We start from the raw sequence: 112666 nt of genomic DNA, 5'->3' as shown, positions 1-112666 counted from the left end.
ACGATGAGGCCCACGAAGAAGGCGGACATACCCAGGTTCAGCAGAACGGGCTGAAGCCAGCCCTTCAGGGCTTCGAAGGCCTGCGCCAGATAAGCGGAGGGCACGTTCGTCCCGGCGATGGTGATCCAAAGGATGAGCGCCAGAAAGGCGATCATGATGGGGATACCGAACCGCTTCGAGGTGAGGATGCGGTCCACGCGGCCGCTGCGGTGCCCACCGGAAACCACCTTAGCCGCCACCCTGCCGGCCTCCTTCGCCCGGCACTGGGCGCCATAGGTCTCGGGCGAGGCATCCACGAGCTCCTTGAGCTGCGCCCTGGCGCCCTCAATGAGGGTCCAGGTCTCTTTTTTCGTGCGGTCCGGCTGTGTTCCCGTGGCCAGTTCCAGGGCGACCAGCGCCGCATAGCGGCTGCCCAGCACGCCTGCCAGTGCGCCGATCACCGGTTCGGCCCTGCCGTAATGCACCGGATCCCGGGGGGCTTGCCGTTCCGGCACGCCTTCCCCGTCGCCGTAGAGCGCCCGATAGCGCTCAAGAGCGCTTCTCGAGGCGTAGGGGCATCCCCTGCACGCTCTTCCATGGGGGCAGTGCCCCCTTCCACTCCGCGTGCCTGTCGGCTTTCCTTGCCCGGCGTTTTCCGCCATGCGGGCCTCCCGATGGCTTCCCACCGCTTCGGCTCCCTCCTGCGCCGTTCGCATATCGTCTTTGGGGCAGTGCCCCCTTCCACTCCGCGTGCCTGCCGGCTTTTCCCGCTGTTCGTTTTCAGCCGCGCCCTCCCGCCGGTCCGGCTGTCCGGCTCCAGTCGGGCTCTCCATATCCATGGCTTTTTCCCGCTGGTTCCCGCGGTCATTTGCGGGTTCGGGGCCAGATATCCCACAATATCTGTAATCGCTTTCACTATTCGCATCCAAGGCTTTTTCCTCGCATGCACAATCTATTTTTTCACCGGTGCCTCCGCCCCTTTTGCTGGCTGCGCACGGGGCCGCGATGGGGCTGGTCTGCCCATCACCTTCGCGCTTCCGGCCGGACGCTCCATTCTCTCCCCACGGATCGGCGGTCCTCTGACACCGCCCTTCGTCCTCCGCTTGGCATGCGCCGTCCATCGCTCCCTGCCCATACTCTCCGTCTCCGGTCACGGCGACGGCAGCCTCCATGAGCTCGGCAAGCCCCTGCTTTTTTGCGGCGGCGGTGGGCACAACGAGAACGCCCAGCTGCCGTCCGAGGGCGTCCGGGTCCACCTTGAAGCCCCGCCGGGCGGCCTCATCCATGAGATTGAGGCACAAAACAACCCGGGGGGTCATCTCCAGGATCTGCAGTGCCAGGATCAGATTGCGCTCCAGGGCGGTGGCGTCCAGCACCACGATCACCCCGTCCGCGCCGCCCAGGATGAAATCCCGGGCGACCTCCTCCTCCGGCGAATGGGAGGACAGGGAATAGGTACCGGGGAGATCCACCAGCCGGACCTCCCGCTCGCCCACCCAGGTGCGGCCCTCGGCAAGCTGAACGGTCTTGCCCGGCCAGTTGCCGGTGTGCTGATGCATGCCGGTGAGGGCGTTGAACAGGGTGGATTTCCCCACATTGGGGTTGCCAGCCAGGGCGAGGGTGAGCCCGCCCTTCGTCGATCTACTCATACAAACCTCCTACACTTCCACCAGAATGCCCTGGGCGGCGTCCCGGCGGAGGGCCACCACAGCGCCTCTGAGGAAGAATGCTCTCGGGTCCCCGCTGGGCGAGATGAACAGCGGCGTGACGGCGCTGCCCTCCACAAAGCCCAGATCGGACAGCCGTTTTTCAAAACCCCCGTTTTCCCGAAGCCCGCGGATCACGGCTTTCCTGCCCTCGGGCACTTCGTTCAGAGGGATCACTTGATTCATCATAAGTCATCTTTCCTTTGGTTAAAATTTGTGTTTTAGCCAGGGGAAAAACTTTCCCCCTCACCGATATACTATGTGCCCCCTTTGCATAAGGTGATAGAAGGCGAAAGAAAGGAGCAAGGGGTCATGACGGGATTTAAAACGGTCCGGGGCTACACCGGAGAGAATCGGCTGATGGAGGAGACGGGGCTCACCACGGCCATGGAGGACTACGTGGAGATGCTGCGGCGGCTGTCCCCGAACGGGGCGCCGGTAAAATCCGGGGATCTGGCCCGGGCGCTGTCGGTGAGCGACCCCTCGGCCAGCAAGATGGCGGGGCGGCTTTTGGCCCTCGGGCTCATCGCCCATGAGAAGCACGGCGCGCTCACCCTCACCGCGGAGGGGCAGAAGCTGGGCGATCACCTGCTTGCCCGCCACCGGGAGGTGGAGAGCCTGCTGCTCAACCTGGGAATCCGCCGGGAGGTGCTGCGCCAGGCGGAGCTCATCGAGCACCATTTCACCGAGGAGGCCATGGTCCGCATCGCCAAATTCAACCGCTATGTGCGGGAGAATCCGGGCAATTTTGTGTCATTTTGGAAAGATGTTTGAAATTAGCGCCAGGACCGATTATAATAGGGGAGTATGCAACACAAACGTACGCTAGGAGGATATTCGATGAAACCAAAGAAGATACTGGCGGCGGTCATGGCCGTGGCTCTGATGGCCTCCCTCACCGCCTGCGGCGAGCCCACCCCCATGGACAGGGTGACGAAGGCCCTCAGCCGGGTGGACAAGGCCAAAAGCTACCATGGCGTGAACAAAATGTCCGTATCCGTCACCGCCGAGGGCGTGATGAATTCGGAGATCGATCTTGTGACCAGCGTGGATTTTGTCCGTTCCCCCAAGATCATCGCCCACGCCCAGGGCTCCCAGACCCAGGGCGGGGAGGACGGCTCCACCACCACCCTGGACAGCTATCTGGAGGAGAACGGCAAGAAGTTTGACAAGTACACCTCCACCAGCAGCATGCCCTTCGAGGCCGGCGAAGTGGACAGCGCCGACAGCTACGATCTTCTGGCCCAGATGGCGGTCTATAAGGACGCCGACTTCCTGAAGAACGGCGAGGCCGTCCTGGACGGCGAGGAGGAGATCGAGGGCCGCATGGCGGACCGCATTCTCATCACCGTCAAGAACGACGATCTTTTGAACTACATGGAGATGCTGGGCATGTACAGCATGCTGGAGCAGATGACGGCGGGTATGCCCTACCAGCCCATGATCGAATCCATCGGGGATGTGCCCTTCATGGTGTGGGTGGACCAGGAGAACGGCAATCTCCTCAAGATCCACGCCGACTTCACCGAGGCCTACAGCATCTGCATGGGCACGCTCTATGCCGGCACCTGTGAACGCATGATCATGGAGTACACCTTCTCGAACTACGACAGCGTGACCATCGAAATACCCCAGGACGTGAAGGATCAGGCCGGCACGTCCCTGCTCAACAAGTAAAAGGAAGAACGCTTCCGGGCGGTCCGCAGTGAAGAATATGCCGGACACGGTTAAGAACAGCCGTGTCCGGCTTTTTTTGCCCCCGCCCGCCAAAGGACGGCCAAATCATCAAATCCCTGGAAAAACCGGCCCTATTGACATCCCGCCCATGAATATGTTAAAATACTTGTGTCTGAAGGAGTCTTTAGCGTAGAACACTTTCGCACGTTTTTTTCCTCTCTCATTTCCGGTCTGCCCTTTTCTTCCGGATATTGTAGTGGCGAAAGGTTTTAAAGACTCTTTTTTTTTGCACTTTTTTGGGCAAAACTATTGACAACGGCCCCGCCAGCATGTATAGTATAAACAGTAACAGTAATCATTACTATTTACCAGCAACTGGCGTCCCGCCAGACTGTTTCCAAGAAGGTGGTGACCATGGCAGAACAGCGATACTCCCGCCAGCGCCAGGCCATTTTGGAAGCGGTGAAATCGTCCCATGCCCATCCCACGGCGGAAATGGTCCATCAGGCCATCCGGGCAAAGATGCCCAGCATATCCCTGGGCACGGTGTACCGCAACCTCAAGGTGCTCTCGGCAAACGGCGAGATCAAGCCCCTGTACGGGGACGCGAACAACCTGCACTACGACGGTCGGTGCGACGACCATCCCCATCTGGTGTGCACCCATTGTCATCAGGTGTATGATATGCCCGATGAATGGGTGAAGCGGCTGGGTCCGCTGGACGAGGTGAGCACCCGGCACGAGATTGACTTTGTGGATATCACATTCTACGGCGTGTGTGAGCACTGTCGTACAAATAAGACGAAAGAGGTGGAGTTTTCATGAAATTGGAAGGCAGCAAGACTTTGGCTAATCTGATGGCGGCGTTTGCCGGGGAGTCCCAGGCACGCAACAAGTACACCTACTATGCTTCGAAGGCCCGGAAAGAGGGTTACAACCAGATCGCGGACATCTTTGAGGAGACCGCGGGCAACGAGAAGGAACATGCCAAGATGTGGTTCAAGCTGGCCAACGGCGGCATCGGCACCACCGCGGAGAACCTGAAGGATGCGGCGGCGGGCGAGAACTACGAGTGGACGGATATGTACGCCACTTTTGCCAAGGAAGCCTATGAGGAAGGCTTCGATCACATCGCCAAGCTGTTCGAAGGCGTGGCCGCCATCGAGCGTTCCCACGAGGAGCGTTACAAGGCCCTGCTGAAGAACGTGGAAGAGGGCAAGGTATTCACCCGCGAGGGCGAAATGGTATGGATCTGCGCCAACTGCGGCCACATCCATGTGGGCAAGGAAGCGCCGGAGACCTGCCCGGTCTGCGCTCATCCCAAGGCCTACTTCCAGCTTCGTGCGACCAACTACTAAGATAGAAAAACGCGAATAGACTCCTTCAGACACACACCGTCCTTCCGCCCGCCGGGAAACCTGAGCGTTTCCTTGGGGGCGGGAGGGCGGTTTTATTTCCCCGGGCGGCTCCGTCCCCGGCCCCCCACTTGCCCACGCGCCAGCCCCGCCAGCTCTCCCGCCGCCCCCGCGCCCAATTCACCGGTCCTTCAGCCCCTTTGGCGCCCGACCCCCACTGGCACCCTCACGCCAGGCCCCATTCCGGGCTCCATTTTTCGGAGAAAAAGCTTCCTATTAAATAACGCACACCGCCGCCCCCGCGGCCCTGCCTTCCCACCTGCCAAATCCCCCCGGCAGCGCCCAGTTTTTCCTGGCGGCCCACCGTTCTTTTTCCCGGCGGCCCACATACATATAGAAGGAGCCCATAGGTTGACAAGCCGGCCTTCTTTATGGTAATCTTACCAAGGCGAGGGAGTAGTTCGCGCCTCGGCGTGATTTGTCAACATTCTGGCCCGGCGACAGGCCCGGCCTGGCAAATCTTCATGAACGAGACTCGTGCATGGGTTTTCTCATGCACGGGTTTTTTTAGTGTAGGAGGGTAAGAATGAGTATCTTAGAGATTCTGCTGATCGCCGTGGGCCTGGCCATGGACGCCTTTGCGGTCTCCATCTGCAATGGCATCACGGTGCGGGACTTCGGCAAACGGGAGGCGCTGCTCCAGGGAGCCTATTTCGGCCTGTTCCAGTTTGCCATGACCGCCATCGGATACTTTGCGGGCCGGTCCGTGTCGGTGTACATCGAGAACATCGATCACTGGGTGGCCTTCGGGCTTTTGGTGGTGATCGGCGGCCATATGATCTATGAATCCCTCACCCACAAGGAGGAAGGCTGCACAAAGGGCGATGCCAAGACGCTGATGAGCCCGAAGCGCATGACGCTGATGGCAGTGGCCACCAGCATCGACGCGCTGGCGGTGGGCGTGAGCCTGGCCATTCTCAGCGTGAACATTTGGCTCTCCGCGGCCGTCATCGGCGTGGTGGCCTTCGCCTTCGGCTTTGGCGGCGGGTTCCTGGGCCGCAAGGTGGGCAGTCTGATCCAGAAATGGGCGGAGGTCGCCGGCGGAGGCATTCTGGTGCTGACCGGCGTAAAAATTCTGGTGGAACATCTGTTTTTAGGCGGCTAACTTGACATTTTGACAAATTTCTACTTTATTCTCAAAAAGAGTTGCTTTTCCTGGGCCAAATGAACTATAATCATAGTATCAAAGAATATACTAAATATGGAAAAGTTCCCTAGGGAGTATTTCCCTAAAGCCTTAAATCTTCGCAGATTTATGATACAATGGATGAAGAGGTGGTTGCTTTGTATACACGTCTTCGTGAAATGCGAAAAAGAAGAAATTTGTCCCAGGCGATGCTGGCCAAGGAGCTGAATATTGATCAGAGCACCTATTCGGGCTATGAGACGGGCAAATCAGGGATTCCGCTTCGAATCATGGTGGATATTGCCAAGTACTATGGGGTAACGGTGGACGAGATGCTGGTCGACGAGGACGAGGACGAGACAAAAAAAATCGGACTCATCCGAATCCGATAGATCTGGCGGATCGCGGCGGTCCGGCAGTCCTGCCCGAGCCACCCGGCCCCGGCCACCCGAGCCACTGGCCGCTCCACTCAGCCGTCACCCGGCCCCGGCCACCCAAGCCGCCCGCCGCTCTGGCGCCCGCGCATCTGCTCCGCTTCCTGCGGCACCGGCATTTTATTTAGCGAGTGATTTCCGCGGTGGAAGCGCCGATGAGCGCGATGAGGTCCTGGGGTGCCAGCACGATCTGGTGACCGATCTTTCCCCCGCTGACCAAAATATAGTCCTTTTCCAAAGCCGTGCTGTCCAGCACTGTGGGAAAGGCTTTTTTCATGCCCAAAGGGGAACAGCCGCCGCGGATGTAGCCGGTGATGGGGAGGATATCCTTCACGTGGACCATCTCAATGGACTTGACGCCCACCGCACGGGCCGCAGCCTTCAGATCCAGCTCCCGGTTCACAGGAATAACAAACACGAAGAAGCTTCTGCCGCCGCCCCAGGTGACCAGCGTCTTGAATAGCCGATCCGGGCTTTCGGAGAGCTTTCTGGCCACCGACAGGCCGTCGATGGCGCCGTCCTCCACATCATATTTTCGGGTTTCATAGACCACACCCGCCTCATCCAGCTGGCGCATGGCGTTGGTCTTCATTTTTGTTCTCATCCCTATCCTCCCAAGATTCCTGAAAAGGGCCCTCAACGCCTCATCAAGGCGCAGGGCCCTTCGTCTTTTTTATGACTCCGGAGCCCTCAAGCCCCGGTATTTCCTCATGTTCGGCCTGGCCGGCGCCGCTCCCCCGGCCTTCATCCCGCCGGGCCGCTCCTGCCAGTTCTCCCGGTCCCATTCTTCCCGCCGGGCCCAGCCACCCCCCGGTCTCATTCTTCCCAGCCCCGTGTGTTCCGGCTCCTTCAGACGACGGCTCTTTCAGCCGGCGGGCTGCGGTGCGCCGCGGAAGGGTTTGACCAGGCCCTGGCTGCGCAGCCAGGCCACGGTATCCCGCAGCGTATCGGTGAGCGATCTGGGGTGATAACCCAGTTCCAGCTCCGCCTTGCCGTGACTGAACTTGGCGGGGCAGCTCAGGGTATACAGCGAGTAGGCCGTGTACAGCGGCGGCTGGCGCAGGATCTTGTAATAGGTCTCCGCCAGCGGCGCGGTGAATTTGGCAAACCATGTGGGCAGCACCGTGCGGATGGGCTTTTTGCCGCTCACCTCGGCCAGCACCCGAAGGAGGACCGGAATGGTGCAAAAGGCGCCGGAGAGAATGTAGCATTCCCCGGTGCGTCCCGATTCGGCGGCGGAAAGAATGCCGTCCGTTACGTCCCGGACGTCCACGAAATCGTAGCCGCCGTTCACGCAGGCGGTCAGCCGCCCGTCGAGAAAGTCCTTGATCAGCTGGGTGAGGTGTCCGTGTCCGTAGTCCCCCGGCCCCAGAATGCCCGATGGGTGGACCACCACGGCGTCCAGCCCCTCCAAAGTGGCGTCCAGCACCCGCTGGGTGGCCTCCGCCTTGGTGCGGGCGTACAGCCCCTCCACCCGGTCGGGCCGGAAGGAATCCACTTCGGTGATGGTCTCCCCCTTCTCCCCCGGCGGAATGGCGTGAACGGAACTCACGTGGATCAGCCGCTCCGCCCTGTGGCGCAGACAACCGTCGACGATGTTCTGCGTGCCCTTCACATTCACATCGTAGACGTTTTGATCGAACTTGGACGCAATGGACACGATGCCCGCGGCATGGATCACCACAAGCCTGTCGCCCTTTGGAACCGTAAGGAACGGCTCCAGAGAGACGGCGTGTCTCACATCGCCGGTAAACATCTCCGCCGAGACGCCCGTGAGCGTTTTGGAATGATCGCCGGGCAGCGCCAAAGCGCGCACCCGTTCACCCCTTTGGGCGAGCACGCGGACCACCGTGCCGCCCAGATGGCCCATGGCCCCGGTAACGCCATAAATCGTACTCATGGGAACCGCCTCACTTCCATCTTTAGTATAGCACAATTCTCCTCAAAACGGAAATATTTCTAGTCCTCTTCCAGCAGCCAATTGGGATCGACCCTGAGAATCCTGGCCAGCACCTTGACCTCGTAATCGGTGACGATGCGCTGGCCCTGTTCGAGGCGGCTGATGGTCTTTTGTTCCAGCGTGACCGCCTCCACCTGCAGCCGCGCCGCCAGCTCCTCCTGGGACAGTCCGAGCCGCCTGCGTGCCTCGCGGACTCTGGATCCCACGATGTTCCGTTTGCCGTTATATCCGTAAATCTTCATATATCCCCGCCCATGTACTCAAAATTTGTAACCACTTTTTTGTCATTTTTTATTGACTTTAGCATTCATCCTTGTTAGTATTACCCTAATGATGACTAATCATACAAATTATCATCATTGAATAACGACTACAAGAAGGGGCGCAAGATGAGCAGAAAGCCTAGAAAAAGATTGCCTCGGGAAGAGGAGGAGCTGATGTACATTCGCATGAAGGCGCTGAGAAATGTGTATCAGCTTCAGCAGAAATTTGTGGCGGAGCGGCTGGAAATCGATCAAAGCACCTATTCGTGCTATGAGAACGGCAAGCTGGACCCGCCCATCCGCGTTCTGTCCATGCTGGCGGATATGTACCACACCTCCGTGGACTACATGTCCGGCCGCACGCCGGAGTTCGACCCCTATCCGCTGACGGAGGGCCGGGTCTATCCCTGGCCGCAGCTCCCGCTGCCGGATACTCCGCCCAGACACACCCGGGGCCCGGCGAAGGATAAGGGCGACAAAAAATAAAGCCTGACACCCTGTCAGACTCCATTTAAATGGTTTTATTCGGGGATCATTGGATCTCCTGTTCCAGTGTATCAAAAATCTCGCTGCTGAAAAACTGGCCCAGGGTGATGCCGAAGCTGTCGCACAATTTTTTGAGCGTCACGATCCCTGGATTTTTGCTTTCCCCGTTCATGATGCTCTTGACGGTGGACTGGGGCACGCCAGCATCCAGGCTGAGTGCATTGGTTGTAATGTCCCTTTCCCTGCACAAATCGTTCAATCTTTGACGCACAGCTTCGCAGACGGTCACGCTTTCACCTTCTCCCATGATCTATATTATATAATAAACCATGGGAGAAAATCACATTAGTGACATTTCACTAATTATGTGCGTAACACAAAATTTATTGCAAAATTACCATACTATGGCTATTGCTCCTCCAGATTTTCCAGGGCCACCCGCACGGCTTCGATGACAAAGGCAGAGAAGGTGCAGTCCCTGCCCCGAATGACATCCTCCACATGGGCGATGAGATCATTGGGGAAACGGATGCATTTGTTGGTGGTGGGCGGAATGGAGGGAATCTTAAATTTTTTCAATCAATCACCCGCAATACTTTTGTAATAGCTTCAGTATACCCCCGCGGGCACAAGTTTTATGCGTAACAAACGTATTGCAGAATGCGTACCATACATGAAAGGCGCCCCCGAAGGGGCGCCTTATTTTCCACGTTATTTTAAATAAATTGTGTTTGGATCCCAGTCGAACTCGAAGATGTAGTAGCGCTCGTCGGACTGCTTGACCGGGTCCACCGGGCTCTCGTAGACCAGCTTCAGATTCTGCCGGCTGAGGGCGCCGCTGTAGTGGGCCTTGTCCAGCACCACCAAAATTTTGTCGTCCTCGTCAAAGTGGGTCTTGATCCTGCGGATGACCTCGTTCTGCTTGCTGTTGACCATGGCGTTGTATTTGGCGTTCCAGGTGACGTAGGAACCGAATTCCTGCTGATCGGCGTACCAGACCTTCTTTTCGTCCTTGAGGAAGGGCACGATGGAGGAAACATAGGCGCTGCCGTGGCCCACGATGATGTAGTCATCGTACTTCTCCTCGTTCAGGAAGCGGGCGGCGTAGACGCTCATGGAGGTGTACTGGCGGCCGCTAGGCTCGCCCACGTTCATGGTCCAGGGGTTCAGCTTGACCAGGCCCATGTACAGGCCGTCCACCGCCATGAAGGCGAGGAGCACCGCCAGCACCACCGCCACAGTGCGCCGGAGGGGCATCAGGGTGCGGGCGATGAGCCTGCGCGGGTTTTTGAGCCCGTCCTCGGCCATCAGCCAGGCGGAAGCCACCAGGAACAGAATCATCATCTCGCTGTGGCTGGCGTAGATGAAGCAGATGACCAGAAAGGGCGCGCCGCAGCAGCAGGCGGTGAGCCACAGCGTCGAAAGCTTCGGCCCGGCGCTGAGGAAGAAGAAGGCGATGAGAAAGCACATGAGCACGATGCCCGTCACCCCGGCCCGTCCGAAGAGGGCGAGGCCAAAGCGCTGCATGCCGTAGGAGATGGTGCCCACCGCCTCCCAGAAGCCGGAGGGCGTGGCGGGAACCGCATATTCGTTGGTGCCGATGCTGCCCATGAGTGAGACCACCAGCGCGATGAGGGCCGCGAGCTGGATCGCCGCGCCGATCACCCGGGCCCGGTCCAGTTCCTTTCTCCGTCCATCCCGCACCAGCTCCACCAGCGAGACCACAAAGATGCCGCCGGCCAGTCCCGCGCCGAACACGTGGGTGTTGGCCAGAAGGCCGCACCAAAGGGCGAGGCGGATGGGATGCTCCCGCCGCTTCGGGAAATCCTTCACCGCGAGGAACAGCAGCAGGAACATGAGCATGTAGCTGCGCGCCTCCACGGCGTACTGCACCATGGGCATGCTGAGGAGGATGAGCGCCTTCACCGGCCACTTGAAGGGCGCGTGCTTCACGATCACCCACACGGTCAGGGCGTAAAAGACCAGATTGATGGCGTGCATGGTGCCGTAGGGCAGTCCCAGATGGGCCAGCGGCCACAGGATGAGATACCACACCGCCGGATGCCCCTCGTACTTCAGCTGCTGGAACAGGCCGGTGAAGGAGGTATCCCGGGCAATGAGCCAGGCCTGGGCCTCGTCCCGCCAGGGCACGTAGTAGTAGAGCAGGTACAGGGCGACGGCGGTGAGCACCGCGACCACCGCCAGCTCCCAGCGGTTTTCCCGGATGAAGCCCCTGACCCTTGAGGCAAAACCGGCGGCTCCGGACCTGCCGGAGCCGCCAGGGATGCATTCACGTTCAGCCATCGTTTTTCTCCTCATGATACTCCTGATCGGTGTTGACCGCCCAGATGTTGGCCTTGTCCCGGACGCCGGCGAGGATGTTGTCGGCGGCGAGGAAGGCAGTGGCCATGGAATGGTCCATGTTGTTGTAGCGGTGCTGACCGTTCCGGCCCACGCAGTAGAGATTTTCAAGGGTGTTCAGGTAATCGATCACCCGGTCGATCTCGTAATAGGTATCGAAGTAGGCGGGGTAGGCCTTTTTGACCTTCTCCCGGTGGGCGTCGATCACATCGGAGGCGCGGATGATGCCCATCCTCTCCAGCTCGTCGGCGGCGAAGGCGATGCACGCCTCATCGGACATGTTCCAGAAATCGTCGCCCTCGTCGCAGAAGTACTCGAGACCGATCCACACCGTCTTTTCCGGGTCCTCCACCAGATAGGGGGACCAGTTGTTGAAGATCTGGATGCGTCCCAGCTTCACGTCCGTGTCCTGCACGTAGATCCAGCAGTCGGGCACGATGTTCGCGAGGGTCTTCATGTCGGTGTCGTTTTTGAGGTTGAGCCTGGGGACCAGAAGGCCCACGGTGACGAAATCCCGGTAGGGCAGGCCGCCGGCGATGCGCTTCACCTCAAAGTCGGGCTCGTCCCCCTCCATCCCGAGGATCAGGTCCTTCACCGGCATGGAGGAGATGAATTCATCGCCGGTGAGCTCCTCCTTGCGGCCGTCCTTCATGTAGCTGACGGAAACCACCCGGTTCCCCTCGATCCGAACGGCGGTGACCCGGGCCTCCATAAGGAGGGTGCCGCCCATCTTCTCCACCTCGGCGGCGGCGGTTTCCCAAAGCTGGCCCGGCCCAAACTTGGGATAATAGAACTGCTCAATGAGGGAGGTTTCCACCTTCCGGTCCTTCTTGCCGAAAGCCCGGGCGAACATATCCTTCAAAATGGCGGTGACGGAAAGCCCCTTCACCCGCTGGGCGCCCCAATCGGCGGCAATCTGGCTGGGATGCCGGCCCCACAGCTTCTCGGTGTAGCCCTCGAAGAACATGCTGTACAGGGACTTGCCGAAGCGGTTGATGTAGAAGTTCTCCAGGGAATCCTCGGGCCGCTTCACGCACATGCTCTTCAGGTAGGAGAACCCGCCCACCAGCGTGCGCCTCGCGCCCAGATTCTTCAGGGTCTTGACCTTGAGGGAGATGGGATAATCGAAAAACTTCCTTAAATAATAGATGCGGCTCACCCGGTGGCGGACCAGCATCACCCGGTCCTCCTTTTCGGGATCGGGACCGCCCTCGGCAAGGGGCATGGTCCGGCCCAGCCGCTTATCGTCGAAGGTGGGCGCGCCCTGGGTGGGCATCATTTTCTCCCACCAGTCGCTGACCCGGGGGTCCTTGGAGAAAAAGCGGTGACCGCCGATATCCATGCGGTTGCCGTTGTGCCGCACGGTGCGGGAGATGCCGCCGATCTCGCCGGTCTCCTCCAGCACCACCACCTCATAATCCTTTGAGCGGGATAAGATTTCGTGCGCCGCCGTAAGGCCCGCAGGCCCGGCTCCAATAATGACCACCCTTTTCACGTTCTACCTCCTGAAAAAGGAGGGCCTTCCAGCCCCCCGTCCGTTCAATTCATGTTAAAGTATATCGCGCTGACGCCTATTGTCAACCGATTCCACAGGAAATTCCCCGGCTTGACACAATTCTCCATAATATTGGGACCCGCGGCGCCCGGCTCCGGGGGATGCTCAGGGCTCCACGCCGTCCGGTTCGTCCGCCGTATCCGGTTCCACGTCCGCGGGCTCCGGTTCGTCCGCCGTCTTCGACCCCTCGTCCGCGGGCTCCGCCGCCGTCAGGGCCGCCGCTGCCGGCTCATCCCCGTCCCGGCCGCTGTTCTCCAGCTCCTCCACCGCTTTGAGGCGCGCCTTGTCCTCCTGCTCCCGGTAGTACTCGGCGAGCTCACGCTTTTTTCGCCGGAAAAAGACCACCGCGCCGATGGCAAAACCGATGACAATCATCAGCACGATCATCCCGCCGCCGAGGCCGTTCTCCGTGCCGGACGCGCAGCCGCCAAGAAGCGCCGCCGTCAGCATCAACAGTCCTGCCAAACCCCACTTTTTCATACCGCTCGCCTCTTTCGCAAATTGGTAAAATCGGCCCAAATGGACAGCCGTCCGAGCCATTATAGCACAAAACGGGCTTCCTGACCCCCAGGAAGCCCGCAAACAAATTGTAAACTTTTTATGTACTTTGTGGCGGGATTAAGGCTTTACCACCAAGAAGTCCCCGGTGGTGCGCACGCCCGCCGCCAGAATGCCCGAATCCACCTCGCCGCTGAAGAGCTCGGCCATGGCGCCGCCGGCGAGCGCATGGATGAGCCGCACCCGCTGTCCCTCGAGATCGGCCAGCTCCCAATGGAGCGTGAGCCCGCTCTCCGGGTCATAGCCCTCCGCCGCCACGGCGACCGCCCGTTCCGGCTCCTCCCAGTCATAGAAGGAGAAGCCCTTGATAAATCCATGAGTAAGCGCTTTCTCGTTGACGGAGATAACGCCGTTTTCCAGGAACACGCCCTCCACGCTGACGTCCCCCGCCGTGACGGCCACACTGCCGGGCGCCGCGATCACCTCGGCGCTTACCGTCTCCACGCTGACCGCCATCCTGCCGGACACCGATCCATCGCCGGCGGCGCTGCCGGTGCCGCCCGCCGCAATCCTGCCGGCGCTGCCGCCCTCGCCCACCACGGCGAAGGTGCCCGCCGCCGTGGCGCGGGTATCCATGCCCTCGGCGTGGCCGCCGCCGGTGAGGGAGGAAACCGCCGTATACACCGACGCGCTGGCGTTGCCCGCCACATTGGCCTCGCCGCTCAGCTTCATCGCCCGGCCGCCGCCGTGAACCGCGGCCTTGTCGGCCCCGGCGCCGGCGGCCACCGTCACCTGGGTGCTGATCTCCACATTGGCGTTTGCCCAGCGGCCCGAACCGTCGTTCTCCGCAAAGCCCCCGCCGTGGATCACCGGCGCTTCGCCGGTGAAGCCGCCGGCAAGATGGAGGATGGTCTGGCCCCGCACCTTGGCAGAGGCGCGCTCATGGTCCTTCGCCGTGGCCCAGCCGCCGCCGTAGACGCACCCGAGGACCGCGCCTTCATCCATTTCCATGCGCACGTCGCCGTTCACATCGGCTCGCGGCCCCAGGCTCCGACCGCCGCCCACGGCGCCTTCCGCCTGGCAGCCGTCCAAAAGCTCCATCCGCACCGAACCCACCGAGGCGTTGAGGCCGCCGCCGTGGATGTATCCCTCCACCCGGCCGCCCACCGTCACCCGGCTTCTGCCCGCGACCTCGCCCAGCCCGTCCTCGCCCCGGCCGCCGCCGTAGACGCTGCCGTGGATCACGCCGCCCATCACCGTCACATCGGTGCCCCGGCCGCCCACATCGGACCCCTGTCCGCCGCCGAACACGTCGCCATACACTTCACATTTCACCAAAGACACTTCCGCGGTGCTCCGGGTCACGGAGACGCCGTTCTCGCCCCCGCCATAAACATCCAGCCGCGCTCCCGTACTGCCCAGCACGGCGTTCACCGCCGTAACGCCCCGGCCCTGCCCGTAAAGGCAGGCGTCGCCGGCCACCGGCGTCAGCGCCACATCGTCCAGCACCACCGGACAGCCCGGCGTGACGGACCCATTCAGCAGGATCGTGTTGCCCTGGCCGCGCACCGTCAGCTTTTCCGGCGCCGCGGACCAGTACTCCCGGGAGCAGGACACATCCTCCTCCAGCACCAGCACGACTTCCCGGTCCCCATAGTCATCCAGCCGGGCCAGCGTCTCGTCGAGATCGCCGTTCGCGGTGAGGATGACGGTTTCGGGCTCGGCCTTTGCCGGTACGGGAAGGAGGATGGAAGCGGCCATGGCCACGCCCAGGAGGGCGCAAAGAACCTTCCGCATGAAAAACCTCCCCTTTTTGTGTAACATCAAGCGCCGGTCCCTCCGGACCGGTATGTTAAGTATACTATGCCCCAAAGGGGAAGAAAAGATATCACGGAAAAACGTAATACTTTTGTAGCGGAATGTTCATTTCCTCCCCGTTCCGCCGGGGAAGTTGTACACCCGAAGATCCACGCCGGCGCGGAGCGCCTCGTCGATGGTGAAGCGGGTGCCCCGCGAGCGCCCGTCCCAGAAGGCGATGACCAGATCGCTGGCCCCCACGATGAGACGGTTGCGCACCAGCGGCGCGCCCCGCCCGAAGCGCTGGTAATCGGGCAGGAAGATTTGAACGGGGATACCCCGCCGGCGGGCCCAGGCTTCGGCCAGCCTGTCGACGCCCTGGGCCCCGCCGCTGATGACGAGGTCGGGGTTGGGGGGGAGGTAGGGGGTCAAATCCAGTTCGGTGATGGCCCGGGAGCCCACAATGGCGATTTTCATAACGCACCTCCGAAAAAACTTTGTACATCATTCAAGTTTAAATGGACTTGATTCAGTTTGCAAGAAAAAAGTGTGTCTAAAATAGACTTACATTAAGTTTATTGGAGGTACAAATGGAGAAATCAAAACTCACTCGCCATATTGGATTGCGCGTCGACCAAGAATTCTATGATAATTTGCACTATCTTGCTGAGTATGAAGGTCGGACGATCAATGGTGAAATTCGCTTTATTGTCCAAAAATATATGCGTGATTTCGAATATGAAAATGGTCCGTTAAAAGAGCTGAAAAAAAGATAGGCAGGCATCCGGCCGCAACGTATGTTATTTAACATAAAAACGAAAAAAAACAAAATTTTTCAAAAACACCGGACAAGCTGCAAAAAAGAGTATATGATGTCGATATGGCTTTCTTCTCTGCATGATTAGTCATCAGTGCTCTGGAGATTTCCATGGAAACGGCCCCTCCTCGGAGGGGTCGTTTCCTTTTGCCGCCCGCTGCATGGATTGAATTTTTGGCTCCCGCCTTGACTTTTATCATTGTAATGGCAAAGGAGGAATAAGTATGTCCAATATTCGAAACATGACCATGGAAGCCCATAAACGATTGACGTTCAATTGTGAGATTGATGCGAAGTTGCACGTGGCAGAAAACCAAGCCAAAAATACGAACGTCCGAATCTCTCATCAAGACGTGCTTGCAAAGATGAAAAAGTGCATTGCCGGCAAAAAGGTCGCGCCCCGGCGTGGGGATTGAAATTCTGGCGCCGATGGGAACCGGACCTCACCGGGCGCCGCCGCCCTCACGGCATCGGGCAAAAGAAAAAGAAGCGCCGCGTGCGCTTCTTTTTCTTTCGGGTCGAACATAGGGCCGACCCCTTTCCGAGGGAAAGATCCTCCAACAATAACTGGCCTTTTATTTGGCCTATCTAAATATAGCTAAGTGATGCGCTGCATGGGCAGCGTTGCCGCGGCCTCCCAGGCCTTTTGGCGGCAGGGCGGCCAGGGCGTTCCGGCGTCCAGATGCATGGCCGTGAAGGCCGACGCGTAGGCAAGGCACGCCGTCGCGGGATGGCCCGCGCTCCAGGCCTTGATGTAGGCGGTATTGAAGGTGTCCCCCGCGCCCACGGCGTCCCGGGGCTCGATGGGAAGGCTGGCGCAGGCGTAGATGTCCTCCCCCGTCAGGAGCAGGCATCCCTCCGCGCCCCGCTTCACCGCCAGCGTGGCGCCGGGCCGAAGGCGCTTATGCAGCTTCTTCGCACACTTCACCACATCCACCGACGGGCCGGTGAGGGCCATCAGTTCGTCCTCGTTCATGAACAGCAGGTCCACCTTGTCCATCCAGGCGAGATCGGCCTTTTTGCCCACGCTCTCCCAGATCACGTCGGCGGCCACCGTTTTGCCCGCGGCCTGCCAGCGGTCCATGGCCTCGCATAGAACCGACCCCGATACATTGGGGGGCAGGGACCAACCGGTCAGGAATATCATATCGCTTTTGGGATCGTCCGTCAAGAGTTTGTCCAGATCATCCACCACGCCGGGGTAGGTCAAAAAGGAGCGTTCGCCGTCGGTTCTGACCGGCGCGTGGGTGACGGAAGTGCCCTTTCCCGGCAGGATATCCACCCCTTCGCCGTCAAAACCCAGCTCCTTCAGCCAGGCCAGAATCTCCCGGCCCGCCTCGTCGTCCCCCACCAGACTGCGGATGGCAAAGTTGTCCATCGAAAGCATCCAGGCCGCCCGCACCATGTTGCCCAGGTTGCCGCCCAGCCGCCGCTCCATACCGGCCACCCGGACCTCCTGGCCCCAGTCCGGCAGCTCCGTCATGCCCTTCAAAAGGACGTCCACCGTCAGATCGCCCAGCGCCGTAATGCTCTTCATTATTCCTCCCTCGTCACCTTGCCCACCGCCGTGGGCTTGATATCCTTCAGGCCCTTGGCCCGGGCATAGTAGTAGTAGATTTTCTCCATCGCCGCCGCAAAGGCTATGGGCGTGACGCCCCAGTGCCCCTTGGGAATCCACACCGTCTCGATGGTTTTCATCTTCCACAGGTCCACGCCCTCCTCGGCCACGATGCCCACCGTGGTGCCTGCGGCGATGAGATCCCGGGCCAGCTTCACCTTGATATCCGCCGCCTTGTCGTTCGGGATCATCAGGATCACGCCGGCGTCCTCCCGGCGGGTGAGCTCGATCAGGCCGTGACGCATCACGCCGCCCACCGAAGCCACCGCCGCCGTGCCGATCTCCTGATAGTCCAGCACCGCCTGATGCACGATGCCGGTCAGCGGCCCCTGCCCGTCGATAATGAGAACGTTCTTCTCCGCCATCATCTTGCCGATGTGACGGTCCGCATGGTCCGCGCAAAGCAGCGTCTTTTCCACCCGCTCCGCCGCCTCGTCGGCGTATTCCTGGGGCGTGAGCATGAGCGGCAGGCCCAGCGCCTTGGCCGCGAACACCGCATAGGCGATGGACAGCTGAAAAGATTTGGTATTGGTGAAAGCGGTTTCATTAGCGGAAAATCCCACCATATACTTGCAGCACATGGATAAAGTTGAGCCAATCCCTTCCGTCACCGAGATGGTGGCTCGGCTGCCCTTGGGCTCGTGGGCCAGCCGCACCGTTTCCGCCGATTCGCCGGAGCGGGACAGGATGAGCAGGGGGTTGGCGTCCAGATACAGCGACGACCCATAGTTGATGAGGTCCGACGTGTTGATCACGTTCATCTTGTAGAAAAGGCCCTTCATTTCCAGCATCTTTTGTGCCACCTCCAGCGCATACAGGGATGTGGCGATGCCGGTGGCGGTCAGCTGGGTGCCCACCGCCGTGGCGCGGACGATATCGTGGATGTCCCGGTAGCCCACGTGATGCTTTTTCAGCGTGGCGGGGCAGTCGTTCAGATCGTTCAGCAGATTTTTAATGGCCATGGACGGCCTCCTTCCATTATTGGATGCGCATGGAGCTGGCGCCAAGATCCATCTCCATGACCACCAGTTGACTGTTCAAGAGGGAATTTTCGTATTCCACCGGCCAGCCCCCGGCCAGCCGGGTGACGCCCTCCACGAAGAAGGCGGGCGCGCCGCCCTCCTGATCGAAGAGTTTCGCATCCTCGCCGGAGAGGGTGACCGCATAGAGGCGCTGTCCGGCGCTCTTGGGCTCGAGGCCGAAGCGCTCCTTCAGCACCGTGTAGAAGGAGCCCTCCATATCCGTGCTGGAAAGCTCGCCGCAAAGGTACTGGGGCACCCACAGCCGCTCGATCATCACCGGCAGCCCGTCACCCAGTCTCAGCCGCTCGCAGTACCACACCGTGGCGCCCGGCGCGATTTTGAGGTTTTCCGCCACATCGGCGCTGGCTTCCTCGCTGCCAAACTTCAGCACCTTGACCGAGGATTTCATGCCCGCCGCCTCGATGAGCCCGGAGGTGCCCTTGAGGTACTGGACGCTTCGGGAAACCCGCCGCCCCCCCATGAAAGCGGGCGCGTTCACGAAGGTGCCTCTGCCCTGTTCCCGGCGGATGAGGCCGTCATCCGCAAGATAGGCCAGCGCCTGGCGCACCGTGGTGCGGGAGACGCCGTAGCGTTCGGTCAGTTTCTCCTCCGTGGGAAAAAGGGAGTAGGCGGGATATTCGCCCTGCTCAATCTTTAGGGTTAGTTCACGCGCCAGCTGCATGGCCAGCGGCACGGAGCTCGTTCGATCCAACATCAACTCAGCCCCCTCTTTAATACAAATTTGTATGTTCCCATTATAACAGCAAACTCCGGTTCCGTCAACGGCCGGTGGCCGCAGCCATTTTTGCCATTCTCCGGCTCCCCGGCCCGGCCGTCTGCTGGCATCCCGTCCGCGCTTCCCGCCGCGGCCTGCCCAGCGGCCGGTGGCCGCAGCCATTTTTGCCATTCTCCGGCTCCCCGGCCCGGCCGCCTGCTGGCATCCCGTCCGCGTTTCCCGCCGCGGCCTGCCCAGCGGCCCGTGGCCGTCTCCATTTTTGCCATTCTCCGGCTCCCCGGCCCGGCCGTCTGCTGGCATCCCGTCCGCGCTTCCCGCCGCGGCCTGCCCAGCGGCCCGTGGCCGTCTCCATTTTTGCCATTCTCCGGCTCCCCGGCCCGGCCGTCTGCGTTTCCCCTCCGGGAGCCGGCACACACAAAGCCGCCCGGCAAACGCCCGGCAAAAAAAACCGAAGGGGCGCCCCCCGGCAGTCGGGAAGCGCCCCAAAAGCGATCTAGATCCGGGCCAGCGCCCTTTCCACATCCTCCTTGATGTCCTCGATGTTCTCGAGGCCCACGGACAGGCGGATCATGCCCGGCCCGATGCCCGCGGCCACCAGCTGCTCGTCGGTGAGCTGGCGGTGGGTGGCGGAGGCGGGATGGAGCACGCAGGTGCGGATATCCGCCACGTGCACCACGTTGGAGGCGAGTTCAAGGCTGTCCATGAACTGCACCGCCTTTTCCCGGCCCCCCTTCACGGTGAAGGAGATGACGCCGGAGGCGCCCTTCGGCATGTACTTCTTCATCAGCCCGTGGTAGGGATCGCCGGGCAGTCCGGGATAGTTCACCGACTCCACCTTGTCGGACGCCGCCAGGAACTCGGCCATGGCCAGGGCGTTCTCCACATGCTTTTCCATGCGCACCGCCAGCGTCTCAAGGCCGAGGTTCAGCAAGAAGGCGGTCATGGCGGCGGGGTAGCACCCCAGGTCGCGGATGAGCTGCACCCGCGCCTTGGTGATGAAGGCCGCCCTGCCGAAGGACTCCGTGTAGGTGAGGCCGTGATAGGATTCATCGGGGGTGGTGAGCCCCGGGAACTTGTCGTTCTGGGTCCAGTCGAAGTTGCCCGAATCCACGATCACACCGCCCACCTGCACCGCATGGCCGTCCATATATTTGGTGGTGGAGTGGATGACGATGTCCGCGCCGAACTCGATGGGCCGGCACAGGATGGGCGTGGGGAAGGTGTTGTCCACGACGAGGGGAACGCCCGCCCCGTGGGCAGCCTTCGCGAAGCGTTCGATATCCAGCACGGTGAGGGCGGGGTTGGCCAGCGACTCGCCGAAGATAAGCTTGGTGTTTGGACGGATGGCCGCCCGGATCTCCTCCTCCGTGGACTCCGGGGAGATGAAGGTGCACTCGATGCCAAGGCGCTTCAGCGTCACGGCGAACAGGTTGATGGTGCCCCCGTAGATGGTGGACGCCGCCACGAAATGGTCCCCGGCGGAGCAAAGGTTGATCACGGCGATGAGGGAAGCCGCCTGTCCGGCGGTGGTGCAAAGCGCCCCCACGCCGCCCTCCAGGGCGCTGATCTTCTCCTCCACCATGGCCACGGTGGGATTGGAAATCCGGGAATACATGTGGCCGGGCGCGGTCAGGTCGAAGAGCTGGCCGATGTGCTCGGTGGAGTCGTAGGTGTAGGTGGTGCTTTGATAGATAGGCATGGCGCGGGGCTCCCCGTTGCCAGGATGGTAGCCCTCGTGCAGGCACTTGGTTTCTATTCTCATGCCGTTTCCTCCTTCGGTAGTTCTTTCCCCAAATTATATCCGATTCCGCCGGGACACACAACAAAATATTGAAGGCGGGGTGCCGATGTGATACAATAGTTCGGGAATCGAAACGTTTTCCATGAAAAAGGAGGGACCCGGGATGAAAAAATGGACGCCTCCCCAGCGGGCCGATGTGTACAGCATGCTGGAAGTGTACGATATGAATACGAATCAGCGGGAGGTGGTGGCCGAGTTCGACCGCGTCATCGAGGCGCCGAACTGGACGCCGGACGGCCAAAGCCTCGTCTACAACTCCCTGGGCCGCATCTACCGCTTTGATCTGGACAGCCGGGAGAGCCGGCTCATCGATACCGGCTATGTGGCCTCCTGCAACAACGACCACGTGCTCTCCCCCGACGGCAAGCTCCTCGGGATCAGCGCCTGGACGGCGGAGGACCAAAAATCCCGGGTGTACATCCTGCCCATCACCGGCGGCACGCCCCGGCTCATCACCCCGGTGGGCCCGAGCTACCTCCACGGCTGGAGCCCGGACGGCAAAACCCTGGCCTACTGCGGCAACCGGGACGGCATCTTCGACGTGTACGTGCTTCCGGCGGAGGGCGGCGTGGAAACCCAGCTCACCGACGCGCCCGGCCTCAACGACGGACCGGAGTATTCGCCGGACGGCGGGCACATCTGGTTCAACTCGGTCAGAACCGGGCTCATGCAGGTGTGGCGGATGAATCCCGACGGCTCGGAGCAGACCCAGATGACCCGCGACGAGGGCTGGAACAGCTGGTTCCCCCACGTCTCCCCGGACGGCAGGGACGTGGTGTACATCTGCTACAAAAAGGGCGACGTGGACCCCGGCGCCCATCCCCCGGACAAAAACGTGGAGATCCGGCACATGCCCGCCTCCGGCGGCGCGCCCCGCACCCTGGCGAAATTCTTCGGCGGCCAGGGCTCGCTGAACGTCAACTCCTGGGCGCCGGACAGCCGGCGCTTCGCCTTCGTCAGCTACCGGCTGAAGTAGGGCCGGGCGTCCCAGCCAGCGCGGGCCGGCCATGGCGCCCAGCGGCAAAATCCAAAATTCTAAAAAGGGGGTCAACCCCCTTTTTTTGTGGGAGGAATCATCCATGAAAAATCATTACGACGTGATCATCATCGGCGGCGGCATCGGCGGCATCATGACCGCCTGGCGGCTGACCGAAAACGCGCCCGGCCTCTCGGTGCTGGTCCTGGAAAAGGGCCGGCCCATCACCGAGCGCCGCTGCCCCATCATCACCGGCCAGGCGGACAAGTGCATCAAATGCGCCTCCTGCGCCATCATGGAGGGCATGGCCGGCGCCGGCGCCTTCTCCGACGGCAAGTACGTGATCTCCACCGAGTACGGCGGCTGGCTCACCGATTTCCTGCCGCCGAAGGTGGTCATGGACTACATCGAGCAGTCGGATAGGATTCTGGTCTCCTTCGGGGCGACCACCGAGCGCTTCATGCCCGACGACGAGCTGAAGCGGCTGTGCCTGCAGCACGATCTGCACATGTCCCAGGCCCAGCTGAAGCATCTGGGGACGGACGACAACTTCAACACCATGCGCCGGCTGATCGAGGCGCTTTCCGAACGGGCGGAGATTGAAACCGGCGCGGAGGCCACCGACGTGGACCCGGACCGCTCCCGGGTGACGGTGCGGACGGCGGAGGGAGAGAAAACCCTCACCGCCGATAGGATCGTCTTTGCCGTGGGCCGGGCGGGCTCCAGCTTCTTCTCCAAGTGGTGCACCGCCCACAAGATTCCCCTTAGTAACAACCAGGTGGACGTGGGCGTTCGGGTGGAGCTGCCCGCCATGATCTGGCAGCACTTCTCGAAGAAGATCTACGAGCCCAAGATCTGGTACCGCTCCACCGGCTACGGCGACACCACCCGCATGTTCTGCTTCAACGAGCGGGGCGCGGTGGTCACCGAGAACACCCGGGGGGTACTCACCGTGAACGGCCACGCCTACCGGGACGAGGCCAAAAAGACGGAGAACTCCAACTTCGCCCTCCTGTCCACCATCCGTTTCACCGAGCCCTTCCGGGAGCCCATCGAGTACGCCCGCCACGTGGCCAGCCTGGCCAACCTGATCTCCGGCGGTTCGGTGCTGGTGCAGCGCCTGGGGGACCTCGAGTGCGGCCGCCGCACCGACGAGAAGCGGCTCGCCCAGTCCACCACCCGGCCCACCCTCCACGCGGTGGCGGGGGATCTGTCCCTTTGCCTGCCCAAGCGCCAGCTGGACAACATCGTGGAGACCCTCCACGCCCTCGACGCCATCGCGCCGGGCACGGCCAATTACGACACCCTGCTCTACGGCGTGGAGTGCAAATACTACTCCGCCCGCCCAGAGAGCGAGGATTTCCGGATCGCCGGCACGAAGAACATCTACGCCATCGGCGACGGCGCGGGCTTCACCCGCTCCCTCTCCCAGGCCGCCGCCAACGGCCTGTACCTGGCGGACCAGCTGACGAAGGAATAGGGCCCGGGCGGGGCGTCGCGCCCGCCGGCCTCTGCCGGCCCATTGCCCGCCGCCCGGCCGCCCAAAAAATGATAAACAGCCTATACGGTGAATTATTTTGCCTTACAAGAAAAGGCTGCTCTAAACGAGCAGCCTTTTTCTTCCGTTCCATTACCCTTAAATTCCAGTTTATCGCTTTCCCGTCAAAATGAAATGCATCAGCTGTTCTGCATCATCAAAGTCGTCATAGTCTCCGATCAGACCTTCCCGATGATACAAAATTCCGTTTTTCTCATTTTCCTCCAGGCAATCCAACAATTTATCTTCCCCATATTTTTTAATAAACATCGTAAAAGTATATGGTTTGATTTGGCTTAATAATCCCTTTTTACAATCCTCCTCGCACATATAGCAATGAGAAACTTCCTTTTGAAGAGAACATTTTTTATTCTCGCACGTGTCATTATCAGGACATTCATTTGAATCACAGCCATGGCAATTTACATTTTCTGAACACACACAACAGGCAAGACCACATCTTGCAATCCCCAATTCTCGTTTCATAGGCACCTCCAAAAATATAAATTTGTCAATGATAAAGACATATTTATTTTATCACGCACATATGCATTTTTCAATCCCATGCTGCACTATGCGCAGTGGCACAGTCAGCCTCCAACGGCCAAGATGAACGTGCTCCGACCCCGTTTTGCGGCGGCAGCTATTCCTCCCTGACGGCATCGGGAAAGGCCGCCATGTTCGCCAGTCCATCATGATCTCCTCGGTGTTCGCGCTGCTCCTCTATGGATTTGGCGTGCTGGTGCAGTCCGCCGGGCAACAGCTCCGGCGTCAGGGTCCCCCGCCCCAATAAAACAAATCAGGACCGGCCCTTAGGCCGGTCCTTTTCTTTCATTCACAGCACTTTGTAGTGGGGCACAATATCCTGGTAGGTGCCGTCCTTCATGAGGAAGCCGCCGGGAATGACGCCAAGGCGCACGAAGCCCAGCTTCTCATAGAGGCGCAGGGCGCGGCCGTTGGACGCGACCACCGCATTGAACTGCATGATGCGAAAGCCCAGCGCCTTCGCCCGCCAAAGGGAATCCCGCACCAGCAGTTCGCCGATGCCCCGGCCCCTCTGGTCCCTGGCCACAGCGTAGCTGGCGTTGGCGATATGGCCGCAGCGTCCCACATTGTTGGGATGAAGGATGTAAAGGCCCGCCGGACCGCTGCCGCCGTCCGCGATGCCCGTATGGGACTGCTCCAAAAAGAAGGTAAGGCCCCCCGCCTCATCCAGAGGCTCCGTCTGGGGAAAGGCCAGGCCGTCCTCCACCACGGTGTTCCAGATCGAGATGGCGGCCGCCAGGTCCTCCCGCTGAAAAGCTCTGACCCGCATGGTTCCCTATGCCTCCTCCGCCGGCGGCAGCTTCACCACCTTGGCCCACTCGATTCTTCGGCTTTTGACCTCGCCCACCTTGATGGAAAGGCCATAGATGTTCATTTCCGGCTGGGTGCCGTCCTGCGGCACCGCGTCGAGGGCGCTCATGATGAGTCCGGCCAGGGTGTCCGATTCATCAAGGGGCAGCTCCACCCCCAGCTCCTCGGCGATGGATTTGAGGTCGGCGCTGCCGGAGATCTTCCAGGTGTCCGGGCCAATCTTCACGATCTCGCCCTCCTCGGCGGGATCGAACTCGTCGTAGATGTCGCCCACGATGGTCTCAAGTAGATCCTCCATGGTCACAAGGCCGCTGGTGCCGCCGTATTCGTCCACCACCACGGCCATATGGTTCTTCATCTGCTGCATGCTGCGGAACAGTACGTTTGTGGGGATGGTCTCGGGCACGAAATAGGCGGGCCGCACCAACGTGAGGAGGGACTTCGGGCTGTCCTCCTGGGCGTTTAAAAGGTACTCCCGGGTGCTCAAAATGCCCTTCACATCATCGGCGTCCTCGCCGACGACGGGGAAGCGGGACAGGCCCGTATCCCGGATGAGCCTTAAAATATCCTCGTGGGAATCCTCCAGCCACACCATCTCCATGTCGGTGCGGTGCACCATCACGTCCTCAGCGGTGAGGTTGTTGAATTCGAACACGTTTTCGATCATTTCCTTCTCTTCGGCCTCGATCACGCCCTTCTCCTCGCCGGCGTCCACCATCATCATGATCTCGTCCTCGGAGACCTCCTCCTCGCTTTTGTGGGGATCGATGCGGCAAAGGCGCAGCACGCCGTTGGTGGACACGGTGAGCAGCCAGATGATGGGTTTCATCACCTTGGACAGCACGGTGATCACACCGGCGCTCATGCGGGCCACCGCCTCGGTTTTCTGCATGGCGATACGCTTGGGCACAAGTTCTCCCAAGATCAGCGTGAAGTAGGACAGAATGAGGGTGATCAGAATAACGGAGATGGTGTTGATGGCGTTTCGGCTGAGAGCCGTGACCCCGACGCCGTCCACCAGCCAGGCGGTGATCCTGCCCGCGAAGTTGTCCGCGGCGAAAGCGGATCCCAGAAAGCCCGCCAAAGTGATGCCGATTTGAATGGTGGAAAGAAAGGCCGTGGGCATCTCCACGATCTTCACAAGGCTTGCGGCCTTCCGGTCGCCCTCCTCCGCCTGGCGGCGGAGCCTGTTTTCATTGAGGGATATGACGGCGATCTCCGTGGCTGCAAAAAATGCGTTGAGTAAAATGAGTACGACCTGGAGCAGAAGTTGCCCCCCTATAGGGTCGGATGACAAGGAAATTCCCCCTTTAAAAATTCAGCTTCTTTGAATATACCATAGGAAGATGCTGGATGCAAGTCTTGAAAGGGGCTCCCTCCTGTGGTAGGATAAAGAAAATGTCTGGAGGACGAACCATGAATCTGGCGAAGACCTGCAAGATCTCCGCAGTCATCATGATTTGCCTGTTCGGGGCGTTGGGCCTCGTGGTGCTCATCATGCCCGATGTCCTGCTCCATGTCCCCGAGGACCTTCTCGACTCCCTCAAATCCTTTGATATCTGGGTGCTGGCCTTCGATCTGTGGGTGGTAGGCATCGGCCTTGGACTGCTCCTTTATGGGGCGGGCGAGCTGGTGCGGCTCATGTTCCGCTGGCGGGATATGGCCTTCGAGGAGCTGCAGGAGCGCCGCCGGCTCATCCGGGACCTCTCCGCCGCTCTGGGCGAGGACAGCTGCTCCCTCAAGATCAAGAAGAAGGGACCCCTGCCCGCCCTCAAGGTGATGGAGCGGCTTCACCACCTGTTTGTGATTCTCAGCGTGGTCATCGGGTTCATCGTGCTGTTCATCCTGCCCTCCGGCATCTTCATGGCGGCAAGCATCTGGGGCACGGTTTGGATCGGCCTTCTGGAGTTCCACGCGGTGATCCAGATTCTCTCCCTGCTCCACGAGATCTACGAATACGCCCACGATCACCTCTATACCAACGAGAGCCTGCGCCAGTATCTGGTCCAGATCGCCAAAAACCAAAAGGAAGCCTGACCGGCTTCTTTTTTTATGGCTCCGGGAAGGGCACCTGACGGGTCATGACCCGCCGGGCCAGGGCGGCGTCGTGGGTGACGGCGAGGATGCCCAGCTCCCGGCGCTTCGCCTCCTCCAGCATGAAGGCCCAAAGCTGGGCCTGGGTGACGGCGTCCAGCATGGCGCTCATCTCGTCGGCGATGAGGATGCGGGTCCCCGGATGGAGGGCTCTGGCGATGCAGAAGCGCTGCAATTCGCCTCCGGACAGCTCGCCGGGGAAGCGGTCCATCCAGGCGGCCTCGATGCCGAGCGCCTCCAGGGTTCTTTCGTCCACGTCCCAGGCCTCCTCCAGCACCCGCTTCATGCGCCACCGGGGGTTCACCGAGGTCTCGGGATGCTGAAAGATCATCTGCACCGGCGCAAAGCCCGGCGCGGGCGGCCTGCCGTCCCAGAGGATCCTGCCCTCCGCCGGCTTTTCATAGCCCGCCATGAGCCGGCAGAGGGTGCTCTTGCCGCACCCCGAGGGGCCGGTAAGGGCCACCACCTCGCCGGGACCCACCGCGAGGCCCAGCCCCCGGAACACCCAGCGGTCCCCGTATCGCTGTCCCGCCTTCACCGCTTCAATTCTCATCGTCACGCCTCCGCCTCTCGCCTGTCGGCTTTCTTTGCACCTGTCGGCTTTCTTTGCCCGTCATTGGCCCGCCAGCCCCAGGTCCCGCCAGCTCCCATCATCGGCCCTTCCGTCCCGGGTCCCGCCAGCTCCCCATCATCGGGCCTCCCGCCCAGGCCCCGCCGGCTCCCCTTCGCCGCGCCAATCTTCTCCCTCTCGGCTCTCTCCGCGTCCGGGCTCCTGTCGCCCCCTGCCGCAAGCCCGGGTCAGCCGGCCGCCCAGCATCGGAACTCTCCGCCCTCCCAGACCGTCACCGGCGGGACCTCGCCGCAGCGCCCGTCCCGAAGGGAACAGCGCGGCGCGAAGGGGCAGCCCGCCTCGGGCGAAAGGTGGGAGGGCTGGGTGCCGGGGAGCCCCTCGAAGGCGTTCATGGGCAGCGCCCGCCAAAGGGCCCGGGTGTAGGGATGCATGAGCGCCTCCCCCGTCCCGGCAAAGGCCTCCCGCCGCGCCACCTCCACGATGGTTCCGGCATAGAGCACCGCCACCCGGTGGGCCGAGCGGAGCGCGGCGTTCATGTCGTGGGTGATCATGATAACGCCCGCGCCGTCCTCCGCCAGCTCGGCGAGGTGGCGCATTTCCTCCCGGACCGCCGCCTCGTGCAGCCCGGTGGTGGGTTCGTCCGCCACGATGAGCTTCGCGCCGGAAAGGAAGGCCGAAGCCGCCAGCACCCGCCGGGCCATGCCGCCGGACAGCTCAAAGGGATACATCCCCATGACCGCCGGGGAAAGGCCGTACCGGGCCAGCACCGCCTCCGCCCGCTTCTTCCGCTCCCCCCGGCCGGCGCCCCGCGCCGCGTCCGCCACCTGCCGGCCCACCTTCATCAGCGGGTCCAGAAAATCCACCGACTGGGGAATGAGGGCCATCTCCCGGCCCCGGGCCCTTTCAAGGCGGTCCCCGAGAAGGAGCTCTCCTCCCAGCCGGATCTCCCCCGCGGCCCAGGCGTTCTCCGGCAGGATGCCGAAAATCCCGTGGGCGAGCAGGCTTTTGCCCGACCCGCTGGCACCGAACACCGCCACGATCTCCCCCGGCGCTACGGCGAGGTTCATCTCCCGCAGCACGGTGAAGTTCCGCCGTTTGAGTCCGGCGGTATACTGGACGAAGCCCAGGGAATAATTTTTAACCTCAAGCAGCATAGCGGCCTCCTTACCGGTGGACCTTCGTCGGGTCCACCATCATCCTTGCGCTGTCCCCCAGCCGGTCAAAAAGCCGGACCACGATGAGCAGCATGAGCCCCGGAAAGAAGGCCAGCCACCACTGGCCGGTGGCAAGGTACTTCATGGCCTCGGACAGAATGATGCCCACGGCGGGCTGCTGCACGGACAGCCCGAACCCGAGGAAGGTGAGGGACGCCTCGTGAAGAATGGCGTGGGGAAAGAGCAGGATGAACCCCACGATGATCTGGGGCCACAGATGGGGCAGGATGTGCCTTGCCGCGATGTGCATGCGGCCCCGGCCCAGACGGCGGGACACCTGAACGTAGGGCATGGACCTCAGCTGCATCACCTCCGAGCGGATGAGCCGGGTCATGCTGGGCCAGTGGGTGAGCGCCATGGACACGATGATGGCCCTTACGCCCCCGCCCAGCACGAAGGCGATGAGGATCATGAGCAGGATGTGGGGAATGCCCTGGCACAGGTCCACCATGAAGTTGATGAGAGCGTCCGCCCATTTCCCGAAGGTGGCGGCGAAAATGCCCAGCACCACGGCGATCACCGTGCTCACCGACGCGGCGATGAGCCCCACGGCGATGGAAAAGACCAGCCCCTTCAGCGTCCTTGCCAGCATATCCCGGCCCAGCCAATCGGTGCCGAAGGGATGGGCCAGGGAGGGGGAAAGGCTCTTTTCCGCAAAGTTGGTGGCGGTGCCGCCGGGGAGGGTGAGTCCCAGCGCCAGGATGAGGAGGATCACGCCGCCCGCCGCCGCCAGAGTGATGAGGGCCTTCTTCCGTTCGCTCATGCCTCCGCCCCCTTTCGGATGCGGGGATCGATCACGCCGTAGAGGATGTTGGCGGTGAGGTTGCCCAGAAAAACGAACAGGGCCATGCAAAGGACCACACCCATCAAAAGGGGCAGGTCCCCCCGAAGGCCGGCCTGGGTGGCGGCCTGGCCGAGACCGGGATAGGAAAAGACCTGCTCGGCGAGGACGCTCCCGCCGAAGAGCTCGCCGAAGGAGGCGAACTGCAGGGTGATGGCGGGCAGCACGATGTTTCTCGCCCCATGGCGGAGGTACAGCCCGAAGCCCCGCTCGCCCCTGGCCCTGGCGTAGAGCATGAAGTCGCTGTCCATCACGTCCAGAAGCTTCGCCCGGGTGTGGAGGGCGATGGGCCCGAGGCTGGTGATGGAGAGGGTGAGGGCGGGCAGGACCATGTGGGCCAGCCGCGCCCCGAAGGACGCCGCCCCCGCCTCGCCGATGGGTACGGAAAGGCCGATGGGCGTCCAGCCCAGCCACACGGAAAAGACCATGAGCATGAGAAGGCCGAACCAGAACACCGGCGTGGAGCTGAGGGTGAGGCACAGCCATTTGACGGCCCGGTCCAGGAACCTGCCCCGATGGGCGGCGCTCACCATGCCGAGAAGGAACCCGAACACGCCGGAGAACACCCACGCCACCGCCATGAGCGCGATGGAGGCGGCGAAGCGCTCCCCGATCACGTCCGCCACCGGCCGCTTGTAGATCTTCGACTCGCCCAGATCCCCGCGGAGCAGCGCGGAGCCCCACTTCACGAACCGCTCCGCCGGCGGATCATTGAGGCCCCAGTATTCGGCGATGCGCTCCCGCTGTTCGGCGCTTACGGCGGCGTTGCCGCCCACATAGGCCTGCACCGGGTCGATGGGCGCGAACTGCACCAAAACGAAGCTGACCACGGCGACGGCCAGCATCAGCGCCAGCATGCGAAGGCTCTTCAGCAGCGCAAATTTGAACACCCTCATCCATTTCCCTCCCTATCGGTTCGACGGATCACTTCCACTTCCACTCGGTGATGTTGTCGGTGATGGGCCAGCCGTGGCCGTGGGGATGGAGCTTCTGCACGCCGGTGTCCAGGCCCTCGCTGACGAAATACACGTGATCGATGTTGACCAGCCAGGCCCAGGCGGCGTCCCCGAGAAGGCTGTAGCCCTCCTCGCCGTCCCACTGGGCCTTTTGAATCAGCTCATCGGCGGCGCCGGTATCGGTGGCGTAAAGGGCGTCCTCCAGATAACGGTCCACGGCGGCGTTCGAGTAGTAGCCCACGTTGTACCAGTTCGAGGCGTCGGCCGTGGTGTGGTAGAGGTTGTAGCACTCCATGGCCGAATGGGAGCCCCAGCCCTGCATGGAGGGATCCTTCAGCATGCGGGTGCCGAGCTCATCCCAGCTCACGCCCTCCACGGTGACCTCAATGCCCGCCGGCAGCAGCATGTCCACCATGGCGAGGGACAGCGATTCCCGCACCTGATCGCCGGAGGGGTAGATCAGCGTGAAGGCGCAGCGAAGGCCGTCCTTCACCCGGATGCCGTCCTCGCCCATCGTCCAGCCCGCCTCCTCGAGAAGCTTGCCCGCCCCCTCGAGATCGCCGTCCTCAATCATCGTATCCTTGTTCCACCAGGGCATGCCGTCGCACTCGGTGTAGGCGGGCTTGCCGAAGCCGTAGAGCACGCCGTCGATCAGCGCCTCCCGGTCCACCGCCAGATTCACCGCCCGGCGCACCGCCCTGTCCGAGGTGACCGCGTTGCCCTGGGTGCCGTCCGCCGAGGGCGGATTCACCGGGAAGACGATGCCCCGGTTGTCGATGGTGGCAAGGTCCAGCATCTCCATGCCGGCCACGGTCTCCCCGCCCATGGCGTTGGTCACCGCCGCCACATCCAGCTCCCCGGCCTTGGCCGCGGCGAAGGTGGTCTCCTCGCTCAGAAAAACGAAGGTGAGCTTCTTGAAGAAGGGTTTCTTTCCATAATATAAGTCGTTCAATTCCACGATCACCTGCTGGCCCTTGTCCCACTGGACCAGCTTGTAGGGTCCGGAACCCACGGGATGGTCCGCGAAATCCTCCCCGTAGCCGTGCTCGGGCACGATGCCCAGGCGGCACACCGTGTCGATGAAGGTGGACTGGGGCGCTTTCAGGGTCAAAACGACCTCATTCCCCTCGGCGGCGGCGCTTTCAAGGTTGGTCAGGTCCACGCTGGTTCCCTCGGCGGCCTTTTGATAGGTGAAGGCCACATCGGAGGCCTTGAGGGGCTCCCCGTCGGAAAAGACCGCGTCCTCCCGCAGGGTGAAACGGTAGGTGAGCCCGTCGTCCGAGACGGTGTAGTCGGTGGCGAGATCCTTCACGATGTTCATCTCCCCGTCCCGCCAAAGAAGGGTGCTGAAGAACAGGGGATGCTGGTAGCTGCCCCAGCCGGTGATGGGCGAGAAGCCCTCCTCCGGTTCCTTGCCCGAGGCGATGGTGAGCTCATCCTCCGAGCGTCCCTGCCGTCCTCCGTCCGTGCCGGACGCGGGCTTTTCCCCGCATCCCGTAAGCGCTAACAATACTACCCCTGCTAGGGCAAATGCCCATATGCGTTTCCAAAACTTAGACATACCTATTCCTCCCCAAGAATGCAAAAACCAGGAAAGCCTGCCCGGTTCATCCGGGCTCAGCCTTCCTGGCTCCATTCATCATCGTTTCATTTGAGAGCGCGTGCGGCCTTCATGACCGCTTCTTTTCTGATTGTATCAAAAACCGGCGCGGGGGTCAACTACGCCCTTTCCGTGAGCCGGCGGACCACCCGGGCCGGGTTCCCCGCGGCCACCGTCATGGCCGGGACGTCCTTCGTGACCACGGCCCCCGCGGCGATCACCGCGCCCCGGCCGATCCTGACCCCGCCCAGCACCACCGCGGAGCCGCCGATCCAAACGTCGTCCTCCACGGTGATGGGAACGCCGTAGGCGCTGTCGTTGCGGCCCGCGGGCAGGAGCTCATGCTCCACCGCGTAGAGCGCCGCATTCGGGCCCACCATGCAGTTCTTGCCGAACCGGATCTCCCCGAGGTCCAGCAGGGTCACGTTGGCGTTGGCGTAGAAGCGGTCCCCCAGATGGATGTTGTAGCCCAGGTTGCACAAGAAGCCCTGGCCCACCATCACGTTCTCGCCGATGGAGCCCACAAGCTCCCGAAGCAGCCGCCCCTGTCCGGCATAGTCGCCGGCCGGCGCCCCGTTCAGCGCCTGCATCAGCACCTTCGCCCGGGTGCATTCCGCCTGAAACACGGGGTCCGCCATGTCGTAGAGCCGGCGCCCGTCCGCCAGCATTCTTCCCGAGGCCACAAAAATTCCCCCTTCGTACGGGAACGGGCACGATCCGTGCCCGCCCGGCGCCGGCTACAGCTGATTCATCAGGAAGCGGATGTAGTTGGCGTAATGGTAGAACACCACGCCGGGCTCCTGCAGGTCCGGGTTCCAGCGCTTGACCCATTCGAGGCTCACATAGCCCGCATAGCCGTTCTCGCTGAGGATCTTCAGCGTGTCGAAGATGGGCACGTCGCCGTAGCCCATCATGCGGTACTCCACCTTCTTTGACGTGCCCACCGAATCCTTCACGTGAATGTAGCGCACGTATTCGCCGATGTTCTCGTAGGTATACCCGGGCTTTTCCCCATAGAAGCGGTAGGGATGATGGATATCCCAAAGGACGCCCTTGTTCGCCGCGTCCACGCTGTCCAGGAAGCGCCGCATCACCCTCGAATCGGCCAGCTTGCCGTTGGTCTCGATGAGCACGTCCACGCCGGTGCCCTTTGCGTAAGCGCACAGCGCCTGGTAGCGCTCCGCCGCCCCCTCCACGTCCTCGTCGGGATAACCCTCCGGCGTATCGGAGATCATCACCCGGACATAGGGCGCGCCGATCTCTCCCGCGAAATCCACGTAGTTTTTCGCCTCCGCCATGGAGGCCTCCATATCCTTGCTCCGCCCGAGGCACGCGCCGGAGGTCACCATGCTGATGGCCACGTTCGCCTTTTGGAGGCGCTCCAGGGTGGCGGCCCGGTTCTTCTCGGAGAAGGGCTCTGCCTTCGGTGCGTAGATTTCCGGCCCGATGCCCCGGATCTCGATGCCGTCAAGGCCCATATCCTTGGCGGTGGCAAAGATCTCGTTCCAGGTCCAGCCCGGGCAGCCGATGGTGGAAAATGCAGTTTTCATCCTAATCTCCCCCTTCCTTTATAATTACGCCGTCTCGATGGCCGCATCCTTCTCAAGGCCCAAATATTCCACGGCATTTTCCCGCATCTTGAACTTCTGGATCTTGCCGGCGTTGTTCATGGGGAAGGTATCCATGAACCAGATGTATTTTGGCACCTTGTGCTTGGCCAGGTGCTGGCGGGCCATCTCCCGGTACTCCTCCTCGGTATGGGTGCAGCCTTCCTTTTTGATGATGCAGGCCATGATCTCCTCGCCGTACTGCTTGTCGGGCACGCCGATGACCTGCACGTCCTTGACGCCGTCCTGGGTGTAATAGAATTCCTCGATCTCCTTGGGGTAGATGTTCTCGCCGCCCCGGATGATCATGTCCTTGATCCTGCCCGTAATCTTGTAGTAGCCGTTCTCGTCCACCACGGCGATGTCGCCGGTGTGGAGCCAGCCGTCCTTGTCGATGGCCTGGGCGGTGGCCTCCTCCAGCTTGTAGTAGCCGCGCATGGTGTTGTAGCCCCGGGAACAGAACTCGCCGGGCTGTCCCGGCCCCAGGGTCCTGCCGGTCTCGGGATCGACGATCTTCGCCTCCACGTGGGGCAGCACCCGGCCCACGGTGTTCACCCGGGCCTCGATGGAGTCGTCGGTGGTGGTCTGGGTGGACACGGGCGAGCTTTCGGTCTGGCCGTAAGCGATGGTGATCTCCGTCATGTGCATCTCGTCCACCACCTGGCGCATGACCTTCACCGGGCAGGGGGAGCCGGCCATGATGCCGGTGCGCATGTGGGAGAAATCGTGCTTCTTGAAGTCCGGGTGCTCCAGCATGGCGATGAACATGGTGGGCACGCCGTGAACGGCGGTGCACTTTTCGCTCTCCAGAGCGTCCATCACCCAGGTGGGCCGGAAGTAGTCGATGGGCACCATGGCGGTGCCGTGGGTGAGGCAGGCCATGGTGGCCAGCACCAGCCCGAAGCAGTGGAAAAAGGGCACGGTGATGCACAGCTTGTCGTCATGGGTGAACTTCATGCACTCGCCGATGCACATGCCGTTGTTGACCACGTTGTAGTGGGTGAGCATGACGCCCTTGGGGAAGCCGGTGGTGCCGGAGGTGTACTGCATGTTGACCACGTCCTGGGGATCGAGGGAATCGGTGCGGGCGCGGAAGGCTTCCACGGGGGTCTTTTCCGCAAGATCGTAGAGATCGTTCCAGTTGATCATGCCCGCCGGGGTCTCCCCTTTGCCCTCGCCCACGTACACCACCGATTTCAGGAAGGGCAGCCGGGGGTTATTGTACCCGCCGGGCGCGCTGTCCTTGAGGTCGGGGCACAGGTCGTTCACGATGTCCACATAGCTTGAGTCCTTGAAGCTGTCGATCATCACCAGCATCTTGGTGTCCGACTGACGCAGGAGGTACTCCAGCTCAAACACCTTGTAGGCCGTGTTGACGGTGACAAGGACGCCGCCGATCTTGGCGGTGGCGAAGAGGGTGAGCAGCCACTGGGGCACGTTGGTGGCCCAGATGGCCACATGGTCGCCCTTTTCAATGCCCATGGCCATGAAGGCCCGGGCGATGCGGTTCACTTCCTCATCGAATTCACCCCAGGTGCGGCGGTAGTCCCGGATGGTGTAATTGATCATGTTGTCGTCCCGGTACTGGTCCGCCATCCTCTCCAGCATCTTTCCCATGGTGATGGAAATGAGTTCTTTCACTTCGATTACCTCCTGCTCACGCGAAATTTCTAAATAAAAAAGCTCTCGTCCTCATTTGATGAAGACGAAAGCTGTTAAACTGCTTCCGTGGTACCACTTCTCTTGACGGGCCAAAGCCCATCCACTCTGCCGCGTCCCATGAACGCGCTTTCCCGATATCGGTGGAAACTCCGTCCGTTCCTACTCCCGGTGATGGGTGTCGGCTTTTTGCGCCCGCCGTGGGTCCCTGCCGCTTGCTCACTCGCCCGCTCGTCCATTCGCCCATTCGCCCATTCGCCCGGTTTCAGCCGGCCACTCGGGGGCCAGTTCATCCGTTTTGCTTCTGCCGCTTTCCAGCACCCGCGGCTCTCTGGAAGAAGCTCCGCCGACTACTACTCCCCGTCGTCGTGTTCGCCTGATCAAGTTTTCTACATGATAACAGGGGCCTATTTTTTTGTCAACCCGTTTTCAATAAAAAATTTTCCGAACGGTTTTTGCACCTCCCGGGCGATGGTTCGGGCCGCCTCCTCCCCGTCCATGAAGGATACATTGAGCTTCGCCGCCGATACCCTTCCGTAAAGGGGCAGCCGCTGCACCGAACGCTCCATCACTTCGATCTCCCGCTTCCCCGCCGCCACATCCTTCAAGATCCGCTCCCGAAGGGCGGTCTCATTCAAGGTCAGGCAAACCTTATGTAACTCAAATTCGCAGCCCTCCACCTCCCGAAGAACCGCGTTCCAAATCTCTTCCTCCTGCATGACCCAGCAGAACAGCACCGCCGCAAAGCTTGAATTATGTAAATAAGAGCGCAGCAGGTGCCCGATGTTGGCCAGCACCATCCTCCTGTTTTCCTCGGTCACGGTGAAGGGCGCCATGCGCCAGCACCAGTCGCCGTCCAGGTAGGCCGCCGGCGCCAGCATGGGCAGAAGGGCCTCGCAGACGGTGCTTTTCCCCGCACCCATGGTGCCGCCCACCAGGATAAGCTTTTTCATCGCCGCACCTCCTAAGTTCGTCTTTTTTCATTGTACCCCCTGCCGGCGCCCCTTGCAATCCCTCCTTCAAAGAGCTACAATAAAAATAGCAAAACATGGAGGTGATCCCGTTGACGGACGTGGCTGCTCTCGGCGAAATTCTCATCGATTTTACTCCCGCGGGAGAGCGGGACGGCGTACCCCTGATGGCCCAGAACCCCGGCGGCGCACCGGCAAACGTTCTCGCCATGGCTGCGCGGCTGGGCAGCAGCACCGCCTTTATCGGCAAGGTGGGTCAGGACAGCTTTGGGGATTACCTTGACGCGGTGCTGCAGGGGGAGGGCATCGACAGCCACGGCCTGGTCCGGGGCGAACTGCCCACCACGCTGGCCTTCGTCCATCTCACGGCGGAAGGCGAGCGCTCCTTCACCTTCTACCGCAATCCCGGCGCGGACAGCTCCCTCTCGCCGGAGGAGCTGGACTGGGATATCATCACCCATACCCGGGTGTTCCATTTCGGCGGGGTGTCCCTCACCCACAACCCCGCCCGGGCCGCCACCACCTTTGCCGTGCGCATCGCCCGGCAGGCGGGCGCCCTCATCACCTTCGATCCCAACTACCGGCCCGCCCTTTGGAAAAGCGAGGCGAAGGCGGTGGAGGTGCTCTCCAAGGCCCTGCGCCTGGCGGACGTCATCAAGGTCTCCCTGGAGGAGATGATCTTTCTCACCGGCACCGACGATCCGGAGCTGGGCACCGCCCTCATCCAGGAGATGTCCGGTGCCGCCCTCATCGTGGTTTCCCAGGGGGAGCAGGGCGCCTACTACCGGCTGATGGAGCGGATAGGCCAGGTTCCCGCCTTCAAGGCGGACGCCGTGGACACCACCGGCGCGGGGGACGCTTTCTTCGGCACGCTCATCCACTATCTTGCGGGCAAAAGCCGCCGGGAAGTGGAGGGACTTTCCCCCTATCAGCTGGAAAAATTCATGGACTGCGCCAACGCGGCGGGCGCGCTCACCGTCACCAAGCCCGGCGCCATTCCCAGTCTGCCCAGCCGGGAGGAGATCCAGGCCCTGGCCGCCCTTCGTTCCTAGAAAAAATTTTGAATAATCACAAAAACAAGCAGGAGTTTTATACAAGTTTGTCTAATAACGCAATCATTCATAAAAGTATATTCATTGTTTCCTGTTCTCGGATCAACACAAGGGAGGTTACCCCATGGAAAATATGCGGAAATTGCGCAAAAGCAAAAGGGTTACCCAATTCCAGCTCAGTTTGGTAGCCGAGGTGGCTCAGGAGACCATCAGCGGGTACGAGCGAGGCAAAATCATGCCCAGTGTGGAGACGCTAGGGAAAATTGCCGCCTATCTTGAAACCAGCACCGACTATCTGCTCGACCGTACCGACGTGGCTCTGCCCATCGACACCCTGGTTCAGCAGCGCTATTCCGACGAGGAGATGGAGATGATCCAGATCTACCGGGATCTGACGCCGGAAATGCAGGACCGCATGCGGGGGTATCTGGCAGCGCTCAGGGACATCAAAGGGACGAAGTAAGAAAGGCACCGATCATTCGGTGCTTTTTTTATGCCCTGTTTTACGCTCCGGAGCCCCTTCCCATCCTCATCCCGGCTGAACCCATCGGGCGCTGCCGCATACAATAATATAGAATGCTATAGCATTCCACATTATTAGGATGAGGAGTAATACCCATGAGATACAACAACGAATCCAATATGCGAAGCCAACGGCTTCAAAATGGCAGCTTTACTCCCAACGCCCGCACGCAAGCCTACACAAACGGCGATTTCGCCACCTATCCGGTGCTGGGCTGCGGCAGCGGCATCATGCCCATTGAGACGTCTTCGGTGGGCTGCGGCGTGACCACGCCGTCCGCGCCCATCGGCTGCGGCGCCAACGTGATGCCCTCCTGTCCCTGCCCGCCGGTTCCCTGTCCGCCGGTTCCTCCCTGCCCGCCCTGGCCGCCTTGCCCGCCGCCAGTTCCCTCGGGCATCGGTCCCACCGGTCCCACCGGGCCCCAGGGCCCCATGGGTCTTCGCGGCGCCACGGGCGCTACCGGACCCACTGGTCCTCAGGGCCCCCAGGGTCTTCGCGGCGCTACCGGTTCTCAGGGTGTGCAGGGCCTGCAGGGCGTTGAAGGCCCGCAGGGTCCCACCGGTCCTCAGGGTCCCGTAGGTCCTCAGGGCCCCATCGGTGCTGCCGGAGCCGCCGGCGCCACGGGCGCTACCGGCGCTACGGGTGCTACCGGCGCCACCGGCGCGACCGGCCCCCAGGGTCCCATCGGACCCGCGGGTCCCACCGGACCCACCGGTCCTACCGGCGCCATGGGCCCCGGCCTCAGCACGGCCACGACCTTTGTGCCCGGCGCCTCCTACCGGACAGGGGATTTGGTGTTCTATAACGGTTCCCTGTACCGTGCGAACACCGACAACCCGTCGGGAAATCCGGACACCTCCGCGGGCTTTGACCTTGTGTCGGTAGCGGGCGCGACCGGCGCCACCGGTGCTACCGGCGCTACCGGCGCTACCGGTCCCATTGGGCCTGCGGGCGCTACGGGTGCTACCGGCGCGACCGGACCCACCGGTCCCATTGGGCCTGCGGGCGCTGCGGGCGCCACCGGCGCTACCGGCGCTACCGGTCCCATTGGGCCTGCGGGCGCTGCGGGTGCTACCGGCGCTACCGGCGCTACCGGTCCCATTGGGCCTGCCGGCGCAACGGGTGCTACCGGCGCCACCGGCGCTACCGGTCCCACTGGTCCCACCGGGCCCACCGGTGCTACCCCCACTTTCACCATCGGTTCGGTGACGGGCGGTTCCGCGCCCTCGGTCACCATCAGCGGCACGCCGGATAACGTGGTTCTCAACTTCGTACTGCCCTACGGCGCCACCGGGCCCACCGGTCCTGCCGGTGCTGCGGGTGCTGCGGGCACCGAAGGTCCCACCGGGCCCACCGGTCCTGCCGGCGCTGCGGGTGCTGCCGGAGCCGAAGGTCCCACCGGACCCACCGGTCCTGCCGGCGCTGCGGGCGCTGCCGGAGCCGAAGGTCCCACCGGGCCCACCGGTCCTGCCGGCGCTGCGGGTGCTGCCGGAGCTGAAGGTCCCACCGGACCCACTGGTCCCACCGGGCCTACTGGTCCCACCGGGCCTACTGGTCCGTAATCGGCCCAGCAAAGAAGGGCGGCATTTCTGCCGCTCTTTTTTTGCGCCGTCGGTTCCCGCGGGATTCCGATTCCAGGGTCGGGCCATGCCCCGGCCCCGGCGGTCCGCCCGCTGATTCTTCCCCCTCTCCCCCCGCAAAGGGGACAAAAAACGGCCCCCGCGGGGCCGCTTTTGTATTACATCACTGTTTCTTTTGATCGTTCTCCCGGATCTCCACCCGGCGGATCTTGCCGCTGATGGTTTTGGGGAGTTCCTCCACGTACTCGATGATCCGCGGATACTTGTAGGGCGCGGTGGAGTGCTTCACGTGATTTTGCAGCTCCTTGGTCAAAGCCTCGCTGCCCCCGTAGCCCTGGGCCAGGACCACCGTGGCCTTCACCACGAAGCCCCGCACCGGGTCGGGCACGCCGGTCACCGCGCACTCCAGAACAGAGGGGTGCTCCATGAGGGCGCTCTCCACCTCGAAGGGCCCGATACGGTAGCCGGAGCTTTTGATCACATCGTCGATGCGGCCCACGTACCACAAAAAGCCGAGCTCGTCCTTGTAGGCCGTGTCCCCGGTGTGATAAAGATCGTCGTGCCAGGACTTCTTCGTCAGCTCATCGTCCCGGAAATAGCCGCTGAACAGGCCGAAGGGCTTGCCGCCGCCGGCCTCGTCCGTCCTCACGCAGATCTCGCCGGTGACGCCCGCCGGGCATTCCCTGCCCTCCGGATCCACCACCGTGAGCCGCCAGCCCGGCGCCGGCAGGCCCATGGAGCCGAGGCGCGGCTGCATCCAGGGGAAGGCGGTCCAGCAGCAAAGGGTGGTTTCCGTCTGGCCGAAGCCCTCGAAGATCTTAAGTCCCGTCTTATTCTTCCACTGGCTGTACACCTCGGGGTTCAAAGCCTCGCCGGCGGTGGTGCAGTGCCGGAGGGCGCTCAAATCGTACTTCGCCAGATCCTCCTTGATCATGTACCGGTACATGGTGGGCGGCGCGCAGAAGGTGGTCACCCGATACTTCTCCATCTTCCCGAGGATATCCGGCGCGGAAAACTTTTCAAAGTCGTAGGTGAAAACGGCGCTCTCCCCCAGCCACTGGCCGTAGATCTTGCCCCAGAGGGCCTTGCCCCAGCCGGTGTCCGAGATGGTGAAGTGCAGTCCGTTCTCCTCCACCCGGTGCCAGAAGCAGCCGGTGAGAAGATGGCCCAGGGGATAGGTGTAGTCGTGCCACACCATCTTGGGATAGCCGGTGGTGCCGGAGGTGAAGAACATGAGCATCATGTCCTTCGCCCAGGTCTTCCCCTCGCCCTCCGGACGGGGGAACACGTCGGACATGCCCGCAAGCTCGGCGTCGTAGTCGATCCAGCCGGGAACCTCCTTGCCCTTGGTCACCGCCCGAAGCTCCACCGTCTCGCACTTTGGCAGCGCCTCATCCACATGCTCCGTCACATCGTTGTCCCCGGTGACCACCAGCATCTTCACGCTGGCGGCGTTGCAGCGGTAGACATAATCTTTGGCCGTCAGCAGATGGGTGGCGGGGATGGCCACCGCGCCCAGCTTGTGCAGTCCAAGCAGCGTGTACCAGAACTGATAGCCCCGCTTCAGGACCAGCATGACCATGTCGCCCTTCTTCACGCCCTTTGCGGCGAAGAAGTTGGCGGCCTTGTTGGAAAGAAGGCTCATATCCCTGAAGGTGAAGCGGCGCTCCTCGCCGTCCGCGCCCACCCACATCATCGCAAGGCCGTCCGGCTTCTCCTCGGCCAGTACGTCGATCACGTCGAAGCCGTAGTTGAAATCGTCGTGGATATGCACCTTATAGTTTCGGTTCAGGTCCTCCAGGGAGGCGAAATCGTCCCGGGAGCGGCCCAGAAATTTCTCGTAGAGCGGCATTTTTCAGCACCTCCTCTGCTTTTTCATCACGACCGCCAAAAACTTGGTGGGTTTGCCGTTCAGCGTCCTCATGGCGTGGGGCACGCCGGAGTCGAAATACACGCTGTCCCCTTCGCTGAGGACGTACACCTCCTCGCCGAAGTGGAACTCCATGGAGCCCTCCACCACGTAGTTGAGCTCCTGGCCCTCGTGCTCATGGAGCTCCGGCCTGCCCTCGTCCGCCTTGGGCTCCACCGTCACCAAAAAGGGCTCGCACATCTTGCCCCGGAAGGTGTAGGCCAGATGGCGGTAGTTGTAGGCCTTGCGGCGGTTGACCTCCAGGCCCTCGCCCTTCCTGACCACGCAGCAGCCGGAAAGCTTGGGGGAATCCCCGCTGATGATATCCACCACGTCCACCCCCAAACGGTTGGCCACGTTGTAGATAAAGCTGAAGGAAAAATCCTTTTCGCCCCGTTCCTGGGCCTGATATTCCTCCAGGGTCATCTCGCAGCACTCGGCCATCTCCGCCTCGGACACCTCCATAATTTCCCGAAGGCCCCGTATTCTCTCGGCAATTTCCCTAAGCTGTTCCGTCATCTTCTTCTCCTCCTTCTGGTAAAATAAAAACACCCCGTCCCTCCCTGGGACGAGGCGCTCCAATAAGCTCCACGCGGTACCACCCAAATTGACCTTTCGGTCCACTCTCACGGGCTCCATCAAGCCCTGCGCCGTTAACGGTGCGCCTCCGACCGCTCCTACTTGGTTCAGCGCGGCTGCTCAAGAGCGATTCCATTTCGGCCATGTCACCGGCTTTCACCCGCCGCCGGCTCTCTACGGACATGTGCGCCTGATGGGTCTCTATCCTCGCATTTTTGGCTCGTGCAATCTGAAATTAAGATGATCTTACACGAACCGCCCCCATCTGTCAACCGGAATTTTATTTTCTTTCTCCGCTTGAAAGGCCCCGCCAAAGATGCTATGCTGGAGCCAAATTCAAATGGGGCCTCTCGGCCCGGAACGGAGGATGGAATGGCCGGCTTTACCAAAAGGCAGCGGGAGATCATGGCGGCGGTGCGGCCCCTTCTGGCGCTGCCCGGCGTAACGGAGCGTGAGACGAAGACCCAGCTCGCTTTTGCCGCGGGGGTGCAGTTCGCCTGGCTCTCTCCGGCGCCGTCGGGCAAAGGGCTCTTTGTGAGCTTCGGGCTGCCCGCGCCCCTTGACAGTCCCCGGGCTCCCTCCGTTCAGCCCTATCCCGGCCGCTTCACCCATCACGTGACCCTGGAGGGGCCGGAGGGTGCGGACGGGGAGCTGGCCGGCTGGCTGAAGGAGGCCTATGATTTCGCCCGCTTCCGGGCCGCCCGCCGGAGTCCGCGCTCCCGCTGATGGATTTGCCCGCCTCCGCGCCCGCTCCACTCCCCGCCCACGAATTAAACCTTGCGGGCCCCATCCCTCCCGCCGTATAATGGAGGAAAGGCCAACGGCCAACAACGCAAGGAGGGATTCCATTGATCATCATTGTCGCCAAATCCGTGGTGAAGCCCGGGTGCAAGGCCGCCTACATCGCCGCCGCCCGGGAGCTCATCGAAAAAAGCCAGGCCGAGCCCGGCTGTCTCACCTATGATCTCTACGAGGACCTGAACGATCCTTCCACCCTCACCATGATCGAGTTCTGGAAGGACCAGGCCGCCATCGACGCCCACAACGCCTCCCCTCACTTCACCACCATCGTGCCGAAACTTGCCGAATTCCGGGAGGGCCCAGGGGAGGTTCATTTCTACCAGAAGGCTGAATAAGGCCCTAAGAGCGAATAAGCGCGGGTTTCCGCGTTTTTTCTTTGTCTTAGCCCGTCCGCCGCCGATTGATTTTTGGGCGGAAATTCCTCATTATATTATTTAATGCAATATAGATTGGGATGAGGAGGCGGGCCATGGAAACATACGGCTACGTGCGGGTGTCCACCCGGGAGCAGAACGAGGACCGGCAGGTGATTTCCCTGACGGCCTTTGGCGTGCCGCAGGAACATCTATATATGGATAAACTGTCCGGCAAGAACTTCGATCGGCCCGCCTATCGGCGCTTGGTGCGGCGGCTGAAACCGGGGGATCTTCTTGTGATCTCCTCCATTGACCGGCTGGGCCGCAACTACGAGGAGATTCTCAAGCAGTGGCGCGTGATCACCAAGGAGAGATGCGCCGATGTTGTGGTGCTGGACATGCCCCTTTTGGATACAAGGCAAAAGGGAAAGGACCTCACCGGCACCTTCGTGGCCGATCTGGTCCTTCAAATTTTAAGCTATGTGGCCGAGACGGAGCGCAGCAACATCCGCCGCCGGCAGGCCGAGGGCATCGCCGCCGCAAGGCTGAAGGGCGTGCGCTTTGGAAGGCCCCCGAAGGCCGTGCCCCTGGCCTTTCCCGCCCTCAAAGCCGACTGGGAAGCGGGCCGGATCTCCTCCCGTTCCGCGGCCCGCACCCTCGGCGTCTCCCACGACACCTTCATCCGATGGAGCAGAAAAATATGATAGATAATGTAGACTTTTATAGCCGCGAAAGGTATAATGAAACTTGTCCAAGATTTGGTGGATGCCCCGTTATCCGCCAACAAGATATGCCCTAGGGAAAGATGTCCTAAAAAGTCTACATTATCGGACGGAGCGTTGTGCTATGAGTAAAGCAGGATTGTTGGAGCGGCTGGCTCTTGCGGCGGGCTGTATGTATCTATCCGATCTGCACACAACGGAATATGGTAAAAGTCTCTGCCAGGCGGTGCTGTCCATTGATCCAGCGGAATACAGCCTCAGCGAATGGCAGGAGGCGGCCCGCTACGTGAGCGGCCGGGAACTGTCCTTTCCCGCCCCGGAGGAGGCGCGGGACTATCTTGTTTCCTTTCTTTCCAAGGATTGAACCTGACCTGAAAGCGGCCCCAAAGGGCCGCTTTTTTTATGCTTTCAGCGCTTGAACAAGCAGGCGCTGATAGGCCTCGCTGTGGGGCAGCAGATTGGCCCGGCTCAGTGTGCGGGGCCGGCCCTCCAGATCCCGGGCAGGAAGCGCGCCCCCCTGGACCAGCCACCGCTCAAAGTCGATTAGGTTAACATAAACCATATCGTCCACCTCCTCGCCCAGCCGAAAGGCCGGGGCGCCGGCGGAAATGCGGTACACCTCGCAGATCTCCCGGTCCCGGAAGCCGCCCGCCGGCGGAAAGCTTTCCCGCACCTGACCCAGATACGCCAGCGCCTCCGGGGCCAGGATAAGGCCCAGCTCCTCCCCGGTCTCCCGAATCATGGCTTCATCCCGGTCCTCGCCGGGATCGATGTGCCCGGCGGCAGCAATGTCGTAGAGCCCGGGAAAATCCTTTTTGGTCAGCGCCCGCCTTTGGAAGTACACCCGCCTTCCCTCCGGGCCGTCCTCCACCAGCCAGCCGTGAACCACCCGGTGCCAGAGTCCCTCCCGATGGGCCCGGCCGCGGCTGACCACGCCCAGAGACTGCCCCGCTTCATCATAGACTTCCAACATCTCCACCATGCTTCTCCCCTCCCGCCCCATTCTACCACCCCGCTCCCCTTTGGCCAATCCCGTCTTTTTCCGCCGCCGCTCCCCCGCCCGCACAAAAGGGCCGCCCCTCAAATGAAGAACCCTTCTACAACCCTTCTGAACTCTTCATCAATCCTCATCTTGCAGAGCATCGTAGCCTTCGCTGCCGGTTCGAATCTTGACCACGTTTTGAAGATCGTACACAAAAATCTTACCATCGCCGATATGCCCGGTGTAGAGTACCCTTTTGGCGGTGTCAATGACTTCTTGAACCGGTACCTTGGACACCACAATTTCCACCTTTACCTTGGGCAAAAGGCTCATATCCACGGCAACGCCCCGATAGTATTCGGTGCGGCCTTTCTGGGTACCGCATCCCAAAACCTGGGATACGGTCATGCCCGTGACGCCAATATTGTTCATAGCGCTTTTCAGCGCCTCAAACTTGGCCTGGTTGAACACCAACACAAGCTTGGTCAGCCGGGGCCGGCTTTCTCCGTCAAACATCCCCGTTCCATCAGTTGCCCCAATTTCGTTCCCTTGCATTGGCAGCGTTCCCTTATGCACCACCGGCACCGTCTCCCCCGGGATAGGCAGGCCGTCACCATACCGAGCCCTTCCAACCGCTACGCCGGTCATGGGCATAAAGTCTGCATAGCTCGTAGCAAGACCGTGTTCCGTCATATCTAGACCCATGATCTCCTCCTCCTTGGAAACCCGAAGGCCAATGGTGTGCTTGATGATCTGAAAGACCACCGTCATGGCCGCCGCCACCCAGATGATAACCGCGAGGACGCCGAGAGCCTGCACCCCAAGAAAGCGAAATCCGCCTCCGTAGACAAGCCCGCCATCTGTGGCCAGCACCCCTGTCAGCAGCGTGCCCAGAGCGCCGCAAATGCCATGCACACCGATGGCGCCCACAGGATCGTCAATTTTTAGCACCTTATCCACAAACTCCACGCCAAAAACGATGACTGCGCCGGCGACGATGCCGATGATGGCGGCGCCCGCCGGGGAGACCAGGTCGCAGCTGGCTGTGATCGCCACAAGTCCCGCCAACGCACCATTCAAAGTCATGGATACGTCCGGTTTTTTGTAGCGAATCCAAGTGACACACATCGTGGTTACCGCGGCCACCGCCGCCGCCAGGTTGGTGTTCACAAAAATAGTGCCCATGGTAACAAGTGTATCCTCCCCGGTTGCGGACAGTGTGGAGGTGCCGTTGAAGCCAAACCAGCAGAACCAAAGGATAAATACACCCAGGGCTCCCAGGGTCAAGCTGTGGCCGAGGATAGCTTTGGGGCGGCCCTTCTTGTCGTACTTACCGATCCTGGGTCCTAAGATTTTTGCACCCACCAGCGCCGCTACACCGCCCACCATGTGCACCGCTGTAGACCCGGCAAAGTCATGGAATCCCAGTTCCGCCAGCCATCCACCGCCCCAGATCCAATGCCCGGAAATGGGATAAATGACAGCGCTGATAACGATCGAATAGACGCAATAGGCAGAGAACTTGGTGCGCTCCGCCATGGCGCCGGAAACAATGGTGGCCGCCGTTGCGCAGAACACCGTCTGGAAGATGAGAAAAACAGGCAAGGGTACGGGCAGATCTAGAAAAGCATAATCCGCCTGAACCAGAGGGTCAAACCAGCCAAAGATGGAGCCGCCCGCACCAAACATGAGCCCAAAACCCACAATCCAGAAGATAGGCGTGCCTAAGGCAAAGTCCATCAGGTTTTTCATCACGATGTTTCCCGCGTTCTTTGCCCGGGTAAAGCCCGCCTCCACCATTGCGAAACCAGCCTGCATGAAGAATACCAGCGCCGCTCCCAGCAGCACCCAAATGGTGTCAGCCGATGTATACATAGTTAACCTCTCCTTTCAATAAAAAAAAGCGTGCACCTCCGGTCCCTTTCGGGGCCGAAAGCGCACGCCTTTGTACGCCCGGTTACACGGAGAACAACAGCTCCCCGTAAGTGGGATAGGGCCAATACTTCGCCGCGGTCAGGGTCTCCATCTCATCGGCCACCGCTCTTAGCTCCTGCATGGCGGTGAACACGTGATTGCGGGTGTACCGCGCCTCCCCGGCGGCATCCTCGGCGCCCTTTCCGGCCATGAGCGCGCTCTCCAGCGCGTCGGCCCTGCGCGCAAGGCAGGCGGCGAGGGCGGACAGCCGCTCCATGAGGGCGCTCTCCACCCCGGCAGCGTCCCCGGGAAGGACGGCCTTCTTCGCCGCGGCGGTGTCCGCCAGCGCCTTCACGTACTCCAGCACGCCGGGCAGAATGTCCCGCCGGGCCATCTCCAGCATGGTGAGCCCCTCGATATGGACGACCTTGCTGTAATTCTCCAGCATGATGTCGCACCGGGCGCGGAGCTCCTTTTCGCTGAACACCTTGTGCTTCGTGAAAAGAGCGATGTTCTTGTCGCTGACGAAGTAAGGCAGGGCCTCGGCGGCGGACCTCAGATTGAGCAGGCCCCGGCGCTTCGCCTCCTCCACCCACGCGTCCGAATAATTGTCGCCGTTGAAGACGATGCGGTTATGCTCCCGGAGGGTGCGGCGGATGAGCTCGTTGAGCGCCGTCTCGAAATCCTCCGCGCCCTCCAGTTCATCCGCGAACAGAGAGAGCTCTTCAGCAACGATGGTGTTGAGCACGATATTGGGCCCGGAGATGGACTGGGTGGACCCGGGCATGCGGAACTCGAACCGGTTGCCGGTGAAGGCGAAGGGCGAGGTGCGGTTCCGGTCGGTGGTATCCTTCGGGAAGCGGGGCAGCACGTGCACGCCCACCTTCATCTCGGCGGCGCCGCTGCCGTTGTAGGGCGCGCCCGTCTCGATGGCCTTGAGGACCGCCGTGAGCTCGTCGCCGAGGAACATGGACACAATGGCCGGCGGCGCCTCGTTGGCTCCCAGCCGGTGGTCGTTGCCGGCGCTGGCGACCGACAGCCGCAATAGATCCTGGTACTCATCCACCGCCTTGATCACCGCCACCAAAAAGAGCAGGAACTGGGCGTTCTCCGCCGGGGAATCGCCGGGTTCCAGCAGATTCGTGCCGGTGTCGGTCAGAAGGGACCAGTTGTTGTGCTTGCCCGAACCGTTCACCCCGGCGAAGGGCTTCTCGTGGAGCAGGCACACCAGGCCGTGGCGGTCCGCCACCTTCTTCATGATCTCCATGGTCAGCTGATTGTGGTCGGCGGCCACGTTGGTGGTGGTGAAGATGGGCGCCAGCTCGTGCTGGGCGGGGGCCACCTCGTTGTGCTTGGTCTTGGCCAGAATCCCCAGCTTCCAAAGCTCCTCGTCCAGCTCCTTCATGTAGGCGGAAACCCGGGGCCGGATGGCGCCGAAGTAGTGGTCCTCCAGCTCCTGGCCCTTGGGCGGCTTCGCGCCGAAGAGGGTGCGCCCGCAGTAGATGAGATCCTTCCGCCTTTTCCAAAGCGCCTTATCCACCAGGAAGTACTCCTGTTCCGGGCCCATGGTGGTGACCACCCGCTTCACGTCCCCGTTGCCGAAAAGGCGGAGCACCCGCACGGCCTCCCTGTTCAGCACCTCCATGGAGCGCATGAGGGGCGTTTTCTTGTCCAGGGCCTCGCCGCTGTAGGAGCAGAAGGCCGTGGGAATGCACAGGGTGCCGTCCTTGATGAAGGCGTAGGAGGTGGGGTCCCAGGCGGTGTAGCCCCTGGCCTCAAAGGTGGCCCGCAGCCCGCCGGAGGGGAAGGAGCTGGCGTCCGGCTCGCCCTTGATGAGCTCCTTGCCGGAGAACTCCATGATGACGCCGCCCTCCGCCGTGGGCGAGATGAAGCTGTCATGCTTCTCCGCGGTGATGCCGGTCATGGGCTGGAACCAGTGGGTGAAATGGGTGGCGCCCTTCTCGACGGCCCAGTCCTTCATGGCGCTGGCCACCACGTTCGCCACCGAGCGGTCCAGGCTCCGGCCCTCGTCGATGGTGCGTTTGAGGGCCCTGTAGGTGTCCTTCGGGAGGCGCTGGCGCATCACCCCGTCGTTGAATACCAAGCTTCCAAAGATCTCCGTCACATTGCTCATTCGCTGTTGCCTCCTTCAATTCTATAAGAGATGGATGCCCGCCTTTTCGCAGGCCGTTCGGGTCTCGTCGTCCCAGATGGATGCCTGCACCTCGCCGATGTGGGCCTTGCCGAGCAGCAGCATGGACAATCGGGACTGGCCGATGCCGCCGCCCATGGTGAGGGGCAGCCTGCCCTCAAGGAGCATGCGGTGGAAGGGCAGTTTCCGCCGCTCGTCGCAGCCGGCCTCCGTCAGCTGTTCGTCAAGGGACTTCGGGTCCACCCGGATGCCCATGGAGGACACCTCGAAGGCCCGGCCCAGCACCTCGCTCCAAAAGACGATGTCGCCGTTCAGCTTCCAATCGTCGTAGTCCGGCGCCCGGCCGTCGTGCCGCCCGCCCGACTTCAGCCGGCCGCCGATCTCCATGATGAAGGCGGTCCCCCGTTCTTTGAGGTAGGCGTCCTCCCGCTCCTTCGGGGTTTTGTCCGGGTACCGGTCCTCCAGCTCCTGGGTGGTCACGAAGCTGACCTTGCGGGAGAGGGTGCCGGTGAGCCCGGGATAGCGCTTCTCCAGTTGGACGGCCGTGTGGCACACGGCGTCCACGATGGCCTGCACCGTTTCCTTCAAATAGGCCCGGGTGCGGGTCTCGGGGGTGATCACCTTCTCCCAGTCCCACTGGTCCACGTAGACGGAGTGGAGGTTATCCAGCTCCTCGTCCCTGCGGATGGCGTTCATGTCGGTATAAAGTCCCTCGCCCGGCTGAAAGCCGTACTGGTAAAGGGCCATCCGCTTCCACTTGGCCAGGGAGTGCACCACCTGGGCCTCCCTGCCGGCGGCCGGGATATCGAAGGATACCGGCCGCTCCACCCCGTTCAGGTCGTCGTTGAGCCCGGTCGCCGGGTCCACAAAAAGGGGCGCCGAGACGCGCTTCAGATTGAGGGCCGCTGCGAGGGCATCCTCAAAGGTGCGCTTCAAAAAGCCGATGGCGGTCTGCGTGTCGTACAGGTCCAGTTTGGACCTGTAGCCTTCCGGTATCCAGGTTTGGGTCATGTTCGCTCATCCTTTCCAGCTTAAAATGAGAAAAGGCGCCGTGGGTCATTTCCCACAGCGCCATTGCTGTTGATGGGGCCAGTATAGCGCCGGATTTTTCCCTTGTCAAATGATTTTTGAAAATTTTTTTGCAGGAAACAAATTTGTGCATCGTCAAATTGGACGGGCTTTTTCGCCCAAATCTTCATAAAATAAAGTTTTTTGCAGGATCATCCTAATTTTCCTTCTTTTTTGGTTGACAGCACCTTCTTTTTGCAGTAGACTTGGAGCCGTGATGAACAAAGGCGTTCATTCCCGGGCCCCCCTTTTTTGAGGAAAGAAGGGCCGGGGAATGGGCGCCTTTTTTGATGGGAGGAATCGGTATGCTGCGTGAAGGGGAGTTTCGCAATCCGTCGGGCTGCGCCATCTCGGGGATCTTCGCCCGGGACGGGGAAAGGCTGTCCGGCGGGACGATCGCCGAGTCCATCGCGGTAATGCACGAGCGGTCCAACGGCCTTGGCGGCGGATTCGCCGGGTACGGCATCTATCCCGAGTATCCGGACGAATACGCCCTGCACATCTTCTATGACACCCCCGCGGCCAGGGAGACCTGCGAGAGGTTCCTGGAACGGCACTTTGACATCGTGAACCTGTCCAAGATCCCCACCCGCAAGGTGAAGTCCATCACCGGCGAACCGCTGATCTGGCGCTACTTCTGCCGGCCCCTCGCCGTGAAGCTCGCCGAGAGCCAGCTCGATGAAGGGGAATTCACCATGCGCTCGGTGATGCGGGTGAACAGCGAAATTTCCGGCGCCTACGTGTTCTCCAGCGGCAGGAACATGGGCGTTTTCAAGGCGGTGGGCTATCCCGAGGACGTGGCCGAATTCTACCGGCTGGAGGAATACCGGGGCTACGGCTGGACCGCCCACGGCCGCTATCCCACCAACACGCCGGGCTGGTGGGGCGGTTCCCACCCCTTCGCCCTTTTGGAATACTCCGTCGTCCATAACGGCGAGATCTCCTCCTACGACGCCAACCGGCGGACCATCGAGATGTACGGCTACCGTTGCACGCTCAAGACGGACACCGAGGTGATCACCTGCATCTTCGACTACCTTCACCGAAGGCTGGGGATGACCCTTACGGAGATCGCGGAGATCATCGCGGCGCCCTTCTGGTCCGCCATCGAGGACCGGGACGCGGCGGAGCGGGCCCGCCTGACCTATCTTCGCACCGCCTTCTCCGGGCTTAACATCACCGGCCCCTTCTCCATCCTGGCGGGCTTTGACGGCGGGATGATGGCGCTCAATGACCGGCTGAAGCTCCGCTCCATGGTGGTGGCGGAGAAGAACGAGCGGGTGTACATGGCCAGCGAGGAGGCGGCCATCCGGGCCGTCTGCCCGGACGCGGAAAACATCCATGCCCCGGCGGGCGGCGAGCCCGTCATCCTGCGGCTGAAGGGGGAAAAAGATCATGCTTAACATGCTGCAGCCCGAATACGAGGTGGTCCGGGACAAGGACCGCTGCACCCGCTGCCGGATCTGTGAGCGGCAGTGCGCGAACGGGGTCCACCGCATGGACGAGGCGGGGGGCGTGATGCTCTCCGATTCCACGAAATGCGTGTGCTGCCACCGCTGCGTGTGCCTTTGCCCCGCCGGCGCCCTCAAGATCGTGAAGACGGACCACACCTTCCGGGAGAGCGGAAGCTGGAAGGGCCAAACTATCTCGGAGATCTACCGCCAGGCCGAATCCGGCGGCGTGCTGCTCTCCTCCATGGGCAGTCCCAAGGAGTACCCCAGCTACTTTGACCGCATCCTGATCAACGCCTCCCAGGTGACCAACCCCTCCATCGATCCCCTCCGGGAGCCCATGGAGACCCGGGTGAGCCTGGGCAAAAAGCCCCAAACCCTGCGGCGGGACCGGTCGGGCAGGCTGGTGCCCAGCCTCCCGCCCCAGCTCCGGCTCTCCGTGCCCATCCTCTTTTCCGCCATGTCCTACGGCTCCATCTCCTACAACGCCCACGCCGCGCTGGCCCAGGCGGCGGAGCGTCTCGGGACCTACTACAACACCGGCGAGGGCGGGCTGCACGAGGACTTCTATAAATATGGGAAGAACACCATCGTGCAGGTGGCCTCCGGCCGGTTCGGCGTCCATCCCGGGTATCTTCGGGCGGGCGCGGCCATCGAGATCAAGATCGGCCAGGGCGCCAAGCCGGGCATCGGCGGGCACCTGCCCGGCGGGAAGATCGTGGGCGACGTGTCCCGCACCCGCATGATCCCCGAAGGCTCGGACGCCATCTCCCCGGCTCCCCACCACGATATCTACTCCATCGAGGATCTCCGCCAGCTGGTCTATTCCTTGAAGGAGGCCACCGCCTACGAGAAGCCGGTGATCGTGAAGATCGCGGCGGTGCACAACGTGGCCGCCATCGCCTCGGGCGTCGCGAGAAGCGGCGCGGACATCATCGCCCTCGACGGCTTTCGGGGCGGCACCGGCGCGGCGCCCACCCGCATTCGGGACAACGTGGGCATCCCCATCGAACTGGCCCTCGCGGCGGTGGACCAGCGGCTCCGGGACGAGGGCATCCGGGACGAGGTGTCCATCATCGCCGGCGGGTCCATCCGCTCCGCCGCCGATGTGGTCAAAGCCATTGCCCTCGGGGCCGACGGGGTGTATATCGCAACGGCGGCCCTCCTCGCCCTCGGGTGCCACCTGTGCCGCTCCTGCCAGCAGGGCAGATGCAACTGGGGCATCGCCACCCAGCGCCCGGAACTGGCGCGGCGCCTCGATCCGGCGCTGGGCCAGCAGCGCCTGGTGAACCTCGTCACCGCCTGGACCCACGAAATCGAGGAGATGATGGGCGGCATGGGTATCAACGCTATCGAGGCTCTTCGGGGCAACCGGCTGATGCTCCGGGGCATCGGCATGACCAGCCGGGAGCTGGCCATCCTCGGGATCAAGCACGCCGGGGAATGATTCACAAAAAAACGGGAGGTGTCCGCCATGAAAATCGACGGGAATGGGATGCACTTTCAGGCATTGAATGATAAAATAAGAACAAGTCCGGACCGGGATATCGAGGTCGTCCATCTCCTGGGCCAGCGCTACATCGCAAGCGGGCTTTCCGGGAAAAATCTCACCCTTCGGGGCACGCCGGGCAACGCCCTGGGCAGCTACCTTGACGGGGGCGCCATCGAGGTGTTCGGCAACGCCCAGGACGGGCTGGGTGACACCATGAACGACGGCGAGATCATCGTCCACGGCCGCTGCGGCGACGCCGCCGGCTACGCCATGCGGGGCGGCCGCATCCTGATCGAAGGCGACGTGGGCTACCGGGCGGGCATCCATATGAAGGCTTATCGGGACAAGGTCCCGGTGCTGGTGGTGGGCGGCCGGGCCGGGAGCTTCCTTGGCGAATACCAGGCCGGCGGCCTCATCCTCGTGCTGGGCCTTGGCTCTTCGGAGCCGCCGGTGGGCGATTTCTGCGCCAGCGGCATGCACGGCGGGGCGATCTGCCTTCGCACCAAAACCCTGCCAAAGCTCCCCGCCCAGGTGAACGTTCACCTGGCCACGGCGGAGGACATGGCAAAAATCCAGCCCCACCTCGCCGCCTATGAAAAGGCCTTCGCCGTGAGCCCTTCCGCGCTTTCCGGCGAATACTTCGTCCTCACCCCCAGCACCGCGAATCCCTACCGTCAGCTCTACACCCTGAACTGACCCCCCAACCGTTCCATCCAAGGAGGATTTTTATGAAAACCACCGCTTCGGAAGTCATCGCCTTTGTCCGGGAGAACGACGTGAAGTTCATCCGTCTCGCCTTCTGCGACATCTTCGGCACCCAAAAGAACATCTCCATCATGCCCTCGGAGCTGGAGCGGGCCCTGGAGGGCGGCGTCAGCTTCGACGCCGCGGCCATCCGGGGTTTTCGGAGCGACACGTCGGACCTCATGCTGAAACCGGATCCCGGCACCCTGTCCGTGCTGCCCTGGCGGCCGTCCCAGGGGCGGGTGATCCGGTTTTTTTGTAACGTGATAACTCCGAAGGGCGGCCCCTTCACCGGCGACACCCGTGCGCTCCTGTCCCGGGAGGTGGAGCGCGCCCAGCGGATGGGTCTCACCTGCCGGATCGGCCCGGAATGCGAGTTCTACCTGTTCCGCCTGGACGAGGATGGCGATCCCACGCTGATCCCCCACGACCGGGGCGGTTACGCCGATGTGGCGCCGAAGGACCGGGGCGAGAACGTGCGGCGGGAGATCTGCCTCACCCTGGAGGAAATGGGCATCGCGCCGGAGGCCTCCCATCACGAGCAGGGCCCCGGCCAAAACGAGATCGATTTTCGCTACAGCGGCGCTCTCACCGCCGCCGACAACCTCATCACCCTGAGAACGGTGGTGAAGAACATCGCCGCCCGAAACGGCCTTTACGCCTCCTTCATGCCCAAGCCCCTTCCCGATGTCAGCGGTTCCGGCCTGCATGTGAACCTGTCGCTGGCCAAGAACGGCCTCAATATCTTCCGGAACGGCCCCTTCGAGCATTCGAAGGACGCGGAGAGCTTCATCGCCGGCGTTCTTGCCCGTGCCCGGGAGACGGCTGCCTTCCTCAATCCCCTGACCAACTCCTACCGAAGGCTGGGGATTTTGGAGGCGCCCAGCCACGTGGCCTGGGCTCATGGGATGCGGGACGAACTCATCCGCATCCCGGCGGCGGAGGGTGAATACGCGAGGATGGAGCTAAGAAGCCCGGACCCCGCCATGAATCCCTACCTCGGCTTCGCCCTCATTCTGCGGGCGGGCCTTGACGGCATCGAGGCGGGCCTGCCTCTTCCCGCGCCGGCAAGCGGCGAGGAATATCTTCCAAAGACTCTGGGCGAAGCTCTCACCATCGCCGAGGAAAGCGCTTTCGTTAAGTCTGCGATTCCCCCGGACGTGCTGGCCGAATACCTCGCGGCAAAGCGGCGGGAGGCGGAGCACATTCTCGCCGCCGATCCCGAGGCGGCGGAGCGGGCGCTCTACTTCGAGGAGATCTGACCGGACCCGTATATTTATGGAAAGGAGGGGGAGCATGGACCGGGTTTTGGTGGTGTCCGGCACGGAAAAGGGACACCGGTTCTTTGCCGAGCTCATGGCCGCCCACGGCGACTACCGGCTCCGCGGGGCGGGCAGCGGCGCCGAGGCCCGGCGCATACTGGCCGAGGACAGCTTCGACCAGGTGATCGTGAACGCCCCCCTCCCCGACGAATTCGGTCACGACCTGGCTCTCCGGGCGGCGGAAGCCACCGCCGCCGGGGTGATCCTGGTGGTGAGAGGCGAGCTGGCCGACGAGGTGGCCGCCCGGGTGGAGGATTTCGGCGTGTTCGTGATCGCCAAGCCCATCAGCCGCGCCCTGTTCTATCAGGCGCTGCGGCTGACCCAGGCGGCCCACAAGCGGGTGATGGGCCTGCGTACGGAGAACGAAAAGCTGCAGGTGAAGATCGAGGAGATTCGGCTGGTGGACCGGGCCAAATGCGTGCTCATTCAGGTGCTGGGATTCACCGAATCGGAAGCCCATCACTACATCGAGAAGCAGGCCATGGATCTTCGGCTCCCCCGGCGGGAGATCGCCGAGCGGATCCTCAGGACCTACGAAAGCTGACAGGAGGTAACCTTCATTGAAACCATTCAGCAAGCTCCGGGAGGAATGCGGGGTCTTTGGCGCGGCCCTGAGAAGCGGCGAGGCCGCGGGCCTCACCTACAACGCCCTGCTGGCCCTGCAGCACCGGGGGCAGGAGGGCGCCGGCATCGCCGTGGCCCGGGAGGGCGCCGTCTTCTGCCGCAAGGAGGTGGGCCTGGTCTCGGAGGTCTTTGACGGGCGCGCCCTGGAATCGCTGGGCCGGGCCGGGCTGGCCATCGGCCATGTGCGCTATTCCACCACCGGCCAGAACATCTGCGAGAACACCCAGCCCATGGTCATCGAATATCTCCGCGGCCGCATCGCCACCGCCCACAACGGCAACATCGTCAACGCTCTGGAGCTGAAGCGGAAGCTCACGGAGCACGGATGCGTGTTCGTGGGCACCGGCGATACCGAGGTCATTGCCACCCTCATCGCCTATGAGGCGCTCCGGGCCGCTGCGCCCTCCCCGGACCCGGGGACCGCCCCGGCCGACCCGGCCCCCTCTGCCCTCTCCGCCCCGGCCGCCCCCGACTCCGCTGTGGAAGCGGCGGTGGTGCGGGCGGCAAAGCAGCTCGTGGGCGCCTTCTCTCTGGTGGTGCTCACGCCGGACAAAGTGATCGCCCTCAGGGACGGCACCGGCTTTCGGCCCCTTTGCCTGGGCAGGAGCGCCGAGGGATACGCCGTGGCCTCCGAGAGCTGCGCCCTCGACAGCGCCGGGTTCACCTTCGTTCGGGATATCCGGCCCGGCGAGATGGTGGTCATCACCCCGGAGGGCGTGACGAGCCGGCAGGTGCTTCCCGCGGCCCGGCAGGGCTTCTGCGTGTTTGAATACGTCTATTTCGCCCGGACCGACTCTGTGCTGGACGGTCAAAGCGTCTACCAGGCCCGCTACGAGATGGGCCGGATGCTGGCCGCCGAGCATCCGGCAAACGCCGAGGTGGTGTGCGGCGTGCCGGACAGCGGCCTGGAGGCGGCGGCGGGCTACGCCGCGGAGAGCGGCCTGCCTCTGGTATCCGGCTTCGTGAAGAACCGCTACATCGGCCGAAGCTTCATCTTCCCCTCCCAGGCCCAGCGTGAGGCGGCGGTTCGGCTCAAGCTCAACCCGCTGTCCTTCAACGTCGCAGGCAAGCGGGTGGTGCTGGTGGACGATTCCATCGTGCGGGGCACCACCTCCCGCAAAATCATCGCCAGCATCCGGGCCGCCGGCGCGAAGGAGGTCCATATGCGCATCTCCTCGCCGCCCTTCCGCCACGCCTGCCACTTCGGCACCGATATCGACGACGAGAAGGCGCTCATCGCCAACAACATGACCATCGAGGAGGTGGCCCGTCACATCGGCGCCGATTCCCTGGGCTACATCTCCCCCGCCGGGCTCAAGACGGCCTGCGTCCACGGGAGCCTGCCCCTTTGCATGGGCTGTTTCACCGGCGAATATCCCCTGTTTGTGGGGCGCCACACCAAAACTCAGCTTGAAACGAGGTGACGGCATGACAAAAGGCTATCTGGTCCTGGAAAACGGCCAGGTTTTTGAAGGCGTCCGCCAGGGCGCGCTGGACGACGTGACCGGCGAGGTGGTGTTCACCACCGGCATGACCGGTTATCTGGAGACCCTCACCGATCCCAGCTACTACGGCCAGATCGTGGTGCAGACCTTCCCCCTCATCGGCAACTACGGGGTGATCCCGGAGGATTTTGAAAGCGAACGGCCCAGGCTGTCCGGCTACGTGGTGCGGGATCTGTGCGCCGTCCCCTCCAACTTCCGCAGCGAGGGAGCTCTCAGCGGCTGCCTGAAGGAGATGGGCGTGCCGGTTCTGACCGGCGTGGACACCCGCGAGATCACCCGGGCCATCCGGGAGGCGGGCGTGATGAACGGGCGCATCATGGGCGAGGGCGACTTCCGCGCCCACCGCAGGGCCATCGCCGCCTACCGGGTGGAGCGGGCCATCGAATCGGTCACGGCAAAGCAGCCCTTCACCGAAGCGCCGGAGCGCCCGATTCTCACCGTGGTGCTGTGGGATTTCGGCGCCAAGGCCAACATCCGCCGGGAGCTCATCAGGCGCGGCTGCCGGGTCATCACCGTGCCCGCCCACACCTCCGCCATCGAGATCCTGGCCCAGCACCCGGACGGCGTCATGCTCACCAACGGCCCCGGCGATCCGGCGGACAATCCGGGGATCATCCGGGAGCTGAAGCGGCTCACCCGTTCCAAGGTCCCCATCTTCGGCATCTGCATGGGCCACCAGCTGCTCGCCCTCTCCCAGGGCGCGAAAACGGAAAAGCTGAAGTACGGCCACCGCGGCGCCAATCAGCCCGCCAAGAATACGTCAACAGGTCGGGTCTACATCACCAGCCAGAACCATGGCTATGCCGTGGTCCCGGACAGCATTCCCGAGAACGCATATATGAGTTATGTAAATGCCAACGACGGCACCTGCGAGGGCATCGACTACGAGGACATGCCCGCCTTCTCGGTGCAGTTCCATCCGGAAGCGTCGGCGGGCCCCATGGATACATCGTTTCTGTTCGACCGGTTTATCGACCTGATGGGAGGGAAATGACATGCCGAGAAACCCCAGGATTCAAAAGGTGCTCCTCATCGGCTCCGGTCCCATCGTGATCGGCCAGGCGGCGGAGTTCGACTATGCCGGGACCCAGGCCCTCAGCGTGCTTCGGGACGAGGGTCTCGAGGTGGTGCTCATCAACTCCAACCCCGCCACCATCATGACCGACGGCGCCATGGCGGACAAGATCTATATCGAGCCGCTGACCCTCGAGACGGTAAAGCGCATCATCGAGCTTGAGAAGCCGGATTCCCTTCTGTCCACCCTGGGCGGGCAGACGGCGCTCACCCTTTCCATGCAGCTGGCCAGGGAGGGCTTCCTTGAAAAGCACGGCGTGACCCTCCTCGGCGCGGACCCGGAGACCATCGACCGGGCGGAGGACCGGCAGCGCTTCAAGGACACCATGACGGAGATCGGCCAGCCGGTCATTCCCTCGAAGGTGGTGGAGACGGTGGAGGACGCTCTCCTTTATGCGGAGGAGATCGGCTATCCCGTGATCGTGCGGCCCGCCTTCACCCTGGGCGGTTCCGGCGGCGGCATCGCCGGCAGTCCGGCTTCCCTTGAAGAAACGGCCATGAACGGCCTGCGCCAGTCCCCCATCACCCAGGTCCTCATCGAGAAATGCATCTCCGGCTGGAAGGAGATCGAGTTCGAGGTCATGCGGGATAGCCGGGGCAACGTGATCACCGTGTGTTCCATGGAGAACTTCGATCCGGTGGGCGTGCACACCGGCGATTCCATCGTCATCGCCCCGGCGGTCACCCTCTCGGACAAGGAATACCAGATGCTGCGCACGGCGGCCCTTCAGATCATCACCGCCATGGGCATCGAGGGCGGCTGCAACTGCCAGTTCGCCCTCCGCCCGGACAGCTTTGAATACGCGGTGATCGAGGTGAATCCCAGGGTTTCCCGCTCCTCGGCCCTCGCCTCCAAGGCCACCGGCTATCCCATCGCCAAGGTGGCCACCCGCATCGCTCTCGGCTACACCCTGGACGAGATCCCAAACGCCGTCACCGGCAGGACCTGCGCCTGCTTCGAGCCGGCCCTGGACTACGTGGTGGTGAAGCTCCCCAAATGGCCCTTCGACAAATTCGTCTACGCCAGACGGGAGCTGGGCACCCAGATGAAGGCCACCGGCGAGGTCATGGCCATCGCGCCCTCCTTCGAGGAGGCGCTGATGAAGGCGGTGCGGGGCGCGGAGATCTCCCTCGATTCCCTGAGCCTGCCCGCCCTTCACGGGCTGTCCGATCTCGAGATTGAAACGCGCCTCCACGAGGCCACCGATGAGCGGCTGTTCGTGGTGTACGAGGCCGTCAAAAGGGGCGTGCCCCGTTCGGAGATCCATCGGATCACGAAAATTGACCCATGGTTCCTGGCAAAGCTGGAAAATCTCGCGGCCATGGAAAAACGCTTGGCCGCGCTGAGGGAGGCGGCTGAAGCCCCGGTCCCCGGCTCCGAAGCCCCCGCCCCCGGGCCCGCCCTTGACGGGGGCGTCTATCTCGCCGCCAAGAAGCTGGGCTTCCCGGACAGCGTGATCGAGCGGCTGACCGGCCATGCCCTCGCCGCGCCGGGGCGGCCCTTCCGCCGGCCCCCCGTCTACAAGATGGTGGACACCTGCGCGGCGGAGTTCGCCGCCGAGACCCCCTACTTCTACGGCACCTGCGGCGAGGTGAACGAGGCGGCCGAATACCTTGAAGCCCATCATGCCTCCAAAAAACGGATCATCGTCTTTGGGTCCGGGCCCATCCGCATCGGCCAGGGCATCGAGTTCGACTACGCCTCGGTGCACTGCGTCTGGACCTTGAAGAAGGCGGGCTATGAGGTCGTCATCGTCAACAACAACCCGGAGACGGTGTCCACCGATTTTGACACCGCCGACCGGCTGTACTTCGAACCCCTCACCCCCGAGGACGTGTGGGGCGTGATCGAGACGGAAAAGCCCTACGGCGTGGTGGTGGCCTTCGGCGGTCAGACGGCCATCAAGCTGACCCGCTTTTTGGACGAGCAGGGCGTAAACATCCTTGGCACCCCGCCGGACAGCATCGACGCCGCCGAGGACCGGGAACGGTTCGACGGGCTGCTGGAACAGCTCCGCATGGAGCGGCCGGAGGGCGCCGCGGTGATGAACCTTGCGGAGGCCCTTCGGGCGGCGAACGAACTTGGCTATCCGGTGCTCATGCGCCCCTCCTACGTCCTCGGCGGCCAGAACATGATCGTGGCCTACTCGGACGAGGACATCGAGGAGTACATGGACATCATCCTGATGCACGGCATCGAAAACCCGGTGCTCATCGACAAATACCTCATGGGCACCGAGATCGAGGTGGACGCCATCTGCGACGGCACGGACATCCTCATCCCCGGGATCATGGAGCACATCGAGCGGGCGGGCGTCCATTCCGGCGATTCCATCGCGGTGTACCCCGCCTGGAACCTCAACGGCGAGATCACCGAGCGCATCGTGGATTCCTCGAGGAAGCTGGCCCTCGGGCTCCGCACCCGGGGCCTCATCAACATCCAGTACGTGATCCACGGCGGGGAGATCTACGTGATCGAAGTGAATCCCCGCTCCTCCAGAACCATCCCCTACATCAGCAAGGTGACCGGCGTGCCCATGGTGGATCTGGCCACCCGGTGCATGCTGGGGGAAAAGCTTCGGGACATGGGCTACGGCACGGGACTGTACCCGTCGGTGCCCTACGTGGCGGTGAAGGTGCCCATCTTCTCCTTTGAGAAGCTGATCGATGTGGACACCCACCTCGGCCCGGAGATGAAATCCACCGGCGAGGTCCTCGGCATCGGCAAGACGCTGGACGAGGCCCTGTACAAGGGGCTGCTGGCCGCCGGGTACAACATGGAAAAATCCGGCGCCATCCTCATCACCGTGCGGGACCGGGACAAGAACGAGATCGTGGACGTGGCGAGAAAATATGTGTCCCTGGGCTTTCAGCTCTACGCCACCCGGGGCACGGCAAAGGCCCTGGGCGAGGCGGGCATCCGCGCCGAGGTGGTGGAGAAGATCCACGAGGCGGAGAGGAACACCATGACCCTCATTGAAAGCGGCAAGGTGAGCTACATCATCTCCACCTCCTCCCGGGGCCGGCTGCCCAGCCGGGATTCGGTGAAGATCCGGCGCAAGGCGGTGGAGCGGGCCATTCCCTGCCTCACCTCCATCGACACGGCGGACGCCCTTGCCAACTGCCTGATGAGCCGCTACACCCCCTACAGCACCGAGCTGGTGGACCTCAACCACATGCGCCGGCAAAAGACGAAGCTTGCCTTCACCAAGATGCAGGGCTGCGGCAATGACTACATCTATTTCGACTGCATGGACCAGGAGGTCTTCGGGCCCGAATCCCTGTCCGTGTCCCTGTCCGGCCGGCATTTCGGGATCGGCGGCGACGGCGTGGTGCTCATCTGCCCCTCCATGGCGGCGGACGCCAGGATGCGCATGTTCAACCTGGACGGCAGCGAGGGCGAGATGTGCGGCAACGCCATCCGCTGCGTGGGCAAGTACCTGTACGACAACGGCCTTGTCAAATCCGAGGAGATCACCATCGAGACCCTGGCCGGCATCAAGAAGCTCCGGCTCTACGTTCGGGGCGGGCAGGTGGTCTCCGCCCGGGTGAACATGGGCAGAGCGGAGCTTGCTCCGGCGAAGATCCCCGTGGCCCTTGACGGCGAGAACGTGATTAAGCGAAGGGTTTCGGTGGCCGGCGGCGAATATGATATCACCTGCGTATCCATGGGCAACCCCCACGCGGTGGTGTTCATGGACCACCTGAACGCCCTTGATATCGAGAAGCTGGGTCCAAAATTCGAGAACGACCCCCTCTTCCCCGAGCGGGTGAACACCGAATTTGTCACCGTCATGGACGAGAACACCCTCAAGATGCGGGTGTGGGAGCGGGGCAGCGGCGAGACCTGGGCCTGCGGCACCGGCGCTTCTGCGGCGGCGGTGGCGGCGGTGCTCGCCGGCTACTGCAAGCGGGGCAGCAAGATCACCGTCCGCCTGAAGGGCGGCGACCTCGTCATCGAATACATGGACGATGGCACCGTGTACATGACCGGCAACTGCGTCAAGGTCTACGAGGGCACCATCGAGATTTAAAGGAGGAAGAAAAAATGCGCGATTATCGTGAGGAAACGGAGCGCCGCGTGCTGTTCATTCAGGACGTGCTGAAGGGCGCAAAGGCCGAGGGCGTGGTCTACGGCAACAGCGGCGGCAAGGACAGTGCTCTGGTGGGCATCCTTTGCCGCAGGGCCACCCGGAACGTTCTTGGGGTCATCATGCCCTGCCAGTCCAGCCGCAACTACGGCGAGGACATGGAGGACGGCATCGCCGTGGCGAAAAAGTTCGACATCCCCACCCTTACGGTGGACCTGACCGCGGTAAAAGAAGATTTTCTGAAAGCCCTTACTCCAGCCGGTGAACTGGCTCCCATGGCGGCGGCCAATATCAATCCCAGGCTTCGCATGACCACCCTCTACGCCATCGCCCAAAGCCGGAACGCCCTTGTGGCCGGCACGGGCAACCGGAGCGAGGCGGCCATGGGCTACTACACCAAGTGGGGGGACGGCGCCCATGATTTCAATCCCATCGCCGACCTTACGGTGACGGAGATCTACGAATTTCTGACCTATCTTGGAGCGCCCGAATCCATCATCCGGAAGGCGCCCTCGGCGGGCCTGTTCGAGGGCCAGACGGACGAGGCGGAGATGGGCATCTCCTACGGGGAAATCGACCGCTACCTTCTCGAGCGCCAGGGCGCGCCGGAGACCATCGCCAAGATTGAGGGCGCCTACGCGAGAAGCCGGCACAAGCGGGTCCCGCCCATCGCCTATGGGAGGATCGCCAAATGATCAACCGCAACTACCTTGAACTGAAGGACAGCTATCTGTTTGCCGAGGTGGAAAGCCGCGTAGCCAAATACACGGCGGAGCATCCGGGGGCCGACGTGATCCGCCTCGGGATCGGCGACGTGACCCGCCCGCTCACCCCGGCCGTGACCGCCGCCCTCCACCGGGCGGTGGACGAGATGGGGGAAGCCGATACCTTCCGGGGCTACGGCCCCTATGCCGGCTATGCCTTTTTGCGGGAGGCCATCCGCGGCCATTATGGGAAGCGGAATGTAGCGCTGGGCCTCAATGAGATCTTCGTCAGCGACGGCGCCAAGAGCGATCTAGGGAACATCCTCGACATCTTCGGCGCCGATATTTCCGTCCTCATCCCCGATCCGGTCTACCCCGTGTACGTGGACACCAACGTCATGGCCGGCCGGAAGATCGGCTTCCTTCAGGCCACCGAGCAGAACGGATTCCTGCCCCTGCCCGATCCGGCGGTCCATGGTGACATCATCTATCTGTGCTCCCCGGGCAACCCCACCGGCGCCGTGTACGACCGGGCGGGGCTTGCCGCCTGGGTGGACTACGCCAACCGGGAAGGGGCCGTCATCCTCTTCGACGCGGCCTATGAGGCCTTCGTCACCGGGGATCTTCCCCGCAGCATCTATGAAATTCCCGGAACCGAGACCTGCGCCATCGAATTTGGTTCCTTTTCAAAGACCGCGGGCTTCACCGGCACCCGCTGCGGCTACACCGTCGTGCCCGAAGCTCTGGTGCGGGACGGCGAGTCCCTCGGCGCCCTGTGGCTTCGCCGTCAGAGCACCAAATTCAACGGCACGCCCTACATCGTGCAGCGGGCGGCGGAAGCCGTCTACAGCGAAGCGGGCTTCGCCGAGGCCATGGCGAACATCGCCGTCTATCGGGAGAATGCCCGGGTGATCGCGGACGCCCTCACAGCTGCGGGCGTGTGGTTCACCGGCGGAGAGAATTCCCCTTACATCTGGCTCAAGTGCCCCGGCGGCATGGATTCCTGGACCTTCTTTGACCGGTTGCTCTCGAAGGCCCAGGTGGTGGGCACCCCCGGCGAGGGTTTCGGCCAAAACGGCGAGGGCTTCTTCCGGCTCACGGCCTTCGCCTCCCCGGAGAACACGAGGCGGGCCGCCCGGCGCCTCCAGGACTTTCTCCGCGCCCTGTAAAACGAACAAAGAAAAAAGGCAGGTCATCCTGCCTTTTTTTGTGCCTTCAATCCGGTCGCCGGCCGGTGCGTCACCAGCCCTCGATAAAGTCGGACGCCTTGGTGTAGGGCTCGGTGCCGGGCACCGTGATGCCCTCGCCGTTCATGCCCAGATTCTTCAAGAAGATATCCCCGCCCTCGCAGGTAAAGTAGACGGGCATATTGCCGCCAAAATGCTCCTGCAGGGTCATTTTGATGCTGTCCATGGCCGAGAAGGCCGAGGTCTCGTAATCGAAGAAATGCACCACCCGGTCGTCGTCGCTGAGCTCCAAATACCCATCGGGGTTGACGGGAAAGGAATCCTTGCTGAAATTGATGGTCATGCCGCCCTTGCCGTTTGTGATGTCCAGCACCTCAAACTCCATGCCCAGCGCTTTTCCCAGCGCATGGATCAGCGTCATCGTCTGATCATTCACCGAGGCGTTGCGGTCGCATACCGCGTCATACTTCTGCACACTGTCCCCCAGCACCACGTACAGGGTGGCCCGCTGATCCTCGGGAATCCATTCCTTCTCCGGCTTGGTGCTGCTGGATTTGGGCGGCGTTTTGGCCCCATCCTGGTCCGGCGCCGGGGAGTCCTTGGCCTCCGGCGTGGCTTCAGCGGTGGCCTCCGGCACGGCCATAGGAGTACTGGGGCCCGCCGCACTGGGCTTCGCCGTGGCCGCGGGTGCGGAGGGCGTGCCTCCCGTTTCCCCGCCGCAGGCGGTTAAAAGTCCCAGCCCGATGGCCAGCGCGGGCAGCAGCATCCATTTTTTCATCTCGTATTCCCCCTTTTACCCTCTAGACGGCGGGAACCGGCCAAAGGTTGCATGGGGGCCCTCACGCGCCGGGGGACGGCTTTCCCGGTTCCTGCCTGTACTCGCTGATATCGGTGCAGCACAGCAGCGCCATGTTCTCCTTGCCCTGCCAGGAGAGCAGGGAGCCGGTGGCCCGGGTCCATACCTTGAACACGGGGTTGTAGATCTCCAGGGTGCACCGTTCCCGCTTTGCCCCCAGAGCGCGGATGGGACAGCGTTCGCAGGGCTCCTTCCGGCCGAAGAAGGCCTCGTAGCACCGCTCGCCCAGCTTGGCTTCCGGCGTCAGCTCGTGGGTCTTGCGGTTGATAAAATGCAGCTCGTAGGTGGCCCGGTCCACCACGTAGGTCCACATATCCTGGGTGTCCAGCACCGACCGGGTCATCGCATAGGACCGTTCCAGCCGCCGGCTGATGCGGGTCTTGATGAGGAAGGTGCTGAGGATTTTGGCGATAAAGCTGAGGGTTTCCACCTCATCCTTGGTCCAAAGGCGGTTCTCGCTGCACTCGTCAAAACCCACGTAGCCCTTGAAGCGGCCGTCGTCCAGGATGGCGCACTGGAGCATGGAGTGGATGCCCTGGGGCGCCAGGATATGGTACACCTTGGGCGGAAGCTCCTTGACGTCGCTGCAGTAAAAGATGTTGTCCTCGTTGAAGTTGGCGGGGTAATCGTCAAGCTCGCTGTAGGGCACCATCTGCAGCTGGTCCTTTTGAGGCTGAATGCCCTCGTTGCACCATTCAAAGGTGTTGTTGCAGCAGCTGTCGTCGTCGCTGTTCTCGAACACATAGGCCCGGCTCACGTTGAAGGTGCGGCCCACGATATCCAAGATGATGGGCACCGCCTTGTCGATGTCCTTCGACTCGTAGAGGACCTGGAAGATGTACTCGGTCACGCTGCCGTCGGTCATGGACCGCTCGCCGTCCGGCCGCGCCTCCATCTGGATCACGTAATGGTCGGCGGTAGCCTCGGAAAAGATCTCATAGCGGTCCTTGCCATGGTTCTTGGCGGCGTAGAGGGCGCGGTCGGCGGCCTTAAAGAGCGCCTTGAAGTCCCGGCCGTCCCTTGGATACACCGATACGCCCACGCTGCCGGTCACGGAAAAATCGCTGGTGCCGGCGGAGATGCGGTGAAAGATTTGCGCCAGCGCCTTCGCCTTCTCCTCGACCATGGCCTCGGACTTCACGTTCTTCATGAACACCACGAACTCGTCCCCGCCGATGCGGCCCACCACGTCGGTGCCCCGGAAGATGGAGCCAATGCCGCCGCCCACCTCCTTCAGGACGGCGTCGCCGTAAAGGTGGCCGTAGGTGTCGTTGACAAACTTGAAGTTATCCACGTCGATGGCGAAAAGGGCGTGAACGTCCCGCTCGCCGCTGTGATCCAGCACGTCCTTGATGAACGTCTCGGCGGTGGCCTTGTTGTACAGGTCCGTCATGGAATCACGCTGGGCCCGCGCCACCAGCTCGTCGGTCACGCGCTTGCGCTCATCGATGTCAAGGATGCGGCCCACGGCCTTGACCGGCTTTCCCCCGTCGTCAAAGATGGTGGTCACCCAGACGTCGCACCAGATGTAGCTGCCGTCGGCCTTGCGGATGCGCAGGGTGATCCCATGGCCCTCCTTCTTTTTTACCTCCTTCAAAAACGCCCGAAAGGCCTCGCAGTCATCGGGATGGATCATGCTCCCCCCGCCATCGGCCAGCTGGGACAGGTCCAGCTTGTAACCAAATTTCTTCTCAAAGCCGGGCTCCCGGAAGAAAGTGCCCTCCTCGATGTTGTATTCGAAGATGATGCCTTCGGACTGCTCGACGATCACCCGGTAGCGTTCCTCCTTGATGAGAAGCTCCCGGCGGTCCGCCTTGATCTTATCGATGAGCTCGTTGAAGGCCCGGCCGATCTCGCCGAATTCGTCATTCTTGTCGTAGGCGACACGGCTGTCCATGTCGCCGCCCTGCAGGCGGCGGATGGCCTCCAGCAGCAGGCTCAAAGGCCGGGAGAAATAGCGGGCCACCAGGCGGTAGACGATCACCGACAGCAGTACCACCAGCGCGACCAGGCCCACCACCGTCCAGATGGTGCGCCCGATGGGCGTCACGAATTCCGCTCGGTCCACCACGCCGATCACCATCCAGCTGGTTCCGGGCACCCTTGCGTAGTAACCCATACGCGCCTCGCCGTCCAGGCTGTATTCCACCATGCCCTGGGATTCGGTGTTCAGGTCGATGGCCCGGATCTCGTCGCCCAAGGGTCCCTCGTCCTCGAAGATGTTGTCCATCTCCTCATAGTAGGCGCTGCTGGTGGCCATCACGTCGCCGCCACCGTCCACAATGGTCAGCCGGCCGGTCTCAAAAAAATCGGTGCTCGTGACCATGTCCTCGAAAAAGAGCATGTTCATCACGTAGAGCAGATAGCCCTCGAATTCCCCGTCGATGAGCACGGGCCGGCAGATGACAAAATGAGGCATACCGTCCTTATAATCAGGGGTGGAGAGCAGATCGGTAACCACCGGCTCGCCCCGCTGGATGGCCGCGAGAGACTCCGCCGGAATAAGGCTTTCCATGCCCACCCGGTCCTTCTCGTTGCAGGCAATGATCACATTGTTTCGATTGACCAGCGAGAAGCGCATCAGATAGGGCTGGATCTCCACCCGGGTCGTCAACACATCGTTCACCAGAGCCTGATAGGTGTCGTCCTCACTGTTCCACTCGCCCCGATTGCTGTCCATGAGGTACTCCTGGAGCATCCGGAGCCGGCCCGTCACCTCGATGTTGATCTGGCGCTGGGTGAGAAAGTTCTCGATGTTGTGGGCCTGCACCTCGGCGGTGGTCTCGATGTTCTGCTCCACCAGGTCCATGGACCGCTGGGAAAAATTCAGCGCACACAGACCCGCCACCAGAAGGGAAGGCACGATGGCAAAGAGGATGAGGGTGATCAGCACCATCCTTCTAAATTTCAATGCGCCTCACTTCCTTCACGGTTCCGTTCGTCGGCATAGGTCCGGGCAAAATTCTGGAACTCGGGCAGAACTTCCTTGAAGCAGCGAAGAATTCTCGGCGAAAAGGCGCCGCATTCCCCGCCCAAAATCATCTCCACCGCCCTCTCATGGGGGAAGGCGGGCTTGTAGACCCGGTGGGTGGTCAAAGCGTCGTACACGTCGGCGATGGCCACCACCTGGGCGGAGATGGGGATGGCCTCGCCCTTGAGGCCGTCGGGGTAGCCGCCGCCGTCCCACCGCTCGTGGTGATAGCGGCAGATGTTCTTCGCGCAGTGCAGGTACACCTGATCCTCCATGCCGGAGAGGGTGTCCAGGATCTCGCAGCCCTTGACGGTGTGCCCCTTCATGATCTCAAACTCCTCCGTGGTGAGCCGGCCGGGCTTGCACAAAACCGAATCGGGAATGGCGATCTTGCCAATATCGTGCATGGCGGAGGCGCTGGTAATGGTAGTGATAATCTCGGGAGCGAGACCGTATTCCTCCCCGTGGTAGCTGGCCAGCTTGTTCAAAAGGGCGCCGGTGAACCGGCGGATTCGGCGGATGTGCTGGCCCGATTCCAGGTTTCGGTATTCCACCACCGTGCTCAGGGTGTCAATGACCATTTCATTGAATCGCTCCAGCCGCTCGGTCTGGCGGCGAAGCATACGGGTCTGCTCCTCCAGCCGCTCCGTCTGGCCCCGCAGAGCCCGGGTCTGGCGCTCCACCATCTGCTCAAGAAAATTCTTGTGCCGGTACAGCTCGATCATGTTCTCCACCCGGCGGCGCACGATATAGGGGTCGAAGGGCTTTTTAATCATGTCCGCCGCCCCGAGGTCGTAGCTTCGCTTCTCCACCTCCGGGGATTCCTCGGCGGTGATGAGGATGACGGGCACCTTCTTTAAAAGACCCCGCTCGCCCATGGCGGCCAGCACCGCGAGTCCGTCCATTTCCGGCATGACGATGTCCAGCAGAACCACGGCCAGATAATCGTGGATCTGCTCCATCTTCTCCATGGCCTCCCGGCCGTTGGACGCCTCCAGCACCGCGTAGTTTCCCTCAAACATCTTCTTCAGGATGACCCGGTTGAGCTCCCCATCGTCCACGATGAGGATGGTGTTTTTTCTTTCCATAGAGCCCCCTTAGCCGAGCAGTTCTTCAAACTTTTCGTAATCCCGCACCAGCTGCTTCAAAATCTCGTCGCAGCCCTCCGTCTCGCCATGGCGGCTCCGTTCGGTGAGGGCCGAAACCGTTTCAAACAGCTTCGTGAGCCCCAGCGTGCCGTACAGACCCTTCAGCGTGTGAGCATGGCGGAAGATGGCCTCAGCGTCCTTCCGGCGGATGGCGGAGACGAGCTCGGCATAGTTCTCGTCGCCGGGCAGCTTGCGCAGAAATTTTTCGTACAGCGCCTCATCGCCCATGAACCGCGTGAGCGCCCCGTCCACGTCCGCGCCCTCCCGGCGCAGCGCATCCAAAAGCTCCATCCAAAAACCTCCCCGGATAAAACGAATCCCGCCACATGGGACGGGAATACGTGAAAATTTACTATTCTTATTGTATTTTACGGCGGCGGACCGGCCTTTGTCAAGAAAGGAAGGCTTTGTTCATCATTTTGAGATATTCTACGGCGAATTGGACAGCATTTCGTCCCTTTTCGGCCACGATCCGGGCGGCAGCCGCCAAAATCACCCCCTCGGCGGGGCAGTCCGACGGCGCGCCGGGGCCGTCAAAGAAGAGGACGCAGGGGAGGGACGAGGCCGCCCTCGCCGCCGTGATCATCGCTCCCGGCTCCGAGAGGATACCCGGGCGCGGTCCGGCGGCGTCCACGGCGGGCAGACAGCACAGCAATCCCCTCCCGGAGCGGGCCAGCTTCTGGATGCGCTCCTTCGGCGCGGGCGCGATGAGGGGCACCAGATCGATACCGTGCTTTTCGCAAAGGGGCGCAATCTCCTCCCGTTCCTCGTAGGGCACGTCGGGGAGAATGACGCCGTCCACCCCAGCGGCCTCCGCCCGGGCCATGAAGGTCTCCACCCCGTAGACGAACACCGGGTTGGCATAGGTCCAAAGGACGACGGGCGCCGCCGAAACCCGCCGCACCCGCTCCAGCATATCAAAGACGCCGTCGGTATCGACGCCTCCGGCGAGAGCGCGGAGGTGGGCCCCCGCCGCTTCCGGCCCCTCGGCCACCGGATCGGAGAAGGGGACGGCCACGACGATGAGGTCCGCGCCCCCCTCGGCCATGGCCGCAATCAGCCTTTCGGTGGTTTCAAGATCCGGGTCCCCGGCGACGATGAAGGGCATCAGCGCCCGCCCCTTCTTAAAGGCCTTCTGAATCTTACTCATGAATATCGACCCCCCGATAGTGGGCGATGGCGGCCACGTCCTTGTCGCCACGGCCCGAAAGATTGATAACCATGATCTGGTCCCTGCGAAGAGTGGGCGCCAGCTTTCTGGCGTGGGCCACCGCATGGCTGCTCTCGATGGCGGGAATGATGCCTTCGGTGCGGGAGAGGTATTCGAAGGCGTCCACCGCCTCGTCGTCGGTGACGGGCACGTATTCCGCCCGACCCATATCCTTCAGCGCCGCGTGCTCCGGGCCCACGCCGGGGTAATCCAGTCCGGCGGAGATGGAGTAGACCGGCGCGATCTGGCCGTATTCATCCTGACAGAAGTAGGACTTCATGCCGTGGAAGATGCCCTCGGCGCCGCAGGTCATGGTGGCGGCGTGCCGGCCGGTGTGGATGCCTCGGCCCGCGGCCTCGCACCCGATGAGCCGGACCGAGGGGTCGTCCACGAAGTGGTGGAAGGCTCCAATGGCGTTGGAGCCGCCGCCCACGCAGGCGACGACGGCGTCCGGCAGCCGCCCCTCCGCCGCCAGAATCTGGGCTTTTATCTCCTTGCTGATGATGCTCTGGAAATCCCGCACGATCATGGGGAAGGGATGGGGTCCCACCGCTGAACCCAGCACATAGTGGGTGTCGGCGATGCGGCGGGTCCACTCCCGCATGGTCTCGTTCACCGCGTCCTTCAGGGTTTTCGTGCCGCTCACCACCGGATGGACCTTGGCCCCTAAAAGCTCCATGCGGTAGACGTTCATAGCCTGGCGCTTCGTGTCCTCCTGGCCCATGTAGATCTCGCACTCCATCCCGAAAAGGGCCGCCGCCGTGGCCGTGGCCACCCCGTGCTGGCCGGCGCCGGTCTCGGCGATGAGCCGCGTCTTGCCCATGCGTTTCGCCAGCAGCGCCTGGCCCAGCACGTTGTTGATCTTATGGGCGCCGGTGTGGTTGAGATCCTCCCGTTTGATGTAGATCTTCGCGCCGCCCAGGTCCCCCGTCATCTTCTTTGCATAGTAGAGCAGGGAGGGCCGGCCGGTGTAGTTCCGGTTCAGCGCCTCCAGCTCCGCCACGAATTCGGGGTCATCCTTATAGCGCTCGTAGGCGTCCTCCAGCTCCAGCACCGCGTTCATCAGGATCTCGGGAACGAACTGGCCGCCGTGCACACCGTATCTTCCTTTGGACATCGTGATTCACTCCTTCAGCATTTTTCACGGGGCCAAGACGGCTTTTCGGCATCAAAAAAAGCCTTTGCCCCTTTGAAGGGACAAAAGCTTTCAAAAACAGCTTCTGCGGTACCACCCAAATTGACCTTTCGGTCCGCTCCTTCCGCATACCATCATATGCGCCCCTTTTGTAACGGGTGGGGTTCCCGGCCCGGCATACTTTCCGCGGCGGATGGGATCCAAATCCCTTCCCCGTCCGGGGTTCAGCCTGCCCTCGCAAGTCCATTCACCGCCGCCTGCACTGCCGCATTCCCACCATCAGCGGCTCTCTACGTATGCCCGGCCGAGGCTACTCCTCTTGCTCAACGGTTTAACGTTTTGAATTGACATTATTTTAAACCAGCGCGGCTCCCTTGTCAAGAAAAAATTTCTCCTGTATGGCCCAAGAAAAGATGAAGCAAAATAGGCGGGAAGGAGGAATGAACATGTTCAAACACGACAAAAAACTGCTTCACGACGTGAAGGTGGACGGACCCAACCCCAACTATGCGGCCCTGCTGCAGGAGCAGCTGGGCGGACCCCAGGGCGAACTCAAGGCGGCCCTGCAGTACCTCAGCCAAAGCCTTCGCATCAAGGACCCGGAAATCAAGGACCTGTTTTTGGACGTAGCGGCGGAAGAGATGAGCCACTTTGAGATGGTGGCCGAGACGGTGAACCTTTTAAACGGCCACGTGCTGGACGCGGCGAACGCCACGGTGGGCAGCGTGGAGGCCCACGTGCTCACCGGTCTCACCCCCATGCTGGCAAACGCCTCGGGCTATCTGTGGACGGCGGCTTATGTAAACGAAACCGGTGATCTGGCCGCGGATATCCTCTCGGATATCGCGGCGGAGCAGCGGGCGAAAGTGGTGTACGAATACCTGTACCGTCAGATCAGCGACAAGGGCGTTCGGGAGACCATCGATTTTCTGCTCAACCGGGAGGAGGCCCACAACGCCATGTTCCGGGAGGCCTTCAACCGCATCCAGGATACGGGCTCGCAGAAGGATTACGGCGCCACGGTGGATTCCAGGATCTACTTTGATCTTTCCCATCCCGGCGGCCAGTCCTTCGATCCCGGCCATGCCCACGCCCCCAGCTTCAATCCTCCCAGCTGACGCTTTGGCGGAAGCTGAAAAACCATCCCGGGGTGGGATGGTTTTTCGTTTTGCGGCAAAAAAGAAGCGGCCCATCGGCCGCTTCCGCAAAGTCTTTAGCGTTCGGTTCTTCTGCCCTTTGCCGCGAGAACGCCGCCCGCTGCCAGAACGGCCGCCAGCGCCGCCCACAGGAAGGGCGCCGCCGAATCATGGCCGGTCTTGGGATTGCCGGACTCCTGTGAGGACGCCGGTTCCTCAGAGATCTTCTCAAATTCAGCACTCAGGCTTACGCCGCCGCCTTCCGGCATCACGAAACTGTACACGCCGTTCACGGCGCTGATCGCCGTACCGCTCACGTAAATGTTCTTCACGCGGTAGCCCTCGTTCGCCGCAGGCGTAACGATCACCGTCTCCCCGGCCTTCGCCGTGCCCGCGTTCGCGGAAAGGGTGCCGTTTGCCGGCGCTTCCACCCGCACGATGTAGTTCACATTTTTAAAAAGCATTTCAACGGCTTTGGCGCCAAAGCTGCTGTTCACCATGCCGCCGTTCTCGGAGGAGAGCTGCCACACCGTCACGTCCGGCGCTAGCGTTTTCTCCGGGTCTGCCGTCAGCGCATTAACTAAATTCTGAGCATCACTGATAGCTGATTCCAAATTCACCTCATTGACACAAGCTATGCCTTCAGTAACGGCCTCGTCAAGGTCCGTTCCCGTCAAAACCATGAGTGCGGCTTCTATATCGTTGGACACATCATTTAGATCGCTCATCGTTGCATTATCAGGGATGTCAACAGAAATTCCTAATCGATCGATTAGATTCTGCAAATATGTAGACAAAGCCTTGGCCATTGCAGCTTCGGCCTCCTCATCGCTGTCATTCATTCCATAGTTTATACTTGCCAACATGCCGGCTAAATCCCAATTTGTACCGATGATCTCACGTACCACATCCACTTGATTTTGACGATCCATTTCAGGATCTATCGCAAACTGTTTCCGCAATTCTTCCAGTCCTTGTCCGGGCATGTATTCCATGCCATCCAAATAATATGCTAAATAGAACAGACTGGCGCCGGAAGCGCCGCCCTCAGGCGCGCTGCCCCCTTCCACTACGCCCTCCACTTTTACAGAACCCCGCTCCAGGGGCTCAGCTTGGGGATCGTCGATATCCGTCGGCTGCATGAGCACAACGGCAACGCCATTGCCCGCTGCAAGATATTTGTTATTTGAATTACCGCCATTTACATTGCCACCCACATTCACCTGAGCGGTGCTCTCCATTCTAACACCATCGCCTGCATAACCAATGTCATCTTCGGGGTCGCCATTGGGATCCGCAGTCACGTTACCACCGGTCACATCGCCGCCCACTGTCACTTTACTATTGCTCTCCGCGTATACGCCCTCTCCACCGTAGGCATAAAGGCCTTCAGCGTTTCCAGCGGCCACATTGCCGCCTACCGTCACTTCAGCATTATCATCGGCATTCACACCAACACCACTGTCACTATAGGCACCCACTTCGTTAAGCTTATCCTCAGGAAGCTTGCCGCTGCCGCCGGTCACATTGCCTTCCACCATCACCTTGGCATCATCATCGGCGTCCACGCCATTACCGGCAGAGGTTTCATCCCCATATGCATCACCGCCGGTCGCATCGCCACCTACCGTCACACTGCTGTTATCGTTGGCATCAATAGCCGCATAACCCTCCTTGGAATTAGGGTCAGCGCTGGGATACGGTGCACTGCCGCCAGTTACATTGCCATCCACTGTCACCTGGGCCTGTCCATCCGCTTGAATACCATTATCTTCCTTGCTGGTCACATTGCCGCCCACAGTCACCACACTGTCATCGTCAGCATTGACACCTTGGTGTTCTGCGGTTACATTGCCGTCCACCACCACATGGCTGTTATCAAATGTGTTGACGCCATCACCATTTTCGGAAGCTACATTTCCTTCCACCGTGACCTTGCTGTTCCCCTCCGTATAAACACCATCGCCATTTTCGGCGGAGACATCGCCTTTCACGATTACTTCAGCATTATCATGGGTATCCACGCCGTACGAAGTGCTATCCACGTCCCCTGCAACGGTTACCTTCACATCACCGCCCGCCACCAGGGCCGTATCGTTGGCGTCATTGCCCACGCTGCCGCGGATCTCCGTGACGCCGCCGCCTAAAATAACCACATCTTTCAAAACAAAGGTCTGACCTTCCACAATGTAGGTCTTTCCCGCCTGACCCGTCAGCTCCTGCAACAGCGTGATATCACCCTTCAACACCAATGTGATTGCATCATCGGAATCAGTAGTCCAGGCATTGATAAAATCCTCATTGTTATAAACATCATGGCTTGCTGCCATAACATTCACTGGGATAGCCATCGCCACCAATAGCGCAATCAGGGCTACCCAAAGTTTTCTTTTCCCTCCCATGTCTATGCCTCGCTTTCGTATTGCTTTTCGCATAACAATTATTATGCCAACATAATTTTAACTTTTTTTAAAAGGGATGTGAAGATATATGGAAATCTATTTGTATATTTAATGTGTTTTTTTACTTGCTAAAATTCTAAAAAAGCCCCCGCCGAAGCGGGGGCTCATGGAATGGCCGGGGATCAGCGGTAGTAGTTCACGCCCGAGCGGAACAGGCCCTGATCCTTCTCGCCCACGATATTCTTGAAGATGTTCCGGCCGCAGCGTTCCGAGTGGCCCATCTTGCCCAGCACCCGGCCGTCGGGGCTCATGATGCCCTCGATGGCGCAGGCGCTGCCGTTGGGATTCCAGGGCTCTTCGGCGGCGGGCCTGCCCTCGCCGTCCACGTACTGGGTGGCCACCTGACCGTTTTCGATCATCCAGCGGATATCCTCCTTTGTGGCCACGAACCGGCCCTCGCCGTGGGAGACGGCAATGGCGTTCACATCGCCCACCTCCGTCTCGGCAAGCCACGGGGAGGCCTTCGAGACGATCTTCGTGTAGACCATCTGGGAGACATGCCGGCCGATGGCGTTGTAGGTGAGGGTGGGGCTGTCCTCCCGGGGATCCCGGATCTCGCCATAGGGGACCAGCCCCAATTTGACCAAAGCTTGAAAGCCGTTACATATGCCCAACATCAGGCCGTCACGGTTTTTCAGCAGTTCATGCACCGCGTCCTTCACCCGGGGATTCCTGAAGGCGGCCACGATGAACTTGGCCGAACCCTCCGGCTCGTCGCCGCCGCTGAAGCCGCCGGGCAGCATGACGATCTGGGACCTTTGAATGGCCTCCACCAGCTGGTCCAACGACTCGGCAATGGCCTGCTGGGTGAGGTTCCTTATGATGAGCACGTCCGCCTCCGCACCCGCCCGCTCGAAGGCCCGGGCGGTGTCGTATTCGCAGTTGGTGCCTGGGAAAACAGGGATGAGCACCCGGGGCCGCCCAATGGGCTGAATGCGGGCCAGGGTGCACCGCTTCGGGCTGGTGGCGTCGGCCGCCCCCTTGGCCTTCTCCACCCCGTTCCCGCCCTGGGAGCGGGTGGGGAACACCGCCTCCAGCGTGCCCGTCCAGGCCGAAAGGGCCTCCTCAAGGCCGATCTCAAAGCCCGCGCCCCGGATCACCGGTGCTTCCATCACCTCGCCCAGCAGCTCGAAGGGGAGCTCGCCCTCCGCCTCCAGCACCAGCCGGCCGTGTTCGGCGGTGAAAAGCTCCGGCGCACCGGCAAAGGTGAAGCCGAGCTTGTTGCCAAAGCCCATCTTGCTGACCGCCTCCGCCAGGCCGCCCATGCCCACCGCATAGGCGGAGACCACCTTGCCCGAAGCGATGGCCTTCGCCACGGCCTCATAGGTCTCTTCGAGGGCCGACATGTCCGGCAGACCGTTTTCGTCCACGGTTATTTGTGTTATGTAAACTTTGTTCCCCGCCTTCTTGAATTCGGGGGAGATGACGCGGGAGGCTTTCGTGGGGGCCACCGCGATGGAGACCAGGGTGGGGGGCACGTCCAGATCGTTGAAGCTGCCGGACATGCTGTCCTTGCCGCCGATGGCGGCGATGCTCCAGCGCTGCTGGGCCCAGAAGGCGCCAAGGAGCGCGCCCAGGGGCTTTCCCCAGCGTTCGGGCTTCACACCCGGCCGCTCGAAGAATTCCTGCATGGTGAGGTAGCAGTCGCGAAGATGGCCGCCGGCGGCCACCACCTTGGCCACGCCCTCCACCACGGCGTACACCGCGCCGTGGAAGGGGCTCTTTGCGGAGAGCATGGGATCGTAGCCGTAGGCCATGAGGGTGGCGTCGTCCGTCTCCCCCTCGAGGACGGGGATCTTGCCGGCCAGCGCCTGGGCCGGGGTGAGCTGGTAGCGCCCGCCGAAGGGCATGAGCACGGACCCCGCGCCGATGCTGCCGTCGAAGCGTTCCGTGAGGCCCTTTTGGCTGCACACATTGAGATCGGAAAGGGCGGCCAACCACTTCGCCTTGATATCCCCCTCCGGAAGGTCCAGGCTGTCCAGAAGGTCCGCCTTGTCCGCTTCCGGCACGTGGGCCACGGCACGCTTCATGGCGCCGTTGGTGTTCAAGAATGCCCGGGTGATGTCGCACACCGTCTGGCCCCGCCAGGTCATCACCAGTCTTGGCTCCTCGGTGACGGTGGCCACATGGGTGGCCTCCAGGTTCTCCCTCGCCGCCTCGGCGATAAATTCGTCCATATCCTCAGGGCGGATCACCACCGCCATGCGCTCCTGGGATTCGGAGATGGCAAGCTCGGTGCCGTCCAGGCCCTCATATTTCTTCGGCACCCGGTCGAGGTCGATGCGAAGGCCGTCGGCCAGTTCGCCGATGGCCACCGACACGCCGCCGGCGCCGAAGTCGTTGCACCGCTTGATCATGCGGGTGACTTTCGGATTTCTAAAGAGCCGCTGGAGCTTGCGCTCCTCCGGCGGGTTGCCCTTTTGCACCTCCGCGCCGCAGGTGGCAAGGGATTTCTCGGTGTGGGCCTTGGAGGAGCCGGTGGCGCCGCCGCAGCCGTCCCGGCCCGTCCGTCCGCCGAGGAGCACGATCACGTCCCCCGGTGCCGGGCGCTCCCGCACCACGTTCTTCTTTGGTGCCGCCGCGATCACCGCGCCCAGCTCCATGCGCTTGGCCACGTACCCGGGATGATACACCTCGCTCACGATGCCGGTGGCAAGGCCGATCTGGTTGCCGTAGCTGCTGTAGCCCTGGGCCGCGCCCCGGGTGATCTTGCGCTGGGGCAGCTTGCCGTGAAGGGTGTCCTTCACCTTCGTTCTGGGGTCGCCGCTGCCGGTGATGCGCATGGCCTGGTACACGTAGGACCGGCCGGACAGGGGATCGCGGATCGCGCCGCCCAGGCAGGTGGCCGCGCCGCCGAAGGGCTCGATCTCCGTGGGATGGTTGTGGGTCTCGTTCTTGAACATGACCAGATAGTCCTCGGTCTTCCCGTTCGCCTCCACCGGCACCACGATGGAACAGGCGTTGATCTCCTCCGATTCGTCGAGATTGGCGAGGAGCCCCCGCTTCTTCATATCCTTGGCCGCCAGCACCGCCATGTCCATCAGGCAGATGGGCTTCTCCCGCTTTCCGTACACCCGCTCCCGGGCCGCCAGATACTCGTCGTAGGCCGCCTTCGCCGCCGGCTCCTGCAAATCAACGTCGGTGAGCTCGGTCAAAAAGGTGGTGTGACGGCAGTGGTCGGACCAATAGGTGTCGATCATGCGCATCTCGGTGACGGTGGGGTCCCGCTTCTCTTCCTTAAAATAGTCCTGGCAGAACTTGAGGTCCGCCAGGTCCATGGCAAAGCCCATTTTTTCGAGAAGCGCCATGAGGCCCGCTTCATCGAGGTCCGTGAATCCCTCGACGGTCTTCACGTCCGCCGGCCGCACCGTCTCCATCGCGAGGCTTTCCGGCTTGTCCATGCCCGCCTCCTCCGCCTCCACGGGGTTGATGGTGTAGGCCTTGGCCGCCGCGAATTCAGCGTCGGTGAGTTCGCCCATCAGCACGATCACCTTGGCGTAGCGCACGGCGGGCTTGTCCCCGGCGGTGAGGATCTGAATGCACTGGGCCGCCGAATCGGCCCGCTGGTCGTACTGGCCGGGCAAAAGGGCGGTGACGAAAACCCGGCTGCCCTCCGGCGCCGTGAATTCCTCGTCCCAGCACACGTCCACCTGGGGCTCGGCGAAGATGCCCGCCTTGGCCCGCTCATAGGTCTCGTCGTCGATGCCCGAAACGTCGTAGCGGTTGATGATGCGAACGCCCGTGAGGCCCCGGATGAGCAGATTGTGCTTGAGGTCGTAGCGCATCTCCTCGGCCTGCTGGGCGTGTTCCCTCTTTTTCTCCACGTAAACCCGACGTACCCGCTGATTCATTCCCCACAACATCCTTTCCGGCGTATTTCACCTCTATTGTACCGGATTGTTCGGCTCCAGGCAAATTTTAAATCGAAAAAAGGGCGCTCCGAACAAATTTGTGCAGAAAAAAGCCCCGGACTTTTGCCCGGGGCCCCAAAAGGTTCAGTTTTTGCAGTGGATGTCGATGGCTTTGGCAAAGAATTCGGCAAAGCCCGGGCCGTGGCCCTCGAGGTTCGCCCTGAAGCGGGGATCGGCGGTGTAGAGCTCCCCAAGGCCTGCCAAAATCTCCTTCGTGCAGGGATAGAAGTTCTCGGTGATGAAGTCCTGCCACGCGGAGACCGCCCCCTGCGCCGCCGGCGAATCCGGCCCCCCGTCCATGGCAGCGGCCGCCCGGCCGAAGATCGCCTTCATGCCCGCCTCGATCCTGGCCCAGTCCGCCTTGCCGTAGCTTTTTGCTTTTTCCTCGCTGATCCGGTAGGCCTCGGTGTGCCCGTACTTTTCGCGGACCTCCGCGGCGTAGGCGTCCCGGGCCTCCTTCATTTCGCTCCCGTCAAAGGCTGTAAAATCCATGGTCCTTTCTCCTTTCAGCGCCCGCTCGGTCAGCCGGATCAGTCCCTCCAGCCGCTTTTTCTCCAGCCGGAGCAGCTGCCGCTGCCGCAGGAGCGCCTCCTTTTCGTCGAAGGCGGGATCGTCCAGGATGGCCCGAATCCCGGCAAGGGAAAAGCCCAGCTCCCGGAAGAAGAGAATCTGCTGCAGCCGCCGGAGCTCCTCCTCGCCGTAGAGGCGGTAGCCCGCTTCGCTTCTTGCCGCGGGCCGAAGCAGCCCGATCTCATCGTAGTGGCGGAGCGTCCTCACGCTCACCCCCGAAAGCCGGGCCGCCTCCTTCACCGTCATCATGGTCCATCCCCCCTTCACTCCTATCCTAGCCCCTCACGCCCCGTCATAGTCAAGGGTTTTTTATGCCCGTTTCCTTTTCAGCGTCAGCGCCGCGCCAAGACCCAGAAAGGCCGGCGCGGGGATCACCCAGCGGGCCGCGGGGCCATCCGGAGGTACGCGCCTTCAGATTTCTTACCCTTGCGAAACCCTTTTTCGTGACGTATACTGAACCTATCCAAATGAAGCATCAAGGAGCCGTCATGATCAAAAAGAAGTTCTCCCTTCTCTATGGGATCACGCTGGGGCTTGTCCTTTTTCTTGCGGCGGTGCTGATTGCCGTGGGCGTTGCCATGCCCCACTACGGCGTCCCCCTCGCGGACAGGCAGTCGAAGGAGCTCACCCTGGGCTGGACCTTTACGGACCTGGCCAGCGGCGAGCGCCGGGAGGTTTCCCTGCCCATGAACCTCGAGGACAACGGCGTGGGCTTCTCCCTCACCCGCACCCTGGAGCGGTACGGCACGGAGGACGGCTGCATTCTGGTCCAAAGCCATCATATGTATGTGCAGATCTATCTGAACGGGGAACTGGTCTGCGCTTCCCGGGAGGACGGCTGGCGGCCCTCCAAAACCCCGGGCAACATCGACTACATCGTGCGCCTGCCAGAGGATTTTGAGGGCGGCGAGCTTCGGATCGACTTCCAGCCCCTCCTCGGGGACGCCATCCTCTACACCATGCTGGCTCCGGTGGCGGGCTCCCGTTCGGCGCTCCTTTACCACCTGGTGGCCCCCGAGCTGCCCACCATCCTGTTCGTTGCGGTGCTGGGGCTGCTGGGCGCCGTCCTTTTCATCATCTGTCTCGTCGGCGGGCGGCACTTCCGCACCGGCCGCCATCTGTTCTACATGAGCGTTTTCACCCTGCTGTGCGCGCTGTACTGCCTGTGCGAGACGGAGTTCTCCCGGCTCATCATCGAGAACAGCTACGTGATCAATCTGGCGGACTTTCTGGCCCTCGCCCTCCTCCCCCTGCCCATCCTGGCCATGCTGCTGCCCAGCCTGACGCCCGGGCTGAAACGGATTACCCGCTGGCTCATCGGTCTGGTGGCCGCCAACTTCCTCGTGCAGACTCTGCTCAACTTCCTGGGCGTGGATCTTCGGCTCATGGTCAGCTTCACCCACGTCGTGATCGCCCTTTGCATCGCCCTCGTTATCCATGTGCTCATCGCCACCCGCAGGGACCGCCAGGGGGAGGCCCACCGCTTCCTCATCACCTTCGTGCCCATGGTGGCGGGCGCGGTCATCGACATGGTCCTGTTCTATACGCCCCTTATCGTGCCCAACAACTTCTTCACCGGGCTGGGTCTTCTGGCCTTCCTCATTCTGCAGCTCCGCCAGCTGGGCCGCCGCTATCTCGTGCTCTACAAACAGTCCATCCGCTCCGCCATGTACGCGCAGATGGCCTATACCGACGCCCTGACCAACATCGGCAACCGGGCCGCCTACCAGCGCCACCTGAACGGCCTGGAAATCCGCCTTAAGGACCATTCCCAGATCTGGTGCCTGGTGGCGGATCTCAACAACCTCAAGCTCACCAATGACACCTACGGCCACAGCGCCGGCGACGTGGTCATTCAGGATACCGCCTTTCTGCTCTCCCAGGCCTTCGGGGAGAAGGGGTCGGTCTACCGCACCGGCGGCGACGAGTTCTCCGCCCTGGCGGTGGACATCACCGAGGCCGAGCTTCTCGCCATTCTTGACGCCCTCCGCGGGGCCATCGGCCGCTACAATGCCAACCACCGCTTTTCCATCTCCCTGGCCACGGGCTACGCCCACTACCGGCCCGGCGAGGACGCCACCCTGGAAAAGATGGAGATTCGGGCGGACGACCGCATGTACGCCGACAAGCGAAAGACCAAGGGGGGCTGAAAATGTTTCAACAGGACTACATCCTGCGCCAGATCGAGATGCTCACCGCCGCCATCGCCCGCATCGTCTTTCACCGGGACACCGTGACCTATGAACAGCCCGAAGGAGAGGTGCTGACCGAGGGCGGAGGCCTCCGCGGGGACCTTATCGTCATGATCGGCCAGGGCCGCCTGGGCGAGGCGGAGGACCTGCTCTTTCAGCATCTCCGCCCCGGCGGAAGGGAAGAGCTTCTCATCGCCGTGGACTTCTATGAGCGGGTGGCCCGCCTCACCGACGAGGAACTGGCCCGCGGCCATTTCTCCCGGGAGGAGATCCTCCAGGGCCTCACCGACGCCGCCGGCGTCTTCGGCGTTCATCTGTGAAAATTCTAAGAAATCCCTTACATTTTTCATCCCGCCCTATTGACTTTGACCTCCCCTTTTGATACCCTGATCTAGGAACAAACGTTCTTCGGGAGGTCGCTATGAAACGGTTTAAACGGACGGAATCCCTGGATGCCATGGCCAAGAAGGGCTACATCCAGTACCTGGCGCTGCCCATTTTCTTTGAGCAGTTCCTGCAGCTTCTGGTGGGCAACATCGACCAGCTGATGATCAGCTCCTATTCGGCGGAGGCCGTCGCGGCGGTGGGCAACTCCAACCAGATCTCATCGCTGGTGATCATCACCTTCAGCTTTCTTTGCACGGCGGCGACGGTGCTCATCTCCCAATACCGGGGCTACGGGGACGCGAAGAAGGAGCATCAGATGTACGCGCTCTCCTTCAGCCTCAACCTCGCCATCGGCATCGTGGTCAGTTCCGCCCTGCTCTTTTTGAACGAACCCATCTTCCGGGCCATGAACCTGCCGGAGGAATCCATGGCGTCGGCCCACAGCTACATGTCCATTGTGGGCGGCACCATGTTCGTGCAGATGCTGTTTCTCACCTTCGCGGCCTTCCTTCGCAGCAACACCATGATGAAGGAAAGCATGATGATCTCCATCGCCGTGAACCTGCTGAACACGGTGGGCAACCTTCTTTTCATCAACGGCTATCTGGGCATGCCCGCCCTCGGCGCCACCGGCGCGGCCCTCGCCACCATGATCAGCCGCATTCTCGGCCTCGCCGCCATCATCATCGTCTACTGCAAAAAGGTGGGCATCCCCTTTTTGCCCCATCACCTTCGGCCCTTCCCCGGCGTCCAGCTCAAGAAGCTGCTCTCCCTGGCCCTGCCCGGCGCCTGCGAGCCCCTGTCCTATAACCTGGCGCAGGTGGTGATCCTGTCCTTTATCAACGTGTTCGGCCTCGCCGCCGTCAACACCCAGATCTACTGCAACCTGTTCGTGCAGCTGTCCTATATCTATACCCGGGCCCTGTCCCAGGCCTCCCAGGTGGTGGTGGGCCGGCTGATCGGCGCGGGCCGCAAGGAGGACGGGGAGCGGACCATGTCCCATGTCATCAGGACCGCGGTGCTGACCTCCTTCTGCATCACCGTGGCGGTGTTTTTCCTGGCCCGGCCCCTGTTCTCCCTGTTCACGGAGAACCCGGAGATTCTGGCCCTCGGCACCACCATTCTCGGCATCGATATCATCCGCGGCTTCCCCCGCTCCTTCAATCTCATCTTCGTGAACGCCCTGCACACGGCGGGCGACGTGGTGGTCCCGGTGGCCATCGCCATTTGCAGCGGCTGGATCATCTCGGTGGCCGGCGGATATCTGGTGGGCGTGGTGCTGAATATGGGACTCATTGGTATCTGGGTTGCGGTCACCGTGGACGAAACGGTGCGGGCGACCATCATGTACACGAGATGGCGCTCCGGACGCTGGAAAAAGCGCAATCTGGTGGAGGACTAAGTCGCCCAGGCTTTGAACGGTCTGAAAAAAACACCCCGTTTTTCGGGGTGTTTTTTAATGCGATGGATTCGATGGATGGCCTGCGGAAACGTCCGCCTGCGGCATGGGGCAAACCCCCGCGGGCTCGCTCCTGCCGCCCGGGTTCGCTCCCCCCGCCCGGGCTCCTGCCGCGGTCCTTATTTCTCCCCGCACCGGCTGGAAAGCCTGCGGTAGATCAGGATGCCCGCCAGACTCACCGCCGCCGTGACGGCAAAGACCAGAATGGCGAAGGTGTAGTTCTGCATCCCCAGGGCGTTCCCGCCGATGGTGGAGGAGATCACCGACGGGATTCTGGCCACCGAGGAGATCATGAGGAAGGTGGTGAGTTTCATGGGCGTGAGGCCAATGAAATAGGTGATCAGGTCCTTGGGCGTGCCCGGCATGAAAAAAATGATAAAAATTAATAAATTGAGTTTGCGGCTGTCCCTCAGAAACCGTAGGGAGACGATCTTCTCCCGGGATACGAAGGCCTCCACCATGCGGATGCCAAAAAGCTTTGTGAAGCCGTAGATAATGCAGGTGCCGGCGGCCGCGCCGATGAGGCACAGCAGCATGCCGCCCAGCGGTCCATAGCAGTATCCGGCGGCGATCTCGATCACCTCGCCGGGGATCATGGCCACCACCACCTGCAGGGTCATGATGCCCGTCAGGGCCAGCCGGCCCATGAACCCCCGTGCCTCCACCCACTCCCGGAAGGCCGCAGGATCGCTGGCCATTTCGAGCAGGGGTTTGCCCACATAGACGGCCACCACCGCGAACAGCGCTAAAAGTACCGCCAGGGAAACCAGGCTCACCACGCGCCTGCGGATCTTATAGCTTCTTTCATCCTTATCGTCCATTTCCGCCCTCCTTCATGCAAGGGCAGTTTATCCGGCAAATCTCAACTTTTTATCAACTTTTCCAATATATAATTTTTTCGGCTGTTTGGGTCCTCCTCTTGCTCTTTTAAGGTTTTGACGATTTAATATTTTTTGTCGAGTATGAGTCGACATCTTCTGGGAACACTAGCTCTCATAATATCCGTCCGTCTCACTTTGTTGTGATCGAAATGTCTTTATGAAATTTTAGTTTAAAAAATGATTGCTTTAAACATCGTACCAATTTGGAGGTGAAATCTTTGCCCAGCAAGGTTTATGGTTACGTGCGGGTATCCAGCACCGATCAAAATGAGGACCGGCAGATGTTGGCCATGGCCGCTCAGGCCGTACCCCTCCGGAATATCTATGTGGACAAGCAGTCAGGCAGGGATTTCAACCGTCCGGAGTACAAAAGGCTCCTCACGAAGCTCAGGGAAGGGGATCTGCTTTACGTGCTGAGCATCGACCGGCTGGGCCGGAACTACGAGGAGATTCAAAATCAGTGGCGCATCCTCACCCATCAATACAGCATCGACATCTGCGTCATCGATATGCCTCTATTGGATACCCGGAACGGCAAGGATCTGATGGGCACCTTCATCGCCGATCTGGTGCTTCAAATCCTCTCCTTCGTGGCCCAGAGCGAACGGGAAAACATCAAGAAGCGGCAGGCGGAGGGCATCGCCGCCGCCAAAGCACGAGGGGTGAAATTCGGGCGTCCGCCCTGTCCCCTGCCGGATAACTTTTTCGAGGTCCACACCGCGTGGCGGAATAAAAAAATGACACTTCAGCAGGCCGCCGAGGCCTGTGAAATGCCGGTGGGAACCTTCTACGGAAAGGCGGTTCATTACGAAAAAACGCATAACTTTGATGTCATGCGAAAAAATTTATAAAGGTGTACTTTTCAAGTTTTCCCTTATTGCCATTCAAGTATACCATTTCTCCCACGATTTTTCAAATATTTTTTAGCTCCCCTAATCAGGGGGGCTCTTTTTTTTTGCCCTTTTGAAAAGTACACCTTTGCAAAATGACTTTTCGCTTCTGGGAGGTTGTCCCCATGAAATTTGATCCAGATTTTCCACTTCATCTTCTGGACTATCTGGCCCTGCGAATGGGCTGTGAATATCTCTCCGACCTCCGCTTTCTTGAAATCGATAAGCGGATGCAGATGGCAAGAGTGCTTCTTGCCATTCCAGTCGGTGCCGCCGGGCCACTCGAGTGGAACAATACCCTCGTGTATCTGACTGGCGGTCATGGCGAACGGGATCCCGAGGCGGTTAAGGCACAACTCATCGCAAGTCTATCCGAGGAAGGAGGGTAGGGCGTACCGCAGTATCCGAATTTTTTGTGGAGGTATCCAGCATGACAAAGCATAAATTAAGAATCCATTTTCTCCTGCTTGCAGCACTCATGATAGGTTCACTGCTGCCAGCAACATCCTTCGCCTATGAAATTACCAGGGTTCCATTGACCCTCAAAATTTCCAGCTATGGGGCGCCCTTTATGAACGGTTCCACAGGCGCTCATAACGTGAATTCCGTCACGTGGACCCAGTACATTTCTAAAAATGCGGTGGGGAGCCTCAATGCTTCCGGCTCCGCCGAGGCCTACTTTGTCCAGGAGAACGGCGTTTGGTGGCTCTATCTCGATGTTGAAATAGGCAGCTACAAACAAACCTTCCCCAAGGTCTGCAACGCAAAGATTACCAACAAGGATATGAGCGAGGCCGGTGGTAATATCACCTTTGGCCTGTCCTTTCAGCACAGCGGCGGCACCAGCACGTATATCTCGATCAGCGGCGGCCAGGACCTGCCCAAGCCTGAAGTGACATACACGCTCACTTATGACGGGAAGGGCGGAAGTGGGGCGCCGGCACCGCAAAGTCTCACCTCCGCGACTGGTTCGGCCACCTTCACCGTTTCCAGTGTTCAACCCACCCGCGATGGATATACGTTCAAGGGCTGGTCCACCGCTCCCGATGCCACCGATGTCCAATATATGGGGCTCGCCAGCATAACCATCACCAAGAACACAACCTTATATGCGGTGTGGGAAAAGGTGCCGGTTCCTTCCCCCTCGGAGACGACGTCGCCCAGCCCCAGTGAGAGCATAGATCCCAGTTCGTCGCCATCCCCCAGCGGAAGCACTGATCCCAGTTCATCGCCATCCCCCAGCGGAAGCACTGCTCCCAGTCCATCGCCCAGTGAAGGCGCCCCCGGCACACCCACGCCGGAGATGAGTCCCGAGGTGTCGCCCACCCCAGAAGTGACGCCTACGCCCACCCCGATAGTGACGCCTTCCTCGGAGGCAACCCCCGTTCCCACCGCAACTCCTGTCGTCAATACGCCTCAAACGGGACACGATGGCAACGGTTTTGCCCTGATTGCTGCAGTGGTACTGCTCGCTGCGGCGGCCGCAGTCGTGATCGTCCGCCGCAGAAAAATCCACAAATCCAACTGATCGCCACCTCAACCCCATTCTAAAAAGCGCCCCCCTCCCGCGGACAGGAGGGGGGCGCTTTGCTTTCTTCAATCAGCCTTCAGCGGCTTCCACAGTTTCGGCCGCCGCCGGTTCCCGCATGGCGCTGGGATAGCTCAGCAGCGCCTTCTTGCGCCACTTGCCGAAGCGGAAGGCGAAGATGGTGATCACCGCGCCCAGAACCCAGGATACCATCATGGAGATGAACAGGCTGTCCGGGGAGCCCTGGGGCTGGGTCTCGGAGCGGGTCAGGTAGGCCAGGCCGTAGGCCAGGGGGACCCGGATGACCACGGTGGTGATGAGGGAAATCCACATGGGGGTCATGGTATCGCCGGCGCCGCGCATGACGCCGGAGAGGATCTGGGTGATGGCCATGGCCACATAACCCACCGCCAGAATGCGCATCATGTGCACGCCCAGGGAGACGACCTCGGCCGTATCGGTAAACATGCGCATGAGGCCCTCGCCAAAGACCAGAATGAGCACCACCAGCACGGCGGACACGCCGAGTCCCATCTTCATGGCGGAACGGGTGCCCTCATGGACCCGGTCCAGCTGTCCGGCACCCACGTTCTGGCCGGAATAGGTGGTCATGGCGTTGCCGAAGGTGAAGTTGGGCATGACCGCGAAGCCGTCCACCCGCATGACCACCGTGTTCATGGCGATGACCAGGGTGCCGAAGCTGTTGGTCAAAGACTGCACGATGATGGCGGCCATGGAAAAGATGGCCTGGGTGAGCCCGGCCGGAAGGCCAAGCTTGATGACCTTGCCGGAGAGGATCTTGGTGGGCCGGAGGGTGGTCTTGTTGATGGTGACCAGCCGCTTGAGCCGCAGCAGCCGCATCATGCAGAAGATGGCCGAGATGAACTGGGCGATGATGGTGGCCCAGGCTACGCCGGCCACGCCCCAGTTGAAGGCGGCCACGAACAGGATATCCAGCACAATGTTGAGTCCGCAGGCCAGCATGAGAAACACCAGCGGCATGAAGGAATCCCCAAGACCCCGCAGAATGCCCGAGACCATGTTGTAGAAGGCAAAGCCCACGGAGCCCAGAAAGAAGATGGTGAGGTAGGAGCAGGCCATATCATAGATCTCCGGCGGGGTATCGAGAAGACTCATGAGGGGCGGCGTGAGCAGCGGCCCGATGATCATGATGATGCCGGTGGCGATGAGGGTGAGGGTGAGCGTGGTGCCCACGGTATGGGACAGCAGCTCCTTCTCCCGGGCGCCGAAGTACTGGGAGACCAGGATGCCGGCGCCGGTGGCGATGCCCATGAACAGCACCAGCAGCAGGTTGAGCAAGGGCCCGCTGGCGCCCACCGCCGCCAGGGCGTTGTCCCCCACATATTTCCCCACGACGATGGAGTCCACGGTGTTGTAAAGCTGCTGCACAAAGTTGCCGATGAGCAGCGGCACCGAGAACTGGACCAGGTTCAGCCAGGGCTTGCCCTGGGTCATATCGTGGGGCTTAAAAAATTCAATAAACTTTTCCTTCATATTCATACGCATTTCTCCTTTATCTGCCGCGTTCCTCTTCGATGAGGCTCTTCTCCAATTTGAGAAGGAGGCCCCGAAATATCTCCCTATCAGCGGGCCCCAGAACTTCCGCTAGTTTCTCGTTGGTTTCCTCAAAAATGCCGCCCGCCACCGGATGCATGGCGATGCCCTTGTCCGTCAGCTTTAGATTGCGGCTTCTGCCGTCGCTCTCGTCCCGCTCCCGCACCACCAGGCCCTTCGATTCCATGTTCCGAAGGAGGCTGGTCACCGAGGGGTTGGACAGCTGCATAAATTTTTCCAGACTTCTTTGGTTCACCGTTTCCTGCTGACGCCAGAAAAGAAAGTCCAGGACCACGGCCTGGGGCAGCGTGAGACCGATCTGATTGAGCCTTTGGCTGTTCCTTTGACTGATTTGATGATCCAGGCAGTGAATGAGGAAGGATGTGGAGCGATTGGGCATAAAAAATGACTCCTAAAAAATATATAGAACTCTATACATTTATCTTAAGACCATCCTTCCGGCTTGTCAAGAGCTATTTTCTTGGTGGCCACCCGGTCCACGAAGGCGGCGTCATGCTCCACGAAAACGAGGGTGGCCGATGAGTCCAGAAGGAGCTTCTCCAGCTGCATGCGGGAGATCACGTCCACATAGTTCATGGGTTCGTCCCAAAGGTAGAGATGGGCGGGCCGGGCAAGGCTCGCCGCCAGCAGCACCTTCTTTTTCTGGCCGGCGCTCAGGGCCTGCATGGGCAGCTCGAACTGGTCCCGGGAGAAATCCAGCTTGCGCAGGAGGGTCAAAAGGAGGGTGAGGTCCACCCCCTCCGCCCTTGCGTAGTCCCGGAGGCTTCCCGCAAGGAACTCCGCTTCCTGGGGCACGTGGGAGATGACCATTCTGCCCTGCAGGAGCTCGCCCTGGTGGTCCAGCTCCCCGCCCAGAAGCAGTTTCAGCAGGCTGGATTTGCCCGCGCCGTTCCGGCCCAGCAGCGCCACCCGCTCCCCCCGGTTCACCTCGAAGGTCACCGGCTTCATGATGGCCCGGCCGCCGTAGCGCACCGCCAGGTCCCGGGCTTCCGCCAACCGGTTCTTCGGATAGGGCAGCCCCGTGAGCTTCAGGCTCTCCGCCGTCTCCAGGTTTCGCAGCAGGCTCCGCTTCTCGGTGAGCGCCGCCTCCCGCCGCTTTTCAATGGCCTTCGCCCGCTTCATCAGCTTCGCCGCCTTGTGGCCCTCAAAGCCCCGGTCGGGCCTGCCCTCGTCGGTGGCCCGCTTCTGTCCCTCGGCCCGCCCGGACCAGCCCGCCGCCCGGCGGGCCGACGCGGTGAGCTCCCGGATATCCTTTTGCAGCGCCGCCTGACGTTCCAGCTCATACCCGTCCTGACGGCGGCGGTTCTCCGCCCAGGAGGAGAAATTCCCCTTCTGCATCTCGATATCCGCCCGGTTGATGGACAGCACGTGATCCACGCACCCGTCCAAAAAGGTCCGGTCATGGGAGACCAGAATGAACCCGCTCTTGCCCGAAAGGTACCGGCTCACCGCCCGCCGGGCCTCCATGTCCAGGTGGTTGGTGGGCTCATCGATGAGCAGAAAATTTTCCTTCAAAAAGAGGGCCGCCAGCATAAGACGGGTGCGCTCCCCCGGGCTCAGGGTGGCGAGAGGCCGCTCCAGCACCGCATCGGAGAGCTCCAGCTTATCCAGCTCCCGGTAAAGCTGCCACGCCTCCGCCTCCGGGCAGACGGACAGCGCCCCCTCCATGGCCGTTCCCGCTTTTGCAGGCTCGAAGGGGAAATAGTCGAAGTCCACCGGGGAGACGATCTCCCCGCCATACGCATACCGGCCCATCAAAAGCTGCAAAAAGGTGGTCTTGCCCCGGCCGTTGCGGCCGATGAAGCCCAGCTTCCAGCGGGTGTCCAGCCGGAGGGACACATCCTGAAACACCGGCGCGGGGCTGCCTTCGTAGGTAAAATTCAAATGGGATATCTCGATCATGGCCATGGGTCACCGCTCCTTCCCAATACACAAAAAAGCCGCAGAAAAGCAAGACTTTCCTGCGGCCGATGACCCCTAAAAAGAAGAAAACGGCGTTCAAGGACTCACTTTCCTGCCGGGAACAGGGGTATCCCCCTTCCCTTCCTCCATGGGTTTCAGCAAGAAATGTGACGCATCCTTTCATCCTCCGTTTGTTTGCTACGACCCACTATATGGCATGGACGCCGTCCTGTCAAGAAAATTTTTGCAGCCCTCTAGCCATTTCTTCTCTGGTGTGTCATAATAAACGTAACGGATTTCATTATTAAGGAGGAAAGCAAAGTGAAAGTTGCCATTCAAATGTACTCGGTGCGGGAAACGCTGGCCAAGGAGCCTCTCGCCACCATGAAGAGCGTTGCGGAAATGGGTTACAAGTACTGGGAGACCTGGGAAATCCGCGACGTGGACGACGTGCCCAACAACTACGGGCTGGGCGGCCTGCCCGCCGACGAGGCCAGGGATCTTTTGAAGGAGCTTGGCGTCACCGTCATCGGCAGCCATATCTCCAGCGACAGCATGTACAACGAGAAAAAGCTGGAGGCTTTCCTCGATTATCAGCAGGCGGTGGGCTGCTGGAACCCCGGCCTGTCCATGGACTTCTTCCCCGACGTGGCTTTCATCAAGAAGTGGGGCGAAAACATGAACCGCATCGGCCAGATGTGCCGGGACCGGGGCATGCACTGGCACTACCACAATCATTATCACGAATTCCAGGTCTATGAGGGTAAGTACGTCACCGACTGGATTTTGGAATTCACCGACCCGGCGCTGGTGGACTTCGAGCTGGACACCTTCTGGGCGGCCCGGGCGGGCGTGGACCCGGTGGCCATGATCGAGCGCTATGCCGACCGGCTGGTCATGCTCCATCAAAAGGATTTCGCCAAGAACGCGCCCCAAAAGATGAACCTCTTTGACGGCATCGTGGACCCGGACACCCCCATCACCACCTTCGAGGCCTTCCGTCACACCGACGACCGCTGCTTCGCCGAGGTGGGCACCGGCGTGATGGATATTCAGGCCATCATCGACGCCGGCAACCAGGCAAACATTCCCTATATCACGCTGGAGCAGGATAAGACCCAGCTGGGCGAGCTGGAATCGGTGAAGGTCAGCATGGACGCCTTCCGCAAATATTCCGGCATCGAGTGGCAATAGAAGATTCAAAAAAGATCCCCGAATTGGGGATCTTTTTTTTGTCATGGACCGCCTGGCCGGCGTCCGTTCGCCTGGCCGGCCCTTCTCTATTGGATTATGTCAACTCATCCAGGATCTTCTGTCCCTCGCCATAGCTTTGGCCGATCTCCCGGACCAGCTCCTCGTAGTAGGCCCAGGCGGCCTTCTGCCGTTCATCGGCGATGCGCCGCGCCCGCTCGGTGAAGAGCCTCTCCTCCACGTGCTTGAGCTTGAAATGGTATTCCCTGAGGAAGGACGGGGGATCGTCCGCCTCCCTGCCCGTCTGCACCCGGCCGTTCTCCACCGTATAGATGGGTCGGCCCTTGGCGCCCTGATAGAGGAAGGTGCGGGCAACGCCAAGAGCGCCGGTCACATCCAGCTTGTCCGCGTCGAAAAGAATCTCGGCCTCCCGGCTTGCGGGCGGAAACCCGCTGCGGTAGCGGTGGGTGGCGATGCAGGCGGCCACGTGTTCCGCAAAGTCCTTGTCAAATCCCATGCCGCTCAAAAAGGTTCTGGCCATCTCGCTGCCCCGCTGGGCATGGTCCACCGCGCCGTCCCTCAGCTCGGCCGCCCGGCCGATGTCATGGAGCAGCGCCGCCGCGATCAGAACATCCCGGTTTACATCCTCATCCTCGGCCAGAAACAGCGCCATATGGAGCACCCGATAGACATGTTCTCCATCATGAGCACTGTCGCCCATGCATTCCAGCATGTAGGCCTCCAGTTTTCCATAGTCCGAACGTTTCATGACAGCACCTCTTCCCTTGGAATAATCTTAGAATACGCGTTCGCCTTTTTGCTGTCAAGAAACCGGCGGCATTTCAAAACGCGGTTTATTCGATTTTATCAATGGATACCTCGGGGATCGTCACCGATGCGCCCAAAATTGTTTTGTAGGTTTTAAGCCCATTGGCGGTGCCGTAGATGGTGATAATGTCGTCCTCCAAAATCCTGGCCTCCGTCTGGCCGAAGAAGGTACCGTAAATCACCTTGTCGTAATTGGAATTAACAGCCAGGCGGAAGGTGGAAGATCCCGACACCTGCAGCACCTTGACCTTGAATTTAACCTTTTTGCCGCAGCCTTCTCCGCGGCCTCCTGCGCCTTCTGTTCCTCCAGCGCCTTTCGGTCCTGCTCAGCCTGCAGCTCCGCCGCCGCCTTTTGGGCATCCGCTTCGGCAATGGAAAGGGCGGCATAGGGCTCCATATCCTTCTTATACTGGGTATATTCGTCGTTCAGCTTTTTATACGCACTGTCCTTTTCCTTAACGCTTTTATCCAGTTCATCCTTCTCTCCCTGAAGGGATTGATGATCCACTTTCAAGGCTTCAAGCTCGGAAAACAGCTTGTCCTTCTCCGTTTTCAAGCTCTCATTCTCCTGCACGAGTGCATCATAATCCTCCTGTTTGACGCCGCATGCACAAAGCATCATGACCGCGGCCAATACCAGCGCCAGCGCGGTTCACCGTTTCTTCATTGCATTTCCCTCCCTGATTTACAAAATACAAGATATTTCATCGAAAAATGTAGAAAATGCTATTTTGGGAATTGCCCCCGTGCTCCCAAAACGATATGATAATGGCAAAGGGGGACGCCGCGCCCCACGCCCTCTTGATCCCGCCGCCATCGCCGTCGGGGGAAGCGGCGCTACGGCCCCCCAGGGCAAAAGCTTCCCCCCAGCCAATTTAATTCGGAAAGGATGATTGAAATGACCGTACTGGAAGCCATCAACAAGCGTCAGAGCATCCGCGCCTATGAGGATACCCCTGTGGAGCCGGAGAAGCTCACAAAAATCCTGGAGGCGGGCCGCATGGCGCCCTCCGCCAACAACGCCCAGGCATGGAAATTCATCGCCGTCACCGACAGGGCGCTCATGCCCGCCATGATGGACGCCTGCAACGGGCAGAAATTCGTGGGCGAGGCGCCGGCAGCGCTGGTGGTCTGCGCCACCCTCGAGCGGACCATGGCCTGCGGCCAGCCCGCCCACACCATCGACTGTTCCATCGCCCTTTCCTTCATGATGCTGGAAGCGGCGGAGCAGGGGCTGGGCACCTGCTGGCTGGGGAGCTTCAACGCCGAGAAGGTGAAAAAGGTGCTGGGCGTGCCGGAGGACTGTCAGGTGGTGGCGGTGACGCCCCTTGGCTATGCCCGGGGCGAGACGCCCTTGCGGGGCCGCAGGAGCCTTGAAGAGGTCACCGCCATGAACGGCTGGCAATGAGCGCTGTGCCCCTTCTCCGCACCCGGCGGCTCACCCTTCAGCAGTTCACCGAGGCGGACGCGCCCGCCTTTTTCGAGATCATGAGCGATGAGCGGACGAACACCTTTCTGCCCTGGTATCCGGTGAAAACGCCGGACCAGGCGGCAAAGATGCTGACGGATCTCCAGAAGTCCGGCTGGTTTTACGGGATCTTTCTTGAAGGCCGGGCCGCCGGCTATGTGAGCCTGTCCGGGACGGCGCCCTACGATCTTGGCTACGGCCTTCTTCCGGCATACTGGGGCCGGGGCTTCGCCGCCGAGGCGGCCGGGGCCGTGCTGGCCCGTGGGAAGGCCCTTATGCCCTACGCCACCGCCACCCACGACCGGAACAACCCGGCCAGCGGCGCCGTGATGAAAAAGCTGGGCATGCGCTACTGCTACTCCTACGAGGAGCTGTGGCAGCCCAAGAACATCCCCGTGGTGTTCCGGCTGTACCAGATCAACTTCGACGGCTCGGACAGCGTCTATCCGGGCTACGCCGAGCGTTATCCCCACTTTGTGGAACGGGATGTATGACAAAAGCCGCGGAAACTTCCGCGGCTTTTTTTACCGTAGTCCAGAGATCAGCAGCTTCCACGGGCCGCCGGCGGGCAGTGCCAGCGCGGCGAACCAGCGCCATTTTCCCATGGCCGCCCCCCTTAAACCCTCGGGCCCAGCACCCGCCGCTCCTTGGCATAGGAGTAGGGCAGGTAGGCGAGGCTGATCATGAGGGCCACCGCCACCGCCTCAAGGTAGGTGAAATGGATGCCGCCCACCCAGGCGGAGGTCCAAAGGACCAAAAGCCCGTCGGCAAAGGGCGTGAAAAGCCCTAGCCCCACCAGGTTGAGGGGCAGCAGAAGGGTCAGGAGGATGGGCCGGAGCAGCACATACAGGACCGTCAGCATCACCGTACCCCAAAGCGCGCCGGACACGCTCACGCTGTCCGGAAAGAGAAGCCCCGCCACCATCAGCGCCGCGGCGGCGCCCAGCACCCGATACAAAAATGCCATTCTTTACGCCCCCCATCCCATGGTTTTGAGGTCCACCTGAATCCGCCGGCTCCCATCCTCCACGTCCACATGGACGAAGCTTTGGGGCGGCTCAGCCATCATGCCCATCAAAAATCCATCCGCCGCATCCAGCGCGCCCCGGCCCATCCGTCCGGCCGCGCCGGGGATCAGGGCCATCAGTCCGTCGAAGCCGAGGATGAGGTCGTGCAGGGCAAACAGGGCCAGCGGGATATAAAGACGCAATTTCGGCTTCATGCCCGCGAGCCGCACCCGGGCGGACAGGAAGGGCGATCGTTTAGTCCACATAGACCCGCACCTTCAGCTTCGTGTCCTCCTGATCGATATCGGCGTTCACGATATCCTCCTCCAGGGATTCGAAGGTGTCCACCAGCTCGCCGATCTTCAGCTGGCTGAGATCGATGCCGTTCGTGGACAGCTCCCGGTTCACGTCCTTGGGAACGCAGTTGGCGATGATGTTGTCGGCGTACCGGGCCAGGACCAGCGGCACGCTCACGTTCACATTGATCCGCTTATCCCCTTCCACAAAGCCGTTGACCTCCACTCGGAGCTTCTTGCCCTGCATCCTTTTGGCGTCGGAGTGCATCTGCTCGCTCCTTTGGGAGCGTTCCTGCTTTGCCCCCGCCTCCAGCGCATCCAGCAGCCGGGCGGCCTCCTCCGCCGTGATGCTGCCCTGCTCCAGCATATCCAAGACCTTCTGTTTCTCGTCACTAATCATCCTGCCTCGCTCCTTTCATTGCCTCAAGCTCCCTGAGGGCCGTTTCCACATCGATTTCGCCGTCCGACAGCCGGCCCAGAATGTCCGCCCGGTCCTCCGCTTCCCGGCTTGCCTCCGCCTCCGGCTTCCCGTCGAGGCCGAGCGCCGCAAGGGCCGCGTCCATCATGTTGCGCACCGTGGGATAGCTTACGCCGAGGGCCCGCTCCACCTCCTTGATGGAGCCCCGGCACCGGAGAAAGACCTCCACAAATTCCAGGTGTTTTTTCTCCAGCGTACAGAACCGGCAGGGCTGAAACCTGCCCGCAAGCTCCGTCTCGCAGTGACCGCACTTGAGCCGGGTCACCTCCATCTCCTTCCCGCATACCGGGCATCTGGACGGCGCATGGTAATTCATCATAGCATCCCCCTCTCTTCGACGCCCTTAGTATACCTCCGTACATTAAAAAAATCAAGTATTAAATTAATTTTTTTAATTATCAAATTAATTTTATTGATTTTAGATTCAAAAAGGCCGCCCAAACGGGCGGCCTCCGGACCCTTTTTCATCAGGCGGCGGGCTCCAGCGTGGATTTCGGCGCGAGCACGCCCTCCATCCAGCTTTCCATGTGCTTTTCCAGCACCGGGAAGGGCGCGGGGCCCGTCTCCATCAGGAAACGGTGGAACTCCTTCTCCTCGAAGGCGCCGCCCATGCCCTGCTCCGCCTTTTCCCGAAGCTTCAGGAACTCGGCGCAGCCCACCACATAGGACAGGTAGTTGCCCGGCTCCTGCACCATGGCGGTATACATGGTGTCCACCAGCTCGTCGTCCACCTCGAAGAAGCCCGCCATGTATTCGGAAAGCTCCTCCCGCGTCCAGCCCTCATAGTTGATGCCGATATCGATGATGCCGTGGAGGGCCAACGTGGCCAGATTGTTGGCCGCGTCCACCTTCGCCACATCCTCGCTGCGCTCGCTGTAGCCGTAGGCGTAGCGGTGCTCCACATAGGTGGCCCAGCCCTCGCTGTAGCCGGCAAAGGAGAAAAGGTGCCGGATATAGGGCGCGCCGCTCCCGGAAAAATAGACGTTCTGGTAAAGATGCCCGGGGTACGCCTCATGGGCCAGGGTGGTGTAGATATCCATGCTGGCGTACTGTTCCGACTCGTTGATATAGATGCTGTTGTTCTTATAGTCGTCCGCCGGCGGAATCATGTAGAAGGCCGGGCTCAGGAAGGATTCGAGGCTCTCGTTCACCGTCTTGATGGTGTAGGCGGCCTCCGGCGGTTCGGGGAAGCTTTCCCCGATCTTGCCCCTTAGATCCTCCACCATGGCCGTGGGATCGGTGAGGGTGGGCGCGTAGCTCATCATCTCCTCCAGGCAGTCGGGGTTTTCCATCATGACCGCCACCATTTCCGTCATGCTCGACTCCACCAGCTCCTCCAAAAGAGCCTTCATCTCCTCCACCGACCGCGAGGAGCCGGTGGCCTCCGCAGCCAGCAGGGCGTAGTACTCCCTGCCGCCTTCGTAGCCCGCCAGACCGCCCTCGTTTTTGCCGGTGCCCTTGAGGGCGGCAAGACCGTCCCGAAGCTTCCCATAGGCTCCAAGGACGTTTTCCTTCACCAGCTTCTCGTTCCTTTCGGCATAGTCCGCCTTCTCCTCCTCGGTAAGCCCCTCGACGGCGTTCAGCCGCTCGGGGAAGGTGACGATCATCACGTTTTCATCGGGGTTTTCCATGAAGCTGTCCATCTGCTCCAGGATGTCGTCCACCGACCGGTCGGACATGAACAGCCCCTTCTCCGACTTCGCCTTCTCGTGGTCCAGCACCTCGCCGAAATACCGGTCGAGGTCGGTGAGAAGCGTGAGATAGTTCTCCACATCCTCCCTGTCGCGGAGGGTGTATTCCACCAGGGTCACCGGCAGCTGGGCCTGCAGGCCCACCGTGGGGCTGAGATTCTCCACATAGTCGTCGTACTGCCGGGATGCCAGCTCATGCTCCAGCTCATGCTTCAATACGTCATAGGTCACCTGCTGCTGGGCGCCGAGCTCCTCGTAAGGGTACTTCTCCAGCTCCTTCAGATAGCCCTCCAGCCTGCCGTAGTCCTCGTCGGTGTAGCGGTAGCTGCCAAATCCGGTGGGAATATCGGTAACTCCCGCCTCCTTTGGATGGGCTAAAATATAATGGCAGGTGATGGCGTCCCCCACCACCAGCTCCCCAAACATCCTGTCGGTGAAACCGTCAAAGGCTTCCGCCGTGTTCTTTGCGCAGCCGGCAAAGAGGCTGATGATGATGAGCGCCGCCACCGCGGAGCTCACGATGCGTCTTTTCATGGATCGGTCCCCTTTCCTGCAAACTGGTAACAGTATACCACAACCGGTTCCCGCGGGCCATCGGTATCGCCGGCCGATCCGCCGCTCGGGGCTGCCGGCCCCCCGCTCAGAGCCAGTGAAAGTTTTCCCGGCCCGCGCCCGTCTCAAAATGATACTTCACGATGCCAAGGTCCAGCCGGGTGAGAACGCCGGGAAGGGCCTTCGCCCTGACGCCCGTCCCCTCCAGAGAAATCCTGAAGCGCTGCTGGTTCATGGCCGTGGGCGCGAGAAGCGCCGCCTCCGCACCCGCCTTGAACCAGGCAGGCACCGGCTCCCCGGCCCGGAACAGCTTATCCCAGGGCTTGTTCCTGTGGGGCACGCCCGGTTCCCTGCCATAGCCGAGGGCGACGAGACAGCAAAGCTTTTCCCCCGGTTCCAGCTGGACGCCGGCCGCGCCCCGGCTGTAGTTGAGGGCCACCCAGCAGGTGGAAAGGCCCAGCGTCTGGGCGAAGAGCACCAGCCGCTCCCCGTAATAGCCGCACCGCTGCGGGAGATCCTCCCCCCGGCCCGCCAGCACCATGTAGTTTTTCACGCCGCGGAAGGCGCCGTAGTGGGCGATTCTGCCGCCAAAGGCCCGGGGCTCGTCGAAGGCGAGCCGGATGGCAAGCCCGCCCGCTTCATTGCAGGCCGCCGCCTCCCGCTCCAGCTTTTCCGCCGTCTCCCCCTCGATGGGCCGGTCCAAATAACTCCGCACCGAATGCCGCGCCCTCATGGCCTCCATCAAATCCATCATTGTTCTCCTTTCCGCTGGGGCTGTTCAAGGGCAAAGCCCTCCTCGCCGCCCGTGAGCACATATTCATACACGCCGCCATATTCGGCGCTGAAATCCAGTCTGCCCGCGGGAGCCTCCGTCTGCTCCGCCAGCACCACGTAAAGCTCCATATGGAACCGGGACAGATCGCCGCCGTCGGGGAAATCCTCCGGCGTGAGCCTGAAGACCAGCTTCTCCCCCTTCGGCACGGCCCGGTCCATGGCGGGGGAAAGCGCCACCATCTGGCCGCCGATGCCCTCGCCGCCGGTGCCGTACTCAAGATGCAGGCCGTACACCGCCGCCGCGCACCAGCATGAGGGCCAGCGCCGCAAACAAAATTTTTTGCATGGGAAACTCCTTCTTGCTCATCCAGCGGGAATGCAAAGGGGGCCGTCAATGGCCCCTGTGCTTTTCCCGTTTCTTCTCCTGATGGAGGGCGAACTGCCGCGCCTTCTCCGCATCCCGCGCCTGACGGGTGCGCGCCTTCCGCTCCAGCCTGCCCTGCTCCAGCTGGAGCTTCAGCGCCTTCTGGGCCTTGGTGCCCACGCCCCGCGCCATTGTCTGCCGCCGGACCTGCCGCTGCATGCGCTTTGGATTCGCCCGGGGCTTTGCCGCCGTGCCGGGCAGCGCGGGGCTGAATCTCAGCTCGTGCCAGTGCCGGAGCACAAAATCGTAAATCTCATAGTCCTTGGGTTCGGCGCCAAAGACGATCCTTGCCGCCTCGTAGCCTCCGTCCAGCTCCCGTTCGCACAGGCCGATCCAAAAGGGATCGTCGAACAGGACCGTCAGGGTGGATCTTATGGTCATGGGAATTCCTCCTTTTTCGATGGGACGGGGCAAGGAACGGACAACCAAAGGAGGCAGGTTACTGACGGCGCGGACGCCGCTCCCGGACTACCTACCGGGACATGTTTTTATCCTTGCCATGAAAAAAGGGCCCGAAGCGCCATGGCTTCAGGCCCGATGGATTACAGTACCAGGGAAGGCGCCGTGTACACCCGGGCGCCCAGCTCGCTGTTGAGCATGTAAAGGCCCTTGGCGTCGGTGCCGAAAAGCTCCATCTTGGTGATGAGGTCGGTGGCGTTTTTCTCCTCCTCGCCCTGCTCCTTGACGAACCAGTCCAGCAGCTGCATGGTGCGGAAATCCTTCACCTCGTAGGCCGCGGCATAGATGTTGTTGATGAGGGCGGTGACATACTTCTCATGCTCGAGGCCCTTCTTGAGGGGCGCCATGTTGTCGGTGAGTTCGCACTCGGGCTTGTCGATGGCCATGAGGGTGACCTTCTCGTCGTTGTTCTTCATATATTGATAGAACAGCATGGCGTGATCCCGCTCCTCCTGGGCCTGCACCTTGTACCAGTTCTCAAAGCCGTCCAGGCCGACTTCGTCGTAGTAGTTGGCGAATTCCAAATACAGATAAGCGGAATAAAACTCCTTGTTGATCTGCTCGTTCAAGAGCTTCGCTACTTTTTGATCCATGTTCCCATCTCCTTTATGCTTTTGTCATCCAAAGTCCGTGAAGATTGCAGTAGGCCAGCGCCTCCACCGCCTTCTCGCCCTCGCTGAGCCGGAAGGTGGCCTCCGGCGCGCCGCCGGCCTTGAGGCACTTGCGCTGGTTGCCCTCCGTCGTATGCAGCAGGATCCACTCGATGGAATGGTCCTCACCCATGGGATGGGCCTGGGATCCGACCCGGACCGTCACCCGGTCCCCGTCCTGTTCCAGCACCGGCACGTGCTTTTCCTTCGCGCCGTCGGTGGCGCCGGGCACCAGCTCCACCATCTTCTCGCCGCAGCACATCACCGGAACCCCGGTGTTCTTGGCGTAGGCAATGATGTTCCCGCAGTGTTTGCAAACATAAAATTTCGGATTCATTAAGCTCCATCCTTTCCATTTATTTTGTCCAATTCTTCCAGAAATCATCATATCACACCGCCCCCAAAAGCACAATCAAAGGGGACGGTCTTGGGGCGGCCTTGAGCGGCCTTGGGGCGCCTACCGAAACGCGTGGTGGATTCTGTGGAAGCTTCTCGCATAGCGCATGAGCGCCATGGCGTAGCAGCCCTCCACCGCCCGCCGGGACAGGTGCACGGTCCGGCCCAGCTGGAGGAAGGTCCGCTCCTGCACCACGTGGCTCTCGAGAATGTAGGATTCCAGGGGTTTGAGGTCCTCAAAGGCCCGCCACAGGGATTTTTTGAGTTCCATGGCCAAAAAGATGTCGCAGGGGTCCCGGGAATAGAGCAGGACGGAGGGCGCGAACCGCTGCCGGTAGATCCGCTCCCGGCGGCAGAACTTGGTGTTTTCCACCCACACCTGCCGCTTGACAATGGCGCACACCCAGGTGGAGAACCGGCAGGTGCCGTCGTAGCGCTCCAGCCTGGTGTAGGCCCGGACATAGGCGTCGGAGACGGTATCCTCATAGCCGGCGGCTCCAATGGGAAAGCCGCTCCTATATTTTCTCGTGAACCCCCGCACGATGGGCAGCGATTTTGTGTAGAGCTCATCCCAGGCCTCCAAATCGCCGCCAAGGGCGCGGACGGCCAGCCCGTAATCCTCGTGCTTCAATCCCGCTCCCCCTCTCCCATCAGCAGGTCGTAGAGCTCGTCCGGCATGGCCTCGCCGCAGAGGATGTCCTCCTCCGGCCCTCGCATCAGGCTTTCCAGCGCCCCATAGACGGTCACGTGCTTCGCCCCTTCGGTGCTCCGGCTGTCCGTGCGGAGGGAAAGGCGCACCTTGTAGGGCTGCATGAACAAGTTGAGGTTCACCTGAATATGCTTCACGCCCCCCTCCAGCAGCCTGGCGTAGGCCGCCTGGGAGAGGCTGGGCCGGGTATGGGCGTAATGTTCGTTGAATTTGGGTTTGAAATAGTTGATGAGCATGGCTTCAGCGATCAGAAGAAGATTTTCCGCGCCCACATCCGCCTTCATGGGCCCTTCCCGATCCCAAACCGAGCTGGAAAGGGTCAGCTGAATGGAACCGCCCGGGCTCTGCCGGTAAAATTTCGGTTTCGGCTTCAGCAGCAGAACGAAGAGCTCCCGATTGGGCTGCGCGGTCATGATATGCCGGTAGATCTTCAGGATGGTTTCGTGACGGGTCAGTCTTTGGTAGACGTCCTTCGAGGAGCCGATGTACAAAATTTCGTAGGGGTCCGTGGTCTCCCGGTCCCGGCGGCTCTGCACCACAAGGTCCGCAAGGCCGATTGAAAGGGGCGCGTAATCGGCGAGGTGAGGGTACCGCCTGCGCCATTCCTCCCGAATGCCCACCTCCAGCACGGTGCTGGACAGAATTTTCATGTGCAGGCCCGCCCTGGGCACGGGAAAGGGAAAGAACCACAGGTTGTCCAGCCGGCCCGTTTCGCCGGTGGCCGCGTTGCGGTATTCGATGACCGGCGGGTCATGGGCGAAATCAATCCCCGTAAGTTCCAGCCGGTCGGCGGCAAGCATCATGTAGACGGCGCTCCCGCCGTATTCCGGATAGGTCAAAATGAGATCGTCCAGTCTGGCGTAGGGCGCCAGGAATTGTTTGTCAAAGATGATTTCGAAGCTGTGATCCAGTCCGAAACACTTCATGGATTTGATTTGTTCCCTGATCCGTTCCATCCCGGGGTCCATAATCCTCACCTCCATGTTGCACATATTATACCAGAACTTGGTTTGGATTTACAGACCTAATTCGTCAAATTTCGCGAAAAAGGGGACCGTCCGCCAGAAAGATGCGCACCGGCACATTCATGGCATGACATTTGTCGATGACAAAGCGGGTGCCTCGGGACCTGCCGTCCCAGAAGGCCAGAACCAGATCGGCGTGTTCGATGATGGTGATGTTGCGCCGAAGGGGAGCGCCCCGGCCGTATTTGCTGTATTCCGGGAGAAACTCGGTCAGTTTGATGGCATGGGCGAGGGCGAAGCGCCGGGCGGAGGCGTCCACGCCCCGCGCCCCGCCGGATACGATTTCGCCCGTCCCCTCGGGCAGATACTGTTCCAGATTGGGGACGGAAAGCCCCCGGGAGCCGATGACCGCCACCCGCAGGCCGCCGGCCCCTCTTTTTCCGCGAGCATTCACTTGCCTTCTCATGCCGTCCATTTTTTGCCCCCTCAAATTTCGTAGATATATCGTATAGCTAATCCCGTCCGCCGGCGGCCGTTTGGCTATATCATGGACCCACAATACATCTACTGAGTGAGGCATATGGCTATTAAAAGCGTATCCATCCGCATCGAGGAGGAGATGCTCAGGAAATTAAGCTATGTTGCCGATTATGAGGGACGCTCCATCAATAGCCACATCCTTGTCCTCATACGTCAGGATATTAAAACCTTTGAGAATAAGCACGGTGAGATTGAAGGCGAGATCGAACCCGGCCTCAACGTAAAACCGGCGCGGAAATAAAAAAGGACGGCCTCTTTTCGAAGCCGTCCTTTGCTGTGCCGGACTATTTCCCTAAAATCTCCGCCACGATCGCACAGGCGGGGCAGTCGCAGTACTTTGCGCCCGCCGCCTTGATCTCTTCCCCGTGGGCCGCAATGCCCGCCGCGGTCTCCTCGCCGAAATGCGCCTTTCCCGCATCGGACCTCGCAAAGCTGATCAGCCCGTCAACGGTCACAATATCCTCTTCCAGCTCCGCCAGGTATTTCTCGGTCTCCTCCTTTTCAGCAGCGGTGCCCACCGCATCCAAAAAACGCTGGGCCGCTTCCTTGGCTTCGGCGCAGCAGGTCTGTGACGCCATCAGTTCCCGGGTCTTTTCCACCAACAGTTTCGTATCCATATCCATCCACCGGCTTTCTGTTATCATTTGTCCTCATTATATCACATCCGCGCCAGAGAAAACAGATGAACTCACTTCGAAAGAGTACTACGAAAAAGATGCGCCTTTAACCCCAAACACAAATTTTGAAAAAAAACTGAGCCCGGAACGCAATTTGCGTCCAGGCTCATCCTGGTGGAGGCGAGGAGAGTTGAACTCCTGTCCGAAAATCCGTCAATGCAAGCATCTCCGAGCGCAGCCGATGGTTAAAGATTCCCTCCTCCCGGCCCCCAGTCGGCCGGTCCGGGATTGGGTAGCTTCATAAAGTCCCACCCGCCGCAAAGCTTAGGCGGGCTGGTTCCCCACATTCATGATGCCGGCTACCTACGCCGTGGGTAGCTTAGGGCCGACATTTCACGGCCGATTAGGCCGCGAAAGCGTAGTTTTGACGATTGTCAGTTATTGTTTTCCCAGGTTGTTGACGCGGCCCCAGGAACCGCGGCTCGCTTCTTGCACATCAAAATCCCCGTCGAAACCAAATACGCCCCCATGTCATTTCTGATGTTCGCGGAACGCACGCTCCACGTCCCGCCTGGCCGCTTTTTCGGCCATATCCGCCCGCTTGTCGTAAAGCTTTTTGCCCCGGGCAACCCCCACGGACACCTTGGCCCTGCCGGACTTGAAGTAGACCGAAAGGGGCACCAGCGCGAGGCCCTTCTGCTGGACCAGCTGGGACAGCCTCATGATCTCCCGCTTATGCAGCAGAAGCTTTCTCGTGCGCATGGGGTCCACATTGTTATAACTGCCCTTGTCGTAGGGACTGATGTGAACGCCCTGCAGATAGGCTTCCCCGTTTCGGATGAGGATATAGCTGTCCTTCAGGTTCAGCCTGCCAAGCCGAATGGATTTCACCTCGGTTCCGGTGAGCGCGATGCCCGCTTCCAGCGTCTCGTCGATGAAAAAATCATGGCGCGCCTTCTTGTTCTGCGCCGCGATTTTGATGCCTTCCACAGCCATTCCGCTCCCTCCTTTCCCTTGGAACAATGGATTATATCATAGTTTATGCCGTTTTACAAGGGTTAGTCCCGCCGTTTGTAGTTGCGGCTCACGAAGGGGCGCTCGGAAACGCCGGCAAGGGCGTTGAGGCGAAGGGCCAGCGCGAAGAAATAGCCGGAGAGAAGATTCGCCATGTCGATCACCCGGGGATCCACGTCATGGCGCTCCCCGTAACGGTAAAGGAGCCGCACCAGCGCCTTGCAGTCGGTGCGGATGACATGGGCGAGGCCAGCCGCCGGCGTGCCCTGGGGCGTGACGAACTGCTTCAGACGGTCCTGGCAGGCCGCTTCATGGCGGGCCGTTCCGTCCTTCAGGGAGGTCAGCTCCGCCTCCGTGACCGAGAAAAAGGTGCGCAGGGACGGGTTGAGGTGGTAGATGAGCTCGGCAACAGCCAGCACCTCCTCCTTCAGCTCCCCCTCCAGCATGCCGGAAAGCCAGCCCGCTTCGCTGGCGATCCGGTCGGTCAGGATCTCAAAATCGCACCTCAGATCCTCCGCCGGTTCGCTGAGGAAAGGGTACGCCTCATAGGGACTTCGATACATCCGCACACACCTCCCATTTCTTCAGGGAATCGAGCATATAGCCCGCCACATCCACGCCGTAGGCCTCCTCAAGCAGCGCCGGCCCCGCCTCGGCCAGGGACCCGAGATAGAGGGTCCTGCCCTCCTTCATGAGAAGCGCCCGGTCCGTGAGCCGCCTCGCCAGATTGATATCGTGGAGCACGCCCACCACCGACCGCTCCCCCGCGCTGGACCAGCTTTTTAAATATTCGATGAGGCCCAGCTGATGCTTGAGGTCCAGGTGATTGGTGGGCTCATCCAGAAAAATGATCCTCGGCTGCTGGGCCAGGGTGCGGGCGAGAAAGACCCGCTGGAGCTGGCCGCCGGACAGGCCCAGGATGCTGCGCCTGCGAAGTTCCGAAAGGCCGGTGGCCTCAAGGGCCTCCTCCACCGCCGCTCTGTCCCCGTCGTCCGCGCCGCCGAACAGCCGGCCCCGCATGTGCCGATACCGGCCCAGCATCACCGTCTCCTCCACCGTGTAGTCGAAGTAGGCGCCGGCGCTTTGGCTGAGCACGGCGATACGGGCGGCGATCTCGCCCCGCTTCATGGCCATGAGATTCTCCCCGTCCAGGAGCGCCTCCCCCGAAGCCGGAATGAGCCCCGCCACAGCCCTGAGGAGGGTGGTCTTGCCGCATCCGTTCTCCCCCAGGATGCACAGGTTCTCCCCATAATTCACGGTGAAGGAAATGTCGTGGATCACATCCCCCTCGCCGTAGCCCGCCGAAAGTCCCTTTACCTCCAGCATCGCTCTGCCCTCCTCTCACGCCTACCGCCCATCAGGCCGCCCTCCTTTTTCGAAAATACACGTACACGAAGAAGGGCGCGCCGATGAGCGCCGTCACCGCGCCCACGGGCAGCTCCGTGGGCGAGAGCACCGTACGGGCCGCGAGGTCCGCCACCGCCATGAAGGTGCCGCCGAACAGGGCGGACAGCGGAATCACCCACCGGTGGGCTGCACCGAAGAAGCGCCGCACCACATGGGGCGCGATGAGATCCACAAACCCGATCACGCCGGTGAAGGCCACCGCCGCGCCGGTCAAAAGGGACGCCGCCGCAATGAGGATGAGCTTCACCCGTCTGGTGTCCACGCCCACCGTCATCGCCGTGTCCTCGCCGAAGGTCATGATGTCCATCTCCCGGCTGTAGCGGCAAAGGAACAGCACGCCGAGAAGCACCAGCGGCAGGATCACAAGGACATTGGACCAGTCCCGTCCGGAGAAGCTGCCCATCTGCCACAGGATGAGCTGCTGAAGATGCTCCCGGAAGGCCGCCGACAGCAGAGTCAGGATGGCGTTCACGAAAAGGGAGAACACCATGCCCACCAGAATGATGGTGTTGCTGTGCATGCTGCGGTCCAGCTTCCGAGTGAAGCCGACGGCGGCGAACACGGTGGCAAGCCCGAAGATGAATCCGGCAAGAGGCAGGGTGAACATGCCGATTACGGGCAGGGTGAACCCGGTGACCATCACCAAAATCGCGCCGAGGGACGCGCCGGAGGAGACGCCCAGGGTGTAGGAGGAAGCCAGGGGGTTTTTGAGCACCGACTGCATCACCGTGCCGCTCGCCGCCAGCGCGCCGCCCACGAGAAAGGACAGGCACACCCGCGGCAGCCGGATATCCCACAGGATGGAGACCTTGATGGGGTCAAAATTCTCCGGCAGGGCGCTGCCGGTGATCTTGTGCCAAAGGATGCTCCCAATCTCCCCGGGGCCGATAAAAACCGTGCCGATGCCCACGGCGGCCACAAGAGCCGCCGCGGAGATCAGCACGGTTAAAATTAACTTCGTTCGATTGTTCATGAAAACCGCCGTCTTCCGGTTTATTTGTACTGGTCGGGATAGATGGCCTTCGCCATCTCTTCAAGGGCATCCGCAATATGGTGGTTCGGCAGGGAGCTTGCGCCGTTGTCGATGGAATACACGGCCCCGTTCTTCACCGCGGTCACGTTCTCCCAGCCGGCGCGGGCCTTGATCTCGCCCACCGGGTCGTCGATGTAGTTCACATTGGTGAGGATCACGTCGGGATTGGCGGCCACGGCGGATTCCTCGGTCACGGCCAGCCAGCCCTCCTGATCCGCGAGCACGTTCTTCGCGCCCAGGATCTCGATAAGCTCGTTCAAAAACACGCCGCTGCCAAAGGAGTAGATGTCCGGTGCGGAGGCGATCTCAAAGAGCACGGTCTTGCGCTCGTCCTCGGGGATGGCCTTGCCGATCTCCTCAATCTTCGCGATGGCATCATCCATCCCGTCCACCAGCACCTGGCCCTCCTCGGGCTTGTCCACGCACTGGGCGATGAAAAGAACGTCCTTTTTCACATCCTCCACGGTGTTGCTGGTGGGAATATTCGCCACGCAGATGCCGGCGTTGATGGCGGGCTGGAAGGGGTCCTCCCCGCCGGCGGCGCTGATGTTTGAAGTGAAGATGATGTCGGGTTTCAGGGCCACCAGCTTCTCCACGTCGGGCTGCATCATGTCAAAGCGCAGCGCATCGGCGGGAATCCCCTCGGCATAGGCCTCGGAGTTGGTGTCGATGGCCACGATTTTGTCCGCGAGGCCAAGATCCACCAGCACCTGGGTGGTGGAGGGCGCCATGGACACGATGGTGTTCACCTCGGCGGGAACGGTGATGGCAGCGCCGGAGCGGTCCTCCGCGGGTTTCTCGGCCGCCGGCTTTGCCGAAGCTTCGGGGGTGGCTTCCGGCGCGGCAGAAGGCGTGGTCACCGCAGCCGAAGGCGTGGGAGACGGCGTGGCGTCGGTTCCGCCGCCGCAGCCCATCAGGGCTGCAGCAAGGGCCAGCGCCAGAATCAGGGATAAGAGTTTTTTCATGGGTTTGCTCCTTTCAGCTCGCCCGGATCTCCCCCTCCAGGAGCCATCAAAAAGACCGCATTTGCGTGACAAATGCGGTCCTTGGCCTCATGGGTTCAGGGCACCTTCCTAGTCACGAAGAAGATCCTCCGCGCCGACGGGCAGGTCTTCTGGCTCAAGGCGCCCCGCTTCCCCCGCCTTCCCAGCTTTTCAGCCAGTGGCGTCTTGGGGGTCGCTCGCCTCTCACAGCAGCGGCTCTGCCGGGGATTTGCACCCCGTTCCCTATTCTCGCGGTTTCCCGCGCACCCGTCGCGTTTTTGGGCTTTTTTCAGTTCATTTCGACATTAGCACGAAATCCTTCGGGCTGTCAAGCTGATTAGTGCTGGCCGCCGCGCCGCGGACCCCTGCTTCCCTGTCCGCTCCCGGAAGGCTCAAAGCCCGCCCGGGCCGCACTGCCAAAGAGCTGGCCGCTGGGCCGCCCGTTCTTGCCCGTGCCCCGGGGCCGGTCGTGCTCACCGCCGTCCCGCAGCCGGGCCGCCGGTTTGGGCCGCCGCCTGCCGCCATCCGCCGGAGCGGCCGGTCCTTCCCCGCTTCGCTGCCGGGCGGGCGGCGGGCTCTGCTTTTTCCGGGGCTCCCGCTTCTCCGGGGCCGGGGCCGCACCGCGGGTTCCATCCCGCTTCGGTCCGCCCGGTTCGCCCGCGGCCGCATCCGGGGTTCCCGCCGCCTTTCTGCGGCCGCCCCTTCGGTTTCCGCCCCGCCGGCCCGCATTGCCGCTGGCCCGCGGAGTTCCGCCGTCTCGCGCACTTCTCCCGCCGTCCTGCGGAGTTCTCCCGCCGTCCCGCGGGCCGGGCCGCCGCTCCCCGTCCCTGCCGTTTTCTAAAAGCTCAAAGTCCACGGTGCGCCGCGCCACATCCGCGCCGGTCACCCTGACGCGCACCTTGTCCCCCATGCGGAGCACCCGGTGGCTTCTTTGGCCCACCATGCTGTACATCTTCTCGTCGTAGACATAGTAGTCCCCGGGCAGCCGGGAGACATGGACCAGCCCTTCCACGGTGTTCGGCAGCTGCACATAGATGCCAAAGCTGGTCACGCCGGAGATGATACCGCCGTATTCCTCGCCGATGTGCGCCTGCATGTATTCGGCGATCTTCATGTTGTCCGCTTCCCGCTCGGCCTCCATGGCGTTACGCTCGGCGATGGAGCATAGGTCCGCCGTGTCCGGCGCCGCCTTTTTCATGCGCCGGAGCGCCTTCTCCTCCCCCCGGGCCGCCATGGTGAGGGCGCGATGCACGAAAAGGTCGGGATAGCGGCGGATGGGCGAGGTGAAGTGGAGGTAATCCTTGGCCGCAAGGCCGAAATGCCCCAGATTCTCCTCGGCGTAGCGGGCCTTCTGCAGGGATCTCAGCATCAGCCGTCCCACCACCGATTCCTCCGGCGTGCCCTCCACCCGGGTGAGCAGCCGCTGCAGGTCCTTGGGCCGGATGGCCTTGCCCGGCTCCCTTTTCACCGGATAGCCGATGCGGCCCACAAATTCGAGAAAATCGTCCATGCGCTGCGGATCCGGGTCCTCGTGCACCCGGTAGATGCAGGGCAGCTTCGTTTTTTTCATGTGGCGGGCCACCGTCTCGTTGGCGGCCAGCATGAACTCCTCGATCATCTGATGGGCGATGGTCCTGGGCGTGCAGATGATGTCCGAGGGATGGCCCAGGGGATCGAGGTCGATCTTGGGTTCGGGCAGATCAAAATCCAGCCCGCCCCGGTCCATCCGCTTTTTGCGCAGCACCCGGCACAGGCTCTCCATCTCTTTCAAAACGGCGAGATAGGGAACGTTCTCCCCCGCCTCGAGGCCCCGGCTGACCTGGTCGTAGGTGAAGCGCTTATGGGAGTGGATGACGCTTTTCACCACCCGGTAATCTGTCTGTCTGCCCTCCTCATCAAAGTCCATGATGCAGGAGAAGGCCAGCCGGTCCTCGTCCTCGTTCAGGGAACAGATGCCGTTCGACAGCTCCCTCGGCAGCATGGGCACCACCCGGTCCACCAGATACACGCTGGTTCCCCGCCGGAGCGCCTCCTTATCAAGGGATGTCCCATACTTTACATAATGCGATACATCGGCGATATGCACCCCCAGCTGCCAGCCCCCGTCGATGCGGGTGAGGGATACGGCGTCGTCCAGGTCCTTGGCATCGGCGCCGTCGATGGTGAAGGTGACCCAATCCCGCAAATCCTCCCGGCCGGCAAACTCCGAGGGATCGACGGTCTTTGGCGCCTTCTCCACCTCGGCGACCACATTTTTGGGGAAGGCCTCGGGCAGCTCAAACTGCCGGATGATGGACAAAACATCCACCCCCACGTCGTCCTTGTGGCCCAGATCCTCCACGATCCTGCCCTCCATGGGCCGGGCATTTTGGGGGAAGCGGGTAACCTCCGCCACCACCTTGTGCCCGGATTCCACGCCCCGGGCGCTGTCCCGGTCCACCATCACCGGCTCCATCACCCGAACGTCGTCGGCGATAACCACTCCGCCGTCGCCGTCCCGGTTGAACAGGCCCACGATCCGCTGATTCGCCCGGGTGATGATGCGCTCCACCGTGCCCTCCAGCCGTCCGTCCCGGCCCGTTCTGACCCGGACCACCACCCGGTCGTTGTGCATGGCGCCGTCCCGGTTGTCCGCGGAGACGTACACATCCTCCGCCTCGGGATCGTCCGGGATCACGAAGGCGAAGCCCTTGGGATGGGAGTGCAGCCTTCCCACCACAAAGCCCATCCGCTGGGGCAGCGCATAGATGCCCTTTTGCACCTTGACGATCTCTCCCGTCTGCAGTCCCGCATTCAGGGCATCCGTCAGCTCCTTTTCCGACGCGCCGAAAAGCTCCGCCATTTGGCCAAGCTCCAGCATGGACTCCGGCCGGGCCTGAAGCGCCTCCACCAATGTTTGAAGTTCCATAAATTTTACCTCATTTTTTTAATCTTTTCATTTGTATTATACCACTTCCCCTTCAATTGGTATCGTATACCGGAAAAAAGGACCGGTAAAACCGATCCTTTTCCTAAAATCAATCGCCGTCGGGGATCATGTTGAGCATGTCGCTGGTGTTGGGAACATTTACATAATTCTGCGGTACGTCGCCCACGATGATGCTTTCGCTGATGAGCACCTGAGAGTCCGTCTCCACCGTGCGGCTGCCGGTGGGCGCGACCACCCGGACGGTGGCGTGCACTTCAAGATACACCTTGTGGCGGGTCTGGTTGATGCCCGCATCCTCGAACTCGGTCAAAAACTTGCCCTGAACCGATCCGATGGGAATGAGCTTGACGGGGATCTTCGGGCCCTGGCCGGCCAGAAGGTCGGAGCCGGTGATGGACCCCAGGGGCACATCCACGCCCTCGGTGGCGCTTTCCGCCAGGTTCTTTTCGGTGGCCAGGCACAGCTGAGAGAGCAGATCGTTCATCAGGGGAGTGTTGGCCTTCAGCATGGTGATCTTGCCCGTCTCGTCCCGCACGATGCTGACGAGTTCCTCATCGGTGGGCCGGGTGAACATGACCTCCTGCACCGATTCATACACGGCGTTCAGGGCGTCCTTGCGCACCGACGCCTCGCTCATGGACAGGATGATGGGGTTGACGGTGTGATTGACCAGCCAAAAGATCAGGATGATAGCCGCCAGCACGGCGGCGAGAATCACCCACTTCTTGCGGCTTTTCTTTCCGCCCTTTCGTCTTCGGAGCATGACCATCCCTCCCCTCTCCTATCAGTCTATGCGGGAAGGCGGCTTTTGCTCACCCGGGCTGTTTCTTTCCATTCGCATTCTGCTGTGTTTTACCGCGTGCAGCCGCGACGTGGAGAATAGTGTCTATACCGGTCATTTATCATGGAACAAACCCGATGGGAAGGGTATTACGGTGAATGAGTCGAAAAATAAGGTGCTGTTTTCAACTTCGGCCCCGCCGGGAAGGCGGGGCTTTGGTTTTCCGTGAAAACGTGGTATGCTAGGGGACAAAAGGAGGGGGAAGGGATGCTTCCGGAAAGATGCGGACTGTGCCCGAGGCGGTGCGGCGCGAACCGGCGGGCGGGGGAAAAGGGATTGTGCGGCGCAGGGGATGAACTCAAAGCGGCCCGGGCGGCTCTCCACCACTGGGAGGAGCCCTGCCTGTCCGGGGAAGCGGGATCCGGCACGGTCTTTTTCAGCCACTGCTCCCTTCGGTGCGTCTACTGCCAGAACCGGGAGATCAGCCGGGGCGAGGCGGGAAGGGCCATAACGTGGGAACGGCTTTCCGAGATTTTTCTCGAGCTTCAGGCGGCGGGCGCCCTCAACGTCAACCTGGTCACCCCCACCCACTATCTCCCCTTCATTTTCCCCGCCCTGGAGCGGGCGAAGAAGCGGGGCCTCACCGTGCCGGTGGTGTACAACACCAGCGGCTACGAGCTTCCGGAGGTGATCCGCGCCCTGGACGGGCTGGTGGATATCTATCTCCCCGATTTCAAATACGTCTCGCCGGAGCTCTCCCTTCGCTATTCCGGCG

At 61.5% G+C, this 112666-nt stretch carries 112 protein-coding genes, 1 other RNA gene, 1 riboswitch and 1 other annotated feature (2 of these 115 running past the window's edge); of the genes, 41 read left to right on the top strand and 72 right to left on the bottom strand.

Annotated features, from left to right (window positions below):
* Both feoB and H8696_RS01620 read right to left on the bottom strand, forming a co-directional pair.
* Positions 1-1628: the 5' portion of a ferrous iron transporter B gene (gene feoB / locus H8696_RS01625; RefSeq protein WP_249314521.1), read on the bottom strand. It extends 1018 nt beyond the left edge of the window; the window shows 1628 of its 2646 coding nt (coding positions 1-1628); it begins with the start codon at positions 1626-1628; the stop codon falls past the left edge of the window.
* A 9-nt stretch (positions 1629-1637) separates the two neighbouring features.
* Positions 1638-1874, bottom strand: coding sequence for a FeoA family protein (locus H8696_RS01620; protein ID WP_249314520.1), 237 nt, complete (start codon positions 1872-1874; stop codon positions 1638-1640).
* A 123-nt stretch (positions 1875-1997) separates the two neighbouring features.
* Here H8696_RS01620 and H8696_RS01615 point away from each other — a divergent pair, with 123 nt between their 5' ends.
* The 6 genes from H8696_RS01615 (at position 1998) to H8696_RS01590 (ending at position 6295) form a co-directional block, all read left to right on the top strand.
* Entirely contained in the window at positions 1998-2459 is a 462-nt protein-coding gene (locus H8696_RS01615; RefSeq protein ID WP_249314519.1) for a metal-dependent transcriptional regulator, read from the top strand.
* 66 nt (positions 2460-2525) lie between these two features.
* On the top strand, positions 2526-3362 hold the full coding sequence (locus tag H8696_RS01610; RefSeq protein WP_249314518.1) for a hypothetical protein: 837 nt from the start codon (positions 2526-2528) through the stop codon (positions 3360-3362).
* A 414-nt stretch (positions 3363-3776) separates the two neighbouring features.
* A complete protein-coding gene (locus H8696_RS01605) occupies positions 3777-4187 on the top strand; it encodes a Fur family transcriptional regulator (protein ID WP_249314517.1) in 411 nt (136 codons plus the stop codon).
* Complete coding sequence (gene rbr, locus H8696_RS01600) at positions 4184-4720, top strand: rubrerythrin (protein WP_249314516.1); 537 nt, start codon at positions 4184-4186, stop codon at positions 4718-4720. Before H8696_RS01605 ends, rbr begins: the two co-directional genes overlap by 4 nt.
* A 583-nt stretch (positions 4721-5303) precedes the next feature.
* Complete coding sequence (locus H8696_RS01595) at positions 5304-5882, top strand: manganese efflux pump MntP (protein ID WP_249314515.1); 579 nt, start codon at positions 5304-5306, stop codon at positions 5880-5882.
* A gap of 179 nt (positions 5883-6061) precedes the next feature.
* Positions 6062-6295 (top strand): helix-turn-helix domain-containing protein, encoded by a 234-nt coding sequence (locus H8696_RS01590; protein ID WP_249314514.1) that lies wholly within the window; start codon positions 6062-6064, stop codon positions 6293-6295.
* Positions 6296-6461: 166 nt separating this feature from the next.
* Here H8696_RS01590 and ybaK read toward each other — a convergent pair whose 3' ends face one another.
* From ybaK to H8696_RS01575, 3 genes are all read right to left on the bottom strand, one after another.
* On the bottom strand, positions 6462-6941 hold the full coding sequence (gene ybaK, locus H8696_RS01585; RefSeq protein ID WP_249314513.1) for a Cys-tRNA(Pro) deacylase: 480 nt from the start codon (positions 6939-6941) through the stop codon (positions 6462-6464).
* Positions 6942-7202: 261 nt separating this feature from the next.
* A complete protein-coding gene (locus H8696_RS01580) occupies positions 7203-8237 on the bottom strand; it encodes an NAD-dependent epimerase/dehydratase family protein (RefSeq protein ID WP_249314512.1) in 1035 nt (344 codons plus the stop codon).
* A 59-nt stretch (positions 8238-8296) separates the two neighbouring features.
* The gene (locus H8696_RS01575; protein ID WP_249314511.1) at positions 8297-8539 is read right to left on the bottom strand and encodes a helix-turn-helix domain-containing protein; all 243 of its coding nucleotides are present in this window, start codon (positions 8537-8539) and stop codon (positions 8297-8299) included.
* Positions 8540-8734: 195 nt separating this feature from the next.
* Here H8696_RS01575 and H8696_RS01570 point away from each other — a divergent pair, with 195 nt between their 5' ends.
* Entirely contained in the window at positions 8735-9046 is a 312-nt protein-coding gene (locus tag H8696_RS01570; protein ID WP_249314510.1) for a helix-turn-helix domain-containing protein, read from the top strand.
* Between the two features lie 46 nt (positions 9047-9092).
* Here the strand turns inward: H8696_RS01570 and H8696_RS01565 are convergent, their stop codons facing one another.
* From H8696_RS01565 to H8696_RS01535, 7 genes are all read right to left on the bottom strand, one after another.
* A complete protein-coding gene (locus H8696_RS01565) occupies positions 9093-9335 on the bottom strand; it encodes a helix-turn-helix domain-containing protein (RefSeq protein ID WP_249314509.1) in 243 nt (80 codons plus the stop codon).
* 119 nt (positions 9336-9454) lie between these two features.
* Entirely contained in the window at positions 9455-9625 is a 171-nt protein-coding gene (locus H8696_RS01560) for a hypothetical protein (RefSeq protein ID WP_249314508.1), read from the bottom strand.
* 132 nt (positions 9626-9757) lie between these two features.
* Complete coding sequence (locus H8696_RS01555) at positions 9758-11350, bottom strand: hypothetical protein (protein ID WP_249314507.1); 1593 nt, start codon at positions 11348-11350, stop codon at positions 9758-9760.
* Entirely contained in the window at positions 11343-12902 is a 1560-nt protein-coding gene (locus H8696_RS01550; RefSeq protein ID WP_249314506.1) for an NAD(P)/FAD-dependent oxidoreductase, read from the bottom strand. Before H8696_RS01550 ends, H8696_RS01555 begins: the two co-directional genes overlap by 8 nt.
* A gap of 165 nt (positions 12903-13067) precedes the next feature.
* Positions 13068-13442, bottom strand: coding sequence for a YeeE/YedE family protein (locus tag H8696_RS01545; protein WP_249314505.1), 375 nt, complete (start codon positions 13440-13442; stop codon positions 13068-13070).
* A gap of 138 nt (positions 13443-13580) precedes the next feature.
* Positions 13581-15257 carry a hypothetical protein gene (locus H8696_RS01540; RefSeq protein WP_249314504.1) on the bottom strand — a complete coding sequence of 559 codons (1677 nt, stop codon included), beginning with the start codon at positions 15255-15257 and terminating at the stop codon, positions 13581-13583.
* Between the two features lie 126 nt (positions 15258-15383).
* On the bottom strand, positions 15384-15734 hold the full coding sequence (locus tag H8696_RS01535) for an SLOG family protein (protein ID WP_249314503.1): 351 nt from the start codon (positions 15732-15734) through the stop codon (positions 15384-15386).
* Between the two features lie 113 nt (positions 15735-15847).
* Here H8696_RS01535 and H8696_RS01530 point away from each other — a divergent pair, with 113 nt between their 5' ends.
* The gene (locus H8696_RS01530) at positions 15848-16033 is read left to right on the top strand and encodes a hypothetical protein (protein ID WP_249314502.1); all 186 of its coding nucleotides are present in this window, start codon (positions 15848-15850) and stop codon (positions 16031-16033) included.
* Between the two features lie 265 nt (positions 16034-16298).
* On the top strand, positions 16299-16490 hold the full coding sequence (locus H8696_RS01525; protein ID WP_249314501.1) for a hypothetical protein: 192 nt from the start codon (positions 16299-16301) through the stop codon (positions 16488-16490).
* Between the two features lie 182 nt (positions 16491-16672).
* Here H8696_RS01525 and H8696_RS01520 read toward each other — a convergent pair whose 3' ends face one another.
* From H8696_RS01520 to H8696_RS01500, 5 genes are all read right to left on the bottom strand, one after another.
* On the bottom strand, positions 16673-17611 hold the full coding sequence (locus tag H8696_RS01520; RefSeq protein ID WP_249314500.1) for a carbohydrate kinase family protein: 939 nt from the start codon (positions 17609-17611) through the stop codon (positions 16673-16675).
* Complete coding sequence (locus H8696_RS01515) at positions 17611-18654, bottom strand: SIS domain-containing protein (RefSeq protein WP_249314499.1); 1044 nt, start codon at positions 18652-18654, stop codon at positions 17611-17613. Before H8696_RS01515 ends, H8696_RS01520 begins: the two co-directional genes overlap by 1 nt.
* A gap of 16 nt (positions 18655-18670) precedes the next feature.
* Positions 18671-19429 carry a GntR family transcriptional regulator gene (locus H8696_RS01510; protein ID WP_249314498.1) on the bottom strand — a complete coding sequence of 253 codons (759 nt, stop codon included), beginning with the start codon at positions 19427-19429 and terminating at the stop codon, positions 18671-18673.
* Positions 19430-19493: 64 nt separating this feature from the next.
* On the bottom strand, positions 19494-19811 hold the full coding sequence (locus H8696_RS01505; protein ID WP_249314497.1) for a hypothetical protein: 318 nt from the start codon (positions 19809-19811) through the stop codon (positions 19494-19496).
* 132 nt (positions 19812-19943) lie between these two features.
* Complete coding sequence (locus tag H8696_RS01500) at positions 19944-21212, bottom strand: O-acetylhomoserine aminocarboxypropyltransferase/cysteine synthase family protein (protein WP_249314496.1); 1269 nt, start codon at positions 21210-21212, stop codon at positions 19944-19946.
* A 142-nt stretch (positions 21213-21354) separates the two neighbouring features.
* Here H8696_RS01500 and H8696_RS01495 point away from each other — a divergent pair, with 142 nt between their 5' ends.
* Together H8696_RS01495 and H8696_RS01490 are read left to right on the top strand one after the other, a co-directional pair.
* Positions 21355-22227 carry a TolB family protein gene (locus H8696_RS01495; protein ID WP_249314495.1) on the top strand — a complete coding sequence of 291 codons (873 nt, stop codon included), beginning with the start codon at positions 21355-21357 and terminating at the stop codon, positions 22225-22227.
* Positions 22228-22330: 103 nt separating this feature from the next.
* Complete coding sequence (locus tag H8696_RS01490; RefSeq protein ID WP_249314494.1) at positions 22331-23707, top strand: NAD(P)/FAD-dependent oxidoreductase; 1377 nt, start codon at positions 22331-22333, stop codon at positions 23705-23707.
* A gap of 168 nt (positions 23708-23875) precedes the next feature.
* Here H8696_RS01490 and H8696_RS01485 read toward each other — a convergent pair whose 3' ends face one another.
* The 3 genes from H8696_RS01485 to H8696_RS01475 form a co-directional block, all read right to left on the bottom strand.
* The gene (locus H8696_RS01485) at positions 23876-24250 is read right to left on the bottom strand and encodes a DUF3795 domain-containing protein (RefSeq protein WP_249314493.1); all 375 of its coding nucleotides are present in this window, start codon (positions 24248-24250) and stop codon (positions 23876-23878) included.
* A 349-nt stretch (positions 24251-24599) separates the two neighbouring features.
* Positions 24600-25079, bottom strand: coding sequence for a GNAT family N-acetyltransferase (locus tag H8696_RS01480; RefSeq protein ID WP_249314492.1), 480 nt, complete (start codon positions 25077-25079; stop codon positions 24600-24602).
* Positions 25080-25085: 6 nt separating this feature from the next.
* Complete coding sequence (locus tag H8696_RS01475) at positions 25086-26417, bottom strand: hemolysin family protein (protein ID WP_249314491.1); 1332 nt, start codon at positions 26415-26417, stop codon at positions 25086-25088.
* A 119-nt stretch (positions 26418-26536) separates the two neighbouring features.
* On the opposite strand from H8696_RS01475, the gene H8696_RS01470 reads away from it, so the two are divergent.
* Positions 26537-27157 carry a hypothetical protein gene (locus H8696_RS01470; RefSeq protein WP_249314490.1) on the top strand — a complete coding sequence of 207 codons (621 nt, stop codon included), beginning with the start codon at positions 26537-26539 and terminating at the stop codon, positions 27155-27157.
* 13 nt (positions 27158-27170) lie between these two features.
* Here H8696_RS01470 and H8696_RS01465 read toward each other — a convergent pair whose 3' ends face one another.
* The 9 genes from H8696_RS01465 to H8696_RS01425 form a co-directional block, all read right to left on the bottom strand.
* Positions 27171-27767 carry an ABC transporter ATP-binding protein gene (locus H8696_RS01465; protein WP_249314489.1) on the bottom strand — a complete coding sequence of 199 codons (597 nt, stop codon included), beginning with the start codon at positions 27765-27767 and terminating at the stop codon, positions 27171-27173.
* 245 nt (positions 27768-28012) lie between these two features.
* Positions 28013-28939: an ABC transporter ATP-binding protein gene (locus H8696_RS01460; RefSeq protein WP_249314488.1), complete on the bottom strand. Its 927-nt coding sequence runs from the start codon at positions 28937-28939 to the stop codon at positions 28013-28015.
* Between the two features lie 10 nt (positions 28940-28949).
* The gene (locus H8696_RS01455; protein ID WP_249314487.1) at positions 28950-29762 is read right to left on the bottom strand and encodes an ABC transporter permease; all 813 of its coding nucleotides are present in this window, start codon (positions 29760-29762) and stop codon (positions 28950-28952) included.
* Complete coding sequence (locus H8696_RS01450; protein ID WP_249314486.1) at positions 29759-30736, bottom strand: ABC transporter permease; 978 nt, start codon at positions 30734-30736, stop codon at positions 29759-29761. Before H8696_RS01450 ends, H8696_RS01455 begins: the two co-directional genes overlap by 4 nt.
* 28 nt (positions 30737-30764) lie before the next feature.
* Positions 30765-32306, bottom strand: a complete 1542-nt coding sequence (locus tag H8696_RS01445; protein WP_249314485.1) for an ABC transporter substrate-binding protein — start codon at positions 32304-32306, stop codon at positions 30765-30767.
* A gap of 209 nt (positions 32307-32515) precedes the next feature.
* Complete coding sequence (locus H8696_RS01440; protein WP_249314484.1) at positions 32516-33079, bottom strand: sugar O-acetyltransferase; 564 nt, start codon at positions 33077-33079, stop codon at positions 32516-32518.
* Positions 33080-33133: 54 nt separating this feature from the next.
* Complete coding sequence (locus tag H8696_RS01435) at positions 33134-33946, bottom strand: sugar phosphate isomerase/epimerase family protein (RefSeq protein WP_249314483.1); 813 nt, start codon at positions 33944-33946, stop codon at positions 33134-33136.
* A 24-nt stretch (positions 33947-33970) separates the two neighbouring features.
* A complete protein-coding gene (locus H8696_RS01430) occupies positions 33971-35644 on the bottom strand; it encodes an AMP-binding protein (RefSeq protein ID WP_249314482.1) in 1674 nt (557 codons plus the stop codon).
* A 425-nt stretch (positions 35645-36069) separates the two neighbouring features.
* On the bottom strand, positions 36070-36615 hold the full coding sequence (locus tag H8696_RS01425) for an AAA family ATPase (protein WP_249314481.1): 546 nt from the start codon (positions 36613-36615) through the stop codon (positions 36070-36072).
* Between the two features lie 119 nt (positions 36616-36734).
* On the opposite strand from H8696_RS01425, the gene H8696_RS01420 reads away from it, so the two are divergent.
* The 3 genes from H8696_RS01420 to H8696_RS11270 all read left to right on the top strand — a co-directional run bounded on the left by H8696_RS01420 (position 36735) and on the right by H8696_RS11270 (position 39770).
* Positions 36735-37685: a carbohydrate kinase family protein gene (locus tag H8696_RS01420; RefSeq protein WP_330605365.1), complete on the top strand. Its 951-nt coding sequence runs from the start codon at positions 36735-36737 to the stop codon at positions 37683-37685.
* 124 nt (positions 37686-37809) lie between these two features.
* The gene (locus H8696_RS01415; protein ID WP_249314479.1) at positions 37810-38148 is read left to right on the top strand and encodes a helix-turn-helix domain-containing protein; all 339 of its coding nucleotides are present in this window, start codon (positions 37810-37812) and stop codon (positions 38146-38148) included.
* A 365-nt stretch (positions 38149-38513) separates the two neighbouring features.
* The gene (locus H8696_RS11270; protein WP_456237451.1) at positions 38514-39770 is read left to right on the top strand and encodes a hypothetical protein; all 1257 of its coding nucleotides are present in this window, start codon (positions 38514-38516) and stop codon (positions 39768-39770) included.
* Positions 39771-39951: 181 nt separating this feature from the next.
* Here H8696_RS11270 and H8696_RS01405 read toward each other — a convergent pair whose 3' ends face one another.
* Both H8696_RS01405 and H8696_RS01400 read right to left on the bottom strand, forming a co-directional pair.
* Complete coding sequence (locus H8696_RS01405) at positions 39952-41640, bottom strand: AMP-binding protein (protein ID WP_249314478.1); 1689 nt, start codon at positions 41638-41640, stop codon at positions 39952-39954.
* 3 nt (positions 41641-41643) lie between these two features.
* Positions 41644-42249, bottom strand: coding sequence for a helix-turn-helix domain-containing protein (locus H8696_RS01400; RefSeq protein ID WP_249314477.1), 606 nt, complete (start codon positions 42247-42249; stop codon positions 41644-41646).
* Between the two features lie 9 nt (positions 42250-42258).
* Positions 42259-42493 (bottom strand) — a binding site (T-box leader).
* A 155-nt stretch (positions 42494-42648) separates the two neighbouring features.
* Here H8696_RS01400 and H8696_RS01395 point away from each other — a divergent pair.
* The 4 genes from H8696_RS01395 to H8696_RS01380 all read left to right on the top strand — a co-directional run bounded on the left by H8696_RS01395 (position 42649) and on the right by H8696_RS01380 (position 44519).
* A complete protein-coding gene (locus H8696_RS01395; protein WP_249314476.1) occupies positions 42649-43002 on the top strand; it encodes a DUF5655 domain-containing protein in 354 nt (117 codons plus the stop codon).
* Between the two features lie 122 nt (positions 43003-43124).
* Positions 43125-43412: a putative quinol monooxygenase gene (locus tag H8696_RS01390; protein WP_249314475.1), complete on the top strand. Its 288-nt coding sequence runs from the start codon at positions 43125-43127 to the stop codon at positions 43410-43412.
* Between the two features lie 134 nt (positions 43413-43546).
* A complete protein-coding gene (locus H8696_RS01385) occupies positions 43547-44137 on the top strand; it encodes a recombinase family protein (RefSeq protein ID WP_249314474.1) in 591 nt (196 codons plus the stop codon).
* Between the two features lie 142 nt (positions 44138-44279).
* Positions 44280-44519: a hypothetical protein gene (locus tag H8696_RS01380; protein ID WP_249314473.1), complete on the top strand. Its 240-nt coding sequence runs from the start codon at positions 44280-44282 to the stop codon at positions 44517-44519.
* 36 nt (positions 44520-44555) lie between these two features.
* Here the strand turns inward: H8696_RS01380 and H8696_RS01375 are convergent, their stop codons facing one another.
* From H8696_RS01375 to asnA, 4 genes are all read right to left on the bottom strand, one after another.
* The gene (locus H8696_RS01375; protein ID WP_249314472.1) at positions 44556-45137 is read right to left on the bottom strand and encodes an NUDIX hydrolase; all 582 of its coding nucleotides are present in this window, start codon (positions 45135-45137) and stop codon (positions 44556-44558) included.
* A 138-nt stretch (positions 45138-45275) separates the two neighbouring features.
* On the bottom strand, positions 45276-47012 hold the full coding sequence (locus H8696_RS01370) for an ammonium transporter (RefSeq protein WP_249314471.1): 1737 nt from the start codon (positions 47010-47012) through the stop codon (positions 45276-45278).
* 82 nt (positions 47013-47094) lie between these two features.
* Complete coding sequence (locus tag H8696_RS01365; protein ID WP_249314470.1) at positions 47095-49185, bottom strand: glutamine synthetase III family protein; 2091 nt, start codon at positions 49183-49185, stop codon at positions 47095-47097.
* Between the two features lie 21 nt (positions 49186-49206).
* The gene (gene asnA / locus H8696_RS01360; protein ID WP_249314469.1) at positions 49207-50214 is read right to left on the bottom strand and encodes an aspartate--ammonia ligase; all 1008 of its coding nucleotides are present in this window, start codon (positions 50212-50214) and stop codon (positions 49207-49209) included.
* Positions 50215-50576: 362 nt separating this feature from the next.
* On the opposite strand from asnA, the gene H8696_RS01355 reads away from it, so the two are divergent.
* Genes H8696_RS01355 through H8696_RS01310 form a run of 10 tightly spaced genes read left to right on the top strand, consistent with a single transcriptional unit; the run spans position 50577 to position 64447 of the window.
* Positions 50577-51674 carry a class II glutamine amidotransferase gene (locus H8696_RS01355; protein WP_249314468.1) on the top strand — a complete coding sequence of 366 codons (1098 nt, stop codon included), beginning with the start codon at positions 50577-50579 and terminating at the stop codon, positions 51672-51674.
* Positions 51667-53169 carry a glutamate synthase-related protein gene (locus H8696_RS01350; protein ID WP_283244838.1) on the top strand — a complete coding sequence of 501 codons (1503 nt, stop codon included), beginning with the start codon at positions 51667-51669 and terminating at the stop codon, positions 53167-53169. The genes H8696_RS01355 and H8696_RS01350 overlap by 8 nt, the downstream gene beginning before the upstream one ends.
* Before the next feature lie 27 nt (positions 53170-53196).
* Positions 53197-53910, top strand: coding sequence for a GltB/FmdC/FwdC-like GXGXG domain-containing protein (locus tag H8696_RS01345; protein ID WP_249314467.1), 714 nt, complete (start codon positions 53197-53199; stop codon positions 53908-53910).
* Between the two features lie 32 nt (positions 53911-53942).
* The gene (locus H8696_RS01340; RefSeq protein ID WP_249314466.1) at positions 53943-55220 is read left to right on the top strand and encodes a glutamine synthetase family protein; all 1278 of its coding nucleotides are present in this window, start codon (positions 53943-53945) and stop codon (positions 55218-55220) included.
* A 34-nt stretch (positions 55221-55254) separates the two neighbouring features.
* Complete coding sequence (locus H8696_RS01335; protein WP_249314465.1) at positions 55255-55824, top strand: ANTAR domain-containing response regulator; 570 nt, start codon at positions 55255-55257, stop codon at positions 55822-55824.
* Positions 55825-55840: 16 nt separating this feature from the next.
* Positions 55841-57328: an amidophosphoribosyltransferase gene (gene purF / locus H8696_RS01330; protein WP_249314464.1), complete on the top strand. Its 1488-nt coding sequence runs from the start codon at positions 55841-55843 to the stop codon at positions 57326-57328.
* A gap of 4 nt (positions 57329-57332) precedes the next feature.
* A complete protein-coding gene (locus H8696_RS01325; protein ID WP_249314463.1) occupies positions 57333-58403 on the top strand; it encodes a carbamoyl phosphate synthase small subunit in 1071 nt (356 codons plus the stop codon).
* Between the two features lies 1 nt (position 58404).
* Complete coding sequence (gene carB, locus H8696_RS01320) at positions 58405-62517, top strand: carbamoyl-phosphate synthase large subunit (RefSeq protein WP_249314462.1); 4113 nt, start codon at positions 58405-58407, stop codon at positions 62515-62517.
* 14 nt (positions 62518-62531) lie between these two features.
* Complete coding sequence (gene nadE, locus H8696_RS01315) at positions 62532-63269, top strand: NAD(+) synthase (RefSeq protein WP_249314460.1); 738 nt, start codon at positions 62532-62534, stop codon at positions 63267-63269.
* Complete coding sequence (locus tag H8696_RS01310) at positions 63266-64447, top strand: LL-diaminopimelate aminotransferase (RefSeq protein ID WP_249314458.1); 1182 nt, start codon at positions 63266-63268, stop codon at positions 64445-64447. Before nadE ends, H8696_RS01310 begins: the two co-directional genes overlap by 4 nt.
* 70 nt (positions 64448-64517) lie before the next feature.
* On the opposite strand, the gene H8696_RS01305 is transcribed toward H8696_RS01310, so the two are convergent.
* From H8696_RS01305 to trpB, 6 genes are all read right to left on the bottom strand, one after another.
* A complete protein-coding gene (locus H8696_RS01305) occupies positions 64518-65243 on the bottom strand; it encodes a hypothetical protein (RefSeq protein WP_249314457.1) in 726 nt (241 codons plus the stop codon).
* Positions 65244-65304: 61 nt separating this feature from the next.
* On the bottom strand, positions 65305-68232 hold the full coding sequence (locus H8696_RS01300; protein ID WP_249314455.1) for a diguanylate cyclase domain-containing protein: 2928 nt from the start codon (positions 68230-68232) through the stop codon (positions 65305-65307).
* Complete coding sequence (locus H8696_RS01295; RefSeq protein ID WP_249314453.1) at positions 68229-69380, bottom strand: HD domain-containing phosphohydrolase; 1152 nt, start codon at positions 69378-69380, stop codon at positions 68229-68231. Before H8696_RS01295 ends, H8696_RS01300 begins: the two co-directional genes overlap by 4 nt.
* A 9-nt stretch (positions 69381-69389) precedes the next feature.
* On the bottom strand, positions 69390-69731 hold the full coding sequence (locus H8696_RS01290) for an Hpt domain-containing protein (protein ID WP_249314450.1): 342 nt from the start codon (positions 69729-69731) through the stop codon (positions 69390-69392).
* 100 nt (positions 69732-69831) lie between these two features.
* Positions 69832-70590, bottom strand: coding sequence for a tryptophan synthase subunit alpha (trpA, locus tag H8696_RS01285; protein WP_249314448.1), 759 nt, complete (start codon positions 70588-70590; stop codon positions 69832-69834).
* Positions 70583-71767, bottom strand: a complete 1185-nt coding sequence (trpB, locus tag H8696_RS01280; protein ID WP_249314446.1) for a tryptophan synthase subunit beta — start codon at positions 71765-71767, stop codon at positions 70583-70585. The genes trpA and trpB overlap by 8 nt, the downstream gene beginning before the upstream one ends.
* 464 nt (positions 71768-72231) lie before the next feature.
* Between trpB and H8696_RS01275 the strand changes: the two genes are divergently transcribed.
* Positions 72232-72903 carry a manganese catalase family protein gene (locus tag H8696_RS01275; RefSeq protein ID WP_249314444.1) on the top strand — a complete coding sequence of 224 codons (672 nt, stop codon included), beginning with the start codon at positions 72232-72234 and terminating at the stop codon, positions 72901-72903.
* A 95-nt stretch (positions 72904-72998) separates the two neighbouring features.
* Here the strand turns inward: H8696_RS01275 and H8696_RS01270 are convergent, their stop codons facing one another.
* From H8696_RS01270 to H8696_RS01260, 3 genes are all read right to left on the bottom strand, one after another.
* Complete coding sequence (locus H8696_RS01270) at positions 72999-75146, bottom strand: InlB B-repeat-containing protein (protein ID WP_249314441.1); 2148 nt, start codon at positions 75144-75146, stop codon at positions 72999-73001.
* 359 nt (positions 75147-75505) lie between these two features.
* On the bottom strand, positions 75506-79234 hold the full coding sequence (locus H8696_RS01265; protein ID WP_249314439.1) for a phosphoribosylformylglycinamidine synthase: 3729 nt from the start codon (positions 79232-79234) through the stop codon (positions 75506-75508).
* Positions 79235-79378: 144 nt separating this feature from the next.
* Positions 79379-80113 (bottom strand): MerR family transcriptional regulator, encoded by a 735-nt coding sequence (locus H8696_RS01260; RefSeq protein WP_249314437.1) that lies wholly within the window; start codon positions 80111-80113, stop codon positions 79379-79381.
* A gap of 239 nt (positions 80114-80352) precedes the next feature.
* Between H8696_RS01260 and H8696_RS01255 the strand changes: the two genes are divergently transcribed.
* The 3 genes from H8696_RS01255 (at position 80353) to H8696_RS01245 (ending at position 83845) form a co-directional block, all read left to right on the top strand.
* Entirely contained in the window at positions 80353-82014 is a 1662-nt protein-coding gene (locus tag H8696_RS01255; protein ID WP_249314434.1) for a sensor domain-containing diguanylate cyclase, read from the top strand.
* A 2-nt stretch (positions 82015-82016) separates the two neighbouring features.
* Positions 82017-82376, top strand: a complete 360-nt coding sequence (locus H8696_RS01250; RefSeq protein ID WP_249314432.1) for a DUF6483 family protein — start codon at positions 82017-82019, stop codon at positions 82374-82376.
* A gap of 101 nt (positions 82377-82477) precedes the next feature.
* Entirely contained in the window at positions 82478-83845 is a 1368-nt protein-coding gene (locus H8696_RS01245; RefSeq protein ID WP_249314430.1) for an MATE family efflux transporter, read from the top strand.
* A 176-nt stretch (positions 83846-84021) separates the two neighbouring features.
* Here H8696_RS01245 and H8696_RS01240 read toward each other — a convergent pair whose 3' ends face one another.
* A complete protein-coding gene (locus H8696_RS01240; protein ID WP_249314428.1) occupies positions 84022-84723 on the bottom strand; it encodes a TVP38/TMEM64 family protein in 702 nt (233 codons plus the stop codon).
* A gap of 341 nt (positions 84724-85064) precedes the next feature.
* Between H8696_RS01240 and H8696_RS01235 the strand changes: the two genes are divergently transcribed.
* The 3 genes from H8696_RS01235 to H8696_RS01225 all read left to right on the top strand — a co-directional run bounded on the left by H8696_RS01235 (position 85065) and on the right by H8696_RS01225 (position 87201).
* On the top strand, positions 85065-85634 hold the full coding sequence (locus H8696_RS01235; RefSeq protein WP_249315955.1) for a recombinase family protein: 570 nt from the start codon (positions 85065-85067) through the stop codon (positions 85632-85634).
* Positions 85635-85798: 164 nt separating this feature from the next.
* On the top strand, positions 85799-86062 hold the full coding sequence (locus H8696_RS01230; protein WP_249314426.1) for a hypothetical protein: 264 nt from the start codon (positions 85799-85801) through the stop codon (positions 86060-86062).
* Positions 86063-86103: 41 nt separating this feature from the next.
* Positions 86104-87201, top strand: coding sequence for an InlB B-repeat-containing protein (locus H8696_RS01225; RefSeq protein ID WP_249314424.1), 1098 nt, complete (start codon positions 86104-86106; stop codon positions 87199-87201).
* Positions 87202-87273: 72 nt separating this feature from the next.
* On the opposite strand, the gene H8696_RS01220 is transcribed toward H8696_RS01225, so the two are convergent.
* The 3 genes from H8696_RS01220 to abc-f are packed head-to-tail and all read right to left on the bottom strand — an operon-like array spanning position 87274 to position 90705.
* Complete coding sequence (locus H8696_RS01220) at positions 87274-88722, bottom strand: MATE family efflux transporter (protein ID WP_330605268.1); 1449 nt, start codon at positions 88720-88722, stop codon at positions 87274-87276.
* A 13-nt stretch (positions 88723-88735) separates the two neighbouring features.
* The gene (locus H8696_RS01215; protein WP_249314423.1) at positions 88736-89176 is read right to left on the bottom strand and encodes a MarR family winged helix-turn-helix transcriptional regulator; all 441 of its coding nucleotides are present in this window, start codon (positions 89174-89176) and stop codon (positions 88736-88738) included.
* Positions 89177-89220: 44 nt separating this feature from the next.
* The gene (gene abc-f, locus H8696_RS01210) at positions 89221-90705 is read right to left on the bottom strand and encodes a ribosomal protection-like ABC-F family protein (protein WP_249314421.1); all 1485 of its coding nucleotides are present in this window, start codon (positions 90703-90705) and stop codon (positions 89221-89223) included.
* Between the two features lie 315 nt (positions 90706-91020).
* On the opposite strand from abc-f, the gene H8696_RS01205 reads away from it, so the two are divergent.
* Complete coding sequence (locus H8696_RS01205) at positions 91021-91893, top strand: sugar phosphate isomerase/epimerase family protein (RefSeq protein ID WP_249314419.1); 873 nt, start codon at positions 91021-91023, stop codon at positions 91891-91893.
* A gap of 94 nt (positions 91894-91987) precedes the next feature.
* On the opposite strand, the gene H8696_RS01200 is transcribed toward H8696_RS01205, so the two are convergent.
* Positions 91988-92659, bottom strand: coding sequence for an HD domain-containing protein (locus H8696_RS01200; protein WP_249314417.1), 672 nt, complete (start codon positions 92657-92659; stop codon positions 91988-91990).
* A gap of 237 nt (positions 92660-92896) precedes the next feature.
* Complete coding sequence (locus tag H8696_RS01195) at positions 92897-93274, bottom strand: hypothetical protein (protein ID WP_249314415.1); 378 nt, start codon at positions 93272-93274, stop codon at positions 92897-92899.
* A gap of 342 nt (positions 93275-93616) precedes the next feature.
* Between H8696_RS01195 and H8696_RS01190 the strand changes: the two genes are divergently transcribed.
* Positions 93617-94126: a nitroreductase family protein gene (locus H8696_RS01190; RefSeq protein WP_249314413.1), complete on the top strand. Its 510-nt coding sequence runs from the start codon at positions 93617-93619 to the stop codon at positions 94124-94126.
* Positions 94123-94680, top strand: coding sequence for a GNAT family N-acetyltransferase (locus tag H8696_RS01185; RefSeq protein ID WP_249314410.1), 558 nt, complete (start codon positions 94123-94125; stop codon positions 94678-94680). The genes H8696_RS01190 and H8696_RS01185 overlap by 4 nt, the downstream gene beginning before the upstream one ends.
* A gap of 122 nt (positions 94681-94802) precedes the next feature.
* On the opposite strand, the gene H8696_RS01180 is transcribed toward H8696_RS01185, so the two are convergent.
* From H8696_RS01180 to H8696_RS01120, 13 genes are all read right to left on the bottom strand, one after another.
* Positions 94803-95153 (bottom strand): phage holin family protein, encoded by a 351-nt coding sequence (locus H8696_RS01180; RefSeq protein ID WP_249314407.1) that lies wholly within the window; start codon positions 95151-95153, stop codon positions 94803-94805.
* Between the two features lie 3 nt (positions 95154-95156).
* The gene (locus H8696_RS01175) at positions 95157-95459 is read right to left on the bottom strand and encodes a hypothetical protein (RefSeq protein WP_249314406.1); all 303 of its coding nucleotides are present in this window, start codon (positions 95457-95459) and stop codon (positions 95157-95159) included.
* Positions 95449-95889: an SHOCT-like domain-containing protein gene (locus tag H8696_RS01170; RefSeq protein WP_249314404.1), complete on the bottom strand. Its 441-nt coding sequence runs from the start codon at positions 95887-95889 to the stop codon at positions 95449-95451. The genes H8696_RS01175 and H8696_RS01170 overlap by 11 nt, the downstream gene beginning before the upstream one ends.
* Positions 95882-96286, bottom strand: a complete 405-nt coding sequence (locus tag H8696_RS01165) for a DUF2089 domain-containing protein (RefSeq protein ID WP_249314403.1) — start codon at positions 96284-96286, stop codon at positions 95882-95884. The genes H8696_RS01170 and H8696_RS01165 overlap by 8 nt, the downstream gene beginning before the upstream one ends.
* Positions 96287-96434: 148 nt before the next feature.
* Positions 96435-98192, bottom strand: a complete 1758-nt coding sequence (locus tag H8696_RS01160; protein ID WP_249314401.1) for a DUF885 domain-containing protein — start codon at positions 98190-98192, stop codon at positions 96435-96437.
* Between the two features lie 106 nt (positions 98193-98298).
* A complete protein-coding gene (locus H8696_RS01155; RefSeq protein ID WP_249314399.1) occupies positions 98299-98961 on the bottom strand; it encodes a nitroreductase family protein in 663 nt (220 codons plus the stop codon).
* Positions 98961-99314, bottom strand: coding sequence for a hypothetical protein (locus H8696_RS01150; RefSeq protein WP_249314397.1), 354 nt, complete (start codon positions 99312-99314; stop codon positions 98961-98963). Before H8696_RS01150 ends, H8696_RS01155 begins: the two co-directional genes overlap by 1 nt.
* Positions 99315-99375: 61 nt before the next feature.
* Complete coding sequence (locus tag H8696_RS01145) at positions 99376-99789, bottom strand: YjdF family protein (protein WP_249314395.1); 414 nt, start codon at positions 99787-99789, stop codon at positions 99376-99378.
* Between the two features lie 161 nt (positions 99790-99950).
* Positions 99951-100460, bottom strand: a complete 510-nt coding sequence (locus H8696_RS01140) for a ferritin (protein ID WP_249314393.1) — start codon at positions 100458-100460, stop codon at positions 99951-99953.
* 13 nt (positions 100461-100473) lie between these two features.
* Positions 100474-100854 carry a desulfoferrodoxin family protein gene (locus H8696_RS01135; RefSeq protein WP_249314391.1) on the bottom strand — a complete coding sequence of 127 codons (381 nt, stop codon included), beginning with the start codon at positions 100852-100854 and terminating at the stop codon, positions 100474-100476.
* Positions 100855-100974: 120 nt separating this feature from the next.
* Positions 100975-101544, bottom strand: coding sequence for an RNA polymerase sigma factor (locus tag H8696_RS01130; RefSeq protein ID WP_249314389.1), 570 nt, complete (start codon positions 101542-101544; stop codon positions 100975-100977).
* A complete protein-coding gene (locus H8696_RS01125; protein WP_249314387.1) occupies positions 101541-102590 on the bottom strand; it encodes a GIY-YIG nuclease family protein in 1050 nt (349 codons plus the stop codon). Before H8696_RS01125 ends, H8696_RS01130 begins: the two co-directional genes overlap by 4 nt.
* A gap of 64 nt (positions 102591-102654) precedes the next feature.
* The gene (locus H8696_RS01120; protein WP_249314385.1) at positions 102655-103062 is read right to left on the bottom strand and encodes a DUF2493 domain-containing protein; all 408 of its coding nucleotides are present in this window, start codon (positions 103060-103062) and stop codon (positions 102655-102657) included.
* A 105-nt stretch (positions 103063-103167) separates the two neighbouring features.
* On the opposite strand from H8696_RS01120, the gene H8696_RS01115 reads away from it, so the two are divergent.
* Positions 103168-103368 carry an Arc family DNA-binding protein gene (locus H8696_RS01115; RefSeq protein WP_249314384.1) on the top strand — a complete coding sequence of 67 codons (201 nt, stop codon included), beginning with the start codon at positions 103168-103170 and terminating at the stop codon, positions 103366-103368.
* A 43-nt stretch (positions 103369-103411) separates the two neighbouring features.
* On the opposite strand, the gene H8696_RS01110 is transcribed toward H8696_RS01115, so the two are convergent.
* The 9 genes from H8696_RS01110 to yunB form a co-directional block, all read right to left on the bottom strand.
* On the bottom strand, positions 103412-103744 hold the full coding sequence (locus H8696_RS01110; RefSeq protein ID WP_249314382.1) for a molecular chaperone Hsp90: 333 nt from the start codon (positions 103742-103744) through the stop codon (positions 103412-103414).
* A gap of 172 nt (positions 103745-103916) precedes the next feature.
* Positions 103917-104272, bottom strand: a transfer-messenger RNA (tmRNA) gene (gene ssrA, locus H8696_RS01105).
* 3 nt (positions 104273-104275) lie between these two features.
* The gene (gene smpB, locus H8696_RS01100; RefSeq protein WP_249314381.1) at positions 104276-104740 is read right to left on the bottom strand and encodes an SsrA-binding protein SmpB; all 465 of its coding nucleotides are present in this window, start codon (positions 104738-104740) and stop codon (positions 104276-104278) included.
* 62 nt (positions 104741-104802) lie between these two features.
* On the bottom strand, positions 104803-105321 hold the full coding sequence (locus H8696_RS01095) for an ATP:cob(I)alamin adenosyltransferase (protein WP_249314379.1): 519 nt from the start codon (positions 105319-105321) through the stop codon (positions 104803-104805).
* Positions 105302-106084 carry an ABC transporter ATP-binding protein gene (locus tag H8696_RS01090; RefSeq protein ID WP_249314377.1) on the bottom strand — a complete coding sequence of 261 codons (783 nt, stop codon included), beginning with the start codon at positions 106082-106084 and terminating at the stop codon, positions 105302-105304. Before H8696_RS01090 ends, H8696_RS01095 begins: the two co-directional genes overlap by 20 nt.
* Positions 106085-106115: 31 nt before the next feature.
* Entirely contained in the window at positions 106116-107138 is a 1023-nt protein-coding gene (locus H8696_RS01085; protein ID WP_249314375.1) for a FecCD family ABC transporter permease, read from the bottom strand.
* 20 nt (positions 107139-107158) lie between these two features.
* Positions 107159-108163, bottom strand: a complete 1005-nt coding sequence (locus H8696_RS01080) for an ABC transporter substrate-binding protein (RefSeq protein ID WP_249314373.1) — start codon at positions 108161-108163, stop codon at positions 107159-107161.
* A 122-nt stretch (positions 108164-108285) separates the two neighbouring features.
* Positions 108286-108467, bottom strand: a riboswitch (cobalamin riboswitch).
* A gap of 51 nt (positions 108468-108518) precedes the next feature.
* Positions 108519-111089, bottom strand: coding sequence for a ribonuclease R (gene rnr / locus H8696_RS01075; RefSeq protein ID WP_249314371.1), 2571 nt, complete (start codon positions 111087-111089; stop codon positions 108519-108521).
* A 109-nt stretch (positions 111090-111198) separates the two neighbouring features.
* Entirely contained in the window at positions 111199-111873 is a 675-nt protein-coding gene (gene yunB, locus H8696_RS01070; protein ID WP_249314369.1) for a sporulation protein YunB, read from the bottom strand.
* A 285-nt stretch (positions 111874-112158) separates the two neighbouring features.
* On the opposite strand from yunB, the gene H8696_RS01065 reads away from it, so the two are divergent.
* Positions 112159-112666: the 5' portion of a radical SAM protein gene (locus tag H8696_RS01065; protein WP_249314367.1), read on the top strand. It continues 380 nt past the right edge of the window; the window shows 508 of its 888 coding nt (coding positions 1-508); its start codon is at positions 112159-112161; its stop codon lies off the right edge, out of view.

It is taken from the genome of Gehongia tenuis (assembly GCF_014384795.1).
Lineage (GTDB): Bacteria > Bacillota > Clostridia > Christensenellales > NSJ-53 > Gehongia > Gehongia tenuis.
Note: the sequence above shows the minus strand (reverse complement) of the source record. Positions and strands in the feature narration are given on the sequence as shown.

What these genes read in the sequence shown, in the direction of transcription:
- H8696_RS01620 (WP_249314520.1), bottom strand. Translation starts at nt 1,874, where the DNA reads ATGATGAATCAAGTGATCCCTCTGAACGAAGTGCCCGAGGGCAGGAAA.
- H8696_RS01615 (WP_249314519.1), top strand. Translation starts at nt 1,998, where the DNA reads ATGACGGGATTTAAAACGGTCCGGGGCTACACCGGAGAGAATCGGCTG.
- H8696_RS01610 (WP_249314518.1), top strand. Translation starts at nt 2,526, where the DNA reads ATGAAACCAAAGAAGATACTGGCGGCGGTCATGGCCGTGGCTCTGATG.
- H8696_RS01605 (WP_249314517.1), top strand. Translation starts at nt 3,777, where the DNA reads ATGGCAGAACAGCGATACTCCCGCCAGCGCCAGGCCATTTTGGAAGCG.
- rbr (WP_249314516.1), top strand. Translation starts at nt 4,184, where the DNA reads ATGAAATTGGAAGGCAGCAAGACTTTGGCTAATCTGATGGCGGCGTTT.
- H8696_RS01595 (WP_249314515.1), top strand. Translation starts at nt 5,304, where the DNA reads ATGAGTATCTTAGAGATTCTGCTGATCGCCGTGGGCCTGGCCATGGAC.
- ybaK (WP_249314513.1), bottom strand. Translation starts at nt 6,941, where the DNA reads ATGAGAACAAAAATGAAGACCAACGCCATGCGCCAGCTGGATGAGGCG.
- H8696_RS01580 (WP_249314512.1), bottom strand. Translation starts at nt 8,237, where the DNA reads ATGAGTACGATTTATGGCGTTACCGGGGCCATGGGCCATCTGGGCGGC.
- H8696_RS01575 (WP_249314511.1), bottom strand. Translation starts at nt 8,539, where the DNA reads ATGAAGATTTACGGATATAACGGCAAACGGAACATCGTGGGATCCAGA.
- H8696_RS01570 (WP_249314510.1), top strand. Translation starts at nt 8,735, where the DNA reads ATGTACATTCGCATGAAGGCGCTGAGAAATGTGTATCAGCTTCAGCAG.
- H8696_RS01555 (WP_249314507.1), bottom strand. Translation starts at nt 11,350, where the DNA reads ATGGCTGAACGTGAATGCATCCCTGGCGGCTCCGGCAGGTCCGGAGCC.
- H8696_RS01545 (WP_249314505.1), bottom strand. Translation starts at nt 13,442, where the DNA reads ATGAAAAAGTGGGGTTTGGCAGGACTGTTGATGCTGACGGCGGCGCTT.
- H8696_RS01540 (WP_249314504.1), bottom strand. Translation starts at nt 15,257, where the DNA reads ATGCGGAAGGTTCTTTGCGCCCTCCTGGGCGTGGCCATGGCCGCTTCC.
- H8696_RS01535 (WP_249314503.1), bottom strand. Translation starts at nt 15,734, where the DNA reads ATGAAAATCGCCATTGTGGGCTCCCGGGCCATCACCGAACTGGATTTG.
- H8696_RS01530 (WP_249314502.1), top strand. Translation starts at nt 15,848, where the DNA reads ATGGAGAAATCAAAACTCACTCGCCATATTGGATTGCGCGTCGACCAA.
- H8696_RS01525 (WP_249314501.1), top strand. Translation starts at nt 16,299, where the DNA reads ATGTCCAATATTCGAAACATGACCATGGAAGCCCATAAACGATTGACG.
- H8696_RS01520 (WP_249314500.1), bottom strand. Translation starts at nt 17,611, where the DNA reads ATGAAGAGCATTACGGCGCTGGGCGATCTGACGGTGGACGTCCTTTTG.
- H8696_RS01515 (WP_249314499.1), bottom strand. Translation starts at nt 18,654, where the DNA reads ATGGCCATTAAAAATCTGCTGAACGATCTGAACGACTGCCCCGCCACG.
- H8696_RS01510 (WP_249314498.1), bottom strand. Translation starts at nt 19,429, where the DNA reads ATGTTGGATCGAACGAGCTCCGTGCCGCTGGCCATGCAGCTGGCGCGT.
- H8696_RS01505 (WP_249314497.1), bottom strand. Translation starts at nt 19,811, where the DNA reads ATGGCAAAAATGGAGACGGCCACGGGCCGCTGGGCAGGCCGCGGCGGG.
- H8696_RS01500 (WP_249314496.1), bottom strand. Translation starts at nt 21,212, where the DNA reads ATGAGAATAGAAACCAAGTGCCTGCACGAGGGCTACCATCCTGGCAAC.
- H8696_RS01495 (WP_249314495.1), top strand. Translation starts at nt 21,355, where the DNA reads ATGAAAAAATGGACGCCTCCCCAGCGGGCCGATGTGTACAGCATGCTG.
- H8696_RS01490 (WP_249314494.1), top strand. Translation starts at nt 22,331, where the DNA reads ATGAAAAATCATTACGACGTGATCATCATCGGCGGCGGCATCGGCGGC.
- H8696_RS01485 (WP_249314493.1), bottom strand. Translation starts at nt 24,250, where the DNA reads ATGAAACGAGAATTGGGGATTGCAAGATGTGGTCTTGCCTGTTGTGTG.
- H8696_RS01480 (WP_249314492.1), bottom strand. Translation starts at nt 25,079, where the DNA reads ATGCGGGTCAGAGCTTTTCAGCGGGAGGACCTGGCGGCCGCCATCTCG.
- H8696_RS01470 (WP_249314490.1), top strand. Translation starts at nt 26,537, where the DNA reads ATGAATCTGGCGAAGACCTGCAAGATCTCCGCAGTCATCATGATTTGC.
- H8696_RS01465 (WP_249314489.1), bottom strand. Translation starts at nt 27,767, where the DNA reads ATGAGAATTGAAGCGGTGAAGGCGGGACAGCGATACGGGGACCGCTGG.
- H8696_RS01460 (WP_249314488.1), bottom strand. Translation starts at nt 28,939, where the DNA reads ATGCTGCTTGAGGTTAAAAATTATTCCCTGGGCTTCGTCCAGTATACC.
- H8696_RS01455 (WP_249314487.1), bottom strand. Translation starts at nt 29,762, where the DNA reads ATGAGCGAACGGAAGAAGGCCCTCATCACTCTGGCGGCGGCGGGCGGC.
- H8696_RS01450 (WP_249314486.1), bottom strand. Translation starts at nt 30,736, where the DNA reads ATGAGGGTGTTCAAATTTGCGCTGCTGAAGAGCCTTCGCATGCTGGCG.
- H8696_RS01435 (WP_249314483.1), bottom strand. Translation starts at nt 33,946, where the DNA reads ATGAAAACTGCATTTTCCACCATCGGCTGCCCGGGCTGGACCTGGAAC.
- H8696_RS01425 (WP_249314481.1), bottom strand. Translation starts at nt 36,615, where the DNA reads ATGAAAAAGCTTATCCTGGTGGGCGGCACCATGGGTGCGGGGAAAAGC.
- H8696_RS01415 (WP_249314479.1), top strand. Translation starts at nt 37,810, where the DNA reads ATGGAAAATATGCGGAAATTGCGCAAAAGCAAAAGGGTTACCCAATTC.
- H8696_RS11270 (WP_456237451.1), top strand. Translation starts at nt 38,514, where the DNA reads ATGCCCTCCTGTCCCTGCCCGCCGGTTCCCTGTCCGCCGGTTCCTCCC.
- H8696_RS01405 (WP_249314478.1), bottom strand. Translation starts at nt 41,640, where the DNA reads ATGCCGCTCTACGAGAAATTTCTGGGCCGCTCCCGGGACGATTTCGCC.
- H8696_RS01395 (WP_249314476.1), top strand. Translation starts at nt 42,649, where the DNA reads ATGGCCGGCTTTACCAAAAGGCAGCGGGAGATCATGGCGGCGGTGCGG.
- H8696_RS01385 (WP_249314474.1), top strand. Translation starts at nt 43,547, where the DNA reads ATGGAAACATACGGCTACGTGCGGGTGTCCACCCGGGAGCAGAACGAG.
- H8696_RS01380 (WP_249314473.1), top strand. Translation starts at nt 44,280, where the DNA reads ATGAGTAAAGCAGGATTGTTGGAGCGGCTGGCTCTTGCGGCGGGCTGT.
- H8696_RS01375 (WP_249314472.1), bottom strand. Translation starts at nt 45,137, where the DNA reads ATGGTGGAGATGTTGGAAGTCTATGATGAAGCGGGGCAGTCTCTGGGC.
- H8696_RS01370 (WP_249314471.1), bottom strand. Translation starts at nt 47,012, where the DNA reads ATGTATACATCGGCTGACACCATTTGGGTGCTGCTGGGAGCGGCGCTG.
- H8696_RS01365 (WP_249314470.1), bottom strand. Translation starts at nt 49,185, where the DNA reads ATGAGCAATGTGACGGAGATCTTTGGAAGCTTGGTATTCAACGACGGG.
- asnA (WP_249314469.1), bottom strand. Translation starts at nt 50,214, where the DNA reads ATGACCCAAACCTGGATACCGGAAGGCTACAGGTCCAAACTGGACCTG.
- H8696_RS01355 (WP_249314468.1), top strand. Translation starts at nt 50,577, where the DNA reads ATGCTGCGTGAAGGGGAGTTTCGCAATCCGTCGGGCTGCGCCATCTCG.
- H8696_RS01350 (WP_283244838.1), top strand. Translation starts at nt 51,667, where the DNA reads ATGCTTAACATGCTGCAGCCCGAATACGAGGTGGTCCGGGACAAGGAC.
- H8696_RS01345 (WP_249314467.1), top strand. Translation starts at nt 53,197, where the DNA reads ATGAAAATCGACGGGAATGGGATGCACTTTCAGGCATTGAATGATAAA.
- H8696_RS01340 (WP_249314466.1), top strand. Translation starts at nt 53,943, where the DNA reads ATGAAAACCACCGCTTCGGAAGTCATCGCCTTTGTCCGGGAGAACGAC.
- H8696_RS01335 (WP_249314465.1), top strand. Translation starts at nt 55,255, where the DNA reads ATGGACCGGGTTTTGGTGGTGTCCGGCACGGAAAAGGGACACCGGTTC.
- H8696_RS01325 (WP_249314463.1), top strand. Translation starts at nt 57,333, where the DNA reads ATGACAAAAGGCTATCTGGTCCTGGAAAACGGCCAGGTTTTTGAAGGC.
- carB (WP_249314462.1), top strand. Translation starts at nt 58,405, where the DNA reads ATGCCGAGAAACCCCAGGATTCAAAAGGTGCTCCTCATCGGCTCCGGT.
- nadE (WP_249314460.1), top strand. Translation starts at nt 62,532, where the DNA reads ATGCGCGATTATCGTGAGGAAACGGAGCGCCGCGTGCTGTTCATTCAG.
- H8696_RS01310 (WP_249314458.1), top strand. Translation starts at nt 63,266, where the DNA reads ATGATCAACCGCAACTACCTTGAACTGAAGGACAGCTATCTGTTTGCC.
- H8696_RS01305 (WP_249314457.1), bottom strand. Translation starts at nt 65,243, where the DNA reads ATGAAAAAATGGATGCTGCTGCCCGCGCTGGCCATCGGGCTGGGACTT.
- H8696_RS01295 (WP_249314453.1), bottom strand. Translation starts at nt 69,380, where the DNA reads ATGGAAAGAAAAAACACCATCCTCATCGTGGACGATGGGGAGCTCAAC.
- H8696_RS01290 (WP_249314450.1), bottom strand. Translation starts at nt 69,731, where the DNA reads ATGGAGCTTTTGGATGCGCTGCGCCGGGAGGGCGCGGACGTGGACGGG.
- trpA (WP_249314448.1), bottom strand. Translation starts at nt 70,590, where the DNA reads ATGAGTAAGATTCAGAAGGCCTTTAAGAAGGGGCGGGCGCTGATGCCC.
- trpB (WP_249314446.1), bottom strand. Translation starts at nt 71,767, where the DNA reads ATGTCCAAAGGAAGATACGGTGTGCACGGCGGCCAGTTCGTTCCCGAG.
- H8696_RS01275 (WP_249314444.1), top strand. Translation starts at nt 72,232, where the DNA reads ATGTTCAAACACGACAAAAAACTGCTTCACGACGTGAAGGTGGACGGA.
- H8696_RS01265 (WP_249314439.1), bottom strand. Translation starts at nt 79,234, where the DNA reads ATGAATCAGCGGGTACGTCGGGTTTACGTGGAGAAAAAGAGGGAACAC.
- H8696_RS01260 (WP_249314437.1), bottom strand. Translation starts at nt 80,113, where the DNA reads ATGATGACGGTGAAGGAGGCGGCCCGGCTTTCGGGGGTGAGCGTGAGG.
- H8696_RS01255 (WP_249314434.1), top strand. Translation starts at nt 80,353, where the DNA reads ATGATCAAAAAGAAGTTCTCCCTTCTCTATGGGATCACGCTGGGGCTT.
- H8696_RS01250 (WP_249314432.1), top strand. Translation starts at nt 82,017, where the DNA reads ATGTTTCAACAGGACTACATCCTGCGCCAGATCGAGATGCTCACCGCC.
- H8696_RS01245 (WP_249314430.1), top strand. Translation starts at nt 82,478, where the DNA reads ATGAAACGGTTTAAACGGACGGAATCCCTGGATGCCATGGCCAAGAAG.
- H8696_RS01240 (WP_249314428.1), bottom strand. Translation starts at nt 84,723, where the DNA reads ATGGACGATAAGGATGAAAGAAGCTATAAGATCCGCAGGCGCGTGGTG.
- H8696_RS01235 (WP_249315955.1), top strand. Translation starts at nt 85,065, where the DNA reads ATGTTGGCCATGGCCGCTCAGGCCGTACCCCTCCGGAATATCTATGTG.
- H8696_RS01230 (WP_249314426.1), top strand. Translation starts at nt 85,799, where the DNA reads ATGAAATTTGATCCAGATTTTCCACTTCATCTTCTGGACTATCTGGCC.
- H8696_RS01225 (WP_249314424.1), top strand. Translation starts at nt 86,104, where the DNA reads ATGACAAAGCATAAATTAAGAATCCATTTTCTCCTGCTTGCAGCACTC.
- H8696_RS01220 (WP_330605268.1), bottom strand. Translation starts at nt 88,722, where the DNA reads ATGAATATGAAGGAAAAGTTTATTGAATTTTTTAAGCCCCACGATATG.
- H8696_RS01215 (WP_249314423.1), bottom strand. Translation starts at nt 89,176, where the DNA reads ATGCCCAATCGCTCCACATCCTTCCTCATTCACTGCCTGGATCATCAA.
- abc-f (WP_249314421.1), bottom strand. Translation starts at nt 90,705, where the DNA reads ATGGCCATGATCGAGATATCCCATTTGAATTTTACCTACGAAGGCAGC.
- H8696_RS01200 (WP_249314417.1), bottom strand. Translation starts at nt 92,659, where the DNA reads ATGAAACGTTCGGACTATGGAAAACTGGAGGCCTACATGCTGGAATGC.
- H8696_RS01190 (WP_249314413.1), top strand. Translation starts at nt 93,617, where the DNA reads ATGACCGTACTGGAAGCCATCAACAAGCGTCAGAGCATCCGCGCCTAT.
- H8696_RS01185 (WP_249314410.1), top strand. Translation starts at nt 94,123, where the DNA reads ATGAGCGCTGTGCCCCTTCTCCGCACCCGGCGGCTCACCCTTCAGCAG.
- H8696_RS01180 (WP_249314407.1), bottom strand. Translation starts at nt 95,153, where the DNA reads ATGGCATTTTTGTATCGGGTGCTGGGCGCCGCCGCGGCGCTGATGGTG.
- H8696_RS01175 (WP_249314406.1), bottom strand. Translation starts at nt 95,459, where the DNA reads ATGTGGACTAAACGATCGCCCTTCCTGTCCGCCCGGGTGCGGCTCGCG.
- H8696_RS01170 (WP_249314404.1), bottom strand. Translation starts at nt 95,889, where the DNA reads ATGATTAGTGACGAGAAACAGAAGGTCTTGGATATGCTGGAGCAGGGC.
- H8696_RS01165 (WP_249314403.1), bottom strand. Translation starts at nt 96,286, where the DNA reads ATGATGAATTACCATGCGCCGTCCAGATGCCCGGTATGCGGGAAGGAG.
- H8696_RS01160 (WP_249314401.1), bottom strand. Translation starts at nt 98,192, where the DNA reads ATGAAAAGACGCATCGTGAGCTCCGCGGTGGCGGCGCTCATCATCATC.
- H8696_RS01155 (WP_249314399.1), bottom strand. Translation starts at nt 98,961, where the DNA reads ATGGATTTGATGGAGGCCATGAGGGCGCGGCATTCGGTGCGGAGTTAT.
- H8696_RS01145 (WP_249314395.1), bottom strand. Translation starts at nt 99,789, where the DNA reads ATGACCATAAGATCCACCCTGACGGTCCTGTTCGACGATCCCTTTTGG.
- H8696_RS01140 (WP_249314393.1), bottom strand. Translation starts at nt 100,460, where the DNA reads ATGGATCAAAAAGTAGCGAAGCTCTTGAACGAGCAGATCAACAAGGAG.
- H8696_RS01135 (WP_249314391.1), bottom strand. Translation starts at nt 100,854, where the DNA reads ATGAATCCGAAATTTTATGTTTGCAAACACTGCGGGAACATCATTGCC.
- H8696_RS01125 (WP_249314387.1), bottom strand. Translation starts at nt 102,590, where the DNA reads ATGGACCCCGGGATGGAACGGATCAGGGAACAAATCAAATCCATGAAG.
- H8696_RS01120 (WP_249314385.1), bottom strand. Translation starts at nt 103,062, where the DNA reads ATGGACGGCATGAGAAGGCAAGTGAATGCTCGCGGAAAAAGAGGGGCC.
- H8696_RS01115 (WP_249314384.1), top strand. Translation starts at nt 103,168, where the DNA reads ATGGCTATTAAAAGCGTATCCATCCGCATCGAGGAGGAGATGCTCAGG.
- H8696_RS01110 (WP_249314382.1), bottom strand. Translation starts at nt 103,744, where the DNA reads ATGGATACGAAACTGTTGGTGGAAAAGACCCGGGAACTGATGGCGTCA.
- smpB (WP_249314381.1), bottom strand. Translation starts at nt 104,740, where the DNA reads ATGGCTGTGGAAGGCATCAAAATCGCGGCGCAGAACAAGAAGGCGCGC.
- H8696_RS01095 (WP_249314379.1), bottom strand. Translation starts at nt 105,321, where the DNA reads ATGTATCGAAGTCCCTATGAGGCGTACCCTTTCCTCAGCGAACCGGCG.
- H8696_RS01090 (WP_249314377.1), bottom strand. Translation starts at nt 106,084, where the DNA reads ATGCTGGAGGTAAAGGGACTTTCGGCGGGCTACGGCGAGGGGGATGTG.
- H8696_RS01085 (WP_249314375.1), bottom strand. Translation starts at nt 107,138, where the DNA reads ATGAACAATCGAACGAAGTTAATTTTAACCGTGCTGATCTCCGCGGCG.
- H8696_RS01080 (WP_249314373.1), bottom strand. Translation starts at nt 108,163, where the DNA reads ATGAAAAAACTCTTATCCCTGATTCTGGCGCTGGCCCTTGCTGCAGCC.
- rnr (WP_249314371.1), bottom strand. Translation starts at nt 111,089, where the DNA reads ATGGAACTTCAAACATTGGTGGAGGCGCTTCAGGCCCGGCCGGAGTCC.
- yunB (WP_249314369.1), bottom strand. Translation starts at nt 111,873, where the DNA reads ATGCTCCGAAGACGAAAGGGCGGAAAGAAAAGCCGCAAGAAGTGGGTG.